This window comes from Gordonia sp. SGD-V-85, from assembly GCF_001456905.1.
GTDB classification, from domain to species: Bacteria; Actinomycetota; Actinomycetes; order Mycobacteriales; family Mycobacteriaceae; genus Gordonia; species Gordonia hongkongensis.
In genome coordinates this window covers 57,672-173,014 of sequence record NZ_LNQO01000005.1, presented here as the reverse complement: position 1 = coordinate 173,014, position 115,343 = coordinate 57,672, and the positions used below count along the sequence as shown (strand labels likewise).

Here is a 115,343-nt window from a genome sequence, read left to right as displayed (position 1 = left end):
CCGGTGGAGCGAAAGGTCTGATCCTCGGTGGCGCAGCACTTCTCGGCGCCGGGATCACGGCGTTCTACATGACCCGGGTCATGTTGCTCACCTTCTTCGGCGAGAAGCGTTGGCACGACGGCACAGACGCGCCGGCACCTCACCCGCACGAGTCGCCGCGTGTCATGACCGGCCCGATGATCCTGATCGCGCTCGGCTCCGTTGCATCGGGCGGCCTGCTGGCCATCGGCGGGTCGCTGGAGACGTGGCTCGAACCCGTTGTCGGAGAACACACCGAGCACCATCTCGTCCCGGTGTGGGCCATGACGGCGATCATCCTGCTCGTGGTCGCCGTCGGCGTGGCTGTCGCCTACCGTCAGTACGCGACTCGACCGGTGCCGGTGACCGCGCCCGAGGACGTATCGGTGCTCACCGTCGCCGCTCGCCGCGATCTGTACGGCGACGCCGTCAACGAGGAGCTGCTGATGCGGCCGGGTCAGCGGGTCACCGCCGGCCTCGTCGCGGTCGAGTCCGACGGCGTCGACGCGCTCACCAGTGGTGTCGGTGATGCGGTGACCGGCGCGTCGCGTCGAATACGCGGGTGGCAGAACGGTTATGTCCGTTCGTATGCCTTGTCGATGTTCGCGGGTACCACCGTGATCGTGGCCCTGGTGATGGCGGTGAACGTCCTGTGAGCATCCCCTGGTTGACCATCCTCTGGGTTGCGCCCGCCGTCGGCGCGGCCCTTGTCCTCGCGATCCCGGCGCACCGGGCGACCGCGGCGAGATGGTTCGCGCTCGTGGTGTCCGTGGCTGTCCTCGTCCTGTCGATCGGTCTCGCGGCCGGTTTCGATCCCGGTGGCGAGCGCTACCAGTTCGTCGAAGACGTCAGCTGGATACCGGCGCTGGGTACGCGGTACGCGCTGGGGCTCGACGGCATCGGACTTGTCCTGGTGCTCCTGACCGCGGCACTCTTGCCCCTGCTGCTCGTGGCCGGTTGGCGCGATGCCGAGTCGGCTGGCTCGCTGGACAATTCGGGTGGGCGCGCGCAGAAGGGCCCGCACATCTACCTGGCGCTGTTCCTCGCCACCGAGGCGATGGTGCTGATGAGTTTCGTCGCGCTCGATGTGCTGCTGTTCTACATCTTCTTCGAGGCGATGCTCATCCCGATGTACTTCCTGATCGGCGGGTTCGGCACCGGACCCAACCGATCGGCGGCCGCGGTGAAGTTCCTGTTGTACAACCTTTTCGGCGGACTCCTTCTGCTGGCCGCGGTCATCGGGCTGTACGTGGTGACCGCCCAGGACGGGGTCGGCCCAGACGGTGGCGGGACGTTCGCGCTGCCGGACATCGCCGCAGCTGTCGCGAGCGGACAGATCGACGACTCGACCGGACTGGCCAAACTCCTGTTCCTCGGCTTCCTGTTCGCCTTCGCGGTGAAAGCGCCGCTGTGGCCGTTGCATTCGTGGTTGCCCGACGCCGCCGTCGCCGCCACGCCCGCCTCGGCGGTGCTGATGATGGCCGTGATCGACAAGGTCGGGACCTTCGCGATGCTGCGCTTCTGCATGCAGCTGTTCCCGGACGCGTCCCAGTACTTCGCGCCCTTTGTCTGCGCACTCGCGGTCGTCAGCATCGTCTACGGCGCGGTCCTGGCCATCGGACAGACAGACGTGATGCGGCTCATCGCCTACACGTCCATCTCGCACTTCGGCTTCATCATCCTCGGCATCTTCGCGATGACCGATCAGGGCCAGACCGGGTCGACGCTCTATATGGTCAATCACGGGATATCCACCGCCGCACTGTTCCTCATCGCCGGCTTCCTCGTGTCACGCCGTGGGAGCACCCTGATCGCCGACTACGGCGGCGTGCAGAAGGTCGCGCCCGTCCTCGCCGGCACGTTTCTCGTCGCCGGGCTCGCCACCCTCTCGCTCCCGGGGCTGGCCCCGTTCATCAGCGAGTTCCTGGTCCTCATCGGCACCTTCTCCCGCTATCCGGTTGCCGCGGTGATCGCCTGCTCGGCACTCGTCCTGTCGGCGATCTACATCCTGTGGACGTATCAGCGAATGATGGGCGGACCGACGAAGCCGGCGCGCGACCGCTCGTCGTCGATGCGGGACCTGGCGGGTCGCGAACTCGTGGTCGTCGCTCCGCTGCTCGCCCTGCTCATCGCGCTGGGGGTGTATCCGAAGCCGATGATCGACCTGATAGATCCGGCGGTACAGGCCACGCTCACCACTGTCGGCGTCGAGGCGCCCGAACCGGCCGTCGCCGAGTCCGATCTGGAGGGCAACTGATGACATCGACCACCCTCGTCGACGGTCCGATGACGCTGGCCGCCATCGACACCCCCAGCGTCGAATACGCATCTCTCGCACCGATGCTCATCGTCTTCGGCGTGGGGGTCGTCGGGGTGCTCGTCGAGGCGTTCGCGCCGCGTCGTCTGCGGTATCCCCTGCAACTCTCGCTCGCGCTCGGCGGGTTGGTCGTCGGATTAGGTGCCCTGATCGCGGTGGCGGTCGCGCAGACACACGATGGCGCGAACGGCGAGTTCGCGATGTCGGGTGCGGTCGTGATCGACCGACCGGCGCTGTATCTACAAGGGCTGCTGCTGATCATCGCGGTCATCGCCGTCGGGTTCATGGCCGAGCGCCGACTCGAGCGAGTGGTCGCACCGGTGACGATGCGAAGGCTCGCCGGGGTCGGCGGCGGGGACGACGCGATCACGCGTGGCGGCCCGGCCGGTGGCGGTGTGGACGCCGACATGTTCACCCCCTCGGGCGCCTCGGTACCCAACACCGATGCCGAGTTCGAGGCCACCCGCGCCGGAGCGGTGACGACCGAGGTCTTTCCCCTGGCCCTGCTCGCGGTGGGCGGGATGATGCTGTTCCCGGCGTGTGGGGACCTGCTCACGATGTTCATCGCGCTGGAGGTGTTCTCGCTCCCGCTGTATCTGCTGTGCGGACTGGCCCGGCGTCGGCGCCTCATCTCGCAGGAAGCCTCCCTGAAGTACTTTCTGCTGGGCGCGTTCTCGTCCGCATTCTTCCTGTTCGGAGCGGCCTTCGTCTACGGCGCCACGGGTTCGCTGAACCTCTCGACGATCGGTGCGTCGATCTCGGCGACCGCCGACAGCGGCGGTGACACGACACTGGCACTCATCGGGCTGGCGCTGCTCGCCGTCGGCCTGCTCTTCAAAGTGGGTGCGGTGCCGTTTCATTCGTGGATTCCGGATGTCTATCAGGGCGCTCCGACGCCGGTCACCGCATTCATGGCCGCCGCCACCAAGGTCGCCGCTTTCGGCGCGCTGCTCCGGGTCTTCTACGTCGGCTTCCCGGGCCTGAGGGAGCAGTGGGAACCCGCGTTGTGGGCGGTGGCCATCGCGTCGATGGTCATCGCCTCGGTCATGGCGGTGACCCAGAACGACGTCAAGCGGATGCTCGCGTACTCGTCCATCGCGCACGCCGGGTTCATCCTGCTCGGCCTGATCGCCTTCGACGAAGCCGGACTCGGCGCCACGCTGTTCTACCTCGCCGCCTACGCGTTCACCACTCTCGGCGCCTTCGCCACCGTCGCCGTCATCCGTGAGCCCGACACCGACGCCGGTCCCTCTGCCCGCGCGGTCGCCATCCACGGCACCGCACCGCTGCCGCGAAACCCACACCTGTCCGGCCGCGAGGCCACCGACCTCACCCAGTGGTCGGGGTTGGGGCGCCGTTACCCGCTGGTGGGCGCCATGTTCTCGGTGTACCTGCTCTCCTTCGCGGGCATCCCGCTGACCAGTGGCTTCATCGCCAAGTTCGACGTCTTCGCCGCAGCCGCCGGTTCCGGCGGCGGCGTCCTGGTGGTCATCGGCGTCATCAGCAGCGCCATCGCCGCCTACGTCTACGTCCGCATCATCGTCGCCATGTTCTTCGACGACGTTCCCACCGCCGGCGCCCCGCACGTGGTGAAACCCAGCGTGCTGACGACGACCGGCATCGCCCTGTGCACCCTCGTGACCGTGGCCCTCGGTATCTTTCCGCAACCGCTGCTCGACCTCGCAGACTCGGCAGCGGTGTTCTTGCGCTGACAGATGATCAGGAACGGATCCGTCAACGAAACGTCGACCACTGCGGAGTTGTGCAGGATCGTGCACGGTCACGTGTCGAGTTGGGGCATTTGGGTCCGGTATGCGACGCATACTGCCCCCGCGTCAGGCGCTGTGTGGTCGCGCTACGTCGTCCAAACGCATCGTCCGACCTGTGGGTCTTCTCTAACCGATGTCCCGTCTCCGTCAACGCTCAGCAAAAGACCGAGCGGCAACGGATATTGTGAGCGATCCATCAAAATAGGAGCGCCGCCAATGTCTGATCTCGACCCCCTCGGTGAGCGTCTACGCCGAATGGCGGTGTCTCAGGCAAAAGTGACCGATCACCGATCGGTTGCCGGAATCGTTCGGGTGGACGTTGATCACGCGGCGTATCAACGCGACCCAGCAGCGGCACGGTGCGGTCTCCTCGACCGCTACGTCGCCACCGCTCACGCGGACCGCGGCGGTCATGACGCGATTTCTATCGCCCTTACGAGATTCATCGTCGATTCTTCGGTCGACGTGAATGACCTGCTCGACCACGCGTTCGTGGAGTCTCGTGGCCTCCCCGGATGGATCGAGGACCGAGCGGACCGATTCCCGGTCAGCAACCGCACCGAAGGCGGAACCATCCAAGCCGGGCGCTGGGTCGGCCCGGACGGACGGTCGCGGTATCTCGCGAACAAGGACGTGCTGTACCAACGAGCGAACGTCGTGTATCTGCTGCAGACTTCTGCAACCACCGCGTCCACCAGCACGACGGTGCAGGCAGGTTTGCAGGACATCGTGGTGTCAGCCCACCTCGAGGATTGAGAGCGACATGGTGACCCGGAACTCCGTTGTGTCCGATCTGGAGTCGGCCATGAACACCGTCATCCACTTCGTCGCCGATCCGGATGATGCCAGCTGGTACATGGGTGACGCCGAGCGACATACTCTCTACCTGCGTATGGGCGATTTCCCTGATGAGGAGGCGTTCTCGCTGTACCTCGGTCACGGCAGATGGATGGACTTCTCAACTCCTCCGGCCACTTGGACGATCGCGACTCCGACACAATGGCCGCCAACTGCGCGTCCTCGGTTACCCAAAGGCGAGTTCCACGAGTGACACTCGCCCACTTCTCAGCTGAGGCCTGCCCGGGTGCAACCATGCCATCCTGGAACCCGTGGATCTGATCAGGCACCTACGGTTCTTCGTCGCCGTGGCCGAGGAGGGCCACTTCGGCGAGGCCGCTGCGCGCCTGGAGATGACACAGCCGCCGGTGTCGCAGGGTCTGCGTCGCCTGGAGAAGCAGCTGGGACTCCAGCTCATCCGACGCACCACTCGCGGCGCTGAACTCACCGATGCCGGACGCGAACTGCTTCCGCGCGCACGTCTACTCGTCGACGACGCCTCGAGATTCGTCGGCGAGGCCCGGCGGCTCCACGAGCGCACCGAGGTATTGCGTTGGGGTACCCCATCACTGGTCGGCCCGACGATCACGGCCACGCTGGCACGCCGCATCGCCGGGATTGCGTCTGGACAGGACTCGATCAGCTCCTCGACCGTCGATCTCATCGAACAGGTGTCGGCCGGGTCACTAGACCTCGCGGTTGTCGAAGCGCCCTGTGTCACCGGCTCTTTGACCACCGGCCCGATTGTGGTCCTCAAACGTTCGGTCGTGGTGCCTGCGATGCACCCGGTGGCGTCCGCCGACCGGCCGCGCCTGCGTCACCTGGCCGGGCTGCGCTTCTGCCACACGCCACGGTCGTTCAACCCGCCTGCGCACGACCAGCTGATCGACCGGCTCCGAGAGTCCGGCCTCGACCCGCAGCTGAATACGGTGACCTCCGCCGACCAACTGCTGGCCGCGGTCGCCGCCGGGCACGCCTTCGCGCTGACCGTCGATCGCGATGCCCTCGCCGCGGTCGATGCCGTTCGCTGCCTGTCCGTCGGACCGGACGCCACCGCGCTGCGCCTTCGCGTCGTCTACCGCGAACCCGGCCTCAGCGAGGTGGCGGAGGTCGTCACCGCCGCCCTCTACCGGATCGGCAAGGCGACGTGAGCTCGTCGGCGCCCCTCCCCGAGTCGGTCCGCACCGAGCTCGATCGCACTGTCCACGAGACCTTCGCCGACGCCGGCTGTTCGGGGTGCGTGCACGTACGGACGATCGGTCCGACGCCGGTCGAGTACTGCCACGACGCCGACACCCCGGTCGTCCTCGCGTCGGTCTACAAACTCGCGGTGTTGGTTTCCCTGTGCCGCATGGCAGATCGCGGCGACATCGATCTCACGGCGTCGATCACCGTCGATCCCACGCGGAGGGCCCATGGCCCGACCGGGCTCGCACTGTTCTCGGACCCGGTCACCATTTCCTGGCGTGACCTCGCCACGTCAATGATGACCGTCTCGGACAATGTCGCCGCCGACGTCATCCTCGCCCACATCGGACTGCCGCAGATCCACGACGACCTGGTCGACCTCGGCCTCACCCACACCCGCATCATCGGTGGTATCGCCGAATCGCACGCACGTCTGCAGCGGGAGACCGGCACGAGCACCGTCGCCGAAGCCTTCGCCGCCCTGGCCGATCCCGACTTCGACGCCTCGGTCAGTGCCTACGACGCCGCCTACTCCAGTGCCGCGACACCGCGCGACTGCACGACGCTGCTCGACGCGATCTGGACCGATCGCGCAGCGTCCGCGACGTCGTGTGAGTTCATTCGCCAGACGATGAGGAAACAGGTCTTCACCTCGCGCCTCGCTTCGGGGTTTCCGTTCCGCCGGGTGAGCGTCGCGGGTAAGACGGGCACGCTCGTCGCCATTCGCAACGAGATCGGCGTCATCGAGTTCCCCGGCGAAGTGCCGATCGCGGTCGCGGTCTTCACGATGAGCGCGAGATCCGAGATGGCACTACCCGAGGTCGACCGCGCCATCGGAGAGGTGGCCCGCGTGATCGTCACCGAACTCCGAAGACCGGACGACTGAGCGGAAACTCGCCGGCAACAGCGGTGATAGCGATCCGCTATCGGCCGATCGCGTGCCGAAACTTGGCATCACGGCGTCCCGATGGGTTGGCTCAAGACATGCGTCGATGGTGGGCACTGGTGAGTGCATGTGCGGTGATCGTGGGCACGATGTCGGGTTGCTTCCTGTCCTCGGACTCACCTGACGACGCGCTACGGTCGTTCGCGGCCGCGCTGCAGGAGGGCGATGCCACCAGAGCCGCGGCCCTCACCGACGATCCGACCGCCGCAAGCGCGGCGATCACCGCCATGTTCGACGGCATGGGCCGCACGCCCAAGCTCTCGGTCGCGGCCGACCTGGTCGACGACAAGGAGGTCAGCGGCACACTCGACCATCGCTGGCAGATCCGCGATCGAAACGTCGGGTATCAGACCTCTGTCGTTCTCGCCGAGTCGGATTCCCACTGGAAGATCCGGTGGCAGCCCTCCGTCCTGCACCGTCAACTCCGTGCCGGAGAATCGTTCTCGTACAGCGACGATCGCGCCTACCGGACGCCGGTCCTCGACACCAACGATCGGCCGCTCATGACCTGGCAGGCCGTCACCCTGGTCACGTTGCAACGCGCGCAACTCGGTTCGGCGGAGATGCTCGCCCGCGCCCTCCGACCCGTCGAACCCGGTATGACCGCCGCCGGTATCCGCGCGGCCTTCGCGGGCAACTCGTCCAGCCGGTCGAGCCCCGTCGAGACCCACACGGTGATCCGGCTCCGCGAGTCCGATCTCCGGCGCGTCCGGCGCTCGGTGGAGTCGATTCCGGGTGTCGTGCTCAGCGAGCAAGGCGCGCTGCTCAGCGCCACCAAAGCACAGCATTCGCCGGCGATGTCGGGACTCGAGGAGATCTGGCGCGAGCACATCGACGCCACGGCGGGGTGGTCCGTCCAGATCGTCGGCGCCGACGGCACACCCACTCATCTCGTCGACTCGGCGCAACCCGGTGTCACGCCACCGGTACGCACGACCCTCGATCGCGATGTCCAGACCCGAGCGCAACTCGCCGTCGACGGCGAACGACGCCCTGCCATGGTCGTGGCCATCGAACCGTCGACCGGAGGCATCGTCGCCGTCGCGCAGAACGACGCCGCCGACAGGTCGGGATCGGTCTCACTGTCCGGGCTCTACCCTCCGGGTTCGACGTTCAAGACCATCACGACCGCAGCAGCACTGGACGCCGGAGCCGTGCAACCGACGTCACAGGTCCGCTGTCCCGGCCGCACCACCATCGAAGGTCGGACGATCCCGAACGAGGACGACTTCGACCTCGGGACCGTGGCACTTCCAACAGCTTTCGCGCGCTCGTGCAACACGACGATGGGCGCCCTCGCGAACAGGCTCCCCGACGATGCGCTCACCGCCATGGCACGACGGTTCGGCATCGGCGCGGACTACACCGTTCCGGGCCTGACGACCGTCACCGGGTCGGTGCCCCGCGCCGATTCACCAGCGTTGCGGGTCGATAACGGCATCGGTCAGGGTACGGTGACCGTCAGCCCCTTCGGTCTCGCCCTGGCCGAGGCGAGCCTCGCGCGCGGTGAGACCGTGACCCCCGGCCTGGTTCGCGGAAGGGACACGACGGGAGACGTGGAACCGCAACAGATCCCGGGCGACGTCACTCGTGCACTCCGAAGCATGTTGCGCGACACGGTCACTCGCGGCACGGCCACCGCACTCCGCGACATCCCCGGTCTCGGCGGAAAGACCGGCACGGCGGAGTACGGCGACAACAAGAACCCGCACGGCTGGTTCGCCGGCATCGTCGGGGACCTCGCGTTCGCGACGCTCGTCGTCGGAGGCGGGTCGTCCGCACCCGCTGTCGAGGTGACCGGAGAGTTCCTGCGGCCGCTGAGCGAGTGAGCGCTTCCGCAAAGTGCGGGAAAGGTACCGGATTCCGGGACGAATCCCGCACTCTGTCAACGGGTCGTCACGACGCCGGCTCGAGGTCCTTTCGGTACAGGGTCTTGCCCGACGCGTCGACCAGATCCACGCTCAACACTTTGGTCCTGCCGTCGATCGTCACCTCGCCGAAGTGTTGAAACCCCTCCGCCGGTGACACATTCGACTCGGTAGGTGCATGGACGAATTGGTACTCGGCACCGAATGTGCTGTCCAACGGGCTCTCCGGGAACGCACCGGCGTGCAACGGTCCGGCGACGAACTCCCAGAACGGCGCAAAATCCTTGAAGCCGGCGCGGTCAGGCTCGTAGGAGATCGCGGCGGTGTAGTGGACATCGGCGGTCAGGAACACCACGTTCCGGACGTTCTTCGTCTGAGACAGGATGCGGGAGAACGCGATCTCACGACCAAGCGGATCGCCGGCATCACCCTGGGCCACCGCTTCCATTGCCTTCGGACCGTCCGGCGGTGTCGTGTTCTTGTCCGCCACGACGATGCTCAGCGGCAGGTCATTGGCGACGATCTTCCAGGTCGCCGTCGAACCCCGCAGTCCGTCGATGAGCCACTGGGTCTGCTCCGGACCGAGCGTGCCGTCGACGTTGTCCCTCGACCACGCATCGGGGTTCGGGTCCTTGTGGCTGCGCATGTCGAGGATGAAGACGTCGAGCAGCGGACCGTATGACACCTTGCGGTACAGACGATCCGTGGCACCGATCTCGACGGGTTGCCATTCCTGCCACGCCTGACGTCCGTTGCGCGCCAACACGTCGACGCTCATCTCGGTGTATCCCTCGCGGCCCTGCCCCTCGAGACTCTCCCCGGGGGACCAGTTGTTGACGACCTCGTGGTCGTCCCACTGCACCAGTTGCGGGACTGATCCGACGAAGCGTCGGAAGTGGTCGTCGGTCAGGTTGTACGCGTAGTTTCCACGAAACTGATCGACGGTCTGCGCCACCTGCGCCTTCGCCGGACTGGTGATGTTCCCATAGGTCTTGCCGTCGTTCTGTTCCTGAGTCGCCTCGACCGGGTTGTCGGCGTAGATGGCGTCACCGGAGTGGATGAAGAACTGCGGATCACGGTCGGCCATGGTGGCGAAGATGGTCATCCCGCCCATATCGGGGTTGATGCCCCACCCCTGCCCGACCACGTCGCCGGACCACTGGAACCTGATGTCGCCGTCTCGTACCGGAGCTGTCGTGAAGATTCCGGTCGCCGGTTCGGAGAGCGCGCCGTCCTCACCTTCGAAGGTGACGCGATAGTGCACGGTCTGGCCGGGCTCCAGGCCGGCCACCCGTAGTCGGCCGGTCCCGTCGCCGGCGGGCGTCACCTGCGGTCCGCGAAATTTCCGTGCAGCACCGAAGGACTCGCTCGATGCGGTCTCGACGATCATGGTCGCCGGCCGGTCCGACCGCGCCCACACCAGCGCCCCTCCGCTGGTCACCTCGCCGGTGGCCACCCCGTGGGTGAGGACCGGCCGGTTCCTGACCAGACTCGGCGTCGCCGAACCAGGATTCGACGACCCGCAGGCCGCCAGCGCGGACCCGACCGGGACGAGGAGCGCGCCCGTAGCGGCAGTTCGCAGAATCGTGCGTCGGGACGTGGGACGGTCTGCTCGATGAGGTCGGGTCATGGGCGCCAGGGTGGCGCAGCACTTCCAATGGCTGGTGACAAATGGGTGACGAGAAGGTGTCCGTCTCCGAGCTCGGTGTCATCCGGCACGCGTGCCGCTTGACCGAATATGTCCGGTCGGCTCAGATGGACTGATGAGCGACGAACTGTTCGAGCACAAGACCAAGACCGAACTGACCCGTGAAGAGGCGGCGAAGAGGATCCACGAGCTCGCGGACGCCATCGCGCGTCACAACGAGGTGTCTTTCGTGGAGAACAACAAGACCGTCCGTGTCGACATCCCGGCGAAGGTGCAGCTGAAGATCGAGATCGAGCGGGGCGAAGACGAATCCGAGCTCGAGATCGAGATCACCTGGTAGGCAGCTCTTATCGACTGGGTACGTCAGAATCGGTGGACGCCAATGACGAGGCTGGGTTCGGCGTCTGTAGGGCCGACCGCTCGGTGCGCATCAATCGCCAAGCGGCCACAGCGAAGGCTGCTTGACTGACGGCGTTGATCGACTGCTCGATCCATTGCAGCGAGAGAGTCTGTTCCTGACCGGCCAGTGGTCCGAGCGTGTAGGTCCCCGCCAGGCACACCGCGAGCAACGCCACCGTGCGCACATCCCGAACGCTCCACGCGTCGCGCGCGAGGGCCACGTAAAGTGCTGTCGCGCCGATGATCACGGCGATCAGAAACCAGCCGGCAATAGATGGGACCGCCACTCCGACGACCGAGAGACCGGCGAGCAGTAGGGCCGGCGTGAGTCTGCGAAGACCCCAGGCAGCGGCGGCGAGGAGCGGAAACCCGCAACCCATCAGCGGGAAGAGCGAATCGGCGAGCCGCGGGATGTCGGCGATGTCCGTGGCGGCCAGGAACTTCCACGACGCTTTGGCGAAACCTCCGGCAAAGATCAAACCAGCGCCGACATATGCAGGTAGCCAGTCGGTTCGACGCGCGACCAGGAGTGCACCGAGCGCGCCGAACGCGACCGGTACGAAGTCGAACAGCGCCAGGGGGACCGTGACCTGTTCCGCGGGTGTCACCCTCGCCCCTCAGACTGCGGCCGGCATCGGAGCGCGGTCGGAACCCCGGATTTGTTCAGCATGCTGAACAATCTAGCTCGTCCGGCTCACCCGCGCCACCAACGGAGGGGTGTTCGTTCGGTGCTCGGGCGGTCGAGGGCGACGACGCTGACCGTTCAACCGGACCACGCGATCGCGCAGGGTGCTCCTCCGCGCCGCAACATCCAAGTGTTCCGCTCACCATGATGCAGAACGTCGTCGTTCTCGATGCTCCTCGCTACCTTCGTCGGCAACAGGACCGTCGAAGGAGCACCATGACCGAGACCGCCACCCGCCTCAACGACGTGGACATCGCCGCCGTCGGCCAACTGGTCGAAGCGATTCAGGACGACGCCGGCAAGGCCCAGACGACATGGGCCGCGCATGTCCAGTGGAACGGTTCGTTCGCGTCGGCGGCACGGATACGCGACTTCTCGCCGGTCCCGTCCGACGAGCCCGCCGCACTCGGCGGCGGCGACACGGCACCCAACCCGGTCGAACAGCTCCTCGGTGCGTTGGGTAATTGCCTGGCCGTCGGTTACGCCGCGAACGCCACAGTGGCGGGCATCGAACTGAAGGACCTGCGAATCGATCTGAAGGGCGACGTCGACCTGCACGTCTTCCTCGGACTGGCGGAGGGACATGCCGGATTCGGATCGATCACCGCGAGAGTCACCATCGATTCCGACGCCCCGCGCGAGAGGCTCGATGAGCTGCACGCCAAGGTCCAGGCCAGCTCACCGGTCGGGCACACCCTCGCGAACGCGGTGCCGGTGGAGATCGTGTTGAACTGACGCCGACCGACGACACAGCAGTCGTAAGCAAAGCACACGCCCCGCCAACAACCGAAGATCTGTGCCAGAAGCGTCGGAGATTGCCAAACAGTCGTTGAAGTCATCAAGGATCACCGAATGCCAACGATGACCGAGCGTCGACTTCTTGCTGGACTCGCCACCGTGCTGGCGCTGACGATTGGTTCATTGCTGACCGGCGCGGCCATCGGGGACGCACCGGCAGGGGCGGACCCAGCCATCCACGAGGTCGACTACAGCTGCGGATCCGGGTGGTACGAGAATTCGGACGGCAACTGCGTCCCAGGGCCGGACAACTCACCCACGGGGATTCGTTGCAAGGACGGAACGTACAGCCACGCGAAGAACCGACAGGGTGCGTGTTCCCGGCACGGGGGAATCGCAGACGACTCCGGAACAGCCGGGGCAGGCAGCGATGAGAGCGGCAGCTCCGAGCTGGGAGTCGGGAGCGCGGTGATCGGCAGTTCCGTGATCGGTGCGGCACTGCTGGGCGCCCTGCTGTTCGGGAGTAGTTGACCTTCTGTCGTATGGTCGCCCCGTGACCGACCGCATCACCGATGAACGACCAGCCGAACACGAGATGACCGGTCACGCGCTACTCGACAACCCGGCTCTCGCGGCCCTCACCGGGCCACATGCGCACTTCGCTCAGCGCCGCGGTGGTGCTCTGCGGTATCACCCCGATGTCTGCCCCATAGCGGCTCTCCCCGACTCCCCGAACGCTCGAGACTGGTCGGACGCTGCCGAACTCATCGGCCCGGGTGGTTCCCTGTTCTTGCCGGTGGTCACGAATCGTCCGCCCGCGGGATGGGATACGACGATGGACCTGCCCGGTGTGCAGATGATCGACGCCGGCGTCGACGCCCGGCCTGACGATGAGGCCGCGCCGTTGACCGCCGCAGATGTGCCGGAGATGACCGACCTGGTCGAACGCACTCGCCCAGGGCCCTTCCGCCCCCGCACGATCGAGATGGGCGCCTACGTCGGAATCCGACGCAACGGCCGCCTCATCGCAATGGGTGGTGAACGGCTGAGACTTCCGGGTTACACCGAGATCAGCGCCGTCTGCACCGATCCCGACCACCGCGGACACGGACTCGCGTCCCGGCTCGTACTCGACCTCGCGCACCGCATCCGACGTCGCGGTGATGTTCCGATCCTCCACGCCGACGCCCGCAACGTCGGCGCGATCCGGCTGTACGAGCAACTGGGGTTCGTCGTTCGCCGTGAGGTCCTGTTCCAGATCTTGCGGGCGCCTAGCTGAACTCGGACTCAGTCAGTCCCGCGTCAACGACTTCGCCAAGGGAGCGATCTCGTCGAGATAGATCGATGCCAACACGTCCGACTCGTCGGCCAGGTGCCGCACCCGATCACCCTCGGCCCGGTCCCATTCGGTGGCGACGGCATGCTCGAAGTCGTCGATTCCACTCACGCGGTCGAGCCACGCCTGCTTCTCCTGCCGGTGTTGAATGCGCGCGACGATCGACTCGTACCCCGCGAATGCCTCGAGGCGCCGCACCAGCTCGTCGAGCCGGCCGGACAGCAGGAGCGACTTCTCGACGAACGTGGACACCACCTGTGGATCGGCGGCCAGGTGACCGGTCGGCTCCGCACCCAGAAGTGCGAGTTGGTCGCGCAGCCCGACAGCGACAGTCGAGATGGCGGTGACCTCCCCCTCGAGGTCGACGCGGACGGCGTGACGGTCGAAGAAGTCGAGCTGCCACGCGGGGAATCCACTGATGCGGTCCGCCACCGCGGCGGTCGTCCACGCGATCTGGCCGACGGGATCAGACGAGAAACGCTCCAGTTCGCCCCTGTCGCGACTACGACGACGGGACAGCGCCGAGACCCCGGTTCCGCCGCCTTCTACGTCTCCGGTCGCCCGGCCATGCCAGATGTCGGCGGCCGAGGCGACGAAGTCGGCACCCTCGGCATCGCTGTCGACGGCCGCACCGGCATCATCACCCAACTGCTGCCGGATGGCCTGGCACGACGCCCAGCGTCTGGCCTGCGCAAGTCGGATCGTGTCGGCGAGGTCGGCCAGCGGAGCAGACGAGGACGTACCGGAACCGGCGGTCGACGACGCTTTCGTCGTCGACCGCGCCGCTGACCTTCGATGCCGGAGGTCGTCGCGCATGCCGGTGAACATCGCCGAGAACGCCCCGATCAGCATTCCGAGGAGCACCACCAGCGCGGCCGCGATCACCACCACGAAAACGGCGATCACGACGTACATCATCTGTCCAGTAGACCACGGTTCACGACGACTGAGGTCGGTTCCTGCGCAGCTCAGCGAGGCGCAACGGAGTCCTTCATCACTGTGGTCCGGACCAATGGACTCACACTCGGGTGATGGACTCCGACCGACGTTCATGGGTCGAGATGAAGTCCATCTGTCGCCGAGGCCCGTGAGTCACTTCGGGTCAGACCCGGCCGGCGAGCCGCCGAGCAACTCGCGGATGTCGTCGGCGTCGATGGCCGCACCGAACATGTCGCCGTCATCGACGACGGCGTTGAAGAGGTCGCGTTTACGTTCCTGCAGCGCAACCACTTTCTCTTCGATCGTGTTCGCCGACACCAGACGATAGACCGTGACCGGACGAGTCTGACCGATGCGATGGGCGCGGTCCACGGCCTGGGCCTCGGCCGCCGGATTCCACCACGGATCACATACGAAGCAGTAGTCCGCCTCGGTCAGGTTGAGGCCGAAACCGCCGGCCTTGAGGCTGATGAGGAACACCTTCGACGACCCACTCGTGAAACGTTTGACCGCCGCGGAGCGCCGGCTTGCGGTCATCGATCCGTCGAGATAGCTGTAATCGATTTCGGCACCGGCGAGCTCTCTTTCCAAGAGTTTCAGAAACCCGGTGAACTGGCTGAAGATCAGGGCGGAATGCCCTTCGGCGATGAGCTCGGGAATTTGCTCGACGAGGAACTCGATCTTGGCGGAGTCGATGTCGGTGTGCTTCTCGTCGACGAGCCCGGCGTGCAGGCTCAGTTGCCGGAGCATGGTGAGCGATCGGAAGATCTGGAACCGGTTGCCGTCGAAGTCGTCGAGCAGGCCGAGCACGCTCTGCCGCTCCCGAGTGAGGCGCGTCTGATACAGCTTGTCGTGCTTCGCGTTCAGGCTGATCGAAAGTACCTGTTCCTGCTTGGCGGGCAGGTCTGTGGCAACCTGATGCTTCGTGCGCCGCAGCATGATCGGACGGATCCGTCGTCGTAGCAACGCCAACCGCCCGGGCTCCGTGCCACTTTCGATCGGCTTGCGGAAGTACGACGTGAAGGTCTTCGCCGACGGGAACAGACCCGGCACGGTCAACGCCATCAGCGACCACAGCTCCATCAGGTTGTTCTCCAGCGGCGTGCCGGTGATCGCGATCTTGACCTCGGCATCAAGACGGCGAGCGCACTGATGAGCTTTGCTGGCGTGGTTCTTGACGAACTGTGCCTCGTCGAGAAACACGGCCGTCCAACTGACCGATGCGAATTCGTCGATCCCGATGCGCATCAGCGCGTATGAGGTGACGATCAGTTGCGCTCCCGCGATACGATCGGCGAACGCGATCTTCGCCCGTCCGCTCGTCTCGGTCACCGTTGCAATCCTCAGACCTGGTACGAACCGTTCTGCTTCGACCGCCCAGTTCGAGATCACGCTCGTCGGTGCGACCACGAGAAAGCGAGCCTGCGGTTCCTCCTCGATGACCTTCGCGATCAGCGCGAGGGACTGGAGGGTCTTGCCCAGCCCCATGTCGTCGGCGAGCACTCCGCCGATTCTGTTCTCCCACAGGAAGTTCAGCCAGTCGAGGCCAGCCCTCTGATAGTCACGCAAGTCCGCACGCAGCCCGGTCGGCACCGGACAAGGCGCCGGCGGTGTCGCGGCGGCCAGACGACGCAACTGCTCGCGCCACTTCGTGAGATCGTCGTCGGCCGTCCCGAGTTCGAGCAGCTCGTCCCACAGAGTGGCGTTGTGCGTATCCCGGCGGACCCGCCCGCGGTCGAGTTCACCCAGTGCGCGGGCCTCGGCCACCAGTTCGGCCAGGCGTTGCAGCTCCGGGGTGTCGAGCACGAAATAGGCCCCGTCGGGCAACAGCATGTGTGTCGCTCCGTTCGACAACGCCGTCAGCACCTGGTGCAGCGGCACTGCGACGCCGTCGACCTCGACGGTGATCGACAGGCCGAGCCAGTCGTTGTCATCGGACCGTTCGGCACCGAAACCGATCTCGGGGACGACCTCGGCGGCACGGTAGTCGGGGAGCTCGCCGACGATCTCCACCTCGATCCCGTCAGCCCGCAGCTCCGGGGCGACCTCGGTGACGAACCGCGCAGTGTCGACGGGCGAGTAACGGTAGCGGCGGGTCAGGAGCGCAACCGATGCCGATGCGAGAGCCTCGTCGCGACTCATCTCGGCGAGTTCCGGATCGTCTGCGAACTTGCTGCCCGGAAATCCGGCGACCTGAATCTGCCATCGATCACACACCCGAGCCGCAGCTTCGAGGTGGCCACGGAGTTGCTTCCACAGGCGACGTTCGGCCACGTCGTCACCGAACCCAGAGCTCTGCCCGGACGGGAAGAATCGTCTGCTCCCGTTCACGCGGTAGACGACACCCCACTCGAGGTGCGCGCCGCCATCGTCGGCGACCCGAAGCGTGACTGCCGCGTCGGGACCGGTGATCTCGGGTCGGGTCACGGCGCCATCGGCCACGGTCACCGACATCCGACCGGCGAGGTCGGGGAGGACCTCGTCGGCGAACTCCGCGATGTCGGTGTCGGGAATCCCGATCGTCCCGGCGTCGAGCAGTGCCCGGAGGGCTTTCGACGTCCCGTCGTCGACGAGCGGCGCCAGGAACATCGTGCCGCCTCGTACCAGGCTCGCTCCGTGAGGTACCGAGCCGAACAGCATCAAAGCGTCGTCCGCAGACGGCCCGACGGTCGGGAAGTCGACACCGCCGGACACCACGAGACCCTCGTCGTCGCGATCGACGGTCAACGCGGCCGACGCGGGTGGAAGCAACTCGACCTTTTTCGCGCCCGTCGACTTATGCGCCACCAGTACGACACCATCGTCGACCGCCGCCCGTAGAGCGGTCCAGATCTCGGCGGACGCCTGGTCCAATCGGTGAACCTGGGAGGTCCCGTACTGGTGTTTGTCCCCGGCGCAGAGGTGGACGGCACGGACTCGTGCCAGGTGAACGGGGTCGAAGTGCTCAGCCGGATGGTCGGTGGTGGACCTGTAGTACTCGGTCACATGTCCCGGCTCGATGGAGCTCCACGTGATCCCCGTGCGTACCCAGTTGCCCTTCTTACCGGGGGTCACCAGGCGCAATGTCACCGTCTTCAGGCTCATCCACTCGGGATCGTCGAGCTCGACGAGCAGTCCGATGGGAGCCGATCCCGGCTCTTTCGGGGTGGCCCCGGCAACGAGGTCGCCCAGCAATGTTCGCCACGGCGCTGACGCATGCCTCACGCCTCGAGGCGACGCACCGAGGAGTCCTGCACGCATCACCCCCAGCGCCAGAGCAACCGCGTGCTTGCAGTTGGCACCGACCGGACAGTCGCACTCAGCGACGTCGACCGCGTATCCGCGGGCGTCGTCACCGAACCCGATCTCGAGTGAGTACAGGTCGCCACTCGAACCGACGCAGGTCCCGGTCGCCGACATGAACAACGGGTCCCAGTCCTCGAGAGCCACGCGCCCCTGCTGTGCGTATTCGGCACCTCGGCCTATCGTCGCGACGTCGAAATGCGCGAGCAGGCCCGACTCCGCGGGCGATAACTGATCGAACGCTGCCACACGACGAGGCTAGGCGATTCTGCCGGCGGCGGGACCCGACGTCTGCACCGCATCGGATGTCATCCACGTTTCTCCACAGGGTCACCGAATCGGCGCCAAGCAAGCACTTGGTTTGTTAGCTTCTCGTCGATGGGATTCCTGAAGCAGACCACGCCAGAGATCGACTTCCCGACCTGGAGTCAGGGCACGCGCGCGGAGAAGATCAAGCCGATGGCGCGGCACTGGGCCGAGGTCGGGTTCGGGACACCGGTGGCGCTGCACCTGTTCTACGTCGGCAAGATCCTCCTCTACGTCCTTGTCGGCTGGGTCGTCGTGATCAGCACACCCGGGATCGACGGCTTCTTCGACGTCACCGACTGGTACAACGAGCCGATCGTCTTCCAGAAGGTCGTGCTCTACACGATGCTGTTCGAGGTCGTCGGTCTGGGATGCGGGTTCGGTCCGCTGAACAACCGGTTCTTCCCGCCGCTGGGTTCGATCCTCTACTGGCTACGTCCGAAGACGATCCGGCAGCCACCATGGCCGCGGATCCCGTTGACTGCCGGTGATTCCCGTAACCCGGTCGACGTCATCCTCTATGGCGCCCTGCTCGCCTTGCTGGTCATAGCGCTGTTCAGTCCGGGTAGCGGCGCGATCCCGGAGCTGGACACGACCGTCGGCGTCCTCCCCAGCTGGCAGATCTGGGCCGTCCTGGGTGTGCTCGCGGCGATCGGTCTGCGTGACAAGACCGTCTTCCTCGCGGCGCGCGGTGAGGTCTACGGCGCGTTCACCGTGGCGTTCCTCTTCAGCGGGGTCGACATGATCATCGCCGCGAAGCTGGTCTTCGTCTGCATCTGGCTCGGGGCAGCGACGTCGAAGCTGAACAAACACTTTCCGTTCGTCATCGCGACGATGATGTCCAACAACCCGATCTGGCGTTCCCCGAAGATCAAACGGAAGTTCTTCGAGAGCTTTCCCGACGACCTGCGGCCGGGCCGTCGATCACGATGGATCGCGCACTTCTCCACTGCGGTCGAAGGACTCGTGCCGCTCGTCCTGTTCTTCTCCCACGGCGGGTGGGTGACCGCGGTGGCGGCGACGATCATGCTGATCTTCCATTTCGGCATCCTGTCGTCGATCCCGATGGGCGTCCCGCTGGAGTGGAACGTCTTCATGATGTTCGGCATCCTGGCGATCTTCGTGGGGCACCCCGACATCGGACTCGCCGACCTCCAATCAGCCTGGCCACTACTGCTTTTCGCGGCCTCCGCCGCAACGGTGATCATCGGGAACCTGATGCCGCGCAAGGTCTCGTTCCTGCCCGGCATGCGCTACTACGCCGGGAACTGGGACACCGGCTTGTGGTGCATCAAGCCGTCCGCGTCGGCGAAAATCGAACAGGGCATCGTCGCCATCGCGTCGATGCCGGCCGCGCAACTCGAACGCTTCTACGGAAGTCCCGAAGCGGCCCAGATCCCTCTCTACATGGGGTATGCGTTCCGGTCGTTCAACAGTCACGGTCGGGCGTTGTTCACGTTGGCGCACCGGGCGATGGCCGGCGCCGGGAGCGGAGCGAGCGGGCCGGATGAGAACGGCGTCGCGGAGTCGGAGTATGTACTGACCGACGGCGAACGAATCTGCAGCACGGCGATGGGCTGGAACTTCGGCGACGGCCATCTCTCCAACGAGCAGCTCATCGAATCCTTGCAGCGGCGTTGTCATTTCGAGCCCGGGGAGGTCCGGATCGTACTGCTCGACGCGCAACCGATCCACCGACAGACGCAGGAGTACCGCCTCGTCGACCCGGCCGTCGGCGAGTTCGAACGCGGATACGTACGCGTTGCCGACCTGGTCACGCGACAGCCGTGGGACGACCAGGTTCCCGTCACGGTGACCTGGCGCGCCGACGACGGCCGGGCAGATCCCACCGAATAAGATCGGGGCGATTGGGTCCGCCAGGCGGATCACAATGCCCCCACAGCTTCAGCAGCCCGGCGCCGGTCACGCACCTTGGTCGACGACTCCGCCCGATTCACGACCCAGGTGGCGCCACCGGCCATGGCAAGCCCGAGAGCCGTTGCCCAGCCGAAGTATTCGCCGTACATCGCGGTGCCCCACACCGCGGTGACGGGCGGCATCAGGAACATCAGCGTGTTCACCGAGGTGACGCCGGACCGTCGTAGAAGTATCCAGTACAGCCCGTAACCGCCGAGCGTCGACAGGATCGACAGCCAGGCGATCGCCAGCCAGAAGGTGCGGTCGGCCGGCGGCACCGCCACCCCCGCGAGAAGGCCTGCCGCGGTGAAGATCACCGCGGAGACGCCGCAGTGGATCGCCAGGATGATCATGGGTGACGGCGGGTCGACGACGCGTCGTTCGAGGAAGGTGGCGGCAACCAGCGCGGCCATACCGAGCAGCGGGACGAGATACGCCCACCACGGCGCGTCCGCGGATGACGTCGCGTCCGACCAGGTGACCAGTACAACCCCGGCCGCGCCGACGAGCAGACCCCACCACTGTCGTCGGTGGGTGACCGCCCCGAGCAACGGACCTGCCAGTGCGGCGACGACGAGCGGTTGGACACCGTCGATGAGTGCGGTCGTCCCGGTGCTGACGCCGAGAGCGATCGCCCAGTACACCGTGACCGTGTAGCCGGCTTGCGAGAGCGCACCGATGACGACCTGGGAACCGACCGCTCGCCCGGACATCGGCGCGAGGCCACGCCGACGCCACCGGAAGTACACCGCGGCCCCGAGTACGACCGCGACCACCAGGAATCGCCACATGAGGACCGTGAGCACCGGCGCCTCACCCGCGCCCAGATTCGCGCCGATGAAACCCGACGACCAACAGACGACGAACACCGCCGACATGACAACTGTCACCCATCGCGCAGGTATACCGATCTGTGAAGTTTGCATGCAGCCGACCTTACCGATCGGTGTAGTCTTTGTCATGTGACTGCCGAGACCACACTCTCGACCGTGGAGTGGACACCCAAGGCCCGACTCATCCTCGACGCGGCCTCGGCACTGTTCTACGAACACGGCATCCACGCGGTCGGTGTCGACTCCATCGCGGCAGCCGCGGGCGTCACGAAACGCACGCTCTACGACCGCTTCGGCTCCAAGGAGCAACTGGTCGTCGAGTATCTGCGTGCCCGCAACGCCGCCTGGCAAGAGTTCCTCCGGTCCCGCCTGGACGCCGCCGATGCGTCGCCGAGCGCACAACTCGCCGCGATCTTCGACGCCACGCGGGACTGGTCGGAGGACCGCGGTCACAAAGGGTGCGCGATGATCAACGCGCACGCCGAGATCAGCGATCCCGGGCATCCCGCGTTCTCGATCATCGTCGGCCAGAAACACGAGCTACGGGACCTCTTCGCCTCGATCGCGACGAAGGCCGGCGCGCCCAACTCGCGCACATTGGCACAGCGACTGTTCATCCTCCACGAGGGCGCGCTGGTGACCGCCGGGATGGGGGTCGAGCCGGGAGCCCTCGACGCGGCTCGCGACTTCGCACTCGAGATCTTCGACGGCCAGCAGTCGAATTGACGAACTCTTAGCGCCCGGATGCGTTCCGCAGCAACATGATGCGGAGTAGATCTGATGCGGTGACCTTGTTCGACATACTGCCCTCTCTGAAAGGCGTCACCGTGACCAGATCGTTCGACACCGCGACGTGGGGAACACCGTTACGCACCGTCGGACCGGACGTCGTCGCCGGCGACCTGTCCCTCCGCGCAGAATCGCTGCACCGCAAGGTCGCGTTCTACCTCGACGCCGACGGCGGGCCCGTCTGCCAATCCCTGTGCCCGACCGGGGTGTGGTACCCGACGCTGGTCACCCGGATCACGTCTGCAGTCGTCGCCCACGGCCGCGTCGTCGTCTACGTCGACGCCGCCCTCCCACTCCACTCCGCGTTGCTCGATGTCGCTTTCCCGGGGACTCATCTGGCGGGTGCGACCATGCTCGACATCACCGTCGTCGACCTGTCCCGGCATCGTCGCACCCTGTACGCCGAGGCCCCCGCGCATCTCACGGTCACCGGCACCATCGCCCTGGCCCTGTCGCCCGTGATCCCGACGCGGGCAACGGACCCGCGAACCGCCTCCCGGTCGGTAACCGCCTGACACGATCGCACACGGCACGACAACTACTGGGCAAAGAGAAGCCGAAACCGCCGCCACGGCTCATAATCGCCTGATGCAACCGGAAACGGTCTCACGATTCCTGCCCGGATTGGGAGTGCTCCGCAGCTACGAGCGGTCGTGGCTGAAGGGTGACATCGTCGCCGGGATCGTCCTGACGGCGTTGCTCATTCCCGCCGGCATGGGGTACGCCGAAGTCGCCGGGTTGCCGCCGGTCACCGGTCTCTACGCGACGGTCATACCGCTGCTCGTCTACGCCGTCGTCGGACCGTCCCGCATCTTGGTCCTCGGGCCCGACTCGTCGCTCGCCCCGATCATCGCGGCGTCGATCATTCCGCTCGCCGCGTTCGACGCCGAGCGCATCGCCTTGGCCGGCGTGCTCGCCATCGAGGTCGGTCTGGTCCTCCTGATCGGCGGCCTCCTCCGGCTCGGCTTCGTCACCGACCTGCTGTCCAAACCGATCCGCATCGGCTACCTCAACGGGATCGCACTGGTCGTGGTGCTCAGCCAGTTGCCGAAACTGTTGGGCTTCAGCGTCGATGGCGATTCGGTCCTCCAGGAGGCGATCGACATCGTCCGGGGCGTCACGTCCGGCGAGGCCGAGCTGCTGCCGACGGTCATCGGGGTGTCGTGCCTGGTCCTGATCTTCGCACTCAAGTTCTGGCGCAAAGCGATTCCCGGAGTTCTGGTCGCGGTGGTGGCCTCGATCATCGCGGTCGCGGTCTTCGGCTGGTCCGATGACCTGCCGGTCGTCGGAGCGATGCCCCGCGGATTCCCGTCGCCGTCCCTGGAAGGCGTGACCCTCGACGACGTCATCAGCCTGATCGGCCCGGCCGTCGGTATCGCGCTGATCGCGTTCGCGGACACCAGCGTGCTGTCGCGAACATTCGCCGCGCGTGCGGGTGACCAGGTCAACGGCAGCCAGGAGATGGCGGCCATCGGCACCGCGAACATCGCCACCGGCTTCCTGAGCGGCTTCGCGATCTCGGCGTCGTCCTCCCGCACCCCGGTGGCCGAACAGGCCGGCGCCAAATCCCAACTCGCCGCGGTCGTCGGGGCGCTTCTGATCGTCGTGTTCATCTTCGTCGCACCGGGAGTCACCGCCTACCTTCCGTCAGCAGCGCTGGCCGCCGTCGTGATCGCCGCGGCCATCTCGCTGATCGACATCTCCGGCGTGGTGGCGCTGTTCCGCGCAAACTGGGTCGAGGGTGCGCTGTCGATCGCCGCGTTCCTCGGTGTCGCGCTGATCGGTGTCCTGCAAGGCATCCTGGTTGCGATCGGCCTGTCGTTCATCGCCTTCGTGAATCTCGCGTGGCGACCGTACCGGACGGAGTTGGGGCGGGTTCCGGGACTGCGCGGCTACCACGATGTGACCCGCCATCCCGAGGCCGAACGCATCGACGGTGTGCTCATCATCCGATTCGACGCCCCGTTGTTCTTCGCCAACGGCGGCATGTTCGACGACTACGTCCGAGGCAAAGTCCGCGAGGCGAGAACAGCGGGGCGAGAGCTCCACACCGTGATCATCGCCGCCGAACCCATCGTCGACATCGACGCCACCGCCGTCGACGAACTCGTCGAACTGGACGACTATCTCCGTAGCCACGGCATCACCCTTGTCTTCGCGGAGATGAAGGACCCGGTGCGAGACATTCTCCGACGCTATGACCTGCGCGTCGACGGCAGACCCCGGTTCGACGACACGCATTTCGCGCCCACTACCGGCGCGAAGATCGACGAGATCACCGGGCAACCCCGCCGAGACGTCCAGAAGTCGAACGACGGGATCTGACACCGCGACATCGGACGCCCCTCAGTGCGCGAAGATCACCGGCCCGAGGAATTCACACACCGTCAGCGCCAGAGCGAGATCCAGGCGGTCGCGGTCCGCCGGGACCTCGGCGAGCGCCTTGCCGACGCGATACTTCACCGTGTTGCGGTGGAGGTTGAGCCGTTCAGCGGTGTGGAGGTGGCTTTCCTTGGTGGCGAAATACACCGACAGCGTCTCCCGCAGCATGTTCGCGTTCGGGGAGTCCTCGGCGAGTCCGCCGAGGACCTCGTGGACCCACGCCCGCGTCGACTCGAGGTCCTGCGCCAGCAGGGACACCACGGCCACACCTCGGTCGCCGAATCCGATCACCCGACTCGCCGCACCACCCGGCATGGTCGCCACCGAGTAGGCGGCGAGTGCCTGCTCGTGGGTTCTCCGGAAACCCCGTGCCCCGGATGCGGGAAGGCCCACCGCGACTCGGATTCCCGCCGGCACGGTCGAGCGCACCGCGGTCACCGACGAACCGTCGGTGACGTCCCGTCCGACCAGTGGAATCCAGGCCCAGACCGTCGACCGGTCGATCGCGGTGACGATCGGCGGGGAGCCTCCGCCCACCCGGGTACCGAGTTCGCGGGCCGCGTGGGTGAGCGCGACCAGTTCGCGGGGTTCGTCGTCGAATGACCACAGGATGAGCGCGAGGTGCCTGCGGTCGAGCGCGTAACCGGTCTCGGACTCGAAGGCCCGCTCATCGGATTCGGCGCCGTCGAGGAACGAGTGGATGGCCGCTGATTGCACGTTGCCCTCGACGCCGAGCCACCGTCGGCGTTCGTCTTCGTACGCCTCGAACACGTACAGGGAGATCCAGTCGATGTATCCGGACAACACATCGGAGATGTGCCGGGTCAACGCCATCGACTGTCCGGCGTCGAGGTCGAGATCCTCGACCAGTCGGTAACATTCACGCATCACGCTGTTCTGCCCGAGATGGTAGGCCCGCACGAGCGAGTTCGACGGCACGTCCCGTTGCGCCAGACGCAGCGCGTATTCCACTGCGGCGGTGGTCGGTTGCAGGTGTTCGATCGGAATGTCGTTCGCCAGGACGTGGATGATCGTCGAGACGTTGCCGTGCACGCTCGCCTCGAGCAACTCCACGAGCTTGGGATCGGTGTCGAGCTGATCGATCTCCCGGGCCATCATGGCGCTCAACTCGGTGACGATGTCGGACACGTTCTCGTGCAGAGTCTTCGCGATCATGGCCGCCTGCTCGAGCAGCTCGGACCCGGCCGCCGCGGGCACTCCGGCCAACCGGTCGCGCGCGGCGTCCCCCGCCGTCCACAGCGCACGCGACGGTCGCGACGCGGTCATCGTCGCGACCGTGCGTACCGCAACGCCGACTCGGCGGCGTGGTATCCGCACAACCCGTGGATACCGGCACCGGGTGGACTCGCTTGAGAGCAGATGTACACGCCCGGTACGCCGATCGCGTACGGATCGAGCGCGGCACGGGGTCGCAGGACCATCTGCAGGCCGTCGTTCGCTCCGCCGATGATGTCCCCACCCGCGAAGTTGGCGTTCGACGAGTGGAGCTGTTCGGTACCCGTGCTGACCGTCGCCACGATCCGATCACGGAATCCCGGTGCGAATCTCTCGATCTGCGCGACGATCTGCTCGGTGGCATCTCCGTCGAAACCTCGAGGGACATGCGCGTACGCGTAGATCGGATTGACCCCGCCCGCACTGCGACCGGGATCGGCGATGTACTGCTGACCGAGCAGGACGAACGGCCGTGGGACCATCACACCGGCCGCGCGCTGTCGCTCGGTGTGGGCGATCTCCGCGAAACTCCCGCCGAGGTGCACTGTCCCGGCGCGCAGGCAGTCCGGATTCGACCACGGGATGTCCCCGTCGATCGCGAAGTCGACCTTGTAGGCCGACGACCCGATTCGATAACGCCGGTACGAGCGGCGAATTCGAGCCGGCATCTCGTCGCCGAAGATCGAGAGCACCTGCGCCGGGGACAGGTCGAGCAGCGTGATGTCCGCCCGCGGCAGGTCGGCACGCGAGCTCACCCGGACACCGGTCTCGATCTTGCCGCCCGAATCCCGCAGTGCGCCGACGATCGCCGCGGTGATCGCTCCCGAACCGCCCTCGGCCACCGGCCATCCGTAACGATGCCCGCTCGCTGCGATCATGAGCCCGAGTGACGCGGTGAGCGGACGGTCCAACCGGGAGAACAGGTGTGCCGCGATCCCGCCGTACAGCGCACGGGCACGCTCGGTACGGAACCAGCGCGCGAGCACGGTGGCAGGCAGGATGGCTCGCGGGCCGAACGATGCGAGGCGAATCGGGTGACCGGGCACGTGCACGACCGGGCGGAGCAGATCGTCGCCGAGATCGTCGAAATGCTCGGCCAGATCACCGAACATCGCCTGCCAGCGCGATCCGTCGGCGCCCAGTCCCGCCGCCGTGGCACCGATCGACCGGAACAGCAATCCGGCGTCGCCGGAATCGAGAGGGTGCGCGCAGTCGGCGTCGGGCCACTTCCACGCCAGCCCGTACCGCTCGAGACCGACCTCCGCCCAGAACGGCGATCCCACGCCCAGCGGATGGAAGGCCGAACAGTGGTCGTGGATGACGCCCGGGACCGTCAGTTCGCCCGACCGGGCCCCACCACCGACGACCTCGGCCGCCTCCAGGACCTGCACGTCGACACCGTTGCGCGCCAGGTGCAGAGCGGCGGCGAGCCCGTTGGGCCCGCCGCCGACCACGACAGCTGTGGTCACTGCGGCGCCTGATCGGTCAGCCGGACCGTTGTCGCGCTGCGGTCATCGGAGCGCATCTTCGGTTCATGCACCACCTCAGGATCGGTGACGGCGCGGCGAGCGTCAACGTCGAGAGTCCAGTCGACCTGGAACGGGATGGGCCCGTTGGGCAGCCACGGTTGCTCGTTCACCGCGTCGACCACCCGGTAGGTCCCGGTCTCGATGACGCCCAGCGCCGCATCGATCACCTTGAACCGCTGCGTGCCCCGGTGAATCGGCTGGGACTCGATCCAGACCACCGTGAACTCGCCCGGCGCGAAGCCGCACCGCTTCTGCAGCGCCGCGATGAGCCGCTCGTCATGGAGATGCCCGTCACCGAAGTTGAAGGCCACCAACGAGTTACACGAGAACTCCGCCTCCCTCAGCGTGTAGGTGTCGATATCGGACCCGAGATGACGGATCATCAGCGAGTACAGCGCGCGCCCCTGGCTGTGCATCGAACGCCAGGCCAGCAGCTGGTGCATCACGACATCGGCCACCTCGGCCGGGTACGAAGCGAGGAGCTGGGTGCGGGTGTTCTTCGCGGGCCGCACGATGTGCTGGTCGAGCTTCTCCTCGGCACCGGGCGCGAAAGCCCACGTGGCCGACGCCCAGTTCCCCGCGTACTGGCGCATCGACGGGAGGAACGAGACCAGGTCCGGACGGAGGTTGCCGAGCACGGGGAAGAAGCAGAGCGCCGCGGCGATCAGCACCATCGCCCACGGCATCGACGTGTCGGTCAGCGCGTAACCGTCCCAGGCCGGGAATCCGAGGAACAGGAACACCGAGGCGTACGCGAAGAGCAGGTTCCATTCGAGCGGAACGGCCAGTGGGAACGTCGACAGGATGAAGAAGTGGAAGCACACCATGAGGACGACCGCCGCCACGGTGAGCGACTTGCTCGTCGAGAACAGCAAGACCAGCGGGGTGACGACCTCGACGATGGTGCCCAGGACGTGCCCGACGCCGCCAGCCAGCTTCGACGGCCGCATGTCCTCGGGGAAGTCGCGATAGTGCGCCCGCTTGATCTTCTTGCTCGGCAACCACGGGGTGTTCGACAGCATCGGCGGGATCACCATCGAGAAATGATGTCCCAGCTTGGAGATCCCGGCACCGACCCACACCGACACGATGAGCAGTTTGAGCGCCAGGATCATGTCGACGAACGGGAGGACGCCGAAGAAGATCATCGCCGGGAGATACTGCTCGGAGCGAGCCGCGATGAAGATGACCTTGTCCCGCAGGCCGATCACCACGAACAGCGCGATGAGCGGGTACATCAGAACGGGGTTCACCAATCCCTGGTTGTCGGCCACCACCGAGTCAAGCGAGTTCGACGCGATACCCGGGAGCGCTATCGCGACAGCAAGATTCGCGAGAATGAGCGCGTAGACCGCGATGTCGAACGCGGTGCGGGAGTCACCCTTGGTGAAGGGCACCTTGCCGGGCCACGGTGGAAGCCGGATCGTCTGTGGCCGCAGCCAGTACAGGAAGCCGCCGGTCATCGGTTTGAAATGTCCGGCCAGCGGCCCCCACGACCCTCCGATGCCCAGGACCTCCACCAGCACGGTCCACAAGACCAGCTTCTGATAGACGATCGGCTGGTTCCACCACTCGGTCACGTGCAGCGGGTTGAGTCCGGACGTCAGCGTCGCGAGGACGATCCCGACACCGCCGTAGAAGACGAAGACTTTCATCAGATAGATCAGATGAACCATCTTCGGCGTGCCGAAGCCGTGATCGGCCCAGTGGGCTCCCAGCACGCGGATCCGATCGAAGAACGGCCGCTGGAGGAATGTCTCCGGGTCCACTTGGGGAAAGTCTGGTTGGGTGAGTCCCATTGGTGCGCACTCCTTGTCGTGTGAATGGGTCGGTTGAGGTGTGGGTGGGTTGGGTGTGGGACCGGCATCGCCGGTCTCGGCGCGCGGGTCATCGGCTCGGCGTCCGCCGTGGGACGTCGAAATCGGGCCGAATCGGGGGATCAGATGGGCTGCGGACTGTGGAGACCGGAACGCAGCGCCGGTTTGTCGATCTTCCCGACCGGATTGCGCGGCAGTTGGTCGACGACGTGGATTGTGCTCGGCTGCTTGATCTTCGCCAGCCGTCCGGCGAGGTGGTCAGCCAGCTTTCCCGCATCGACCGCACGGTGTGGGTAGGCGACGACGAACGCGACGGGCAACTCGCCGTAGAGTTCGTCCGGTGCTCCCACGACCGCGCACTCGAGCACGTCGGGATGCGTCGCCAGTGCGTTCTCGATCTCCTTGGGGTAGATGTTCTCCCCGCCACGGATGATCATGTCCTTGATGCGGCCCACCAGGGTCAGGTAGCCGTCCTCGTCGAGGCGGCCCACATCCCCGGAGTGCAGCCGGCCGTTGATGACAGTCGACGCGGTCGCCTCCGGCCGGTTCAGGTAGCCGCGCATGACATTCGGCCCGCTGATGACGACTTCACCGATCTCGCCGGTGGGCACCTCCGTGCCCTGTTCGTCGACGATGGAGATCCGCTGCCCCGGAAGCGCCGGGCCCACCGTCCCGAGTTTGCGTACTCCGACGACCGGATTGCAGGCCGACGCACAGGTGCCCTCGGTCAGGCCGTAACCCTCGACGACAGGTATCCCGAAGGCGCCCTCGACCCGGTCGAGCAGTTCTCTCGAGATCGGGGCGGCCCCGCAGACCGCGAACCGGAGAGACCCGGTGGCCCCAGCTGTCAGACCGTCCTGCGACACGAGGAGCGCGTAGATGGTCGGTACGGCGGAGAAGTATGTCGGGGTGAGCCGTGCGACGTCGTCGAAGAACCGTGACGAGGAGAATCTCCCGGTGATGCTCAGCTGCCCGCCCGCGAGCATCGGCGCCAGGAAGCTCACGCAGATGGCGTTCACGTGGAACAGCGGCAGCACCAGGAGGGCATGGTCGGCCGCGGTGAGACCGAAATGCGTGACCATGGTCGACGCCATGTAGTGCAGATTGTCGTGCGACAGTCGGACACCCTTGGGTCTGCCGGTGGAGCCGGAGGTGTAGATCAGCAATGCGTCGTCGCCGGCGGCCGGTGACAGTGAGCCCCGCCAGTCCGCGCTCGGCGCCGTCGCCAGTTCCTCCACGTCGAACCGGGCACGGTCGGACCTCAGTTCTGCTGCGCGGGTCCCGATGACGACCCGTGCTCCCGAATCCGCCAGCTGGTACTCGGCTTCCTCCGGGGTGAATGCCGGGTTGACCGGAGTGGCGACCGCGCCGATCCGCCATGCCGCCATCAACGTGACCAGCAGTTCGATCCGGTTGGGCAGAAAGGTCGCCACGACGTCCCCGGGTCGAACGCCAGCACGGCCCAGTTGTTCGGCGACACCCTCGACGCGACGCGCAAATCCGGCGTAGTCGAGGGCGACCACGTCATCGCGAACACACGGGGCGTCGGCGCGATGGGTCAGGTCCCATGCGAAGTACGTGCTGGTCACCGGGCTTGCCTCCGAGATCGTCGTGGTTGATGTGATCCAGAACACTATGAAAGCGGGAGCCGAACCGAAACGGTCGCGGAGGCCAGACTTCCTCGAGACCTTTGTGCTCGGGGGACAATCCGACACCGGACGTCGTCGGTCCGGTCGAGCTCTGCGTGCGCGGGGTCCCGGTAGCGTGTGAGGTGCTCTGCGCAGGCCCTCGCGAGCGTTCGGCGAACCCTGGGCGGGCCACCGTTGCACGACGTCACCCGACCGCCGAGGAAGCACCATCCATGACCGCGCACGCCAACGGACCCTTACCGTCGAGACGGTCGCCGGACGACGGACGCGCGCTCGACGCGGTCGCCGCCTTCGACGCCGGACTGTCCGACCAGGAGCGGCGGGTGCTGACCGAGCGCGTCTACGCTGCCAGCCCTCGCACCCAGTCGGAGGTCGCCGACCTTCTCGGGTTGTCCCGCGAGCGAGTCACCCAGATCGATCGCTCCACACGACACCGCCTGCGCTCGTTGATCGAGGCGGACCCGGCCCTCGCCGACCTGTCGGCGATGATCAACCGCCGGGCCGCTCCGGTCGCGGACGCCGCTGCGCTCATGGCCGACTCGACGCTCGCCGGGACTCCGGTGGGCGGCGTCGAGGCCCCGTGCTGGCGGGTGGTGGCCGCGGCGTCGGGTCTGCGCACGAGCGAGAACTGGATCATCCGGGGCAGCCTGCGCTCGGTCGCCGAGTTCACGAAGTCGGCGGTCGAGGCGGCGGCGCGCCCCGGCGAGGCGGCTTCGGTCATCACCATCGCGGATCACCTGGGCCTGTCCGGAGATTCGGCCGCACGGTGGCTACTGCGGGCGGGATACGAACTACTCGACGGCCACGCGATCGCCGCCCGGTCGACGACGGGCGAGATCGTCGTCGCAGCGCTCTCGATCCGCGGCGCGCCGTTGACCTTCGACGACATCATCGACGCGACTTCGGCGATCCCGCGTGCCCACAACAGTATTCGAAACGCGCTCGCCTCGGACGTGCGTATCGTCAGAACCGACCGCACCCGCTACGGCCTTGCCAAATGGGGCCTTCCACGATACGAGCCGGTCCATCTGCAGATCGATGCGATTCTCTCCGACCACGACGGGGCCGTGCCCCTCGACGACGTCATCGCGACGATCCGCGGTCGTCACGACGTCAGCGAGGCCACAATCCGTTCGTATGCCGGTGCCGGCGAATTCCAGATCCGCGACGGCATCGTCACCCGACGCGAACGACCACATCGGCCGCGGCGGACGCCGGGACGGACGCGCGGACTGTACCGCGAAGACGACGTCGTGCATTGGGCGACGACGATAACTCCCGCGCAGTGTCGCGGAACGGGTTTCAACATACCCAGCGCACTCGCCGGACTTCTCGGCATCGGCCCCGGTTCACCGGTCACACTCGAGACCGCGCTGGGCACACAGGCTTTCACGTGGGCATCGGTTCAGGCACGATCCGGCTCGATCAAGCGGTTCATCGATGAGCTCGAACTGGAACCGGGTACGCCCGTGTTCCTCGACTTCGGGCCGCACACCTTCACCGTTCGACGGGCCGAGCAGGCAACCGCGTCGTCCGCCGCGGACATCCTGACCCGGATCGGGCGGCAGCCGGCCCGGCTCACCAGAACCCGACTCCTCCAGGTGCTCGCCGAATCACTGTGGTTGCCAACGCAATCCGGAATCAACGACGTCGTCGAGCTCCTCGGCAGGCGTCGCGAGACCGACCTCGCGGACCGGGTCGCGGCCACACTGCGCTGAGCGTCGGGCATCGGTCAGCGAGTGCTCGGGGCACCCCAGTGGGGCTCGCCGTACGGGGCGTCGACCGCGACGCATGCGCCGGCCGACGCGCAGGCGAGGATCCGGACCATGGTGTCGCGAGTACCGAGATCGCCTTCGAAAGACACATACTCGCCACGACGCAGCCCGACGTCCGCCACCATCCGCTCCGCTTCGGCGATGAGTTGGCCGGTGGCGGCTTGTGGTTCGTGTCCGAGGTCGACGAGGCCGCCCTCGTTCCGGAGCATGTCCGCCGTCCGGAGTGCAGCGAGGACGAACTCGTCGCCGACGCGGTACATCTGACGACAGTGGCTCCGGGGCACGGCGGCTTCGACCAGATCCTCGACCTCGGTGCATTGATCGACATGAGCGAGCACGAAACCGATCTCGCACGAATGTGCCGGTTCGTTCGCTGGGCCGAGGACGATCGGAACCGTGACGGCGTCGACCTCCAGCAAGGAATACCAGGCGAGCACGAACTCCCAGCCGGTGCGGATCACGAGACCCACCCGACTGCCCGCGCGGACCCCGCAGGAGACCAGTTGCTCGGCCATCCATTCCACGGACTCGTAGAACCGTTCGAAGTCGATGACGGCGTCACCGGTGCGCACCGCGGGCAGCGAGCCATGGGTGTCGTGGGCGCCGCTCAGCAGCGAACATGAAGCCGACGTCTGACTCACACATCCCCGTATGCGTAGCGAGTTCGTCTGCCGTGCAGCCGAACTCGTGGAACTCGCGGGCGACTCCACCGTCTCGCACCGGCATGAGACCCTCACCTTGCAGAGGTTAGGCTACCTTTACCAAGCGGGTCGGTGTCAACCCCCTACATAGTTTTTCACTCATATCGAGTTTAGGGTACGTTCACCTACGATCCCACCCTGCCGCAGCTGTCGGGTCTCCCCCTGCGATGAGTCCCGACGTTCATGCGACACCCCGTTTCCGAACGGGTTGATGACACGAGGAGAGCACGAGATGACACAACGAACCCTGCGGGCCGTCGGACTGTCCGCACTCATCGGCGGATCGGTGACTGCCGCGCTGCTCGCCGGCGCCGCGTCGGCGGGCGCAGACACATTCGTCCGGCTTCCGGGCGGCACCGCGAAAGGTGAGGGCGTCCAGATCGTCCGATCCGAGGAGAGCGCGCGGGTCTCGACGTCGATGGCTGCCAACGGCGTGTCCAGAACCACCTGGGTCAGCGGCCAGATCACCTTGTACGCACCGAATCTCAAACCGGCGAAGGCAGGACCGAGCGTCGGCGCGGCCGGCGAGACCACCCTGCCCGGAAGCAACGGAACCGCCACGAACGGCGCCGCGGCCACCCTGTCCACCGGCTACATCATCGGGTGCCAGGTGAACATCAAGGGCCTGCAGGGCGGTCTGTCCGGATCGTTGACCCCGACCGCACCCTCCCTGTCGGGGACCCTGACCGTCCCGCTGGCCGCCGGCGACGTCACGTTCGTGGTGTTGAACACCAAGAACGTCGAGAAGGCCGGTACTTACCACCTCGGTTACGACGACGCGCAGATCGACGTGCAGAACTGCGGCGGATACGCCCAGGCACGAGCATTCACCACGATCGAGACCACCGGCGAGGTGCACCAGAAGGTGAACCTCTACGGCAAGCCGTTCTCCATCGGCTGACCGCGAACCCGTTGTCCACCACCATGACCCGCCGAATCGGAGCTCCCATGACCGTCACCAAGCGCCGCGCCACGCGCACCCGGATCATCGCGTCCACGACCGCAGTCGCCTGCGCGGCACTGATACCCGTCCTCGATGCCGCACCCGCACACGCCGACACCACCGTCCAACTCCCCGGGCAATCCGTCACGAAGAAGTTGAAAGACGGTACGACGGTGACCATCACGCGCAGCAAAGAGTCCGCGCGGATCACCCCGTCGATGGGCGCCACGCCCCTGCACCGCAACGCCTGGGTGTCCGGCAAGTATGTGGTGACCACGTCCGACCCGGCCGCGAAGATCGGTGTCGGCGCCGGCTACATCGCCGGCTGCCAGCTGACACTGGGCGGCAACTCGAACAGCAGGGCCGGCGCGACCGCACCCAACTTCGACCTCCAGAGCGCGACCACGACGGCCGAGACCGGCGCCGGCGTGACCATCGGGCCCGGCCAAGCGGTCAACTACGTCATCAACGACCGTGAGTACAAAGACGCGTTCGGTGCGGCCGGCCACTCGTCGTCGATCAGCTTCTCCGGCGGCAAGGGCACACTGGCGTACACCAACGAGACCATGATGGTGAACGGCTGCGCCGGTTACGCGCAGGCCCGGTCGTACGCCAAGGTGAGCATCACCACCGACAACGTGTCGCAGTCGATCGCCGTGTACGGAAAGCCGTTCAGCATGGGCTGACCGACCACCGCTCCCAGAGATGCGAAATGGCCCCCCACCCGTGAGGATGGGGGGGCCATTTTTGGCGGTGGCGGAGGGATTTGAACCCTCGGTACGGGGTTACCGCACACAGCATTTCGAGTGCTGCACCTTCGGCCGCTCGGACACGCCACCGCCGAAGACTGTACCGCAGACCCGCGGTCAGACTTAAATCGGCTGCTCAGGCGGGCTTCGTCGAGCGGCCGGCTGCACTAGTGGCCGGTCAGCTTGTCCTTGACGTCGTCGATCTTGCCCTTGACGGCGTCGGCGGCGTCGGTGATCTTCTGCTTGCCCTCGGCCTGCGCCTGGTCGCCCTTGCCCTCGTTCTTGAGGTCCTGATCGTCGGTGAGGCTGCCGGCAGCTTCCTTGCCGCGACCCTTGAGCTCTTCGGCCTTGTTCTTGGCGTCGTCCGTGGTTCCCATGAAGCCTCCTCGGTGAGGTTCGGCGCGGCCGGGTGCCGTCCGATGTGGAAGAACTCGGCGACGACCGACGCGCCGGCTGCTCGACACTGGCGCCGCCTGGGGAGCGGACTCCCGCATCCCACCGTGCCACAGGTGTGCACTGAGCTGCATGACCGCAGGTCAGTGACCTGTCAGCGGCTGTTGAACTTCTGGGACACCTCGTTGATCTTGTCCTTGGCGGTACTGAACGCCTCTTGGACCTTCTCGTTCTCGGCGAGATCGTTGAGCTTGTCCTTGGCGGTGTCCAGCGCATCCTGGACCTGCTTGCTCTCGACGAACTCGTCGATCTTGTCGCGCGCGGTACCCAGCGCCTCCTGGACCTTGCCGCTCTCGGCGAGCTCGTTGATCTTGGCCTTGGCGGTGTCGAAGGCCGCGGTCACCTTGTCGGACGGATCGGTCATGATTACTCCTCGCGGATCGGGGATGCTGACGTCCAATCTGCCAGGACCGCCCGCCGCCGACCACCGGTCCGCACCCTGAGATCTCACCGATCTTGAGTCCTCACGACCCCGAGATGACGACGGTCACGGGTGTCGTCGGGTGGCGAAGAAGTCGACCATGAGTGCGCGGCACTCGGCTTCGAGGACGCCGCCCTTCACCTGGGGGCGATGCGACAGCCGTGGATCGCGGACGACGTCCCACAGCGAACCGACTGCACCGGTCTTGGGCTCCCACGCCCCGAAGACGACGGCGTCGACCCGGGACAGCGTGATCGCTCCGGCACACATCGTGCACGGTTCGACGGTCACCGCGATCGTGCATCCCGGGAGCCGCCATCCATCACCGAACGCCCGCGCCGCGGCACGCAGCGCAAGCACCTCGGCGTGGGCCGTCGGATCGGAATCGGCCTCGCGACGGTTGGCGGCGCGGGCCAGTTCGACGCCCTCGGGGTCGAACACGACTGCCCCGATGGGTACGTCGTCGGTGCCCGACAGTGCCGCCGCGTCGAGCGCGGAGCGGACCATGGCCTCCCAGGCGGGCGCACTCATCGCGCGGCTTCGTGCGGACTCAGTGGCCGAGGGAGTCGAGGACCTTGCCCAGCTCGTCGGCGAAACCGAGCCGCGCCGCGATCATGCCGAGCTGTTCGTCGGCATACAGATCGGTGTCCCCGACGATGATGCTCATGACCGCGTCGGGCAGTCCCAGGTCGGCGAGCAACCCGAGGTCCCCTTCCTCCCACGGATCGATCTGATCGAGCTCGTCCGGATCGATGTCGGGGACCTCGATGTTGAGGGCGTCCAATGCGTCGACCGCGATGTCGTAGTCGACGGAGGCGGTCGCGTCGGAGATAAGCAGACGCGCCCCGGTCGGCGACGGCCGGACGATGATGAAGAACTCGTCGTCGACGTCGAGGAGTCCGAAGACCGCGCCCGCCGAACGCAGCTCACGCAACTGGGTCTCGGCGTCCTCGAGATCGGAGAGCGCCGACGGTTTCATCGCGGTGACCTTCCAACCGCTCTCGTCGCGGACGACCGCCACGGCGAAACCGTCGATGTCGTCGTCCACGTCCTGCGCGTTCGACCCCGACTTCCCAAATCCGGCACCGGCCATGCGACAAACCGTAGCCCCTATCACCGGTACTCCCAAGTCCCGGTTCACCGGGCATGACCGGTATGGGAACGTGTCAGGGTGACTGCCGCGCCGTCGTCCCCCGCTGTCGCCCTTTCCACGCCGGTCTGTGTGCTGGGTCTCGGCCTGATCGGCGGCTCGCTGCTGCGGGCCCTGCACGACGCCGGGCACGAGGCGTTCGGCTACAACCGGTCGGCCACGACCGTCGATGCGGCCATCGGCGACGGTTATGACGCGTCCGCGGATCTCGTTGCGACACTCGAGCGTGCGGCGTCGTCGGACGCGCTGCTCGTGCTCGCGACACCGGTGACGACGATCGGCCCCCTGGTGACGGCCATCGCCGAGAACGCGCCCGGGCTCCTGGTCACCGACGTGATCAGCGTCAAGCAGGAAGTCGAGCGCCTACTCGCCGATCTGCATCCCGGAGGTCGATACGTCGGCGGGCATCCGATGGCCGGGACCAGTTCGTCGGGTTGGGCGGCAACCGACGCCACCCTCTTCGACGGGGCGATGTGGGCGGTCACCACCACCGACCACACCCCGGCCGACGACTGGCTCACGGTGGCCGCGCTGGCCGTGACGGTCGGCTCGCGAGTGGTGCCGGTCGCACCCGACGCGCACGATCGGGCGGTCGCCGCGATCTCGCATCTGCCACACCTGACCGCCGCGGCCACGGCCGCCGTCGGGGCCGGTGAGAGCGACCTCGCCCTACGCCTGGCCGCCGGCAGCTTTCGCGACGGCACCCGCGTCGCCGGCACCGCACCCGCCCTGCAGCGCGCGATGATCGAGGCCAACGGCATCGCCGTGCTCAACGTCCTCAGCGAGACCATCGACCGCCTCACCGCCGTCCGCGACGAACTCCGCGACCACGGAACCGCCGAAGTGCTGGTCGACGACGGGCACCGCGCGCGAAAGGCGTACGAGCAACTGCATTCCGGCGCCGCGGAGGTCATCTCCGGGGTGACGGTCGGCGACGACGGGTGGCAGCAGGAACTACGCCGGCAGGCCCATCAGGGCCGGGTGTGGGTGGGCTGACCGCCGCGCCGCGTCCCTGGGGCCGCCCGCACACGTCAGACCCGGCGTGCGAGACCCGGGTAGTCGACGACGAAGTTGTTCTCGTCGACGGTGATGGTGGTGGTCGCAAGCGGCGACACCACACGGAATCCGTCCGTGCCCGGGGTGTACGACATCGTCGCCGGCTTCACGTCTCCGCTGGGCAGGTACATGTACGCGACCGGGATCTCGACCGCACCGGGAGTCGACGCCGAGAGAGCGCGTCGCCGGATCGGCAAGGCGTTGAACATCGGTGACAATGCGAGGTCCACGTCTTCGGCGCCGTCGAAGTCCGAACGGGTGGTCTCACCGTCGGGACGACGGATCAGCCACGTGCCCTCGTCGTCGCGGGTGATGCCGAACTGCGTCTCACCGTCAGTGCGTACCAGGTGGACGGTGAGCCGCTTGACCACACCGGCATCGGTGGTCTGCAGTTCGTAGGACGCGGAGAACGCCTCGTGGTCGGCGGTCGCCGCGGCGATGATCCGTCCATAGGCCTTGAGTCGTGCGCCGGACACGACCAGGCGGACCTGTTCCAGTCGATCGGTGTCTTCGCCTCGCCACGTGAGCATCGTCTTGAACTCGTCGTTGGTGGCGGAGGACTGACCGCTGTCAGGGGCTGTCTGCGGAGAACTCACGTGACCACGGTAGCGAGCAACCGCCCCGATCACACATCGGACGACCTGGTCACCCGACCGATCACCCGGTCCGGGACCCCGAAGACGTGACCGTTCAGGCGATACAGGACGCGGTCCGGCGGGTCGATGACGGCGTCACGGTGTCTTCGACCACCACCTCGCCCGCGACCGTGATCGAGCAACTCACCGAGCTACCCGTTCCCGCGATGACCAAGAGGCGCAGCGGGTTGACCCCGCCGGTGAACTGAACGGTCCACGGATTCGTCGGGGCGAACTCCGAGCGCAGGCCGTTGTCGTCGACGTAGAGGATGGTGGCCTGCCCGTCGATGGTCGCCTCGTAGGTCACCGGTTTGTTCTGCGGATCGATGCGCTCACCAGGTTGGCCCGGAAGCTGCTGTCCCGGGTCGGGCGGGGTGAGGCTGGGCGGTTCGAAGGTGCGTGGGATCGGCATGGTGTCGGTGACCGGCGGCGAGTCGGCGAAGCGGTCCTGCGGTGCCTCCTCCCGCAGCCCGAGGAACCCGACGAAAGCCACCACGAGCAGCACCACCACGCCCAGGGTCAGGATCAGGGTCGCGGTGGGCACCTTGCGGATGCGTGAACCCGGTCGGCCGTCGGCGCTTTCGACCTCCCGCTCGGCGGCCGCGACGCGTTCGGCCTCGGCACGCTCAGCGCGCTCGGCCATGGTGATCTCGGTGTTCGTCGGCTGACCGGGGCGGAACATCGGGGTCCCGTCCACGGCGTACCCGAGCGGCGGATAAAGCTGCGGTGCGACGGGTTGCCCGTAGAGATCGCGAAGCGACCCGCCGGTCTGACCACCGCTCCCGTCGCGGCGTCGAGGGTCGTGAGCACCGGGGTTCGGCCCCCCGTACGGCTGTCCCATCGTCGGCCTCCGGTCGGATTCTCGAGCGTCGTCGTCGACGCGGCGCGGCCTCGACCGAAACCTACGATCCGGCTCGACGGCGCGCGTCATTCCCTCTCCGACCTTACGGCGCGAAGTCGGGAGCCCACCTCGACGATCGGAAAACCGCAGGCCACGACGATGCCGCGACGACAGCGAACCAGTCGGTCGAATGAGCCCGAACATCAAATGACGGAGACGCGGAAACCGTGGCCGCGCTGCCGCCCCACCCCCGTGCCCTCGGGGGCGGCAGCCCCCTGACAGGCCCCGCCGAAAAGAGTTCACCGTAGTGAACTGAAAGTACTTTCACATACAGCACCGCGGGCTGCAACAGCTGCGCGGACGTCCAGGACAAGTGATATCGGGGTCCGTTTCACCTGCGCACCCGCCGATCTCTGCCCCTTTCACCATAAGCCCTGGACAGGGGCTTGCCGCAAGACCCCCTATCCGGTGCAGAATCGCTGTCTCACCTGCGACGACCACCCCTGCCACCTGCTGATTCGGAGTCATCTCTGTGCCCCCAGTCCCCGAAACCCCAGTCCCTGAGACCTCAGTCCCCGACGACGCGACGTCAACGACCACCGCGGTGTTCGCCCTCCCCGACAGCCTGTCCCCGAAGAACGATCCGGCCCTCGTCGCCGACGACACCCGACACTTCGCCTCGATCACCACGAACCTTCGACGCAACTTGGCCGACGCAGACGAGCGCCTGCAGCAGCTTTGGCGCGAAGCCGGTGGCAGGGGTCGCCGGGCCGTCGACCGCGACATGGAGATCCACCAGCTCGGCGCACGTATCCGATCGCTGCGGCGGTTCGGTCTCGACCTGTGCCTGGGTCGGCTGGTCCGCGACGGCGGGGAGATCCTTTACATCGGCCGGCTCGGGCTGACCGATGCCGCCGGCGAGACCCTGCTCGTCGACTGGCGCACCCCGCTGGCCGCGCCGTTCTTCGCCGCCACCCGCCGCGACCCGATGGGACTGGTGAGCCGACGCCGCTACCGCTGGACCCACGGCCGGATCACCGACTACTGGGACGAGGTCTTCGTCGACGACCCCGCGGTGCTCACCTCGCACGCGGCGCTCGACGAGCAGTCCGCGTTCCTCGCCGACCTCGGCGCCAGTCGTTCCCCGCGCATGCGAGATGTCCTGGGCACCATCGCCACCGATCAGGACTCGATCATCCGAGCCGACTCGCACGGGACCCTCGTCGTCGACGGCGGGCCGGGAACCGGCAAGACCGTCGTCGGGCTGCATCGTGCCGCCTACCTCGTCTACGCCGATCCGCGCCTCGCCGGTCATCGGGGCGGGTTGCTCGTCGTCGGACCTCATCGGCCGTACCTCGCCTACGTCGCCGATGTGCTGCCGAGCCTCGGCGAGGAGAGCGTCCAGACGTGCACTCTCGCCGACCTCGTCGTCGAAGGTGATTCGGCGACAACCGAAGCCGACGTCGACGTGGCACGGTTGAAGTCGTCGGCTCGGATGGTCGAGGCGGTCGATCCGGCGGTCAAGTTCTACGAACAACCGCCGACGACGCCGTTCGTGGTCGAGACACTCTGGACGGAGACGACTCTGACCGCGGACGACTGGGCGGACGCCTTCGACGCAGCCGAGCGCGGAACCGCACACAACGAGGCGCGGGACGAGGTGTGGGAAGAACTGGTGTCGATCATCGGGTCGCGACACGACGACGACGTGCCCCAGCACGCACTGCGTCGTGCGTTGGCGGCGAATGACGAACTCGCGGCGGCTTTCTCGCGGGCATGGCCGATCCTGGACGCCGCCGAGATCGTCGGTGACCTGTGGTCGGTGCCGGCCTTCCTCCGCATGTGTGCGCCGTGGCTGTCGCCCGGCGAGGTACGCGCACTCCAGCGCAGCGTCCCCGACGCCTGGACCGATGCCGACCTGCCGATCCTCGACCGCGCCCACCGCCGGATCGGGGACCCGGCAGCGTCGGCCCGACGTCGCCGGCAGCGCGCGGACCTGACGAGGGAACGCGAGCACATCGACCAGGTGGTCGACGACCTGATCGCCGCCGAGGTCCACGACGACGGCGAGGGACTCATGACGATGCTCCGGCACGAGAACCTGCGCCACAACCTCGGGGACGGGTTCGTGGGCGAGACCGCCCGCCCACTGTCCGGGCCGTTCGCGCACATCGTCGTCGACGAAGCGCAGGAACTCACCGACGCCCAGTGGCAGATGCTGATCGACCGTTGCCCGTCGAAGAGCTTCACCGTCGTCGGCGACCGCGCGCAGGCACGACGCGGATTCCCCGAGTCATGGGCAGAGCGACTTCGTCGCGTCGGTCTGCGCGACGTCACCTCGGCGGGACTCACGATCAACTACCGCACCCCGGAAGAGATCATGGATGCGGCCGCCCCCGTCATCCGCGCGGCGCTCCCCGACGCGAACGTGCCGACTTCGGTTCGGCGCGCGGGCATTCCGGTCACCTACGGCGACCGCGCGGACCTCGACACCGTGGTCGACGACTGGATCTCGACCCATCGAGACGGAATCGCCTGTGTGATCGGCGAATCCGGCTTCGCCGGGACCGACCGCGTGCGGTCGCTCACCCCCACCCTCGCCAAAGGGCTCGAGTTCGACCTCGTCGTGCTCGTCGACCCCGATGCCTTCGGCGCGGACACCGAGGGCGCGGTCGACCGCTACGTGTCGATGACCCGGGCGACTCAGCAGTTGGTGATCCTCCGCACGTAGACCCCACCACCGATTGGGGTAGTGCCGTACTCGTGTCGACGTCCCGGGCGCCGGCGAGGATGGAAGACAGCACCGGCACCTCGTCCACCCACCCAGGGTTCCGGTGCACACAGAAGAGGCCCGTCACCGGGATCGGTGACGGGCCTCTGTGGTGCGCCCGTAGGGATTCGAACCCCAAACCTTCTGATCCGTAGTCAGATGCTCTATCCGTTGAGCTACGGGCGCGTGCTATTCAGTTGTACCGCCGTCGGCCGACTGCGGTGGCGGAGGCGAGAGGATTTGAACCTCCGGTCCCGTTTTAGCGAGACAACTCATTAGCAGTGAGTCCCATTCGGCCGCTCTGGCACGCCTCCTTGGCGGAGTCCTTTCGAACTGCCGAGTCGAAAGGTTACACACCCTTCGCGTCCACAAGCAAACCGGTTGGTCAGAGCCGGTTTCTGCCTCATCGGGGTCGCGGCCTACATTGGTCGGGTGAGCCTGCGAATCCGCCCCGACCTGGACGACCTTCCCGTATACGTACCGGGCAAGACGTTTCCGGGAGCGGTGAAGCTCGCCAGCAACGAGGTCACCGAAGGTCCGCTGCCGAGCGTCGTCGAGGCGATCGGCGCGGCGGCCGCAGCCGTGAACCGCTACCCCGACAACGGGATGGTGGAGCTGACCGCAGCGCTGGCCAAGAGCCTCGGGGTCACCGAAGACGAGGTCCAGGTGGGATGCGGGTCGGTCATCCTCTGCCAGAATCTCATCCTCGTCACCAGCGGACCAGGCGACGAGGTGGTCTTCGGGTGGCGGTCCTTCGAGACCTATCCCCTGGCGACGCGCGTCGCGGGCGCGACACCGGTCCAGGTCCCGCTCACCGGCGATCTGACCTACGACCTGCGCGCGATGGCCGACGCGATCACCGACCGTACGCGGTTGATCTTCGTGTGCAATCCGAACAACCCGACCGGGACCGTGGTCGAGGCAGCCGACCTGCGGGAGTTCCTGCAGAGCGTGCCGTCCGACGTCATCGTCGCGCTCGACGAGGCGTACTTCGAGTACCTGCGCCTGCCGTCGAGTCAGGCGTACGACGCACTCGAACTCCGAGGCGAGTTCCGCAACCTCGTGGTGCTGCGCACCTTCTCGAAGGCGTACGGGCTGGCCGGGCTGCGCGTGGGTTACGCGATCGCCGATCCGGAGGTCATCACCGCCCTCGGCAAGGTTCACGTTCCGTTCTCGGTCAGCAGCGTCGCCCAGGCCGCCGCGCTCGCCAGCCTCGACGCCGGCGACCAGTTGCTGGCCCGCACCGACGCGGTCGTCGCCGAACGTGCCCGCGTCACCGCACGACTGCGCGGCGCGGGCTACCGGGTCCCCGATTCGCAGGCCAACTTCGTGTGGCTCGACCTGGGAGCGGCGTCGATGGACTTCGCGCGCGCCTGCGTCGACGCCGGGGTGGTGGTCCGCCCGTTCGACGGCGACGGCGTGCGGGTCACCGTCACCAACGCCGCCGAGGACGACGTGTTCCTGCGGTTCGCCGAGGGCTGGGACGGTCCCCGGAGCTGATCCTGGACCGCGAGCCGACCGAGCCGGTCGCCGGTCAGAGCCCCCGGCCGATGGTCGGCCACAGGGCCGCGAGGTCGCGCTCCCAGTACGCCCACGTGTGGGTTCCGATGAGGCGGAAACCGTCGGTGTAGGGCACCCCCGCGGCACGCATCGTGATGGCGAACTCGAGCGAACAGCGGTAGGCACCCAGTTCGAGCGCCGACGAGGATGCCGTGACGACGTCGCGCGGCCCCTCGTCCGGCTCGATCTGACGCTGGAGGTCGAGGGGGCCGATGGCGCCGGACCCGGCGGCGATGAAGATGTTCTTCCCGCGCAACCGGTCGAGATGAAGACTCGGGTCGTGTGCGCGCCAGCCCGCGGAGCCGAACGGGCCCCACATGTTGGTGGCGTCGCCGCCGTCGCGACCGACCGTCGTACGGACGTAGGCCTCGTTGACGGGACCGGACACCGGCGGGCAGCCGCTGAGCGAGGCGACGCCGGTGTACATCTCCGGGTGTCGGATGGCCAGGGAGAACGCGGCCTGCCCACCCATCGACAGCCCGATGACCGCGTTGCGGCCGTTGCCGTCGAACCGGTCGTCGATCAGCGGCGGCAGCTCCTTGGTGAGGAACGTCTCCCACATCGGCTTGCCGAGCGCGGCGTCCTTCTTCTGCCAGTCGGTGTAGAAGGTGCCCTTTCCTCCGGTGGGGAGTACGACGTTGACGTTCTTGTCGGCGAAGAAGCGTCCGGCGCGACCCTTCGTGATCCAGTCGCTGACCTCGCCCTCGGCGCCGGCGCCGTCGAGCATGTAGACCGTCGACCGCGGCGTCGATCCGCCGACCGGGGTGAGGACCGACAGCTTGATCCGCTCGTTCATCGCCGGTGAGAAGACCCAGATGTCGGTACGCAGCGCACTCAGCTTCTCGGATTTGGCGATGCGCGCCACCTGTTTGGGAGCGGCGTCGGCGATGGCCGGGGTCGACAGAATCCCCACCATCAGGCACACCAGACCCGCGATCAATCGCCTTGACATCTCGCCAACTCCCTCACCGACAATCCCCCCGGAGTGCACCCGGGACCTCGTCGTGTCACCACGTGCGAGTCCGCGCCGACCGGATCGGCCCGACGCGGACATCTAGACTTCCAGACTACCCGGCGTTCAGCCGAGTGGAAGGTCGTGACCACGGCATCTCACGGGCACCGGGACCTCCGAGGAAAGTCGACGATGCCCACTTCACCTTCTGTTCACCACGCGCGTTCCCAGCGGCACGAACCACCGTCGACCACGGGACTCGGTCCGAACGACTTCGCCTTCGTCGCCGAGGTCGGGGTGCGCTGGTCGGACATGGACGCGTTCGGACACATCAACCACGCGCGGATGGTCACGCTGATGGAGGAGGCGCGCATCGCGTGGCTGTTGAGCGCCGGCGAGGACTACGCCCCGCTGATCACCAGCGCGATGATCGTGCACGTCGACATCCGATACCAGGCCCAGCTGCGTCACGACGACTCGCCGCTGCGAATCGGGATGTGGATCAAGGGTTTCCGTTCGGTGGACTTCACCATCGGCTACGAGATCCGCAGCGGCGTTGCCGACGACGCCAGTCGGCCGGCATGCGTCGCGAGCACGCAGATGGCCGTCGTCGACATCGAGAAGCACACCCTGCGGCGGCTGTCCCCCACCGAGAAGGACTACCTCAGCACGTGGTCACGACGGTTCGTAGCGGGCGGGTAACTCGCGCGGCACCGCCGGCGAGATCCGCGCGATGTTGCCCTGCAACACATCTCGATAGATGCGCAACTGCTCTTCGCCGCTGCGGACCTGTTCGGTGAGCCGTTTGGCGTTGTCGACGGAGATCTCCCGGTCGCCCGACCGCGCGATCAACGCGTCGATGCGGTCGTCGAGGGTGGCCGCTTTGTTGTACTCGGCGAGGACCTGCAGCTCGACGGCCGCGGATTCGACGACATGCGCGACCTCGCCGAGCGCCTGGACACGGTCGATGAGTTCGGTCCACACCGGTCGCAGTGTCGTCTCACGCTGATCGATCTGCGCGGCGAAGGTGCGGTCGAAGCCGCCGTTGCGCTTGGCCCGGTCGAGGTCGATGCGTACCGCCCGCAACGCGATGACGTCGGCGGCGATCTCGGCGACCTCCGCGTGCAGGTTCACCTGGGTGCGCTGGACCTCGAAATGGTCGGAGCGCCAGGCGGGGTTGCCGAGGATGCGGTCGTAGTAGTGACCGGTGATGAACAGCAGCGTCTCGTAACCGTCGACGAACGCCGCGGTGCGGGGGGCGCCGGCCTGAGTCGCTCCGCCCGGCGCCTCGCACACGCCCGACAGGAACTGGTCCGCCCACTGCCCCGCCTGCGAGTTGCCCGACTTCGCGGCGACCTGCCCCACCACGCCGGCGATCCGGTCGAACGCGGCGGTGCCGGCGCGACGGACATAGCTCGACGCGTTGACGTTGGGGGTCGGGGTGCACAGCAGCCCGGAGAACAACCGGTCTCGTTCCTCGATCTCGAGATAGACGTTCTCCCGCCGCTCGCGTCGGATCGCCCGGGTCCCCGACGCGAACACACCCTTACCGGCGACGATCTGCTTGCGTGCGTCCTCGCGGCGTCGTTGCAGGCCGTTGAGCCGGTTACGCATCACGGCCGCGACCACACCGGGCACCACCGGACTCGACAACTGGTGTTCGATCTGGACGATCGCGCGCTGCAAGCGGCGCAGATCGCCGAAGCCCGCGGACATGGACGGCATCGGCCGACCGGTGGAGATCCGGCGCACCACGATGGCACGACCACCCGGGGTGAGGTATCCGGAGGCGATGAGCAGCGCCGCGGTGTCCGACAGTTCGCGCCGCTCGCCCGGTACCGCCGAACGATCGCACCACTCGCGGATCTGTTCGCTCGTGCGCGCGGGCATCAAGCGATGTCCGCGGGAACTGCTGTCGACCATGCCGCCGCCTTACCTGGAGAATCGGTGTCCGCGCCCGTCCACAGACACCGATTTCGATGCTACCCGCGGGCGACGACCACCCGGTGTGGTCGACGTCTCGCCTGCCTGTCGCACCGACGGAACACCCCCACCGGTGTCACGATGGCCACATGACAGTTCCCTCGGATGTGTCGGGACCTCGCGGCGTCGAACGCATCCGTGGTCAGATCTGGCGGAACGGCGACCCGGTGGACGGCTTCGACCTCGAGGAGATCTCCACCTGTCTCGACAATCCGGAGAAGTTGATCTGGGCGGATCTGGAATGCCCCACCCACGAGACACTGTCCCAGTTGGCGGCCGAACTCGACCTCGACCCGTTCGCGATCGAGGACACGGTCGCGGCGGCCGAACGGGTCAAGACCGTCACCTACACCGGGCACACCTTCGTGATGGTCTACGCGGTGTCGCTGCACGACGGCGAGTCGCCGGCCGACGACCGGGACGACGATGATGACGTCGGCTCCGCGGCCACCGACTTCCGCGCCTCCGCGAACGGTCGGGCGCGGATGTTCGACCTGCACCGCATCTCGATCTTCGTCAAACGGAACGCACTCATCACCGTGCGACCGACCCCGGCGCTCGACATCGACGAGGTCATGCGGCGTTGGTCGGACAGCGGGGCCACGCAATACGGGATCGGCGCGCTCGTGCACGGATTGCTCGATGTCGTCGTGGACGGACACTTCGACGCCGTGCAACGCCTCGACGACGAGATCGAAGACCTCGAGGCACTGCTGTTCGACGAGCGCATCCCCGGCCGCGAACTGCAACGCCGAACCTACGACCTGCGCAAGGACCTCGTCGTCCTGCGACGGGTGGTCCTGCCGATGCGCGAGGTGATCGCCGGCATCCAACGACGGCGGTTCGACAACCACGCGCCGCCGGAACTCGACCCGCATTTCTCCGACCTCTACGACCACGCGCTCCGGGCGTCGGAGTGGACGGAATCGTTGCGCGACATGATCACCACCGTCTTCGAGACCAACCTGACCCTCGCCGACGCGCGACTCAACACCGTCATGAAGAAGCTGACCGCGTGGGCCGCGATCATCGCCGTGCCGACGGCCATCACCGGTTTTTACGGACAGAACGTGCCGTTTCCCGGTTTCGAGCGACTACTCGGCTTCATCACCAGCACGACGCTTATCGTCGTCGTGGTCGTCGGACTCTATCTGTCGTTCCGGAAACGCGACTGGTTGTGACCGCGTCGTCGGATGTGTTGTCCTGCAACGGGTGTGACTCGTACACGGCGGGTTTCGACATGAAAGCGGTTGACCACGTGCGCGTTTGATAGCGTATGGGCCAGCCCACCGACGGAAGGCACCGATGGAGTCACCCGCGATAACGATCGACGGTCTCACCAAGCGATTCGGCAGCCTGACCGCGGTCGACGACCTGTCGTTCACCGTTGCCCCCGGTCGCGTCACCGGGTTTCTCGGACCGAACGGTTCGGGCAAGACCACGACCCTGCGGATGCTCCTGGGCCTGGTCGAACCGACCGCCGGCCGGGCACTCATCGGCGACCGCCCGTTCCGGGAGATCCCGCGACCCGCCCAGCACGTCGGCGCGGCGCTCGAGGCGTCGAGCTTTCACCCCGGGCGCACCGGACTCGGGCACCTGAAGGCACTCGCCCCGCAGGTCGGGGTCCCGACGTCGCGGTGCCGGGAAGTGCTCGACTTCGTCGGACTCGCTCAGGCCGCGGACCGCCGCGTCGGTGGTTACTCGATGGGCATGCGGCAGCGCCTCGGCCTTGCCACCGCGCTGCTCGGCGATCCGCAGATCATCCTGCTCGACGAGCCGGCCAACGGTCTCGACCCCCAGGGCATCGTGTGGCTGCGCGGGCTGCTGCGGTCACTGGCCCACGAGGGTCGAACGGTCCTGGTCTCCAGCCACGTGCTCGCCGAGGTGCGGAGCACCGTCGACGACGTGGTGGTGATCGGCAACGGCAAACTGGTCCGGGCCTCCACGCTCGCCGACTTCGAGGCGCTGGCCGAGCACGCGGTCGTCGTCCGAACTCCGTCGCGCGCGTCGTTCGTCGCACTCGCCGGCGAACGCGGGTGGCACCTCGAGGACACGCACGACGGTTTCCGGGTGCCCGGCGTGAGTGCGGCCACGGTCGGGACGGCCGCCTTCACCGCGGGCATCGAACTGCACCAGCTCGCCGACGTCGGCGCCGACCTCGAGGCGGTCTTCCTGCATCTCACGAAGTCTTCGGACGCACCGACCAGTCATTTCTCCGGCGGGTCAGCCGATCCCGGCCCGAACGGGGCACCGACGTCGCCGGGGGCCGTCCGATGAGGGCCGCCCTGATCGCCGAGTACCGCAAGTTCACCTCCACGCGGATGTGGTGGGTCCTGCTCATCGCCATGGTCGCCTACCTCGGGTTCATCGGTGCGGCCCTGGCGTTCTCGATGACGACCGAGAACGCCATGCAACAACCCACGACCCTCGTCGGCGCTGATCTGGCCCGCTCGATCTACGCCCTCACCAGCCCGATCGGTTACGTGTTCGCCCTGGTGATCGGCAGCCTCGCGGTGACCGGGGAGTTCCGGCACAAGACCATCACGGCGAGCCTGCTCGTCGAACCGAGACGCGGAATCCTGTTGGTGGCCAAGCTGATCGCCGGTATCCCGATGGGTCTCCTCTACGGCGTCCTCGGCACTCTCGCGGTCGTCGCGACGGCGGCACCGATCCTCGCGACGGTCGGGGACGGCGCATTTCTCGGCGACAGCTCCACCCTCGAGGTGATCGGCCTGTCGATGCTGGTGATGGTGCTGTGGACCGCGATGGGGGTGGCGTTCGGCGCTGTGGTGTCCAACCAGGTCGCCGCGATCGTGATCCTGCTGGCCTTCACCCAGCTCGTGGAACCGATCGCACGCATCGCGCTGGCGACCTTCGACGTCACGTCGTCGGTGTCGAAGTTCCTGCCCGGGTCCGCCGCCGACGCCCTCGTCGGCTCCAGCTTCTTCGCCACGATGGGTGGTGGCAGTGACGACCTGCTCCCGCAATGGGCCGGCGCCCTCGTCATGCTCGCCTACATCGCCGCGTTCGCGGTCATCGGTCGCTACACGACGTTCCGCCGGGACATCGCCTGACGGTGCCCGCGGCGCTCACGCCGGTCGCGGGACCGCCGACGAGAGGCTCTGCCCGATCCACGACGGCACGTCTCGTGCCACCTCCGCGGCACCGTGGATCTCGACGCGGTCGGCGGCGAGCGCCAGACGCCAGTCGATGTCGCCCCGCCAGATCTCGGTGAGAGTACGCAGATCGGTCATCACGGTGGCGTCGAGTTCGTAACCGGGGTCGAAGTCGCACACCTGCGCCTCACCACCCGCGACGACCAGCCACCATGTGCTCGCCTTGCCGATGACATCGCGAAAGACGAACTGCACCATGGTGCGTCGTCGCGGCCACCGGTCGACCGGGACGGTGCGGTGCATGTCCCACATGAGCAGATGCGGGTCGAGGTCGGCGTCGCCCAGCTCGCCGATCCAGCGGATTCCCCACGCGCTCAGTGCCTCTACGACCGTGGCGAGCTCCTCGCCCATCGTCGTCAACGTGTACACCGAACGACCGCCGACAACGCTGCGGTTGATCACCCCGGCACGTTCCAGACTGCGCAGGCGCTTGGTGAGCAGAGCCGGCGACATCTTCGGCACCCCGCGTCGCAACTCGTTGAAATGCCGACTGCCCAAGAGTAGTTCGCGGACGATGAGGATCGTCCAGCGCTCGTCGAGCAATTCCATCGCCTTGGCCACCGGACAGAACTGTCCATACGATGTCATCGCAGCCTCCCCACTGCTGGTAGAGCCGGCGCCACCTCTTGCCGGTTGAGCCGGTCGGGTGAGCTACAACCACCGCTGGGTGAGCCGCAGCCGCAACCGCAACCACCGCTGGTTGAGCCGGCACCGAGCGCCAGCGAGGCGCCGAGTCGAAGCCACTCGGCGACCACCATCGATCAGGGACGCGGGAGCCCCGGATCACAGCTCGGCGTACTCGACGACCAGCGGGGCGTGATCGGACAGCCGAAGGTCCGGCGACGCCTCCTTGTCGACCACCACCGAGCGCGCCCGCCGGGCAAGCGCGGGCGAGGCGAGCTGGTGGTCGATGCGCCACCCGACGTCCTTGACGAACGACGCCCCCGCCCAGCTCCACCAGGTGAGCGGTCCGGGACGGTCACCGTGCAGGGCGCGTACGACGTCCACCAGCCGGCGCGGACCGGTGATCTCGCCGAACCAGGCGCGTTCTTCGGGAAGGAAGCCCTCCATCTTGCGGGCCGCGCGCCAGTTGGTGACGTCGTGTTCGAGGTGTGCCACGTTGAGGTCGCCGAGGAGTAGAAACTCTCGGCCGGCGCGGCGGGCGGTGAGCCGGTTGCGCGCGAGCTCACGGGTGAACCCGGCCAGAAAGCGTTGCTTGCGTGCGTATTTGGCGCCGCCGTCGGGCGCCTCGCGCATCGAGCCGGGACGCTGCAACTCGGCCGGGAGTCCACCCTTGGGCAGATAGAGACTGGCGACCGTCAGTGGACGATCGGCGAGATCGACCTCGACGTAGCGACCCTCGTGAGCGAAAGCGGACAGCCCGCGAGCCTTCGGCGGATGGGTCAGCCAGGTGCGCACCGCGGCCGGCTCATTTCTGGTGAGCACCGCGACGCCGTTACGTCCCGCGATGGAGCCGACGTCGACCGCTGCGTGGTAACCGTCGAACTCACCGACGTCGTCGATGCCACACCGCAGTTCCTGTAGTCCGACCACGTCGGGCTGTCGTCCGGCGAGCCAGGCGTCGAACCCCCGACGGCGCGCGGCGCGGATCCCGTTGACATTGAACGACGCAACGGTGAATCCACCGGTGCTCATCATCTTTCTCCTCTGGCCTCGGTGTCGCTCAGTACTCCAGGGCAGTCAGGACGGCATCGCACTGAAAGATCCGGTCGTACCGGCCAGCGGTACGCTGTCGAAGAATTTTCAGGTCCACTAACTTCGCTATCGCAGAGTTCGCTGCTTGGTACGAAACGCCGTACAACTTCGAAGCGAGGGTGGCCGTGATCATTGGGTACCCCACCAAGTCGTCAGCGATGCGCAGTGCGACACCCTTCGACCCGCGCAGTGTCAGCTGGAAGCTCTCGCGCAGGGCGAGTAGCCGATCGACTCGGGCCACAACCTCGAGAGCCTCGGCGTGAATTGCTGCAGACATAAAGCAAATCCACGTGTCCCAGTCCCCCGTCTGTGACACGCGAAGCAATCCGTCTTGATACTCAGAGCGCCTCTGCACAAGCCATGGAGACAAGTTCAGGATGGGGTATCGCAACTCGCCCGCGCACATGAGCTGCAAAGTCGCGACGAGCCGACCCAAGCGACCGTTTCCGTCGTGAAACGGGTGGAGCGTCTCAAACTGGTAGTGAGACACAGCAACACGGATGATCGTGGGCACGTCGTTGACCTCGCGTATCCACGCTTGCCACGCTTCCAAGCCATCGGTCAAACGATGGTCCGCTGGAGGCGGAACGAAGCGGGCCGAATCCACACGCCGGTTGCCGACACCTAAGAAGACCTGAGAGGTGCGCACGCTACCGGCGTGTGCACCGTCACTGGGTGTGCCTCGGAGTAGTTCAACTTGCAGGTCTTCGAGCATTCGGATGGAGATCGATCGGCCTTGACCGATCATCTCGTAAGCGCGCTCCGCTGCGGTTACGTAGTTTCGAACTTCACTGACTGAGCTGGTCATCTCGTCGTTGTCAAGGAAGTCCGCCTCGAACACGTCCGACAGAGCCGCGTAAGTCCCTTCTAGAGCCGACGTGCTGACTGCCTCGCGGCGCGTCGCCGGCCGCGCCAGCAGTGTGGGATTGGGGAGCAGCGAAGAAGCCTGATCTGCTCGGGCGAGCGCTGCGGTCGCTTCGACAACGACCGAGTACGTCGACGCCTGCAACTCGAAACCCGCAGGCAGTCTGTTGGGGACGTAGCCGAAGTACTCGTACTCCTCGTTGAACCGAGGGTCGTGACCCCTGATGGGCACTAGCTCCCCGACCGGGCTGTTTCTCAATCTCTCGAGATCCACTGGGTGATCCAACCTTGAAAACCAACGATGTGATTTCAAGGTTAACGCACTAACCTTGAAATTGGCCCCGTCAATTTCAAGGTTCGCCGCAGCCCTGGAAAGCGGGTCCGGCGAGCACCGATGCAGTGAGGTGAGGCCAACTCGCGGGCCGCATCGACGGTCGCGACAGAGACTGTTGCTCAAACACCCTGATGCAGGTCATGCCGCTGGACGATGATCTGAAGGCCGTCGTCAACGCCGCAGACCGTCAGGCATCTGCCGGCGTCGAGCAGTCAGGGCACGGGTGGCGCGGACTCGGGCGGCTGGCTGCCTGCGCAAACAAGCGCAAACAAGTAACACTTCTGGCGGAAGCGGAGGGATTTGAACCCCCGGTGGTTTTACCCACGCTCGCTTTCAAGGCGAGTGCATTCGGCCGCTCTGCCACGCTTCCCTGACGAGCAAGGTTACACACGAGCGCCGGACCGGACCTCGCCTGGCACTGCGGTGCGCTGTGACACCATCGAAGAGGTGAAAGCCATCGTCGTCGACTCAGAGAACCTGTCCCTGTCAGATGTGCCCGACCCGACTCCCGCGTCCGGCGAGGTCGTGATCGATGTGGTCGCGGCCGGCGTGAATCGCGCCGACATCCTGCAGCGGGCGGGCAACTATCCCCCGCCACCCGGTGCGTCGGACACCCTCGGACTCGAGGTCTCGGGGCGGATCTCGGCCCTCGGCGACGGAGTCAGCGGCTGGTCGGAGGGCGACGAGGTGTGCGCGCTGCTCGCCGGCGGCGGTTACGCCGAGAAGGTGTCGGTCCCGGTCGAGCAGGTCCTCGCGGTGCCCAAGGGCGTCGACCTGGTGTCCGCGGCGGCTCTGCCCGAGGTGGCGTGCACCGTGTCGTCGAACATCTTCGACACCGCGCATCTGACCACCGGCGAGCTGCTGCTCATCCACGGCGGGTCCAGCGGCATCGGCACCCACGCCACCCAGATCGCCCACGCGATGGGCGCTCGCGTCGCGGTGACCGCCCGCACGCAGGACAAGCTCGAGCGCTGCCGCGAGTTCGGCGCCGACATCCTCATCGACTACTCGAGCCAGGACTTCGCCGAGATCCTCCAGGACGCCGGCGGCGCCGACGTCATCCTCGACATCATCGGGGCGAAGTATCTGAAGTCGAACCTGAAGGCGCTGCGTACCGATGGGCGCCTCGTCATCATCGGCATGCAGGGCGGCACCACGACCGAGATCAATCTCGGACATCTACTCGCCAAACGGCTGTCGGTGATGGGTACGACGCTGCGTGCCCGACCCGTGCACGGCCCCGGCGGCAAGGCCGAGGTCGTGGCGTCGACCCTGACCCGGACCTGGCCCTTGATCGAGGCGGGCACGGTCGTACCCGTCGTCGATCGCGTGTTCCCGCTCGCCGACGCCGACGCCGCGCACGACCATCTCAACAGCGGAGACGTGGTCGGGAAGGTGCTGCTGAGCGTCGCGGGCTGAGGGGGCTCAGTCGGAAGCCGCGGGCCCTGCGGCGTCGACGGCCTCCCGGATCTTGCGGAACGCGACGCCGAGGGCGGTGAACTCCTCCGGGGTCATCGCGTCGACGACGAATTGCCGGATCACCTGATCTCGGGCGTTCACATGAATGGCGAGGGTGCGCCGACCGTGATCGGTCAGACGCACGAGTCGGTGTCGGCCGTCGGCCTTGGACTCGAACCGGTGGATGTTGCCGTCGTCGCTGAGCCGGCCGATCATGCGCGACACCGTGCTGACCCGCATGTGCACGGCGTCGGCGACCTCGCTGACGCTCAACTGCCGGTTGGTACAGACCGCTTCGAGAATGCGCAGATCGGATACCGAGAGACCGCGTTTCGCGAACTCGTCGTTGACGCGGGCGAAGAGCGCCCAGCCGCCGTCGACGAGGTTCATCCAGCTCTCGGCCTCCGCAGCGGTGAGCGACCGGGGCGGGCCCTTCTCTGGACCATCAATCGTTTTTGCCGACACAGCATGACAACATACATTGTCGTTAACCCAAACAACACCATAGTGAATTTCGGAAGAGTTGCCGGGCGCTTCAGGCCAATGAACCCAGCGTTCGCACCAGGTGATCGACCTCGTACGGCGTCGAGTACGGGGCCAGCCCGACCGTGACGGCACCGCCGAAGTCGGGTGCACCCATCCGTGCCAGTGCGCGGTTGGGAAGGTCGGCGAGTGCGCAGACACCGTTGTCGGCCAGGCGCCGGACGACCTTGTCGGCACCCACCGACTCCACGGTGAAGCTCGCCAGCGGTATCCGGTTCTCCTCGGTCCCCACCAGGTTCACATGGTTGAGCTGGGACAGCGTCGTGCCAAGGTAATAGTTGAGGCGCTGCAGATACTCGTAGACACCGTCCATCGATGTGACGAGACGCCGCCGACGCTTACCGATCCCGGCCTCGTCGAGTCCCGCGAGATGTTCCACCGACGCGACCAATCCGGCGAGCATCGCGCCCTGATGCGGTTCGGGTTCTAGCCGGGCGGGTCCGCGCGCGGACGGGTTCATGGACATCAGCTTCAGCCGGTCGATCAGGTGGGGTTCGCGGAATGCCATGGCCGCCATGCGCGGACCACCCCACCGCTCGGCCGACACGACGAGGACGTCGGCACCCAGGTCGTGGATGTCCAGGCTGATGTACGGCGCCGCGTTGGTCGCGTCGACGACCAGGAGCGCGCCGGCTTCGCGGACCAGCGGCGCGATCTCGCTGATGTCGGTGACGGCCCCGGTCGTGGACGACGCCAGGGTCACCGCGACGACCTCCGTATCGGGTGTGACGAGATCGCCGAACTGCCAGGCCGGTAGTCCGCCGGTCTCGACGTCGACCTCGGCCCAGCGAACCCGGCCGCCGTAACGATCCGCCGCGCGCAGCCACGGCACGATGTTCGGCTCGTCGTCCTGACGCGTGACGACGACGTCACCCCGCAGCCACGCATGCGGCGCGAGCGCCTCTGCCAGACCGGCCAGCAGCACGTACCGCGACGGTCCGAGCACGACACCCGCGGCGTCTCCGCCGACGAGATCGGCGATCGCGCGCCGGGCACCGTCGACCACCTCCGCGCTCGCGCGAGCCGACGGGTAGACCCCGCCCGGGGCGGCGGACAGGGAGCGGAAACTGGTGGTCACGGCGGTCGCGACCGAATCGGGGATCTGCATCCCCGCCTGCGGGTCGAGATGGATCCAGCCGTCGCCGAGCGATGGAATCAATCCACGCACGTAGGCGACGTCGAAAGCCATGGGCACGAGGATAGACGTCGGCCATCTGCCGTTTCGCGGTGTCCGGGCACAATGGGACGCATGGCTATCGAAGGCACTCCAGGACCCGGCCCCACCTCAGGACCGTTCGGCTCGGCCGGCGACTCCGACAACGTGATCGTCGTCGGCGCGGGCACGGATGGGCAGACGAACGGCGAGTCGTCGGAATCGACCAGCGTCGCCGACATGGTCGAGCAACCCGCCAAGGTCATGCGCATCGGCACGATGATCAAGCAGCTCCTCGAAGAGGTCCGTGCGGCTCCTCTCGACGACGCGTCGCGGAACCGCCTGCGTGAGATCCACCAATCGTCGGTGCGTGAACTCGAAGAAGGCCTCGCCCCGGAGCTGCGCGAAGAACTCGAACGTCTCGCACTCCCCTTCTCCGACGAGGGCACCCCGTCGGACGCCGAGCTCCGCATCGCCCAGGCCCAGCTCGTGGGTTGGCTCGAGGGACTCTTCCACGGCATCCAGACCGCGCTGTTCGCCCAGCAGATGGCCGCCCGCGCCCAGCTCGAGCAGATGCGTCAGGGCGCGCTTCCGCCCGGGATGCCCGCGCCCGGCGGTCCAGGTCACAGCACCGGGCAGTACCTCTGACAGCTGTGGGTCGGGTCGAGTGGCTTCGACACGGCTCCTCGACCTCGACGCGCTTCTTGGCCGCTTGCTCGCGCCGGCGGCTGCGCTCGTCGCCTGCTCAACCAGCGGGGAGCAGCAAAGGGGCCGACGGGTACGCTGACTCCTCGTGTCAGCGGTAGTAGACGACGACGCGATTCCCGCGCGTCCCGAGGGGTCCGATTCGCGCAGCTTCGCGCGCGCGGTCAAGGACCTCGGCGACGGTTTCGCAAGCCGCGAGCTGTGGTTCCATCTCGGTTGGCAGGACATCAAGCAGCGTTACCGCCGTTCGGTGCTGGGACCGCTGTGGATCGTCATCGCAACCGGTGTGACCGCCATCGCGATGAGCCTGCTCTACGGCGAGTTGTTCGGCATGGACATCAAGGTGTTCCTGCCGTACGTCGCACTCGGTTTCATCTTCTGGAACTTCATCTCGAGCTCGATCCTCGAGGGTGCGGAAGTCTTCTCGAAGAACGAGGGCCTGATCAAGCAGCTCCCGGCCCCGGTGAGCGTGCACGTCTACCGGGTCGTGTGGCGAGCGCTGATCATCTTCGCCCACAACGTCGTCATCATCGTCATCCTGTTCCTGATCTTTCCGCCGCCGCTCAAATGGACGGTGACGCTGATCGTCCCCGCGCTGGTGCTCTACGTGCTGAACTCGATCTGGGTGACCATCGTCTTCGGTATCTTGTCGACGCGGTTCCGCGACATCGGCCAACTCCTGACCACCGTGGTGCAGCTGGTGTTCTTCATGACGCCGATCATCTGGACCACCCAGAGCCTGGGCAATTCGACGGGCGAGACGTCGTCGCGGCTGAAGCTCGTCGAGCTGAACCCGATGTTCCATTACCTGGAGATCGCACGTGGGCCGCTGCTGGGTGAGCCGGTGGAGTTCTATCACTGGGCCGTCGTCCTGGGCTGCACCGCCGTCGGCTGGGTGCTGGCGATGCTGGTGATGCGCAACTACCGGGCCCGCGTGGCGTACTGGGTGTAGGGACGGAATCGAGATGGCCAAGAACATCAACCCCGTCGACGATCGGGTCCGGGTCGACACGTGGGATGCGTGCGTCGACTTCCCCATCTTCGACGCCAAGACGCGCTCGCTGAAAAAGTCGGTCATCGGCGCCGCCGGCGGCGTGATCGGTTCCACCGAGTCGAACGTGGTGGTCGTCGAGGCGCTCAAGGACATCAACCTGCATCTGAAGCACGGCGACCGGGTCGGCCTGGTCGGACACAACGGCGCAGGCAAGTCGACGCTGCTGCGCCTGCTCTCCGGCATCTACGAACCCACCCGCGGCGCGTGCCGGGTGCACGGCCGCGTCGCACCCGTCTTCGACCTCGGCGTCGGCATGGACCCGGAGATCTCCGGCTACGAGAACATCATCATCCGCGGCATGTTCCTGGGCATGACGCGCAAGGAGATGCTCAAGAAGATCGACGACATCGCGGAGTTCACCGAGCTCGGCGACTACCTGCAGATGCCGCTGCGCACCTACTCCACCGGTATGCGGGTGCGCATCGCACTCGGCGTGGTGACCTCCATCGACCCGGAGATCCTCATCCTCGACGAGGGCATCGGCGCCGTCGACGCCGACTTCATGCGCAAGGCGCGGGGTCGGCTCCAGGCGCTCGTCGAGCGGTCGGGAATCCTGGTGTTCGCCAGCCATTCCAATGAGTTCCTGGCCCAGTTGTGCGACCGCGCCCTGTGGATCGATCACGGACAGGTCCGCATGGAAGGCGGCATCGAAGAGGTCGTCGGCGCGTATGAGGGACCCGACGCCGCGGCGCATGTCCGGAAAGTGATCGCCGACCTCGAGAGGTCCGACGCGCAGGGGAAGCCGGAGTGACCGACGCCGGTGCCGGCCAGAAGGTGATCGCAGTGGTGGTCACCCACCGTCGCGTCGAGTTGCTGGCGGAGTCACTTGCCGTGGTGTCCGGACAGGATCGGCCCGTCGACCACTTGATCGTCGTCGACAACGCCGACGAACCCGAAGTCGCCGAACTCGTTGCGGCGCAGCCCGTTCCGACGACGTACCTGGGATCGGAGCGCAATCTCGGCGGTGCCGGCGGCTTCGCCCTCGGCATGCTGCACGCGCTCGCCCTCGGCGCCGACTGGGTCTGGTGCGCCGACGACGACGGCCGACCCGACGGTCCGACGGTCCTCTCGACGCTGCTCGACTGCGCCGCACGGCATGATCTCGACGAGGTGTCACCGGTGGTCGCCAACCTCGACGACCCGGACACGCTCGCCTTCCCGCTGCGACGCGGACTCGTGTGGCGCCGTAAGCGGTCCGAGCTTTTTGCCGACGGTGAAACCCAGGACGACGATCTGCTGCCCGGCATCGCGTCGCTGTTCAACGGCGCTCTGTTCTCCGCACGGTGCCTCGAGCAGGTGGGCGTGCCGGACCTGCGATTGTTCTTCCGCGGCGACGAGGTGGAGGTGCACCGTCGGTTGGTTCGCTCGGGCGTGCGGTTCGGTACCTGCCTGCGCGCGGGATACCTCCACCCCGACGGCTCGGCGGAATTCCGACCGATCCTGGGCGGTCGCATGCACACCCAGTACCCCGACAACGACACCAAGCGGTTCTTCACCTACCGCAACCGCGGTTACCTGATGAGCCAGCCCGGACTCCGCAGGCTGCTGCCCCAGGAGTACGCCCGGTTCGGCTGGTTCTTCCTTGTGCAGCAACGTGATCCGAAGGGCTTCGCCGAGTGGGTGCGTCTTCGCGGCCTCGGTCGCCGAGAGCGGTTCACGCGGCCCTGAGGGCTTGCTCCTGCTCCACTCCCTGAGGTTGCACTCCTCTCACCTCAGGGAGCACCATGCCGCGGGGTCATCCCCAACGCTGAAACAGCCCCCAGCGCAGCGATTCCCGCGAGTACCCACCAGGCGGTCAGGAACGAGTTGTGCACATCGGCGTACACCGCCGAGGTGCCGATGATCGCGACCAGTAAGCTGACACCCAGCGACATGCCGATCTGACGACTCATGTTGACCACCGCGCTTCCGGTGGCGGCCTGATCCGCGGGGAGGTCGGCGGTCGCCGAGGACAGGATCGACGGCAACGCAAAGCCCACTCCGACACCGCCGATCAGCCAGCCCGGCAGGAACTCGGTGGCGAAACCCGGTGTGGCGTCGACCGACAGCGCGATGAGGGCCGACCCGAGACCGAAGAGCACACAACCGAACGCAACGAGTCGCCCCACCGCGACCCGCGCACTGAGGCGATGCGACACGGCCGCGAAGATCGGCACCATCAGCGGTCCGGTCGAGACCGCGAGACCCGTCACGATCGGCGAGAAATCCCAGACCTGCTGCAACCACAGGATGTTCGCGAGAAGTGCGCCGGCGAACGGGATGGAGAACAGCAGCATCGTCACGTTCGCGACCGAGAAGGCCCGGATCCGCAGCAGTGCAGGCGAGATCACCGGTTCGGGATGAGGCGCCGAACTGAGGACGAAGCCGACGAGCCCTACCCCGGCGACGATCCACGCACCGGTGATCCGCGCGTCCGTCCAACCCCACTCACTCCCCTGGACCAGACCGAGTGTCAAGGCCCCCACCGAGACGACCAGGAGAAGCGCGCCCAACGCGTCCGGAAAGCCACTGGCCGAGACGTTTTGGGGGCGGGACAGTACGATCGCCCCGGCGACGATCGCCGCCACACCGACGGGCACGTTGACCAGGAACACCCAGCGCCACGACGCCTCGACGAGAAGACCGCCGACGGCCGGCCCGAAGGCCGCGGCCAGGGCGCCGGTGGCCGCCCAGATGCGCACCGACCGGGCCCGACGTTCCGGCGGCAACGTCGCCACGACCAGACCCAGGCTCGCCGGGGTCAGAATCGCCGCGCCGAGTGCCTGCAGTGCGCGGAATGCCACCAGCCACCAGACGCCCTGCGCCGCGGCACATGCCGCACTCGCCGCGGTGAAGATCGCGAGACCGAGCAGGAAGCCGCCCTTGCGGCCGTACCGATCGACGATCCGGCCCGCCGGAACAAGGAGCGCCGCATACAGGATGGCGTACGCGTTGAGGATCCAGGACATCTGGGACAGGGTCGCGCCGGTGAAGTCGGCGCCGATGTCGTCGAAGGCGACGTTGACGATGAAGACGTCGAGACTGGCCATGAACGCTGCCCCGGACAGGATCAGCAGAACGAGGCCGGGCCGCGCAACAGTCGGCGCCGGCGCTGCCGGGCCGCTTCGAGTGACCGTCATCGGACCGGCCATCCGAGAACCCGGCGACTCTGGCGCGCGGAGGCGAGGAGCCGGCCGCCGCGGTCGCGCAGCGTGGTGTCGTCGACCGACCAGCCGCCGGACGTCGAGGTGTTACGCGTATGGACGAGAATCGGCGCCGGAGTGGCGTCGTCCAGCGGCGCCGTCACATGCATGGAGAAGGCCACCGTCGGAAGGCAAGCGGCGCAGTCAGAATCGGGAAGACGGCGGGCGGTAGGCAATCCGCCAGCAGGGCCAGGTAACCGGCGTCGACGGCGATCGGGGTTCGGGTGGTGATCCATGCCCGCATCCAGGCCTCGTCGGCTCCGGTGAGCGCGAGCGGACCGTCGACCGGTCGCACATCGAGCTGCGCGCCCATCGGCACGATCTCCGGGGGAATCATGAAGGGGTCGAGCCCTTCCGGGCCGGGAACGCCCGCGACCCGGTCGATGACATCGGTGGGTGCGCGTTCCCCGACCCGCCCGGTCGTGACTGATGCCGACGCGATGTCGACACCCGCCTGGGTGACCGTGACGTCGACGACCCTCGTGTACCGACCGACCTCCCGAACCGACGGCGTCAGGAGCAACTCCCCGCCGTCCGGCTTGCCGACAAACCGCAGATCGAGAGCGCGCACCGATACGTCGGGCGCCGCATCGGCACCGACCCGGACGGCCAACGCCGCGATCGCACCGCCGTGCGGACCCGACCTCCCCCACCAGGAGGGGTCGATGGTCGCCGACCAACGGCCATCGCCGGTCGGGGTCGCTCCGAAACTGTCCGACAATCCGTCGTCGACAGGGCTGTGCCTGCTGAGTTGCTTCACGCAACTCATGCAAGCAGGTTGAGTTGCGTCACGCAACCCACTACTCTGGATTTCATGCGCCGCGCCTCGTTCGCCGAGATGAACTGCTCGATCGCCCAGACATTGGAGGTCGTCGGTGAATGGTGGACGCTGCTCATCGTTCGGGACGCGATGTTCGGCGTGAAGCGTTTCGACGAGTTCTCGTCGCGGCTCGGCATCGCGCGCAACGTGTTGACCCAGCGACTGGACACCCTCGTCGAACACGAGATCCTGGCGAAGGAGCCGTACCAGGACAACCCGGTGCGCTACGACTACCGCCTCACCGAGAAGGGCCGGGACCTCTGGACGGTTCTGGCCGCGTTACGTCAGTGGGGTGACCGGTGGACCGCCGAGGACGGCGCACCAGTGGTGTCGACACACTCCTGCGGTCAGACGATGACGGTCGAGCCGACATGCTCGGCATGCGGCGAGCGAATCGGCACCGGCGAACTACGGGTACACCCGGGCCCCGGCGCGACTACGGACAATCCCCTCGCGGGGCTTCGCTGACCCTGGGCCGACACAGCCAACAATTGCCATCCCCCTGCGCGCTGGAGACCTGCGACGATGACGAAGTCCATGTCGAATAACTAGAACGTGTTCTACTGTGGACGGAGTTTCACTGCCGTCCCGAGGAGCATGATGCGGTTCACGTATGCCGAGGCCATGACCGATCCGTCGTACTACGCGCCGCTCGCGCAGGCCGCCGAAGCCGCGGGGTACGCCGGCTTCACCATTCCCGACTCGCTGGCCTATCCGGAGGAATCGGACGCGAAGTATCCGTACACCCCCGACGGCAATCGCGAGTTCCTCGACGGCAAGGCGTTCATCGAGACCTTCATCCAGGCCGCGGCGCTCGGCGCGGTCACCTCGACCATCCGCTTCACCCCGTTCGTGGTGAAGCTGCCGGTCCGCCCGCCCGCGCTGGTCGCCAAGCAGGCCAGCTCGGTGGCGTACCTGACGAACAACCGCTTCGCGATGGGCGTCGGCACGAGTCCGTGGCCCGAGGACTACGACTTCATGGGCGTGGACTTCAAGCGCCGCGGCAAGCGGATGGACGAGTGCATGGACATCATCCGCGGCCTGACCACCGGCGAGTACTTCGAGTTCCACGGCGAGTTCTACGACATCCCCAAGATCAAGATGACGCCCGCGCCCACCGAACCAATCCCGCTACTCGTGGGCGGCCACGCCGACGCCGCGCTGCGTCGTGCGGTCATCCGCGGTGACGGCTGGATGCACGGTGGCGGTCCGCCCGAGGAGCTCGAGACGCTGCTGGACCGGATCAACGAGATCCGCAAGGCCGAGGGAAAGACCAACGATCCGTTCGAGATCCACGTGATCTCCATGGACGCCTACACCGTCGACGGATGTAAGCGGCTGGAAGACAAGGGGATCACCGACGTGATCGTCGGTTTCCGGCTGCCGTATGTCATGGGCGACGACACCGAGCCGCTGCAGACCAAGATCGACCATCTGAACTGGTACGCCGACAACGTGATCGCGAAGGTCAACAGCTGATCCTGTCCTCCTGCCGCAATTTCTCCGTCCGCGGAGGTATGGCACGGTTGCACCACCTGTACCGCTGGGGCACACTGCACAGCAGGGCGCCTCACGCATGCCGTGGCGCGGCCGACGTGCGGTGAGACTCCGAGGCGAACACTCGCCGGGCGGGAGGACAGTGATGACCGATTCGCCGAGCGGGTCGGTGTATTCATCTGTGCGCGAGCAGCTTCCGCCGCGCAGACCCGACGTTCTCGATCGCCGCGGGTTCCTTCGCGTCGCCGGTGTCGCCGGAACCGCCTTGCTGGGCACGTCCGTGCTGGCCGCATGCGGTGGCGGGTCGTCGGACACCGTCAACACCATCAAGGCCGCCATCGCCGGTGAACCCGACCAGCTCGACCCGCAGAAGTCCAGTTCCTACTTCACCTTCGAAGTACTCGAGAACGTCTTCGACACCCTCGTCGAACCCGACGAGCAACTCCAGATGCGGCCGGCACTGGCCGAGAGCTGGGAGGTCAGCCCCGACGGCCTGCAATGGACGTTCACGCTGCGCGACGGGGTCACGTTCCACAACGGCGACCCGCTGACCGCAGCCGATGTCGAATACTCCTTTCGGCGGATCATCGACGAAGAACTGTCCAACGCATACAAACTCGAGGCCATCGCGTCGATCACCGCCCTCGACGACCGTCGGGTCCGGTTCACCGTCAGCGCGCCGACCCCCAATCTGCTGACGAGCATCGGCGGGTTCAAGGGACTGGCCATCGTCAACCGCCGCAACGTCGAATCCGGTGAGATCACGACCAGGCCGATCGGCACCGGGCCGTTCTCGTTCGTCTCCCGGTCGCCGGGCGCATCCATCGTGTTGGCGTCGAATCCCGACTACTGGGGTGGGGCGCCCGCCGTCGACGGCGTGCGCTACAGCTTCATCTCACAGGGAACGACCGCGGTGTCCGCACTACGGTCGGGTGAGATCGATTGGACCGACGCCATTCCCGCCCAGCAGCTCAGCATCCTGCGCCGCGACGACGCACTCGATGTCGGGACCGTGGTCGCCAACGACTACTGGTACGTCACGATGAACTTCGACGCCCCGCCGTTCGACGACACCCGGGTCCGCCAGGCGGTCGCGTATGCGATCGACCGGGACTCGATCGCGCAGGTCGTCGGGTACGGGACCGCGACGCCCAACGAGCTCGCGATCCCCGCGACCAGTCCCTGGTTCGCACCCTACGACCGCTATACCGCCGGACTCGACCGCGACGCCGCCGTCGCGAAGGCCAGAGACCTGCTCCGGCAGGCCGGCATCCGCGGACTCGACATGCGCCTGATGGTGACCACCGAGTATCCCGAGACGGTGACGGCGGCGCAGGTGATCGCGTCGAACCTCGCCGACGTCGGGATCGACGTGCGGATCGAACAACTCGACTTCGGCGCATGGCTCGATCGCCAGGCCGCCGGCGACTTCGACGCCCTGCTGCTCGGTTGGCTGGGCAACATCGACCCAGACGACTTCTACTACGCCCAACACCATTCCGAGGGCACGTCGAACTCGCAGAAGTACTCGAACCCCGAGGTCGACGCCTTGTTGGACCGGGGTCGAACCGAACTCGACGTCGATGCCCGCAAGCGGATCTACGCCGAGGCCGCGAGCATCATCGCCGACGACGTGAGCTACCTCTACCTCTACAACCCGTCGTCGACCCAGGCCTTTGTGACGCAGCTCCGGGAATATGTCGTCCGACCCGACAAGGCCATCCGATTCCGCGATGCCCGGCTGGAGAGGAGCTGAGATGACCGCGTTGCACTCGCCGCTGGCGCGCTTCATCGTCGTGCGCCTGCTCTACACCGTCGCGGTCCTGCTCGGCGTGATCGTCGCGGTGTTCTTCCTGATGCAGGTCGTGCCCGGTGATCCCGTCCGCATCGCGCTCGGCACCCGCTACACCCCGGAATCGTATGAGGCGCTGCGCAGCGCCTCCGGACTCGACCAGCCGCTGGCAGCGCAGCTGGTGAACTATGTCGGCAGTGCCTTCACCGGTGACCTGGGTGTCAGCTTCCGCAACAGCGAACCGGTCACGACGATGCTCTTCGATCGGCTTCCCGCCACGATCACACTCGCGACCGCGGCGATCGTCGTCGCGTTGCTCATCGCCGTGCCACTCGGTTTCTGGGCCGCGCTGCGGGAAGGTCGGCTGGCCGACAACGTCATCCGCGTGGTGAGCCAGTTCGGGATCTCCGTGCCCGACTTCTGGATGGGCATCCTGCTGATCGGTCTCTTCTCCACCGCGCTCGGCTGGTTACCGTCGGCCGGGTATCAGCCCTTCGCCGACGACCCACTCGGTTGGCTCGAACACCTCGTGCTGCCGGCGATCACGGTCGGGGTCGTGACGGGGGCGATCATGACGCGGTACGTGCGCTCGTCGGTGCTCGACGTGGCGAACGCACCGTTCGTGACGACGGCCGAATCGAAAGGGCTGAGCACCAAGCGTGTTCTCCTCGATCACGTCGGACGCAACGCGCTCGTACCCGTGCTGACCATCTCCGGTATCCAGTTCGCAGGTCTGCTCGGCGGTGTCATCGTCGTAGAGGTCGTGTTCGCCTGGCCCGGACTGGGTCTGCTGGTCTACGACTCGGTCGCCGCGCGCGACTACCCGGTCCTACAGGGTGCGATCCTGCTCATCGCGGTGATCTTCCTGGTCGTCAACCTCGTCGTCGACATCCTCTACGCCGTCATCGATCCCAGGATTCGACTGTCATGACCCTCACCTCACCCGACCCGCCGGAGCCCGGTACCGGAGTCGACGACGAACCGGCCGGCACCGAGCTCAACAGCGGAACGTCGACCGATTCGGCCTGGCGATTGCTGCTACGCAACCGCACCTCGGTGATCGGGCTGATCATCATCGCAGTCGTCCTCGTGTGCGCGGTGTTCGGTCCGCTCATCGCTCCATACGGCGCCAACGAGATCGACGTCCCGAATGCGCTGCAGGCACCCAGTTGGTCCCATCTCTTCGGGACCGACGACCTGGGTCGCGACGTCTTCTCCCGGGTGGTGCTCGCCGCGTCGGTGAGCATGCGCGTGGCGGTCATCGCAGTGGCGATCTCCCTCACCGTCGGCGTGATCCTCGGTATGGTCGCCGGTTTCGCCGGTGGCGTCCTCGACACCGCGCTCATGCGGATCGTCGATGTGGTCTTCTCTTTCCCGGTACTGCTGCTCGCGCTGGCCATCGTCGCCATCCTGGGACCGGGAGTCACCTCGGCGATGATCGCGATCGGCGTCGTCTACATACCGATCTTCGCCCGGGTGGCGCGCGCCGACACCCTGCGTGTGCGACAGACCCAGTACGTCCAGGCGTCACGCACGATGGGGGTGGGGACACCGGCGATCCTGGCACGCCATGTGCTGCCGAACATCTCCGGACCGGTCATCGTCCAGACCTCGATCTCGCTGGCGTTCGCGATCCTGTCGGAGGCGGCACTCTCGTTCCTCGGCCTCGGTGTTCAACCGCCCGACCCGTCGTGGGGCCGGATGCTCTTCGACGCACAGGGGTTCATCACCACCGCCTGGTGGATGGGTGTGTTCCCCGGTCTGGCGATCCTCGTGACGGTCTTCGCTTTCAACCTCGTCGGCGACGGCGTACGCGATGTGCTCGACCCGCGCCAGCGCACGCTGCTGCGCAACCGCGGGTACGAACGCAAGTCGCCGACGGTGACCACACCGTCGACCGCGAAACACGTCGACACCGACGGATCGGTGCTGCGCGTGGAGGATCTCGTCGTCGGTGTCGGTCCGCGAGAGATCGTGCACGGCATCAGTTTCTCGGTCGCGCCGGGTGAGACGCTCGGGATCGTCGGGGAGAGCGGTTCAGGCAAGTCACTGAGCGTGTTGTCGGCGACCGGGCTCTTCGACGCGCCCAGCGCGTACGTCCGCGGGTCGGCCCGCCTCGGCGACACCGAAATCGTCGGCGCCACACCGGCGAAACTCCGGGACCTACAAGGTTCGCGAGTCGGCTTCGTCTTTCAGGACCCGTCGTCGAGCCTCAATCCCCTGCTCACCGTCGAACAACAACTGACCGAGGGCCCGCGCCGGCATCTCGGCCTCTCGCGGGGCGAGGCGCGCGAACGGGCTCTGACCCTGCTGCGCGACGTGAACCTGCCCGACCCCGAAAGCCGTTTGCGCGCATACCCGCATCAGTTGTCCGGCGGCCAACGGCAGCGCGTCATGATCGCGATCGCATTGGCCTGCGATCCGGAACTCCTCATCGCCGACGAGGCCACCACCGCACTCGACGTGACCACGCAGGCACAGATCATCGACCTCGTCGCGAAACTACAGCGGGAACGCGGTATGGCGGTGGTGTGGATCAGTCACGACCTCGGCGTCATCGGGCGGATCGCCGACCGGGTGATGGTGCTGCGATCCGGCCGGATCGTCGAGAGCAATGACGTCACAACGCTGTTCGACGACCCGCAGGACGAGTACAGCCGCACGCTGCTCGACTCACGCCCGCTGCTGAGCAAGGTCACCGAACGTGGTGGCGCGTCGCCCCTTCAGAAGCGGGTCGACGACGAGCCGCTCCTGAGTGTCACCGGGCTGGGCGTCGACTATGTGGTCCGCGGCCCGTCGGGGCGCCGGGTGGTGCACGCCGCCGACGGGGTCGACCTGCAGGTCGCTCGTGGCCGGACGCTCGGGATCGTCGGCGAATCGGGTTCGGGGAAATCGACCGTGGCCGGCGTGATCACCGGCCTCATCACGTCCGCCCAGGGCACGATGGTGCGCGGCAGCGTGACCATCACCCTCGACGGCCGGAGGGTCGAGGCCATCGGGGCGCGCGGCGCCGACGAAGCCCTGCTCCGACGCCGCGTCGCCATGGTGTTCCAGGACCCGGCCGCCTCGCTCGATCCGCGGATGACGGTGGCGGCGTCGATCGCCGAACCGCTGCGGACGCACGGCCTCACCGACGGCCGGGACGGCACGCGGAGTCGTGCCGAAGAGTTGCTCGCCGACGTCAGCCTGGACGCGTCGTTCCTCGACCGCTATCCGCACGAGATGTCCGGCGGCCAGCGGCAGCGGGTGAGCATCGCCCGTGCGCTGGCGTCCGACCCGGAGGTCCTGATCCTGGACGAATCGACGGCGTCGCTCGACGTGTCGGTGCAGGCCAGCGTCCTCGACCTGCTCGCCGAGCTCCAGCGTCAGAAGGGGCTGACCTATCTGTTCATCGCGCACGACCTGGCCGTCGTCGAGCAGATCAGCGACACCGTCGCGGTGATGCAGTATGGGAAGGTCGTGGAGAGTGGACCGGCGTCGACCATCCTCCACGACCCCGCAACCGACTACACCCGCGCGTTGCTCGCGGCCATCCCACCGGAGGTCCCGCAGCGGGCCTGACCCGTCGACTGTGCGTCCGATCTCGTCGACTGCGTGCTGGTTTTCGTCGACTGTGCGTCGAAACCCGCAACGCCCGTCGGCACGGTAGCCAGGACGTCGTCGGCTAGGGTGTCAGCGTGTCTCGACCCGACCCTGGTGACCACGTCCGCGATGACGAAGAACCGAGCCACGAGGACTTCGCCACGCGCCATGCGCCGATGCCGATCGAGCTGCCCCTCGACGACGAAGAGGCGTCGACGAACGTCGGTCTGAAGACCCAGCTCGTTCGCTTCGTCATCACCGGCGGGTTCTCCGGACTTCTGGACTTCGGGCTGACGATCCTCCTGCAATACGGCCTGGACGTCCCGTTCTGGCCCGCGAAATCCGCGGGGTTCATCCTCGGCACCACCGTCGCGTACCTACTGAACCGTCGATGGACGTTCCGAGCCGAACCGAGCATGGCGCGGTTCGTGTCGGTCGTCGCGCTCTACGTGGTGACCTACTTCGTCAACGTCGGCATCTACACGCTTCTGTCACATGCCTGGCAGGAAACGCTGCTGTACAGCTTCGCGGCGTACGTCGTCGCCCAAGGCACGGCGACGGTCATCAACTTCGTCGTCCAGCGGATGGTCATCTTCAAGATCCGCTGACCCGAGAACGCACGGTCAACGAAAGCGGACGCCCAGTCGACGGGCGGGGTCAGAACTCCTCGTCGACGTCGGAGTCACGGGCGGCGCGCTCGCCGCGGTCGAGGGTGGCGAGTTCGGCCAGGTCGGCGGGGTCGAGCACGAAGTCGAAGAGGTCGGCGTTCTCGAGCTGCCGTCCGGTGTGCGACGACTTCGGGACGACGCTGATCCCGTTCTGCACCGACCACCGCAGCGCGACCTGCGTGGGCGACTTGCCGTACTTGCGTGCGATCCGGAGGACGACCGGGTCGGCGAGCAGACCCTCCTTGCGTCCGGTCGGTTGCCAGGCCTGCGCGTGGATACCCTTGCTCGCCATGAACTCCCGCAGCTCAGTTCGCTGCAGGACGGGCGAGCACTGGATCTGGTTGAGAACCGGCCACCGTCCCGTCTCGTCGAACAGCATCTGCAGGTGATGCTGCTTGAAGTTCGAGACCCCTGGGGTACGGACGTAACCCTCGTCGGCGAGGGTGAGCAGCGCCTTCCACGAGTCGACGGTGCGGCCGAGGCTCGGGCAGGGCCAGTGGATGAGGTAGACGTCGATGTGTGCGACGCCCAGCCGCCGGGCGCTCTCCTTGGCTGCGTTGATCGCCTCGTCGAAACCCTGGTCGCCGCCGCCCAGCTTGGTCTGCACGACGATGTCTTCGCGGGCGACGCCGGTGCCGTGCAGCCCCATCCCGACGCTCAGCTCGTTGCTGTACCGGGGCGCCGTGTCGAGAAGTCGGTAGCCGGACTTGATCGCCGAGCCGACGGCGCTGACACACGGCTGGCCGAGCATGTTGTAGGTGCCGAGCCCCACCAGGGGGATCGAGGTGCCGTTGCTGAGCTCGACCGAGGGGATGTCCACCGCATCAGGATATGTCGACAACCGCATCCTGCGCCGCCGGTCGATCTGGAACGCTTGACCGATGAGCACCGGAGACGACGCGTCGTACGACGACATCGTGGTGGGCGCGGGACACAACGGCCTCACGGCTGCCGCCTACCTCGCTCGTGCCGGCCGGCGTGTGCTCGTCCTCGAGAAGGCCGACCACGTCGGCGGCGCCACGGTGTCGGCGACGCCGTTCGCCGGTCTCTCCGCGCGCCTGTCGCGGTATTCGTACCTGGTCTCGTTGATGCCGCGCGAGATCATCGCCGACCTCGACCTCGACGTCACACTCATCCGACGCCGCTATTCGTCGTACACACCGCTGCCGTCTGACCCGGCGCGCGGCATCCTGGTCGACAACCTCGACGACGACGGGACGGCCGCGTCCTTCCGCCGCGTGACGGGCTCCGACATCGGTTTCACCGCATGGCAGTCGTTCTACCGTCGGCTCGGCGTGGTCGCCGACCGCGTCTTCCCGACCATGACCCAGCCGTTGCGGACCGCCGCCGACATGCACGACCTCGTCGTCGGCCCAGGCAAGTCCACCACCGACACGTCGACCGCCGAACTGTGGGAGGCGCTCACCACGCTGCCGCTGGGCACACTCCTGGGCCAGTACTTCGACGACGATCTGGTGCGCGGCATCGCCGCCACCGACGGATTCATCGGTACCTTCGCCGACCTCGACGACCCGTCCCTGCGCCAGAACATCTGCTTCCTCTATCACGTGATCGGCGGCGGAACCGGGGACTGGGATGTCCCGGTCGGCGGAATGGGGGCCGTCTCAGGTGCGCTCTATCAGGCGGCGACCTCGGCGGGCGCCGACATCAGAACGGGTGTCGAGATCACCGGCATCGATCCGGCGGACGGGACAGTCGAGACGACGAGCGACACCTTCGGCGGCTCGATGCTGTACGCGGCCTGTGCGCCGCAGGTGTTCAACACATTCCTCGACGGGACGCCGATCCCCTGCGAGCCCGACGTCCGCGGATCGCAGCTGAAGATCAACCTGCTGCTCGACCGGCTACCCCGACTCCGCGACACGTCGGTCTCGCCGGTTGCGGCGTTCGCCGGGACCTTCCACATCAACCAGACCGCCACCCAGCTGCACGACGCGTGGCGGCAAGCGAATCGTGGTGAGGTGCCAGAGGTCCCGCCATGCGAGATCTACTGCCACACCCTCACCGACCCGTCGATCCTCGGACCGGAACTGGCGGGCAAACACACGCTGACCCTGTTCGGACTGCACATGCCGCCCGAGGTGTTCGACGAACCCGGCGCCGTCGAACACGCCGTCGGCGCGACCTTCGCATCGCTCAATTCGGTTCTGGAGGAACCGATTCAGTCGGTCATCGCGCATGATCAGAACGGGCGGCCGTGCATCGAGGCGAAGACGCCGCAGGACCTCGAGGGTGCCGTCGGGCTACCCGGTGGTCACATCTTCCACCGACCGCTGCAGTGGCCGTGGGCCGAGACCGCATCCGAGGTGGGCCGGTGGGGTGTGGAGACCCCTCACCCGCGAGTGTTGTTGTGCGGCGCGGGCGCTCGACGCGGCGGCGGGGTCAGCGGTATCCCGGGCCGCAACGCCGCGGCGGCGGTCCTGGGTGTGGATGCGCTCGATGTGCCGCGGTAATGGGGCGCTAGGACAAACTTTTGGCTCCCTCAGCGCACAGTGCCGTGCTCGGCGGCCAACCGCCGCACCCGCTCGCTCAACCCGCGGGTCGGTGGCGAGCGCACCGTCGGGGACGAACCACGTATCTGTGGCGTCCCGCTGCCGGCGACTCTAGCCTCGACCCGTGGACAGCATCATTCGTCTCAACTCGTCCCAAGTGGACGCCTTGTTCGGCGCGTCGCCAGCAGTCGTACTCCTCGCCGAGCCCAGCTCCGGCCGTGTCGCCTGGGCGAACGAGAGCGCGTCGGAGTACTCCAACGCTCGGGTGCACCGTCACGTCGCGCCGACGAGCGGGCCGGCCGGGTCGTCGGCGACGGTCGCCTCCGACGACGAGGATGGCCCCTCGGTCGAGGCGACGGTGGTCGACGTCGTCGTCGACGGACAAGCGCGCTGGTTGGTCCAAGTCGACAACCGTGGACCTCTGGACGCGGAGCCCAACGAGGTGTCGCTGACCGCCACCTACGTGGAGACGCTGAGCCGGCACACTGCTGCCGGTCTCCTCGTATTGGCGCACGACGGCACGATCCTTCATGCGACCGACCGCGCACTGGAACAGTTCGGGATCAGGCGCAACGCCTTCATCGATCACCGGATCGAGGAGTTCGTCAGTGTCCGATCCGACGATGACGCCTCGGGGTGGAGCGCCGCGGTCGCGGCGATGGATCCGATCGCGACCGTGCAGTTCGAGATCCCCGTCCGAATCGGTTTGCAACGCGGCCCGTCGTTCCTCGGCGGCACCCTCGAACGCGTGGCCGGCAGACCTGACGAGGAACTGCTGCTCACCGTCTACGACATCTCCGATCGCATTCGTCGCGAGCAGCAGCGCACCCGCGATGTGGAGCAGCAGAACTATCAGGCCCGCTATAACGTCATGGGCGATCTCGCGATGGCCGTCGCACACGAGCTCGGCCAACCACTGACTGCGGCAAGAAACTTCATCGCCGCCGCGCTGGCGTCGGTGTCCAACGGCCATGTCGCCGATGACATCGCTGCGGGCTCGGTGACCCGGGGCCTACAGGGGGCCCAGAAGCAGGTCGACCGGGCCTCGGCGGTGATCGCCAGCATGCGACGCTTCGTCGGGCACCTCGAACACTCGCAGGAACAAATCGATCTGAACGTCATCGTGAACGAGTGCTTGTACTTCGTCCGACTGAGGGCGGAGGCTTCTGCGGTCACCGTCAATACAGACATCTCACCGACCGAGGTATCGGTGTGGTGCGAGCGCGTATTGACCGGACAGGTCGTCTTGAACCTGTGTTTCAACGCGATAGACGAAATGGCGGAGAGCGAACGAGACGTCCGCACCATCACCGTCTCGACCCGGAGTGCCGACGAGGCCGGGATCTTCACCGTCGAGGATCGAGGCCGTGGGATCACCCGCGATCCCTTCACCGAATCGTTCACATCGAAGCCCGACGGGAATGGCATCGGGTTGGCGCTGAGCTACCGGATCATCACACGTCAGAGCGGTCAGATCTGGGCGAGACGCCTGTCCGTCGGTTCCCAGTTCGGATTCCGACTACCCAACCGTCGGGGGATTGACTCAGGCCGCTAGGGGAAACCTTTAGGTCCTGTCACTCTTCCCTCATGGCCCGTGACTCGCGTAGTTCCTAGCATTTTTGTGCAGATGCAACTCATCGATCAGCCCGATCGCAACGGATTGCACTTCACAGCCCCCACGAAAAAGGTCTACATGAAGACTCGGACATCAAGCCCCCACCACACCAAGAGCAGCAGAGTCCGCGTCGGGCTCGCCGCCGGCGTCGGGACAGCGCTGGAATTCTACGACTTCGCCATCTACGGCACTGCGGCCGCACTCGTCTTCGGGCACATCTTCTTCCAGACCGACGACGCATGGTTCGCCACTTTCATGAGCCTCGCGACGTTCGCTCTGGGCTTTCTGATGGCCCCGGTGGGTGCGGTTCTGTTCGGGTGGATCGGTGATCGTTACGGCCGCCGCCCGTCGCTGTTCCTCGCCTTCGGCCTCATGGGCGCATCGACTCTCCTGATGGGGCTGCTCCCGACATACGCGGCGATCGGCATCCTCGCACCCCTGCTCCTCGTCCTGCTGCGCCTGTGTCACGGGCTGGCTCGAGGCGGTGAGAACGCGGGTGCCGCGGTGTTCGCCATCGAGCACGCGCCGGACCGTAGTCGAGGCCTCTACGGCTCCTTCGTCGCCATCGGGTCGCCGATCGGACTGATCCTGGCCAACTTCGCCTTCGCGCTGGTCCTACTCCTGCCCGACGACGCGGTCACCGACTGGGGATGGCGACTGCCGTTCCTCGCCGGCGGCGTCGTGCTGGTGTTCGGGATCTGGGTACGCAAGGGCGTCGACGAGACCCCCGCGTTCAAAGAGATCGAGGGCGAGCCGGCCGACGAGTTGCCCAAGGTCCCGCTCATGGATGTGCTGCGGCGCCGCTGGCGTGTCCTCCTGCTGGCCGCGGGCGTGAACATCGGTCTGAACGCTTCGACCTTCGCGCTGGCGACCTTCATGCTGTCCTACGCCGCCGCCGACGCGCCGGAAGGCCTCGGGCTTTCACGTCAGCCCATCGTCGAGGGCACCCTGCTCGCCCTCGCCGGACACGCGGTGGTCAACGTGTTCGCGGCATGGTTGTCCGACCGGATCGGACGGAAGCCCGTCATGATCTTCGGCGCGGTCGCGTCCTTCTTCTCCGCGTTGTTCATGTTCCAGATCACCTCCGCCGGCACCGTCACGGCCGTGAACACGGCGATCTTCATCGGCTTCATCGCCACGGGCTTCCTGTTCGGACCCATGTACACCTTCTACGCCGAGCTGTTCCCCAAGGAGCAGCGCCAGTCGGGCCTCGGATTCGCGTTCCACATGGGCGCGGTCCTCGGCGGCGGGATCTCGCCGCTGGTGGCGAATCGCATCATCGCCGAGACCGGCAATGGACAGTACGTGGGTTACTACCTCGCGGCGCTGCTCGTGGTGTCCTTCCTGTGTCTGCTGGTGCTCCCCGAGACCGCTCCGATCCGCCGACAGGTTCGCGATGCGCACGAACCGAGCGACGCGGGATCGCGGGTATGACCCACAGCGGCACCGGGTGGCGGCGGCGCACCTGAGCGCGCGCCACCGTCCCCGGACCGCTTTAGGATGAACACATGCCGGGACCGTCGACGAGCCAGTCGCCAGAACCGCAGGTCTATGTGGTCGACGACGACCGAGACCTCTGCGATTCGGTGGCGCTGCTCCTCGAGACCATCGGCATCACGCCGGAGATCTGCCTGTCCGCCGACGACTTCCTGGCCCGCTACGACGGGGAGCATCCGGCGTGCATCATCCTCGATGTGCGGATGCCCCAAATGAGCGGCACCAGGCTGCAGCAACGTCTCAACGAGATCGCACCACACGTGGGGATCATCTTCGTCTCGGCACACGGAGACATCCGGTTGTCGGTGACGACCCTGCGTGCCGGTGCGCTCGACTTCCTGGAGAAGCCCTACGATCCCCAGCAACTCCTGGACGCGGTGGAGAGCGGCGTGAATGCGGCGGTGGACAGGTTCGCCAACTTCCGGCAGAAGCGAGAGATCGAAGAGAACCTGGCGATCCTGACCCCGCGTGAACGGGAGATCCTCAGCTTGGTCGTCGAAGGCTTTCCCAGCCAGCAGATCGCGACCAGACTCGGCATGAGCGTCAAGACCGTCGATGTGCACCGCACACGGATCAAGACGAAATCTCGTGCGGACAGCCTCCCCACTCTGGTCCGCGACATCCTTCGCTTCGACGTGGCGGTGGACCAGTGATCATCGACCCGATCCGGTTCAGTCCCCATCGATCTTCTGCGCATTCGCCCACCGGCGTCCCGGGTCGCCGCCCCACGCATCCCAGGCCACACGTCCCGCTGTCGGGAAGCCGTCCTCGCCGTTGTTGAACCCGGTCGCGTTCTTGTCCACCTCGTGACGAGAGAAGTAGTTGCGCATCTTCTTGATCTGGTCGTCGTCGACGTCCTTGCCGTCGGCCAACTGATGGGCCCGATGACGGCCGGTGTCGGTGAACCCCTTACCCGCCTTGCCGTCGTCGATCCATCGCACCGCGCGCTGGGCAGCCTCCTGGACGTCCTTCGGTGGCTTGTGACTCATCTGCGCGCTCCTGTCGTCGGGGTCGTGAGATATCCGCGTGCCCGTCGGAGCCAGGCGCCAAACCCGTCGACGGGGCCCTACAAGCGCATCTCGGCGAGGGGACGGTCATCGGCGATGGTCGTCGTCGCCCGATCCGCCTTTCGCGCGGGTAGCGACACGAACGGCGTCGGCCACCAGAACCAGCGACCGGACAGTCGCGCGATCGCCGGCATCACCAACGTGCGGACGAGAAGGGTGTCGATCAGCAGTCCGATCGCCACGGTCGTGCCGATCTGCGCGACGTTGTGGGCGTAGCTGGCGAGCATGGCCAGCATCGTGATCCCGAAGGTGAGGCCGGCCTGGGTGACCACGCTGCCCGTACCGACCATCGCGCGGATCAGACCGGTTCCACCGCCCGCGCCGTACTCCTCACGAAAACGACTGAACAGCAACATGTTGTAGTCGGCACCCACGGCGACCAGAAAGGTGAACGCGATGGGTGCGACCGACCAGTGCAGTGGATTGCCGATGAGGCCCTGCCACAGGAAGACTGAGACACCCATCGCGGACAGATAGGAAAGCCCGACGGTCCCGATCACCGCGAGCGCGGCGACCAGACTGCGCAGCAGGAAGAGGACGACGCAGAACACGAAGGCGAACGCGGCGACGACAATCGCGATGAAGTCCTCGTGCGCGAACGACTCGATGTTCAGCAGCGTGCCGCCCGGCCCGCCGATGCTGACGGTCGATCCGGCGAGCGAGGTGTTCTTGATCGCCGCCAGTGACGTCGGGATCACCTCCGCGCTGACGTCCATCGCGTCGCGGCTGAAACCTTCGCGCTGCGGCGTGACGATCATCCGGGTCGCCTTGCCGTCGTCGGAGAAGTAGTAGGGGATGCCGCTCTGGAAGAGCGGACTCTCCAGCGCCTGGCTGGGTAGGAAGAACCCGCCGGAAGCGGGACTGCCCGCCGAGTACGCCCCGCTGACCTCGTCGAGGAAGTCGGTGATCTCGCCGATCTGCGGCAGCAGGGCCCCCAGGGTCGTGCGTAGCGGGCCGATCAGCTCGCGGATCTCGGTGACCGTCGCGCGCAGCGTCGGGATCTGCGCGGCCGCAGTGGGCAGCGCATCGCCCAGGGAACGAGTGCCGCTCGCCAGTTCCCGCACGGAATCACGCAGTGCGGGAACGTCATCGAGCACCGAAAGTCCGGTAAGCGCGGTACGGCACGCGTCGACACCCCGGCACTGCGGGACCGATTCGACGAGTCCACGCACCGGCGCGATCCCCGCCGACAGTTCGTCGACCTTGGTGAGTGTCGACTCGCTCGTTCGTTGCAATTGCGCAGTGGCATCGGACAATGAGCCCGCGCCGGCCGCCCCTTGCTGCAGCGCGGTGTCGAGGCCGTCGATGGCGGTGTCCAGGCGATCGACCGTTGCACCGATTGCGTCGAGTTCGGAGATGCGGTCGCGCAGAAGCGATGTCATCTGTCCGAAGCGGTTGCCGATGTACCCCGCCTGCGAGGTGAGGGTGCCTTGGTCGAGGGTCTCCCCGAGGGGTCGGGTGATCCCCTGCACCGCGTTCACGCCGTCGATCGAGGCGACGGCATCGGTCATCTGCGCGAGAGCGATCAGATCCGCCGCATTGCGCATGTCATGGTCGGATTCGACGATGAGCACGCTCGGCGCCATGATGTTCGGCGGCAGGTGCCTTTCTGCCGCAGCGAAACCCACGTTCGCCGGCGAGTCCGCCGGCTGGGCGCGACGTTCGTTGTAGCTCGGCGCGTACATCGCGAGCGGGATGATCATGACGGCGAGAACAGCGAGTGCCGCGGCGAGTATCGGGCCGGGCCAGCGGGCGACCGTGGTCCCGATCCGGCGCCAGCGGCGTGGCGACGCCGACTCGCGAGGCTCCACGAACCCGAGCCGGGTGGCGAGGGCCAGGACCGCGGGGCCGAGGGTGAGCGCAGCCGCGAGGGTGATGAGAATGGCTATGGTGCAGGGTAATCCCGAGGTGCTGAACATCGCCAGACGCGTTGCCGCGAGGCACGCCATCGCACCGGCCACTGTCAGCGCCGACGCCACGACGATGTGCTGTACGCCGGCCAGTGCGTCGTAGTAGGCGTCTTCGGGGTCACGTCCCTTTCGGCGCGCCTCCTGATATCGGCCCACCAGGAAGATCCCGTAGTTGGTGCCCGCGCCCAGGACGATCACCGCCGACAGCGCCGCGGCGAAGATCGAGACCTTGATGACCTCGTTCTCGGCCAGGAAGGAGATCGTTGCGCGGGCCACGGCCAACGCCAGCCCCACCCCGAGCAGTGGCACCATCGCGGTGACGACGGACCGGTAGACCAGCAGCAACACGGCACCGACCAGCAACGCGAACACCGACACCAGCAGGATGATGGAGTCGTTGATCGCGACCATCTCGTCGTTGACGACGGCCGACGGCCCGGTGACGTGCACGTCGATGCCGGGTGGCGGCGTCGACGCGGCGATGGTGTCACGCGCTGCCTGGGTCGATTCCATGGCGAGCGCGGTGCCCATGTTGCCGGCGAGGTTCACCAGGACGTAGGCGACGTGGCCGTCGGCACTCTGCGCGGCCGGGGCGAGGTCGGGGTTCGACCACAGGTCCATCGCAGAGTTGACGTGCTCGGTGTCCGCGGTCAACTCGGCCAACAGGTCGGTGTAGTACGTACGGGATTCGGGCCCAAGGGGTTCGTCGCCCTCCATCAGGACGTAGACGAAGTTGTTGCTGCCCCCGCCGCCGAAGTACTCACCCATCTTGACGAGCGCCTGCACGGACGACGCCTCGTCGGGCAGGAAGGACTGCGCATGTTCGGTGACCGTCGATTCCAGTTGCGGTACAACGATGTTGAGACCACCTGCGATGAGAAGCCAGATGACGATGACCGGTACCGAACACGCGTAGAGAAATCGTGCGAAACGTGGCCGAGCAGAATCTTTGTCGCGCAGTACCTCACGATGCACCGGCCGCCGGACCTCCGCGGCGAGCCCACGCCTGAGTCGAGCGAACCGCTCACGTGCGGTCATCGATCGCTCCCCGTCCTCGGCGCTCATCTACGCCACCGGGACCAGACAATTGGCGACCGTACTGCCATCGGAGCCCGACCCCGTTTGACGTACCCGCTCGAATCCGTTGACCCGCACCGCACATGACAGCGCTCCTCGACCGGACGATTGGGTCAGGACACCGACAGACGACGTCAGTTCCCGCGTACGGAGAATCACTCGCCACGGAACGGACACCTTGTCGTCGACGACCCGTCCCCCGGGCTCGATGTAGGACACCCGCGCTGACGAGCCCGCCGGGCCGGTCACCACGTACTCGATCGACTTGTCGCGCACGACGCCCGCCTCAGGCGCCGCCGGCGAGTGGCCGATCGCCCGGTCGGGGATCTCACTCAGGCGCAGCTTGCCGACGTAGAACGCCGACACGGACATCACCGCGATGACCACCAGAACGACCCACCACGAGCCTGCGTACGCGACGGACTTCTTCATCGGACCCCCATCGACATCAGACATCCGCGTCTCGACCTGGCCTTATGCCTGCCGAGCCGCGTTCAGCCTGCCAGTGGCAGGGACTCTATATGTGACATCGCACGTTGGCAAGGTCCACCGAACGCCCGCGTCTTGTCTCGACAGCCATCCGACGCGGACCTCCGCCATGAACTCCATGCGTGATGGCCGTGACCCCTTCTTCCGGGGGTGGTGAGTCACGTCGCGAGGCGCGACCATGGGCTCCTCGCGAAGCGAGCAGGGTGCGCCCCTGTGACGGAAGGCCTTGCCATGACCACGAGCCGATTCCCCTTGACCGAACTCGCCGACCTACCGGCTGACCTCCGTGAACGCATCGAACCCATTGCGGAGAAGTCGGGCTTCGTCCCCAACATCTTTCGCGCACTGGGTCACCGCCCGAACGAGTTGCGAGCCTTTCTCGACTACCACGACGTCCTGATGGAGGGCCCCGGTCCGCTGTCGAAAGCCGAACGCGAGCTGGTCGTCGTCGCCTCGTCCGGAGCGAACCGCTGCATCTATTGCGTCGTCGCCCACGGCGCCATCCTGCGCGTGCGATCCAAGGACGCACACCTCTCCGATCACGTGGCAACCAACCCTGCCGGAGCGGTCCTGGATGAGCGTCAGCGCGCAATCGTCGATCTCACCCTCGCCCTGACCAGGACCCCAGAACTGTTCGCGGACAGCGACATGGCCCGCGCCCGGGAAGCGGGGCTCACCGATGACGAGATCTGGGACGTCGGGGCGATCACTGCGTTCTTCGCCGCGTCGAACCGACTCGCACACCTGACGGCGGTGGCACCCAATCACGAGTTCTATTCCATGGGTCGGTGACTCGGGACACGGCCGGATCAGCTCACCGCGGATCGAGCCGGTACAGACACGAGTGAGCGGGTGTCACCACACGAGGCTAGGTGGAGCTCAGTGCCGAAACGAGCACCGACACGAGCCTGGGTATCGCGGTTCGATCTGCCGACGCATGCGCCGGGTCGAGCTGCCCGATCGACATTCCCCAGCAGTCGGGATCTTCTAGCAGCGCGCCGAGTGCCTGTCCGAGTATCGCGATGGTCGGCCCGCTGTTTCGGCCGTTCACGTTCTCGGCGATCGGCGCGTCCAGAAAGTCGAGTACGTCGACATCGAGATGCACCAGGAACGGTCCGGACGCCAGAATCCGGCGGGCGTCGGCGGCCGCACGACGGGGGTCGTCGCAGAGCGCGGTCTGATCGACGACCGCGATTCTGTGTTCTGCAGCCTGTCCGCGTTCCCAATCAGTTGTCTCTCGACTCAGATCAACGCCGAGGTAGACCAGCTCCGACGGCCGCAACAACGGTGTGCGGTACATCAGATCGACCAACTCCGGCGCGGCCCCCTCGAGACCCAGCGCGTGCGCCATCCCCATCCAACTCAGCGAGCCCTCCGTCGTCGAGCGGGGGGTGTTGAGATCCAGATGCCGGTCGATGTAGACGAGCCTGGGCCGTTCTCCGGCACGTGCCATCGCGTCACAGAGTCCGAAGGCGACTGTGCAGCTTCCGCCGAGCACGAGCAGACGTTGGTCAGCTGCGAGCAGGCTCGCCGCAGCGGTGGAAAGCTCGACGAGTGCATCCGCCTCTTCGCCGAGGTTCTGCGCGAACGGTCGCTCACGGTCGGGAAACCACAGCCGTGTCGTCAGATCGCCGGCATCGACGACGTCCGTGCCTGACGCCCGCAGCTGTTCGACGAGGCCGGCAGCTCGCAACGCGCCGGGCGCTCGTTCTACACCCACGCAGTAGGCGCCGGCACTACTGGGCACACCCAGCACCGTCGTTCTCATCGAGTGCCGTCGACTGAGCTGGCGTGAGCTGGCTCCATGGCACCCATCGTCGCAGAACCAATCGCCTGTTGGCCGCCCAGATCGGAATGCAGACCATGAAGATCCGAAGCCGACGTCCTGGCCGACCCGCCGCCCAGCTCGCACATGAGGGCGAGGTCGGGCCACGTCACGAACGCCGTGATCCATAATCGCGAGCATGCAGAAGCCGGCTTGCCCGATCCGACGCCGGACCGCGCCCGAGGTCCGAGAAGCTCTGCTCGTCGCGGCTGTCGCCGAACTCGACGAGGCCGGACCCGAGAACGCGAGCCTGCGTGCGATCGCCCGCCGGGTGGGTATCACGCATCAGTCGGTGGCCCACCATTTCGCCGATCGTCGGGCGTTGTTCACGGCGGTCGCGGTCCGCGGTTTCGACAACCTCCACACCGAACACATGCGTGCTCTCGAGCAACTGCCGGACGACGCCCCGCTCGGCGAGGCCGTCGCCACGCTGGGGCAGGTCTACGTCCGATTCGCGCGTGACAACCGCGCCACGGTCACGCTGATGATGGGCTCACGACTCGTCGACAACAAGGCGCCCGACCTGGTCGCGGCACGGGCGCGCGGATGGGAGTTGCACACGCGCACCGTCTCCGACGCCGCCGACCACGGTTGGGGCGGCGGCGTGCCCGGCAAACTCATCGCCGTCGCAACCTTCGCCATGGCGCACGGCCTGGCCGCACTGGAGACCGACTTCGCCGACCAATTGCCCGACGGCACCGGCATCGAAGACCTGCTCTCGCTGGTCAACGCCGTGATCATCACTCCCCCGCACCAGGATTCGTGATCGCCGGGGGACGTTCGGCATCGGCCCGTCAGAGCATGTGCACCTTGCGGTAGATCCGCGCCGCGGGCCGGGTGAGCAGACCCACCTCGTCGAGGAAGCCCATCAAGTGCGCGCAACCCGAGCGGACCATTGACTGGAAATGGTGGTTGCGGCGCATCTCTCCGACCGCCCGACGGTGGTCCAGACCGGCGTCGGCGTAGGCCTTCGGGCGGACGAGGCTGACGAGGATGTAGGACACGGCCATCGCGGTGATCACCGAACTGAGTTGTCGCCGAATCCAACTGGCGTCCGCCATGGACTGGCGCACCTCCTCTCGCGCGAAACGCATGTGGCGAGATTCCTCGAGGACGTGGATCTCGTTGACGGTGCGCACGAGCGGCAGCACCCGATCGTCACGCATGCAGCCACGCTGCAGCACGTCCAGGACTTCCTCGGCGGCAAGGATTCCGGCGTAGGCGACTTCGCTGCCCGCGACCCGCATGAACAACTTGCCGAAGCGACCCAGGCGCGGATGCGGCGTGTAGCTGGTCCCGGTCAGCTTGTGCGACGTCTTGGCGAACATGAGCGAGTGCCGACACTCGTCGGCGACCTCGGTCAGGGCGAACTGGAACTCCGGGCGATGGTAGTCGCCGAGGTACTGATCGCGGATCACCATCTCCTGCAGCATCATCTCGAACCAGATGCCGATGCTCATGATCGACGCCGTCTCGTGCCGGGTGAGGGCGATCCGCTGCTGCTCGGTCATCTCATTCCAGTAGGCCGTTCCATACAGAGTCGACCACTCCGGGCTGCAGCCGTACTTGTCCTTCTCGAGCGGCGCATCCCAGTCGATCTCGGTCAGCGCATTGCGCGACAACCGCGCGGCAGATGCCAGCAAGCGCTGCGACACCTCGTCGATTCCGTCGTCGGAACGGGTCACATCTCTGAGCGCTTCCATGCCGGGCTCCTCGTCGTGCGCGGTAGTACGTCTGTGATGCATGCCACCACGTATCGTGCCATCAGTCAATGGTGCGTTTCTCGATGGCATCGACGAGCGCTTGGAGGTCATGGGTACGACTCCGCGTCCCCGGCATGACGGTCGGTCTGTGAACCCCGCCCAGGTAACCTCTCTAGCGATGTCTACTGAAGAGTTGCTGCCGATCACGACCCGCAAGCTGGTGGGCTGGTCTCGCACCACCCCGATCGAGGGTCACGTCCTGTCCACGCCGTACCCAGAGGTCATCGCCGAGGCGGTGGCCCGCGTGGCTGACGACAACGCGGACAAGCCGGACTACCTCAAGCGCGGCGTCATCGCCCGCGGACTGGGCCGCTCGTACAACGAGTCGGGCCAGAACAGTGGCGGCCTCACGATCGACATGACCCCACTGACCAGGATTTACGCGATCGACGACGAGTCGGCCACGGTCGACGTCGACGCCGGCGTCTCCCTGGACACGCTCATGCAGGCGGCGCTCCCCCACGGCTTGTGGGTCCCGGTGCTCCCGGGTACCCGACAGGTGACGGTGGGCGGCGCGATCGCCCACGACATCCACGGCAAGAACCACCACAGCCAGGGCAGCTTCGGCAACCACGTCGTCGAGATGCAGTTGCTCGTCGCCGACGGCCGCATCCTCACCCTCACCCCGGGCGGCTCGGCCGACGACCCGAACGGCGAACTCTTCTGGGCGACCATCGGCGGCATCGGACTGACGGGCATCGTGCTGCGCGCCAAGATCCAGATGAAGCGCACCGAAAGCGCCTACTTCATCGCCGACACCGCGCGCACCGGCTCGCTGCAGGAGACCCTCGACCTGCATCTCCAGGACGGATTCGAGGACGGATACGAATACGCCTCGGGCTGGTTCGACACCATCAGCGCGCCGCCGAAGCTCGGTCGCGGCACGTTTTCCCGGGGGAATCTCGCCCGCGTCGACGAACTGCCGGAGAAGTACCGCGACAACCCGCTGTCGTTCAACAACAAGCCACTCGTCCGGTTCCCCGACATCTTCCCGCGCGGGTTGGCGAACAAGCTCAGCTTCTCCGCAGTCGGCGAGGCGTACTACCGGATCGGACCGCCCAGTGAGGGCAAGGTCAAAAATCTCGCGCAGTTCTACCACATGCTCGACGTGTTCGGTGACTGGAACAACGCCTACGGACGCGGCGGTGGTTTCTGCCAGTACCAGTTCATCGTGCCGACCGGCAACGAGGGCGAGTTCACCGCGCTCATCGAGGACATCCAGGCGTCGGGCCATGTCAGCTTCCTCAACGTCATCAAACTCTTCGGCGAGGGCAACCGGGCGCCGCTGAGCTTCCCGTTCAAGGGCTGGAACGTCTGCCTCGACTTCCCGGTCAAGGCCGGCCTCGCCGAGTTCCTCAACGAGCTCGACCGCCGCGTCATGGCGATGGGCGGCCGCCTCTACACCGCCAAGGACTCGCGCACCTCGGCCGAGAACTTCCACGCCATGTACCCGGAGATCGGCGACTGGATCGCGACGCGTCGTCGCATCGACCCCAACCGGGTGTTCATGTCGGACATGGGTCGGCGCCTCGAACTCGCCTGACCGACTGCCCTTTTCGACGCGCCGCACGCGCACCCGACCTGTACGTCACCGAAAGCGAGTACATAATGATCAACGCCGTGGGCGTCCCACAGTCCATCCTGGTCCTGGGCGGCAGCTCCGAGATCGGGCTCGCCATCACCGCGGAGTACCTCAGCAAGGGCCCCGCGCGGGTCATCCTCGCCACCCTGCCGGGTGACCCCACCGCCGCCGCGGCGGTGGAGAAGGCCAAGAACGCCGGCGCCACCGAGGTCACGCAGATCGACTTCGACGCCCGCGCCACCGACACCCACCGGGCGGTCATCGACAAGGCGTTCGCCGACGGTGACGTCGACGTCGCGATCGTCGCCTTCGGCATCCAGGGTGACGACGAGCAGGCCTGGCAGGACCACGGCCTCGCGGTCGCCGAAGCCGAGATCAACTACACCGCAGCGGTTTCCGTCGGTGTTCTGCTGGGCGAAAAGTTCAAGGCGCAGGGCCACGGACAGATCATCGCGATGAGCTCCGTCGCCGGCGAGCGCGTCCGCCGCAGCAACTTCGTCTACGGCTCCACGAAGGCCGGACTCGACGGCTTCTACCTCGGGCTCGGAGAGGCGCTGCGCCCCTTCGGTGCTCGCGTCCTCGTCATCCGCCCCGGCCAGGTCCGCACCCGGTTGTCGGCGCATGTCAAGGAAGCGCCGCTCACGGTCGACAAGGAGGACGTCGGTCGCCTGGCGGTGGCCGCGGCCACCAAGGGCAAGGAGATCGTCTGGGTGCCGGGGCCGTTCCGCTACATCATGATGGTGCTCCGCCACATCCCGCGTCCGATCTTCCGCAAGTTGCCGATCTGATCGCTGAATCGCCCAATCGCTGAACAGCAGAGTCTGAGTGGACGTGATGAACCGACCTGACCCTTCGAGACGTCCCTCCGCAAGCTCCGGGACTCCTCAGGGAGCGGAAGAGGACTCGCCCCCCGCAAGCTCCGGGACTCCTCACGGAGCGGAAGGCGAAGCGCCCTCCGCAAGCTCCGGGACTCCTCAGGGAGCGGGGGGAGAGTCGCCCACCGCACCTCAGGGAGCCGGGGGAGAGTCGCCAACCGCACCTCAGGGAGCGGGGGAAGCCTCGCCGGCCGACCTTCGAAGTACAACAGGCTACGGGCGGGCCGTTCTGTCGCTGCTGATCGCCGTGGTGGTCGGCGGGTTGGTGTCGATGGCGGGACTGACGGCCATCGGAACCGTCGAGTGGCCGGCGTTCAACTCCTCCAACGTGACCCGGTCGCTGACGACCGCCGGACAGGTGCTGGCGATCGCCATCCTGGTGATCGCCGCACTGCTCTATCGCTACGGCAAAGGCCGACTGCTGGTGCCGGTGCTGTCGGCGGCCGCGATGTCGGGCTTCGTCACGGTGACCATCGGAATGCCGCTGGGCGCGACACGTCTCTACCTCTTCGGACTCTCGGTCGACCAGGAGTTCCGCACCGAATACCTCACCCGCATGACGTCGAGCCCGCACCTCGCGGACATGACCTACACCGATCTGCCGCCCTATTACCCGGCCGGCTGGTTCTGGTGGGGCGGCCGGTTCGCGAACCTGCTCGGCCAACCCGGCTGGGAGGCCTACAAGACCTGGGCGATCGTGTCGATGGCGGTGGCCGCGGCCGTTGGCGTCATCCTGTTCATCCGCATGTTCGGCGCCGATCGTGGTGTCGCGCTGGGCCTCGCGGTCACCACCGTCACGTTGCTGTACGCCTCGCCGGAGCCGTATGCGGCCATTCTGGTGCTGATCGGCGTACCCATGCTGATCACGCTGACCTACGCGCTGCGCGGACGAACCCGTGCCGCCGACGGACCCGCGGGTCCGCTCTTCGGCGCGACGAGTTGGCCTGCGGTGGCGGCGTCCGGTGTGTTCCTGGGGATCTCGGCCGCCACCTACACGCTCTACACCGGACTGTTCGCCCTCACAGCTGTCCTGCTGGCCGGTTACTTCGCCGTCCAAGGCTGGCTGAGCGCGTCGAACAAGGCCACTCCGTCGGCCACGGTGACCAGCCGCCGGCGCGGTGTCGTGCTCGCGGTGATCGGTCGTCTGGTCGCCGTCGGGGTCATCTCCGGCCTGATCGCCCTGCTGGTGTGGGCGCCCTACCTGTGGGCACGCCTGACCAACACGCCCGCCAGCGGCGGTACCGCCGAACACTATCTGCCCGAACGCGGTTCGGTGCTGCCGCTGCCGATGTTCGGGCTGAACCTCGTGGGCGCGATCACGATGATCGGCCTCCTCTGGATTCTGCTGCGATTCCGTACCCGCACCGTCGCACTGGCCATGGGCGTCACGGTGGTGACGGTCTATCTTTTCTGCCTGCTGTCGATGCTGATGACCGCCCTGGGCACGACCCTGCTCTCGTTCCGTCTCGAGCCGATCCTGGTGGCCACACTGAGCGCGGCGGGCGTCTTCGGTGTCGTCGACCTCGCGCATGCGGCGGTACGGCGCTTCGGCGACGTTCGTGTGGTCGTCGGTGCACTCGCCGTCCTCTCGGCAATCGCGATGGCACAGAGCATCCCGGGTCATCTCGCCACCGAGATCACCACCGCCTACACCGACACCGACGGATACGGCGAACGCGCCGACGCCCGCCCGGCCGGCGCCGAGTCGTACTTCGCGGAGCTGGACAAGCTGATCGGTGAACAGACCGGCCGGCCGCGCACCGAGAATGTGGTCCTCACCGCCGACTTCGGGTTCCTGTCGATCTACCCGTACTGGGGATTCCAGGGACTCACCTCCCACTACGCCAATCCGCTGGCCGAATTCGACAAGCGCGCAGCCGCGATCGAGCGTTGGGCGAAGAGCGAGAACGCCGACCAGCTCGTCGACGCGCTCGACCGATCCCCCTGGACCCCGCCGAATGTCTTCCTGTTCCGGTACAGCGCAGACGGTTACACGCTCCGCCTCGCCGAGGACGTCTATCCCAACGATCCGAACGTGAAGCGCTACACGGTCACCTTCGACCCGGCGGTGTTCGACGACCCGCGCTTCCAGGTCACCGAGCGCGGCCCGTTCGTGCTCGTCGTCCGGAAGTGATGGTGATGCGACTCCCGTTCCGTACCGCGCGACCGATGACGATCACCCGGGTCGACGGCGATTCGTCGACAACCCATTTCGTCTCCACCGACGTCGTGAACTGGGTGCTGCTGGAGCAGGACGGCGAGCTGACGCTCATCGACGGCGGTTATCCGGGCCAGGCCGCCCAGGTCGTCGAGTCCATCGAACGGATCGGCCGCAAGCCCGAGGACGTACGTGGCGCGCTCCTCACCCATGCTCACGTCGACCACCTGGGTGGTCTCGTCAAGCTGCAAGCGAAGTATGGGTTCGACGTCTACATGGACCCGGTCGAGGTGGATCACGCGCTGCGCCGTCACCTCCAGCAGGCGAACGCGCTCGATCTCGCCCCGCAGGTGGCGAACCCCCGCCTGTGGGCGTGGCTGGCCAAGACCACTCCGCTCGGCGTCCTCAGTCGTGCGGGTCTCGCCCAGGCGTCGGGGTTCTCCACCGGTGGGCACCGCCCGCTCGACCTCCCGGGCGCACCGGTCCCCGTGGCGAGCCCCGGCCACACCGACGGCCACAGCGCCTACCTCGTCGCCGACGGCCGCGCCCTGGTGTCCGGCGACGCACTGGTGAGCGGACACGAGATCTCGTCGATCACCGGGCCGCAGTGCATCCCGTCGCTCTTCCAGCACGACGAACCCACCGCGCGACGCAGCGTCGAACGGTTCACCGAGCTCGATGCCGACATTCTGCTTCCCGGTCACGGCCCGATCGATCGCGGCGGTGTTGCCGCGGCCGCGCGGGCGGCGCTGTCGCGCTGAGCTCCGCCAGGACCGGTCCCACCGCTACTCGAAGCCGACGAACGTCGCGGCCTCGGCTACCGACTTGCGTTCGGAGACCACCGCATTGGCCGGGAACGTCTCATCCGGCCAGCCGAGCGCGATGCTCTTCATGATCACCTGATCGTCGGGGATCCAGGCATGCTCGCGAACAACGGGCGACTGCATGATGCCCTGGCTGTTGATGACCGCGCCGAGACCGCGCGACCAGGCGGCGTTGACCAGCGCATTCGAGACCGCGCCGCAATCGAACGGGGTGTCGTCGCTGCCGTCGAGGATGCGGTCGTAGGTCACGATCACGCAGACCGGGGCGTCGAACTGGCGGAACCCCCGCAGCACCCAGTCCTGCCGCATCTCCATGTCCTCGCGGGCGATGCCCATCGCGCCGAACAGTTGCTTCGCCACCTGGACCTGACGGTCGCGGTGCGTCCCGGTGAACTTCTCCGCGCCCGTCCGGAACTCTCGGGAATGGGGAACGCCGGCCAGGTTGCGCTCGGTGTTGCCCGCGCGGATGCGATCCAACGGTTCACCCGTGATCACGTGGAAGTTCCACGGTTGTGTGTTCATCGACGACGGGGCTCGCATGGCGAGGGTGAGGATCTCCTCGATGAGCTCGCGAGGCACGGGGTCGGAGGTGAACCCGCGGGTACTGCGACGTCCCAGAACCACTTCGTCGTACTGCATCGTCGATCTCTCCTCGCACGCCTCGAACACCCGTAGTCGCGGACGGCGATGCAGGACCACACCGTCCGACGACCGGTGAACACGTTACCGCCGACCGGCCGGATGTCTCCGTTTCCGGTGTCATGCCCGGCCGACCAGGCCGCTTCCCTACTCCCACCCGCTCCGATCGTGCTCCTTCGCGCGACTAAGGGTAGGTTTGCCAGGCAAGCTGTCGGGACCGGAGGAGGGGCCGAGTCCCGCGCGGCGTGGCACCGTTGCCCGGGCTCGAGTTCGCCTGGCCCGTCCATGACCGTCGACGTTTCCCGCTCCGCGGAAGTTTGAGGACATGAACAGCCATAACCCTCCCGAAGTCCGGGTGACTCCCACCGGCGCCACGGCAGTCACCGACCTTCCGGGCGTCGGCGCCGCCGACACCGCAGCGGCCCGATGGCGAGCCGTCGCCGCGGTACGTGGTGAGGCCGTCGCACTCCAGACCCCCGAGCAGTCCATCACGTTCGCCGACGCCGCCTCCCGGGTCGACGACCTCGCGCGCACGATCGTCGCCACCACCGATCCGGGCCGACCCGTGGCGGTGGAGATCGAATCCGACATCGACTCGGTGATCGGGATGCTGGCGGCGCTGTGTTCGGGACGCCCCCTCGTCCTTCTCGACCCGTTCCTGCCGCCGGACCGACGCGACGTCGTGCTGGAACGGTCCGGTGCCCATGTCCTGGACACCGCAGCCGATGCCCGAGAACCAGGTCAGACGCGTATCGCGGACCAGCCCGGCCCTGAGGATCCGGCGGTCCTGCTGTTCACCTCGGGCTCGACCGGCACCCCCAAAGGCGTGGTGCTGGCGCAGAAGATGCCGGTCAATCACGCCCGGGACGGCCGTCGCTTCCTCGGCATGCGACCCGACGACCGCGCCGTCGTCCTGCTACCCCTCAGTTTGGCGGCGGCCTCGACGCGCTCGCGATGAGCTTGCTCAACGGGTCGACCATGCTGCTCTGGGATGTCCGCCGCCGCACCACGACCGGGCTTCGGGACTGGCTTGTCGCACAGGAGGCGACCACCGCGCACTGCACCCCGTCGCTGCTGCGATCCTGGCTGGGTGAGCTGTCGGCCGACGACGCCGTCGAATCCCTGCGACTGCTGTCCACCTGCGGTGAGCCGACGCACCGCGCCGACATCCAGCTGGCCCGCGACACGATCCTGACCGACGGAGTCTTCTGTTGCTGGGCAGGCGCATCGGAGGTCGGCAACCTGGCCTTCAACCTGTTCCCGCCCGAGCGGGACGTCGAGCCCGGCGCCATCCCCGTGGGCGTGCCGGCGTCGGACAAGCACGTCCGGATCATCGACGCGGACGGCAACGATCTGCCGGTCGGCAGCACGGGCGAGGTCATCGTCGAATCCGGCCATGTAGCGTCCGGTTACCACCAGAATCCGGAGCTGACGGCGACGCGGTTCATCGGGTTGCAGGACGGCCGGACACGTTATCGCACCGGTGATCTCGGACGCTTCGACGAGTCCGGCGAACTCGCGCTCCTCGGCCGCAGTGATGACGCGATCAAGATCCGCGGGTACCTCGTCGAACCGCTCGAGGTGGAAGCCGCCATCCGCGCGCTGGTCTGGACCACCGACGCGGTCGTCACCGCCAACCGCGACGAAGCACGGCTGACCGCCCACGTCGCCGTGGACCCCGAGAAGTGGTCACCCTCCCCGGCCGAGATCCGGCAGGAGCTCGGGAAGACGTTGACCCCGTGGATGATTCCGCGCGACATCATCGTGCTCGCCGAACTTCCGCGCAACGAGCGCGGCAAGGTGGACCGGGCGGCCCTGCCGCCTCCGCCCGCACGTCCGGATCACGAACCGCCCCGCGGGATGACCGAGATGGCGCTGCACCGGTTCTGGTGCCAGATCCTCGGCCTCGAATCCATCGGCCGGAACGAGGATTTCGTCGAACTCGGCGGCGACTCGCTGGCCGCCGCGAAGATGCTGGCCGAGGTGCAGCATCACCTCCAACTGGACGTCAACACCGCGATGCTCGCCGAGGCGCCGACCATCGCGCTGTTCGCCCAGCGCATCGAGTCGGCTGCGAAGGAGCGGTCGGCGAATGCGTCGGGGGCCACCCTCATCCCGCTGCGACAGGGCACGGGCCGGCCGATCTTCCTGGTGGCCGGCGCCGGTAGCCTGGCGACCAGCCTCACCCCGGTCGTCCGAGCACTGCAGACCGACCGGCCGGTCTACGCGATCCAGTCGCGTGGCGTCGAAAAGCGCGGCCGCGCTGATCATTCCGTGCGCGCCGCGGCACGACGCGCGATCGCCGACATCCGATCGGTGCAACCCGACGGTCCGTACCAGGTCGGCGGTTACTCTCTGGGCGGGTTCGTCGCGATGGAGGTCGCGGCGCAGCTGACCAAGGCCGGCGAGACATGCGATCCGGTCGTCGTGCTGGACTCGCTCTTCGACCCGGCACTGGCCAAGCGTGTTCGTGGTGAGAAGGTCGGGATCGTCGGACGCCTGCGTGCGCTGCGCGGCGGTGCCCGCGACACCGCCCTGCCCGACCGCACCGGGGACGACCCCACGCCCGCCCGCGAACCACTCCCCCAGCGAATCGTGAAGGAGCTCGCGCTGGCCGTCCTCGTCCCCACTGCCGGGATGGTCGAGCTCCCGACGCCGGTGCAGTGGATCGTGTTCTTCCGGTTGGGCACCAGGATGATCCGCCGGTACCGGCCCCGGGAGTACAGCGGTCCCGTCGGTGTCATCCGCGCCCGCACCAATACCGATGACCCGGGCCTGTGGCGGCGGATGTCGACCGGTGCCGTGACCTTTCACGACGTCTCCGGCGACCACATCTCGATGATCCGCGCACCCCACGCCGCCGACACCGCCAGGGCGATCGACGAGGTGATCAGCTCCGCCGCTCCCTCCGCTACAGCCGCTCCCTGATCCGAAAGAACGACCCGCCCCCTGCTCCCTGAGCTGAGGAGCGCCCGGAGCATGCGAGCGTCACCCCCTGCTGGCGCGCTCACGGAGCGGGGGTTGGCCGCGCTCAGGGAGCGGGGGGTTGGCGCAGGAAGCGGGGGCTGGCGCAGGAAGCAGAGGGTTTGCGGCCGACGGCTCAGCCCATTTCGGCGCGGAGTTTGATGTCGTTCAGACGGCGGTCCCAACCACGGCCGATGGTGTCGAGCCGATGGGCAACCCGCGACAACTGTGCACCTACGGCTTCGTAACGGATCTCGCGGCCGACACGTGAGGACGTCACCAGTCCTGCCTCGGTGAGGACCCGAAGGTGTTTCGCGATCGCCTGCCTGCTGATCGGGAGTTCGGCCGCGAGATGGGACGCGGACGCGGGTTCCGAACCCAGTCGCGTGAGGATCTGCCATCGGCTCTCGTCGGACAGCGCGGCGAAGACCTCGACGGGAGCGACGTCAGGCATGCACGCCGCCGAGATGTGTTCGGGCCAGCTCGAGTTCGATGGTCCATCCCTCGTTGTTGCCGTCGAACCGTGCGCGTCGCTCCGCTTCCGTTCCCGGCAGCGACGAGAAACCGGACTCCACGACCTTGAGGAGCACGCCGGAGTCCGCCGGCGTGATCCAGAACTCGACGAGCGTCGAATCCGATTGCGGATCAGCGGCATCGGCGAGCCATCGAAACGCCGCGTATCGCGGCTCGTCGAGTTCGACGGTGCGGAAGGTGAAGGCGCCGTGGACCGGGTCGTGGATGGTCGACAGGTCGCCGTCGCGTTCGATCCGGTGCTCGGTGATCGCCTTGTCGTTGATGAACCATCCCGGTTCGCTGACCAGAGACCAGACCCGGTCGGCGGGTGCGTCGATCGCGATCTCGCGCTCGATCCGGTCGAATTCTCCTGTCGCCGAATCGGTCACGTCATGTGTGGTTGTGTTCTCGCTCATCGATACTCCCTCGCCTAAGTTGATTGCTGCAACTCCATAGTTGCAGTAATCCGGAGGTTCTGCAACCCTACGGTTGCGCTAGTCGATGAGTTCTGGACTCGCGAGTCGCTTGACGGCGGCTGCCCGAGGCTGACAACTAACCACTGGCGGGGCGAGATCCAGCCGGAGCCTGCCCGCCGGGACCGCCCGCTCCTCCGGCCATGCCGGTGGCGGCTTGCTGGGTCACGCTGCCGGCGTAGTCGTTGCCGGGATCGCGATAAATCGTATGGACGTGTCCCCAGCCCGACGTCGTGATGCCCTCGACATCGGCACCGGCGGAACCCTGCTGCGCGGCGAATTCGATGTACACGTCGGGGCCGGAGATCTGGAAGTAGATACCGTCACCCTGTGTCATGTCATAGGCGGTGGCTCCCGACCAGTTGATGTAGGTCTCGTCGAGCGTCGCTTCGATCTCGGCGAGTGCCTCGGAGGTGGTCTCCTCGTCGGACAGGCCCACCCAGTTCGCGATGACGTCGAGCAGCAGCTTCTTCTGCTCATCCGTCAGATCAGCGCCCGAAATTCCTGTCCCCGTGGGGTAATCACAAGTGCTTCCGGGAGCGCACACCATGTTCGCGACGGTCGACCCCTGGTACAGGACTGCCTTTTGTTCGTCGGTCAGGCTGTCGTAGAACGCGAACGCCGTGGTGTAGATGCCGTCGAACGGTTGGACCTCCTTGCCGTCTGAATCCGTGTACACCGCCGGCTGGATACCCAGATGTGTGGGAGCGAAGGTGATCTCACCGGCCGCACCGTCGATCGTGGCGTTGATGCCGAGATGGTGCCCGCCGAACTGGATCTCCCAGGCACTCGAATCAGACGGATCGCCGAAGAAGGCGATGTAGTACTGGCCGAGCGACTCCTCCGTCGAACTGCTCTTCTCATGAAGATATTCGTCACCGCCCATGATTCCGGTGACGGTGGCGTAGCCCTCGTCGCTGAGGAGCGCTTCCAGGACCTTCATCGCGGCGGCCCGCTGCTCGTCGGACAGATCCGCGAGGTTCACCCCGGCGCGGTCGACGAAGGTGACCGGGAAGTTCGACCACGACGTCGTCTTGGTCTCGTCGTCGTAGTCGTAGGTGACCTGCTCGTGTTGTTCATCGGACAGGGTGGCCAGGAACGCCTGAGCGGCTTCGGCGGACGACGAGATCGTGGTGGCGGTGGTTGTCGCGTCTTCGGTGGTGATCGAGGAGGACACGGACGAAGACGCAGAGGTCGATGCCGATGACGTGCTGGGAGCGTCGGTGGTGCAGCCACCGAGGAGCAGGCCCCCGGCCAGCAGCGCCGACACGATGGCTACGTGCACGCGGCGAGGATCAGAGGCAGGGGCAGAGGCAGAGGCAGAGGTTCGCTTGTGCACACGACGAAAGCTATCGGCGCCCACTGCTCCCTCCCTGGGAGAAACCTGGACGGTTCTTGGGAACCGTGCCGCTTGGTCAGCCGACCAGATCGACGAGCCGGCGGATCGCGAACTCATAGCCGCGGATGCCGTAACCGGCGATCACCCCGGCGGCGATCGGTGACACATAGGAGTGATGCCGGAATGCCTCGCGCCGATGGACGTTGCTGATGTGCACCTCGAGGATCGGGACATCGGGGACGACGAGCGCATCGGCGAGGGCGACCGAGGTGTGTGTCCATCCCCCGGGGTTGATGACGATGCCGCTGATCTCGCCGACGGATTCGTGGATCCAGTCGAGCATCTGCCCCTCGTGATTGGTCTGCGCCGCGCGTACACCGAAACCGAGCTCGGCGGCGGTGCGCTCGGCCAGGTCGACCACGTCGGCGAGGGTGTCCGAGCCGTAGACGGCGGGCTCCCGGGTGCCGAGGGTGTTCAGGTTGGGGCCGTTGAGCAGCAGGATCGGCAGACGGTCGGGCACCTCGGCGTCGGACATGGCATTCACCATACTGGCCCTGACCTGGCGATCGGCGGTCATGCGTCGCCGCGGCGCGGCCTTTGACACCCGCCCGTGGTGCCCGCACCGCCGCCCACCGGGGCGGGACATCCCAACGGCTACCATCTCTCTTTGTGCCAGCGCAGACCGTTCGACGAGCGAGGATCGTCGCCATCGTCACCGGTCTGCTCGGGTTCCTGCTCGCTCTCGCGACCCCACTCATGCCGGTGTCGCAGCGAACGGCCGAAATCGACTGGCCGCAGAACGGTCAGATCGGTTCGGTGTCGTCCCCGCTGATCGGTTACACGCCCGTCGACCTCGACGTCTCGATTCCCTGCACTGCCGTGAACGACCTGCCGCCCGGTGGATCGGTGCTGCTGTCCACCACGCCCAAGCAGGCACCGAAGTCCGGTGAGCGCGGCCTGTTCATCCGCAAGACCGGTGCTGCCGATGCGCCCCTGGACCGGCAGGGCGTCGAGGTGGTCATCCGCAACGTCTCGCTCGTGTCGGCGACGCTGCAGGACATGCGCGACCAGGGGTGCCGCGAGATCGTCGTGCACGCCGATTCCGACGCGGTGACCGCCGAGTTCGTCGGCATGACGAGCGGCACCAGGAACGAGGACGGTGAGGACGAACCACTCGCCGGCACGACCGAGGACAAAGAGGCCTTCAAGTACTCGTCCGACCAGCGCCCCCAGGTGACCGGCCTCTTCACCGATCTCGCCGGGCCGGCGGCCGACATCGCGGGACTCGACGCCCACGTCACCATCGATTCGCGCTACAACACTGCGCCGACCATCTCGAAGTGGCTGGTCGTGATCGTCGGAGTGGCGTCGACGCTGCTGGCCCTGTCCGCTCTGGCAGCACTGGACTCGACGGACGGCCGGCGACATCGTCGGATCTTCCCGGCACGGTGGTGGCGGCTGAATGCGCGCGACTATGTGGTGATCGGCGCGCTGATCGTGTGGCACATGATCGGGCCCAACACCTCCGACGACGGTTACCTCCTGACCATGTCGAGGGTGGCTCAGGACAGCGACTACACCGCGAACTACTTCCGCTGGTACGGCGCACCCGAGGCACCGTTCGGCTGGTACTACCAGGTCTTCGGACTGCTCAGCCACGTCTCCGTGGCCAGTCCGTGGATGCGTCTGCCCGCACTGCTGTGCGGAATCCTGGTGTGGCTCATCGTGAGTCACGAAGTTCTTCCCCGCCTGGGACGTGCCGCACTGACCCGCCCGATGGTCGCCTGGACGGCGGCGTTCGCGTTCCTCGCGTGCTGGTTCCCCTTCAACAACGGCCTACGGCCCGAACCGATCATCTGCCTGGGCGCCCTGCTGACCTGGTGTTCGGTCGAACGGGCCATCGCCACCGGTCGCATGCTGCCGGCCGCCGTCGCGTGCCTGATCGGAGCGTTCAGCATCGCCGCCGGCCCGACGGGCCTGCTCGCGGTGGCGGCACTGATCGCCGGCGCACGCCCGATGATCATGGCGCTCATCAAGCGGGCCCGCGTCGTCGCCGAACTGTCCTCAACAGACACCGAATCCGCAGGATCGGCATCCGGCGATCCCGAGACCGCCGACCGCGATCGCAAGCGCTCGCTGCGATGGTCGTTCGTGGCGCTCATCGCGCCGATCCTCGCCGCCGGCACCTTCGTCGTCTTCGTCGTGTTCTCGAACCTGACCCTGCGGTCGTTCGTCGAGGCGTCGAGCATGAAGTCGGCGCTCGGGCCGTCGATGAGCTGGTACAACGAGATCGGTCGTTACTCGGCGCTCTTCGCCTTCTCCGCCGACGGTTCCATCGCCCGTCGGTTCGCGGTACTGGCCATGATCCTGGGGCTGGTCGTCTCGGCGGCAGTGCTCGTCCGCAAGAACCGCATCCCCGGCACCGCCATCGGCCCGACCCGCCGCATCGTCGCGATCACCTTCGCATCGCTGGTGTTCCTCATGTTCACGCCCACCAAATGGACGCACCACTTCGGCGTCTTTGCCGGAATCGCGGCCGCCCTCGCCGCGATCGCGGCCATAGCCGCCAGCCAGCAATCCATGCACTCGAGGCGAAACCGCACCCTGTTCTGCGCGCTCGTCCTGTTCATCGGCGGTCTCGCCTTCACCGCGCCGAACTCGTACTACTACTACTCCGCGTGGGGCATGCCGTGGGGCGTCGAGCAGGTCAAGATCGGCGGCATCATGCTCGGCAGCGTGCTGCTCTACGCCGCGCTCGCTCTGCTGTTGGTCGCGCTGTGGTTCCACTTCCGTGAGCCGTTCACCGGGACCGATCCGCACGTCGAGGAATCCACCGGCGCCGACGCCGCGCATCAGCGGTGGTACCGACGACTGGTCGCCTCGATGGCGGCCGCCCCGCTGGCCTATCTGGCGATGGCGGTGGTCGTCTTCCAGATCGTCACCGCGATCTTCGCCGGAATCCACCAGAGCTCGTCGTACTCGGTACCCCGGTCCAACTTCGCCGCCGTCGCCGGCAACCCGTGCGGGATGGCCGACAAGGTCTGGGTGGAGTCCGACCCCGACCGCGACATGCTCCGCCCGGTCGACCCGACGCTGCCCAACCCTCTCGGCGGACCGCCGCCCGCACCGGGCAGCGCGCCGTCCACCTCGGGATTCTTCCCCAACGGTGTGCCGACAGCACTCGAGTCGACGGCCAGCGAGGGGTCGCTGGGTGTCCTGTCCGGCGACGTCTGGCAGTCCCCCGACATCGTCAACTCCAACCCCGGCGGCACCGGCGGCGGCGAGATCGCCGAACCCGGGATCAACGGCAGCACCGCAGCGCTCCCGTTCTTCCTCGATCCCGGCTCGACCCCGGTCATGGGCAGCTACTCCAAGCTCGACCAGGTCCCGGCCCGCCTCACCTCCGGGTGGTATGCGCTTCCGACGGATTGGCGGGACCGCCCGCTGCTCACGATGTCGGTGGCCGGCGAGTACGACAACCCGAACGTGATGCTCGAGTACACCGCGGACCCCATCGGTCCCGACACCCGCGACGCCGACCTCGAGGCCGCCGGAGAGACCGAACTGATCGATCCCGGCCCACGGCCGTCGTGGCGCAACCTCCGCTACAACACCGACGAGCTGCCGTCGGACACCACCGCCGTGCGGATCGTCGCCACCGACGACAACCTGGCCGAGGACCGGTTCATCGTGCTCACCCCGCCGCGGATCCCGCAGATGGACACCCTGCAGGACGTCGTCGGCAGCACCGACCCGGTCCACATCGACTGGACCTCGGGCCTGGCGTTCCCGTGCCAACGTCCGTTCACCCACGACGTCGGGGTCGCGGAGATCCCGAAGTGGCGCATCAAGCCGGGCTCGGATCTGGCGGCTGCGGTGTCGGCGTGGCAGAACCGCTTCGGCGGCGGTCCGCTCGGCTGGCTCGAGGTCTCCCAGCAGGCGACGGCGGTGCCGACCTATCTGATGGCCGACATCGGACGCGACTGGGGCGCCCTCGAACGCTACGAACCGTACGGCGACGTCGACACGCTCGCCGAGATCGAGACCGGCACCGCCACCCGCAGCGGACTGTGGAGTCCCGCGCCGTTGCGGCACTGACGGTTAGGCGGCCCGGTCGCCGCGGTGGTAGTCGGCGAGGCGATCTGCTTTGCCGTCACCGGTGGTCGGTGAGTATGCGTGCGAGTTCTGCTTCGACCGGGGTCAGCGGTGGGCTGGTGAGGTGCTCCGGCGGTGTTCGCGGATGGACCAGTTCGCGATAAGCGAGTTCGAGACGGAGGCCGCGGTCGCCGTAGCCGACGGCGTCGGGGCGCCCGCTGCTCCCTGAGGAGCGCCCGGAGCTTGCGGAGGGCGCGTCACGAAGGGTCGGGCGTGACTCATCGCCGGGCCTGGTGGCAGGTCCGTGGATGTCGTTGCGCACGGTGTTCAGGTGTTCTGCGAACCGCCGGGGTATGTCGGGTCGGCGGTTGAGGCGCTCGGGGTTGGGCGGTGCGCCAGGTTCGGCGTTCAACCGCCACAGGCAGCGGCCTTCGTCGGGTCCGGACCGGGCGATGCGGGTGGTGTACTGCCCGGGCTGGTCACCGACCATCCGGTTATGTCGCGGGCAGGCCGGGGCGAGGTCGTCGATGTCGGTGAGACCGCCCTTGGCCCAATCCCTGTGGGCGTGATGCATGTCGACCTGGGTGGCGGGCTGATCACACCCGGGTGCCGAGCACACTTCCCCGTCGGGGCGGGCGAAAGAGACGAGGCGCTGTTCGCGGGTGGCCAGACGTCTGCCGCGCCCGAAGTGCAGCGGCACAGTGGTGGCGTCTTTGAAGATCGCCAACCACGGCTGGACGTCACCGGCCATCGCGATCAAGTCCCGGATGGGCAGCAGGGTGCCGGTGGCGGTGGTCGCGAGTCCGGCTTCGCGGACGAGGTCGCCGAGGTCGGCTTTGATGATCAGTTGGACGGGCAGGCCGCGGTGCGAGGTGCCGAGTGCGCCGTCGGCGAAACCTGCGGCGAGTGCCGCGTCGAGCGCGTCGTGATTGGACTGGGCGAGGGTGCGGCCGTCGCGGTCGGCTGCGGTGGCCAGGGCGTCGGGGTCGGCGGCACCGGCCGGCCCGCTGGGCGAGGCGGGGTCGTCGGGGTTGTTGAGTCCGGGTTTGCCCCACACGGCGAACATCATGGTGAGTCGGGCGGCGAGTGCGGGTGTCAGGGTGCCGGAGATCTTGGCGGTGCCATCGGCGCGTTGCCGGCCGATCCACAGGCCGCGGCGTCGTTTCTGGTCGGTGTCGTCGGACAGAGTGCCGTCGGGGTCGAGGTGGGCGAGCAGCCGCGCACCGAGCTGGGTGATCTCGGCGGGGGTGTGGGCTTCGGCGATCTCCGCCATCTGTCGTTCGGCGGCGACCTTGATGTCGTGGTCGATGGTGCCGGGGATGCGGTCGAGGACGTCGAGGGTGGCTTGTACGTGGGCGGTGCCGACTGCGCCTTGTGCGAAAGCTTCGGCGAGGCAGGGGTGTTCGGGTGGGAGGACCTCGCCGCCGAGGCTGGTGCGGGTGGCGGTGGCGTCCATCTGCTTACGGCGGCGCATCGGGTTCGACACCCGCAGCCGGTGCGTCATGAACTGCATCAGGGTGCGGCACCCGGCCTTGCGGGGCAGGTCGCGGGCCTCGACCTGATCGATCTGCCGGTCACCGGCAACGGTCAGACGCGCGATGGCGCGTTCGGTCTCCGCGGCCACCTCAGCGAGTTCGGCATCGGTACACGGCGACAGATCCACGGTCTGCAATTTGTCCAGGGTGCGATGCAGATCAGCCACCAACTCGACCACGCGGGGCGCCTGCGTGTCGGTGCCGTCGACCTGCTGGGAATCGAACATGACGGTCACCTCCCCCGAGAACCCGTGCTGCGAATGTACGTTCGACTGTACACGAAAGAAGGGTAAACGGCAGCTCGAAATACGTTGTCCAACAGAATCTTTGCTGCGCGGAGTTGCCACCTTAAATTGTCGGTGGTTGCTGGTAGTGTCCGCCCGCGGGCGAGAACTGTCTTTGCAGTGCGGAACCCTTCGTGACGCGCCCTCCGCAAGCTCCGGACGCTCCTCAGGGAGCAGGGGGTTGACGCGCCCTCCGCAAGCTCCGGCCGCCCCTCAGCAGCTGTGGCCTGACGGCCGTCGTGGACTGCGAAAGAACTGTTGTGCTCGGAGCGGGCCCACTTACTGCTCCCAGCGGGAGACCGGAGCCTGCGGAGGCCGTCACCAACCTCCAGAGCCGCGGGGTGGGCCCTAGGTACCCCGGGGGACGTCGCTTACGATGAGGCACCGTGCCTGTGACAGCCCCGACCTCGCCTGAGGATTCCGCCGAACCGTCCTCGTCGGGGCCGGAATCGTCGGGGCACGGGACCAGGATTTCCGCGGGCACCTCCCGGTGGATCGCGATCGTGGCGGGGATCGCCGGCATCGTGCTGTGTGCCCTCACCCCGCTGCTGCCGGTCAAGGCCGTCGACGCCGGTTTCGAGTGGCCGGCCGGGCAGGATCTGAACGCCGACACGTCGTCGGTGATGGCGCCGCTCATCGCGCAGACCCCGCAGACCCTCGACGCGAGCATCCCGTGCGCGACGCTGACGTCGGCACCGGACGGCGTGGTCCTCGCCACGATGCCGACCAACGCACCACGCTCGAAGTCCTCGTCGCTGTGGGTCACCGCCACCGACGCCGCGATCACCGTGACCTTCCGGAACAGTCTCGCCGCGACCGCCTCCCGCGCCGACCTGAGCCGATGCTCGGAACTGCGCATCTTCTCCGCCCCCACCGGCCCGGGTGCGCAGTTCGTCGGGCTCGGCGAGTCGACGACCCTGCCGCCGGACCGCCGCCCGCAGGTCGACGGCATCTTCAGCAACCTCAGCCCGGAACAGGCACGCGACGCCGCTGGTAACGGCCTGCGCGTGCAGGTGGCCATCGACAACCGGTACGAGTCGTCCCCGTCGATCCTCAAGATCATCGTGATGGTGCTCGCCGCGCTGTCGGTACTCGTCGCCGTCGTCGCGCTCGGGCTGCTCGACCGCATCGGCGGGTACCACCGGCGGATCGGCGCGCGCACCCGCTCGTGGTGGCATTCACTGAAACCCCGGGCCAGCGACTTGGTCGTCACCGCGATCCTGCTGGTTTGGAGCGTCCTCGGGGCCGGTTCGCCCGACGACGGTTACATCCTCAACATGGGCCGTACCGCCGACGGTTTCGGCTACCTCGCCAACTACTACCGCTTCTACGGCATCCCCGAAGCACCGTTCGACTGGTACTACAGCTTCCTCGCGGCGTGGTCGTCGGTCTCGCCGTCCGTGCTGTGGATGCACATCCCGCAACTCGTCGCCGGACTCGTGTCGTGGTTCGTCCTGAGCCGGGTGCTGCTGCCACGCCTCGGCCCCGCGGTACGGCGCAGTTCGTGGGCCATCTGGGCGGGCGCCCTGACGTTCACCGCGTTCTGGTTGCCGTTCTGCAGCGGCTTGCGCAGCGAGGGGATCATCGTCCTCGGTTCGCTACTGACCTGGTGGGCAGCGGAATACGCCATCGCGACCCGGCGGCTCCTGCCCGCGGCACTGGCCGCCCTAGTCGCGGGCTTCACCCTGGCGCTCGCCCCGCACGGCGTCGTCGGCGTGGCCATCCTGCTGGTGGCGGCCCGCTCACTGCTGCACATCCTCATCGACCGACGGAACCGGATGGACGGATCCCGCTGGGCGGCAACGCTCGCCCTCCTCGCGCCGATCGCCGCCGCCGGCATGGTGGTGCTCATCGTGGTGTTCCGCGATCAGACCCTGGCCACCGTCCTCGAAGCGATCAAGCTGCGCTACTCGGTCGGGCCGGTCATCTCCTGGCATCAGGAGTTCCTGCGGTACTACTTCATCTCGGTCGTCACCGACGACGGCGCCCTCACCCGTCGCGTACCGCTGCTCCTGCTGCTCGCCGGCCTGTTCGTCACGGTCGCGGTCATGTTGCGGCGCACGAGGATTCGCGGAGTCGACCCGGGACCCGTCTGGCGTCTCATCGGCGCCGTCGGGGTCACCCTCCTCCTGTTCGCGTTCACGCCGACCAAGTGGACCATCCAGTTCGGCGTGCTCGCCGGGCTGGCGGCGGCGATCGCGGCGGCGGCCACCGTCGCCGTGGCCCAGTCGGCGGCGCGTTCGGCGCGAAACCTGACGGTCTTCGTCTCCGGACTGTTGTTCGCGATGGCCGCCGCGATGGCCGGTTACAACTCGTGGCCGTTCCTCTACGAATACGGCATCTCCTGGTTCGATCGCGCCCCCGTCATCGCCGGCTACCAGGCGTCGACGCTGTTCCTCATCCTCGCCGTGATCGCGGCCGCGGTCGCGGTCTGGCAACACCTGCGGCTGGACTACGTGACCAATCGCGGTCTCGCACATGCCGACACCGGGCCCGGCGAGACCCGAGCCGATCGCCGACGGCTCTTTCTCGCCTCCTCACCACTGGCGGTGATCGCCGGTCTGCTGGTGATCGTGGAGTTACTGCTGTTCGCCAAAGCCGCGGTGACCCGGTACCCGGCGTCGACCGCACTCGCCGAGAACCTGAACACGCTGCGCGGCAACAGCTGTGGCCTCGCCGACGATGTCCTCGTCGAACTCGATCCCAACGCCGGCATGCTCACCCCGGCCGGCGGCGCCACCACGACGCAGGCGCTGCGCGGCGAGAACCCGGTCGGGTTCTCCCCGAACGGGATTCCCGACGACCTCCAGCCCGAGCCGGGTAGCCAGCGCCCCGGACAGATGAACGTGTCGGCGAGTATGGCCCGCCCGTTCGCGATCACCGGCGGGCTGGGCGCCGGGACCACCGGCGGGCGCGGACCGGAGACCGTGAACGGTTCCACCGCCAAGTTGCCGTACGGGCTCGACCCCGCCACCACGCCGGTCCTGGGCAGCTACGGGTATCCGGGCGAGGCCCGGCTCACGACCGGTTGGTACGACCTGCCCGCCGACCGCGCGGCGTCACCGCTGCTGGTGTTCAGCACCGCGGGCGCCGTCTCGACCATCGACACCTTCGGCGTACGCAACTTCGGGCAGAAGATGGTGGTGCAGTTCGGCCGCCCGGGTGCGGACGGGAACTTCGAACAGGTCGGCCCCGACATCCTGCCCATCGACCCCGGTCCCGTGATCCTGAACATGCCCTGGCGCAACATGCGCGTACCGATGTCGGCCGCCCCGCCGCGTGCGACCGTGATGCGATTGTCGCTGCAGGACAACAACCTCGGCGAGAAGCAGTTCATCGGGATCACCCCGCCGCGCGCACCGCGGTTGCAGACGCTGCAGGCGGTCGTCGGCTCGACGGCACCCACCCTCATCGACTTCGGGGTGGCGTCGCACTTCCCGTGCCAGCGGCCGATGGGTGTGTCCCACGGTGTCGCCCAGGTCCCGCAGTGGCGCATCCTGGGTGACTATCCGCTGACCAATTCCCAGTCCAAGACGTGGCAGGCCGGCGTGGACGGCGGGTTGCTGGGGATCTCGGAGGCCACCACGTCCGCATCGGCGGTCTCGACGTACCTGCAGGACGACTGGGTGCGCGACTGGGGCGCACTGGAGAAGCTGACCCCGCTCGTGTCCGACGCACCAGACGCGCGGATCGACACGGCACAGACGACGCAATGGGGCTGGTCACGAGCCGGCTCGATCAGGGTGGAGCCCCAATCCGATGAGTGAGTCCCGTACGCCTCGTACGTCCCGTATGGCGACCAGGGTCAACCCGAAGATCGTCGCGACCGTCACCGGTCTGCTCGGATTCCTGCTGGCGATCCTCACCCCGCTGTTGCCGGTGAATCAGTCAACCGCCGAACTGCAGTGGCCGCAGGGCGGCGACGTCTCCGATGTCGCCGCCCCGCTGGTCTCCTTCGTGCCGATCGACATGGAGACGTCGGTTCCGTGTTCACTCGCCACCCGCCTGCCCGACCAGGGCGGAGTACTGCTGTCGACGATCCCCGAAGGCGGCCAGGACGCCGGGGCCCGCGGGCTCTTCGTCCGGGCGACGTCCGACGCTCTGACCCTCACCGACCGCAACGTCGCCCTGCTGAACACCGATCGAGCGGCCGCGCAATCGAATCCGAACTGTCGCATCGTCTTCCGGGCCGACGGCGAGGGGGTGAGCGGACGATTCGAGGGCCTGCCCGAACCGGCCGCGGACTCCGGCGCCGCGCACGGCTTCGCGCTGGCCGACCACGAGATGCGTCCCCAGATCGTCGGCGTCTACAGCGATCTGCCCGCCGATGTCTCACGTGACGGGTTGTCGCTGCGCGCCACCATCGACACCCGCTACGTCAGCACCCCGACCCTGCTGAAGCTCACCGCGATCGTGCTCGGCATCCTCATGACGATCGTCTCGCTGATCGCGCTCGGCATCCTCGACCGCCGGGACGGCCGCAGCCACAAGCGTTTCCTGCCGTCGGGCTGGTTCACGATCCGGCCGCCCGATGTCGCGGTGTTCGCGATTCTCGCCTTCTGGTGGTTCGCGGGCGCCAACACCTCCGACGACGGCTACAACTTCATCGTCGGCCGGATCACCGGAGACGCCGGGTACGCCGACAACTACTTCCGCTACTTCGGTGTGCCGCAGGACCCGTTCGGCTGGCACTTCCAGGTCATCTCGGCCATGACGGACGTGAGCGTCGCGGCACCGTTCATGCGACTACCGGCCTTCCTCCTCGGGTTGCTGGGCTGGTGGCTCATCAGCCGAGAGGTGATCCCGCGCCTGGGCCGCGCGGTGCGGCACAGCACGCCGGCGGTGTGGTCGGCCGCGTTCGTCTTCCTCGCGATCTGGTTGCCGTTCAACAACGGTCTGCGTCCGGAACCGGCCGAGGCCGTCGGCGCTCTGCTCACCTGGTGCTGCGTGGAACGCGCAATCGCGACCCGCCGACTGCTCCCCTACGCCGTCGCGGTGGTCACCGCCGCCTTCACCCTCGCGCTCGCGCCCGGCGGCCTGATGGCGGTCGCCGCACTGCTGGCCGGGATCCGACCGATCGTGAAGACCCTGGTGTCGCGCCGGTCCCGGGACGGCCTGCTCCCGATGCTCGCCCCCATCCTGGCCGCCGGCACCGCTGTGCTGTTCCAGATCTTCGCCGATCAGCCGCTCGCGCCGTTGATCGCGGGCAACAAGGTCGCCTCCGACGTCGGTCCGACACTCGAGTGGTGGCAGGAGCCGATCCGCTACTACTACCTGATCCTTCCGACAGCCGACGGCACGCTCGCACGACGCTTCGGCGTGCTGGCGATGATCCTGTGCCTGTTCGTCGTGTTGCTCCGCCTACTTCGGCGGGAGCATCCCAACGGCATTGCGCGCGCACCTATCTGGCGACTGGTCGCCGTCACCCTCGGCACGATGTTCTTCATCGCCTTCACGCCGACCAAGTGGACCCACCACTTCGGTGTGTACGCGGGCATCGCCGCGGGCCTCGCCGCCGCGGCGGGCGCCATGATGGCGCCGGCCGTGCTGCGGTCGCGACGCAATCGCAGCTTCTTCGCCGCCGCGGTGCTCGCGATCACGGGGATCTCGTTCGCCGGCACCAACGGCTGGTGGTTCGTCGGCAGCTACGGCGTCCCGTGGTGGGATCGCCCGCCGACGGTGGGCGGCATCAACATCGCCTGGTTCATCCTCGCCGCCGCGGTCGCCACCGCACTTGCCGGCCTGTGGTTCCACTTCCGCGACGACTTCGTCGACGAACAGACCCGTACGCGCGGGGCCGACAAGTGGTATTCGAAGCTCAAGTTCTCGCCGCTGCCGGTCATCTCCGGGCTGATGGTGCTGTTCATGGTCGCTTCGTTCGCGAAAGGCGCCTACGAGCAACGTGATTCGTGGTCGTGGATGAAGTCCAACGCACGCGCTCTCACCGGGAACTCGTGTGGGCTGGCCAACGACGTTCTCGTCGAGGCCGATCCGACCGCCGGACTGCTGCAGCCCGCGGCCGTCGACGGCCGGCCCGCCCCCGGCATCGCCGCGGCGCTGGCCGGACCGGACGCGACGGGCTTCTCCCCGAACGGCGTACCCGATCGCCTGTCCGTCGACGCCACCGAAGACACCCAGTCGTCGACCACCTCCGGCGCGCAGAACAGCGCCCAGACCGGCGCCGGCTCAGACGAATCCGGCGACAGCTCGTCCGCGCAGGGCGGCACCGAAGGTGGTCAGGGTGCACGAGGCGTCAACGGGTCGACGGTGCGTCTGCCGTTCGGCCTGAACCCCGCCCAGACCCCCGTCCTGGGCAGCTACGGCTCGCCGTCGGGTACCGGCTCGCTGACCTCGGACTGGTACCGGCTGCCCGAACGTTCCGACGACACCCCGCTGCTGACGATGGCGGTCGCCGGATCGGTCGAGGCGGTCGACGGCATCGGGGTCGTGCACGCCGGCCAGAAGGTCACGATGCAGTTCGGCCGCGTGGAGGCCGACGGGCGGGTGAGCGCGCTGGGCCGGATGTTCCCGATCGACATCGGCGAGACCCCCACCTGGCGCAACCTGCGGTTCCCGCTCGCCGACTCACCGCCGCGGGCGAATGTCGTCCGGGTCGAGGTCGCCGACACCGCGGCCGCACCGTCGGAATGGGTCGCGGTGACGCCACCGCGGGTCAGCACCCTGGCCACCCTCAACGACGTCGTCGGCCAGACCGACCCGGTCTTCATCGACTGGCTGCCCGGCATGGTCTTCCCGTGTCAGCAGCCGATGAAGGTGCGCAACGGCGTCCTCGAGGTACCGCAATGGCGAATCATGCCCGACGCCGAGGCCACCCGGAAGAACAGCCAGACCTGGATGTCGGGCACCGCGGGCGGTCCGCTCGGCATCACCGAGGCGATGCTGCGACCGACCCTGTTGCCGACGTACCTCCGGAACAACTGGGGACGCGACTGGGGCGGGCTGCAGAAGTTCACCGAGATCATCCCGGCGCCGGCTGCGGAACTGGACCTCGGGACGGCTCGCCGTTCAGGGTTGTACGACCCCGCGCCGATGCGCTCCAGCGGGTATTGACCTGGTGTCTGACACCGCGCCGACCTGGGATTTCCCGTTCCCCACGGTCGGTGCGGCAAACACGCTCGAGGCCTTCGTTATCTCACTGAGATGTGCTGTCTCGGTTCCGTCACTCATGGCCGGCAGTCCTCGTCACTCCGTCGAAACCGGCCTAGCTTCGAGTCATGCCTTCATTCACCGCACCTGGACTCAGCAACGAAGCCGCCAACGAGGTCGTGGGCATCCTGCAGGAGCGTCTCAGCGCGCTGAACGACCTGCACCTCACCCTCAAGCACATCCACTGGAACGTGGTCGGCGCGAACTTCATCGGCGTGCACGAGATGATTGACCCTCAGGTCGAGCTCGTCCGCGGTTACGCCGACACCATCGCCGAACGCATCGCCACGCTCGGCGCGTCGCCGAAGGGCACCGCCAAGGCGATCGAGAACGACCGCTCGTGGAACGACTACTCCATCGGACGCGACACCGCGCAGGCCCACCTCGGCGCGCTCGACCTGGTCTATGACGGGTTCATCACATCGCACCGCGACGGAATCAAGAAGATCGGCGACATCGATCCGATCACCGAGGACATCCTCATCGGACAGACCGCCGAACTGGAGAAATTCCAGTGGTTCGTCCGCGCACACCTCGAGAGCTACACCGGTGAGCTCACCCACGCCGGCGCCAGCGGCGAAAAGGCAGCGGCCGACGCAGCCCGCTGACCTGGCGCAACAGACCGAGTAGCGGGTCACCACACCCCCGGACCCGCCCCGGAGCCGCGGCCGCGACCTTCCGCCCCGTTGGTCGCGGCCGCGGTAACACCTCTCTGTACCCACCAACTACGAACAGGCACTGACACCCGCACCCGGATTCACAGCCGAATACCTTGCGCCGCTTGGGACCTCAGGAACCAAGGGCTTCTCGACCATGTCCACGGTTCGTGGTTTGTTACGCTGACCACAGGCTAATGCCGCGAACAGGATGTGAAGCAATCCGCGTCCACCAGATCGATCGGGGCGCTCTTCCGCTCTGACGGGGAGGCACGTGTGTCCGAAACGCGATCATTCACCCTGTTCGATGATCTGGAGCTCCACATGCAGTTCGCGCCGGTCTGCCGGCTGTCCGATGGCGCTCTCGCCGCCGTCGAACTGCAGCTCCGGGGGCCGGCCGGCACCCGGCTCGCCACCGCCGCCGCCCTCAAACGCGCCGCCCGTCTCGTCGAAGAACACCCTGTACTCGACGAGCGGAAGCGCAAGATGGCCGCGTCCCAACGTGCGCAGTCGCTGGCCAAGATCCTGCCGCTGCTGGTCTCCCTCGATCTCGACCTGATCGACAACCTCGACGACGAGACGGCGCGAAGCCTCGAACGTCACGTCATGGTCATCCTCCCCGACGCCGTCGAACGCAGCCCGCAGCGGACACTCGCCCGCGTCGCCCGCGCCCGGGCGGCCGGCAAGATTATCTGCGTCGACGGGCTCGTCCGCAGCGAGCACGCGGCCACGCTGCTCTCCCTCGTCGAACCCGACATCATCGTCACCGGTGCCGAACTGCTCACGTCGCAGACCAACTCCGACGCCGCGCACCTCGCCCACGCGCTGGCCGCGCACACCGAACGCAGCCATGCCGTCGTCATCGCCGAGGGCGTCGACGACGAGGCCACCCGGATCACTGCCCAGACGATGGGCGCCGCCTTCGGTATCGGCGACCTATACCCCGCCGTGACCGACCCGTCCGTCCTCGCCACCCGGACCGTCGTGCCGCTGCCCGAGATGCCGGTGTGGACCACTCCCGGCCCGGACAAGTCGACGCCGTACCGCATCGCGTCGACCTCGATCCCGCCGCGTATGGGCAACAAACGCCTGCTCATCGAGATGAGCAAGGCACTCGAGGAGCAGGCGGCGATCGGCGGCGCCGCGATCGTGCTGGGCACCTTCCAGTTCGCCGAACACTTCACCTCGCGAACCGCCAAGCGGTGGCGGGAGATGTCGGAGAAGACCGGCCTGGCCGGGGTCTACGGTGTCGGGTTGCCCGACATCCGGGACGGGAACGTCCACCGCGCGCCGCTCGACGCGGAGGACGACCTGATCAACGAGTGGAATGTCGCCGTCCTCGGGCCACATTTCGCGGCGCTGCTCTCGGCGCGCGACCAGCACGACGCCGGTCCCGATCTCGAGCGCACCTTCGAGTTCGTGCAGACCTACGACCGCATGACCGTCACCCAGGCCGTGCACTCGATCCTCATGCGGTTCTCCTGATCCGAGTCGCGCGCGGGACGTGACCTCGACGGACGCGGCGGCCTCGCTGCGCTCGGACGACGCTGCTCGGCCAGCGGGCGGAACTCCGGCGGCCTCGCAGCGCTCGGACGACGCTGCTCGGCCAGCAGGCGGGGAGCCGGCGGCCTCGCAGCGCTCGGACGACGCTGCTCGGCCAGCGGGCGGAACTCCGGCGGTCTCGCTGCACTCGGACGACGCTGCTCGGCCAGCGGGCGGGGAGCCGGCGGTCTCGCCTCTCCCGCTGGTTGAGCAGGTGACGAGCGCAGCGCGAAGCCGTGTCGAAGCCACCCAGGCCACATCGACTATCCGGTCAGGGGATTTGGGTTTGTCACAGCATGGCTGACTACGATGCGCCTGTGCCGAAGTCGCCTGAAGTGTCCGCTGGCAACGCCGACACCACCGTTGGAGCTGCTGCCCAGCGTGCGTCCGGCGCACCGCAGTCCCGCACCGTCGCGCTCGTCGCCGCGGTCGCCGGGCTCATCGCCGTCGTCGCCGGCGTCCTGACCCCGTTCCTGCCCGTCAGCACCTCGACGGCGTCGATCACGTGGCCACAACAGACCGGCACTTCGGCATCGGTCACGGCTCCGCTCGTGGCGCAGACCGCCCGGAACGTCGACATCTCGATCCCGTGTCGCGTGCTGTCGACGACCCCCGCCGACACGTCGACCGTCGTGCTGTCGACGATGCCCGCGGCCGCGGTGAAAGCGCGGGACAACGGGCTGTTCGTCGTCGCCGACGCGAACGGCGTATCCGTCACCAACCGCAACAAGACGCTCGCCTCGGTGCCGCGGGACGCGCTGGCCGGTTGTACCGAACTCCGCATCTTCTCCGACTCCACGACGACCGGCGCGCAGTTCGTCGGTCTGCCCCCGGGACCGGCGATCGCGGGCGGCGGCGCCATCGGCCTCGCCGAACCGGCGTCGAACCCGCAGATCACCGGCATCTTCACCGACCTCACGCCCGAACAGCTCCGGGCCGCCCCGGGTGTCGACGTCCGCCTCGAGATCGACGATCGCTTCGACTCGTCGCCGTCGATCCTCAAGTGGGTGGTGATGGTCGTCGGCGTCGGAGCCGCGATCGTCGCGCTCGTGGCCGTCGGACGCCTCGACCGCATCCACGGCTATCACCGACGAGTCGGCCGGCGCCTCCGGTGGCGCCGGGTCCTGCGCCCCGGCCCCACCGACATCGGCGTGACGGTGACGCTGGTGGTCTGGCACTTCCTCGGGGCGGGGTCACCCGACGACGGTTACATCCTCAACATGGGGCGCAACGCCGCCGACGCCGGATACCTCGCGAACTACTACCGCTTCTACGGCATCCCCGAGGCACCGTTCGACTGGTACTACAACTTCCTGGCGTACTGGTCGACCATCTCGACGACCGGCCTGTGGATGCGGCTCCCGTCCCTGTTCGCGGGTCTGGCCGCCTGGTTCATCCTCAGCCGAGTCCTCCTGCCCCGACTGGGTGGCGCCGTGCGGCGGTCGCAGTGGGCGATGCTCACCGGCGCGGCGGTCTTCCTCGCGTTCTGGCTCCCGATGTGTTCGGGACTGCGCAGCGAGGGCATCATCGTCCTCGGCACCCTCGCGACCTGGTGGGCGGTGGAGGTCACGGTCTCGACACGACGGATGCTGCCGGCCGTCATCGCCGCATTCACTGCCGCGCTGACGCTCGCCCTGGCCCCGCATGGTCTCGTCGCGCTCGCCCTGCTCATCGCGAGCGCCCGGCCCATGCTCCGCATCCTGGTCCGACGCCGCGCCGAAGACGGACTCCTGCCGCTGCTCGCCCCGCTTCTCGCGGGTGTGGCCCTGGTCATCATCATCGTCTTCCGCGACCAGACCCTGGCGACCGTCTTCGAGGCCCTGCGGATCCGTTACTCGGTCGGTCCGACGCTGGCGTGGTATCAGGAACTCCTGCGCTACTACTTCCTTGCGGTGAACACCACCGACGGCGCCCTGGCCCGCCGCATCCCGGTGCTCCTGTTCGCCGTGTCCATGTTCGTCGTCCTGGCGATCATGTTGCGCCGCAAGCGGATCGACGGCATCGATCCGGGCGCGGTGTGGCGGGCACTGGGCGCCTCCCTGCTGACGATCCTGTTCCTGTCGTTCACGCCGACGAAGTGGACCATCCAGTTCGGCATCTTCGCCGGCCTCGGCGCGGCGCTGGCCGCCGTCGCCTGCGTGGCGATCGGGCAGGCGGCGCGCCGCACGCTCCGCAACCTGTCGATCCTGGTCGCCGGGCTGCTGGTGGCGTGCGCGGCCGCAGCGGCGGGCAAGAACGCCTGGCCGTGGCCCTACAACTTCGGCATCGCCTGGTTCGACAAGGCACCTGTCGTCGCCGGGATCCAGGTGTCGACCGTGCTCCTCGCGCTCGCGGTGGTGGCATTGCTGTTCGCCATCTGGCAACACCTCCGGATGGACTTCGTCGACGAGACCGGCCTCGCCCATGACCGCGGTGCCGCGCCCGCCGGCTGGCGCATCGGGGTCGCCTCCGCGCCGATCGCGGTGATCGCCGTCCTCATCGTCGTCAGTGAACTCGCGGTGTTCGCGAAGGCCGCGACCAGCCGCGCGGACACCTTCACGATGCTGTCCGCCAATCTCGACTCCGCGCGCGGAAACACCTGCGCGATGGCCGATTCCGTGCTCGTCGAACCCGATCCCAATCGCGGCATGCTGACGCCGGCGGACGGCGGCACGGCGTCGTCGACGCTGCAGGGTCAGTCCCAGGGATTCCGTCCCGACGGGGTGAAGCCCGATCTGACGCCGCAGGCCGGAGCCCAGAAACCCGGCGCGATGAACACCTCGGCGGACCTGTCGAAGACGTTCATCGTCTACGGCAGCAACCCGGGAACCACCGGCGGCGTCGGGCCTCGCGGCGTCAACGGCAGCACTGCCGCACTGCCGTTCGGTCTCGATCCGGCGACCACACCCGTGCTGGGGAGCCACGAGACCAACAGCGGCCAGGCCACTCTGACCACCGGTTGGTATCGCCTGCCCGCCCGCGACTCCTCGCCGCTGATCGTCATCACCGCCGCCGGCGCGGTTTTCACGCTCGACCGGGACGGCGTCCCGAACTTCGGGCAGGCGTTGGAGGTCCAGTTCGGTAGGGAGTCCGAAGCCGGCGCCGGGAGCGAAGCGAGCGGGCCGAATGTTCCTGCCAACGGACAGTTCGAGGAGGTCGGCGCGCCCGCGATCCCGATCGACCCCGAGCGGACCAACCGCCCGTGGCGAAACCTGCGCATCCCGATGGACCGCGTTCCCGCTGATGCGACCGTGATGCGGATCGTCGCCCGGGACAACAACCTCGACCCGGACCAATGGCTCGCGGTCACCCCGCCGCGGGCCCCGGTGCTGCAGACCCTCCAGACCGTCGTCGGCTCCACCGATCCCGTGCTCATCGACTTCGCCGCCGGCGCGGTGTTCCCGTGCCAGCGTCCGATGACCGCCCACCACGGCGTCTTCGACCTCCCGCAGTGGCGCATCCTGCCCGAGTCGTGGATCGCCAACTCGCAGTCCAAGACCTGGATGGCCACCGAGGACGGCGGACTGCTGGCGCCGGTGGAGGCGCTCACGCGGCCGTCGACCCTCGCCACCTACCTCGACGACGACTGGTACCGCGAGTGGGGCAACCTGCAGCGCCTGACCCCGTTGGTGCCGCAGGCGCGACCCGCGGAGGTGCAGACGGGAACGTCGACCACCTGGGGATGGTCGCGCCCCGGCCCGATCAGGGTGGTGCCCGAAGATGACTGACCCCGACCACTCGCACGCCGAACCGGCGACGCGGCACACCGGAGAGAACCAGGCAGACGTGGCAGACACCGACACTTCTTCCCGAAGTCCCGCCGACACCGCGTCATTCGTGAGTGACCGCCGCCCGGGCTTCGCCGAACGCCACGCCGGCACCGCGCGTATCGTCGCGATGGCCGCGGGCATCGTGGGCATCCTGCTAGCACTGCTCAGCCCGTTCCTGCCGGTCGACTACACGAAGGCCGAACTGACCTGGCCGCAACAGGGTTCGGTGGCGAACGTCGCCGCACCGAACGTGTCGTTCGTCCCGGTCTCGATGGACGTCACGGTTCCGTGTGCACTCGGCGCGTCCTTGCCCGCGTCCGGCGGAGTGCTGTTGTCGACGGTGCCCGAAGGCGGCGCGGAGGCAGGCAAGGTCGGCCTCTTCGTCCGGGCCACCGCTGACTCGCTCCAGGTCGTGCAACGAAACGTCGTGCTGCTCAACACTCCTCGCGCGGCCGCACAGTCGGCGCCGGACTGTCGGATCGTCGTCGAATCCGACACCGAAGGCACGCGGGGGTCGATCCAGGGTCTGCCGGAGAACGCCGCCGGCGCCGGGAGCGGAGGGAGCGGGCCGAATGACGATGAGGCCGGCGCTGTCCGGTCCTTCGATCTGCGGGATCCCAACGCCCGGCCGCAGATCATCGGTGTGTACTCGAGCCTTCCGGCCGACGTCAGCACCGACGGACTCTCCTTCCGGTCGACCATCGACACCCGGTTCGTCTCCACGCCCACGACACTCAAGTTCTGGCTGCTGGTCCTCGGCATCGCGTCGACGATCCTCTCCCTTGCCGCGCTGGCGGTCCTCGACGCCCGCGACGCGCGCGGCCATCACAAGATCTTCCCGGCGGGCTGGTGGCGCGTACGCCCGGTCGACGGAGTCGTCACCCTGGTGCTGCTGATCTGGTTGTTCGTCGGCGGCAACACCGCCGACGACGGATACCAGGTGACGGTCGGCCGGATCGCCGGCGAGGCCGGTTATCTCGACAACTACTACCGCTACTTCGGTGTCCCGCAGGATCCGTTCGGCTGGCACTACCACTACCTGTCGGCGTGGATGGAGATCAGCACCGCGACGCCGTGGTTGCGATTGTTGCCGTTCCTGTTCGCGATGGCGTCGTGGTGGTTGATCAGCCGGGCGGCGATCCCCCGTCTCGGGCGGGCCGTCCGCGAGTCGACGCCGGCGATCTGGGCTGCCGCCCTGGTCTTCCTGGCGGTGTGGATGCCGTACAACAACGGACTGCGCGTCGAGCCGCTCATCGCGCTGGGCACCATCTTCACCTGGGTGTGCGTCGAGCGCGCGATCGCCACCGGCCGGTTCTTCCCGCTGACGATCGGCATCATCTCCGCGGCGTTCACCCTCACCATCCATCCCACCGGCGTCATCGCCTCGATCGCCCTGATCGCCGGCATCCGGCCGCTCATCAAACGTCTCGCGGTGCGCCGCAAGCGCGACGGTCTGTGGCCGTTGCTTCTCCCGATTCTCGCCGCCGGGCTCGCGGTGATGTTCGAGATCTTCGCCGACCAGCCGCTGGCACCGATCCTGGAAGCGGTGTCGGTCAACGGACAGGTCGGCCCCACCAACAAGTGGTGGGAAGAGCCGATGCGCTACTACATGCTGATGAATCCGACCGCCGATGGCGGAATCGCCCGGCGTTTCGGCATTCTCATCGTGTTCACCTGCTTCGTCCTGGTCGTGGTGATGCTGCTCAACCGGCGCCGCCTGCCCGGCATCGCCACCGCACCCACGTGGCGTCTGGTCGCCATGGTCGCCGGCTCGGCCGTGCTGATGGCATTCCTGCCGACCAAGTGGACCCACCAGCTCGGTGTGTACGCCGCGATCGGCGGCGCGCTCGCCGCAGTGGCGACCGCCTGCGCCGATCGCACGATCATGCGTCGTCGCCGCAACCGGACCCTGTTCGCCGCCGCCTGCGCATATGTCCTGGCGCTCGCGTTCTCCGGACGCAACCAGTGGTGGTACGTCGGCAGCTACGGAATCCCCTGGCGGGACGCGGTTCCCGACGTCCGGGGCATCCCGCTCTGGACCGGGATCCTCGCGGTGGCAGTAGCGCTGACCGCCCTCGGTCTGTGGCAGCATTTCCGCGACGACTACGTCGACGACGCCGTCCGGACCGGTGCGTCGCGGTCGGTGTTCGCCCGACTCCGCAGCCCGTCGATCATCGTCGTGTCGACCATCATGTTGCTGTTCACCCTGGTGTCATTCGCGAAAGCGGACT

Annotated in this window: 91 protein-coding genes, 4 tRNA genes and 2 pseudogenes (2 of these 97 cut by a window edge); 55 read left to right on the top strand and 42 right to left on the bottom strand. The window is 67.2% G+C overall.

Annotation, left to right across the window (positions count from 1 at the left end):
* The 3 genes in view from nuoL to nuoN are tightly spaced (each overlapping or abutting the next) and all read left to right on the top strand, a layout consistent with a single transcriptional unit that may run on beyond the window.
* On the top strand, nt 1-674 hold the final stretch of the coding sequence (gene nuoL / locus AS181_RS07805; RefSeq protein ID WP_058251016.1) for an NADH-quinone oxidoreductase subunit L. 1,240 nt of this gene lie to the left of the window's left edge; only the last 674 of its 1,914 coding nucleotides appear in the window; the start codon falls outside the window, past its left edge; it ends in the stop codon at nt 672-674.
* Complete coding sequence (locus AS181_RS07800; RefSeq protein WP_058251015.1) at nt 671-2,275, top strand: NADH-quinone oxidoreductase subunit M; 1,605 nt, start codon at nt 671-673, stop codon at nt 2,273-2,275. Before nuoL ends, AS181_RS07800 begins: the two co-directional genes overlap by 4 nt.
* Nucleotides 2,275-4,047, top strand: coding sequence for an NADH-quinone oxidoreductase subunit NuoN (nuoN, locus tag AS181_RS07795; protein WP_058251014.1), 1,773 nt, complete (start codon nt 2,275-2,277; stop codon nt 4,045-4,047). The genes AS181_RS07800 and nuoN overlap by 1 nt, the downstream gene beginning before the upstream one ends.
* A 303-nt stretch (nt 4,048-4,350) precedes the next feature.
* Here nuoN and AS181_RS25360 read toward each other — a convergent pair whose 3' ends face one another.
* Nucleotides 4,351-4,518 carry a hypothetical protein gene (locus tag AS181_RS25360; RefSeq protein ID WP_231742349.1) on the bottom strand — a complete coding sequence of 56 codons (168 nt, stop codon included), beginning with the start codon at nt 4,516-4,518 and terminating at the stop codon, nt 4,351-4,353.
* Between the two features lie 51 nt (nt 4,519-4,569).
* Between AS181_RS25360 and AS181_RS25125 the strand changes: the two genes are divergently transcribed.
* From AS181_RS25125 to AS181_RS07770, 5 genes are all read left to right on the top strand, one after another.
* Nucleotides 4,570-4,860, top strand: coding sequence for a hypothetical protein (locus tag AS181_RS25125; protein ID WP_058251013.1), 291 nt, complete (start codon nt 4,570-4,572; stop codon nt 4,858-4,860).
* 49 nt (nt 4,861-4,909) lie between these two features.
* Entirely contained in the window at nt 4,910-5,155 is a 246-nt protein-coding gene (locus tag AS181_RS07785) for a hypothetical protein (protein WP_226512245.1), read from the top strand.
* 58 nt (nt 5,156-5,213) lie between these two features.
* The gene (locus tag AS181_RS07780) at nt 5,214-6,092 is read left to right on the top strand and encodes a LysR family transcriptional regulator (protein WP_058251011.1); all 879 of its coding nucleotides are present in this window, start codon (nt 5,214-5,216) and stop codon (nt 6,090-6,092) included.
* The gene (locus AS181_RS07775) at nt 6,089-7,015 is read left to right on the top strand and encodes a serine hydrolase (protein WP_058251010.1); all 927 of its coding nucleotides are present in this window, start codon (nt 6,089-6,091) and stop codon (nt 7,013-7,015) included. The genes AS181_RS07780 and AS181_RS07775 overlap by 4 nt, the downstream gene beginning before the upstream one ends.
* A gap of 98 nt (nt 7,016-7,113) precedes the next feature.
* Nucleotides 7,114-8,904, top strand: a complete 1,791-nt coding sequence (locus tag AS181_RS07770) for a penicillin-binding transpeptidase domain-containing protein (protein WP_058251009.1) — start codon at nt 7,114-7,116, stop codon at nt 8,902-8,904.
* Nucleotides 8,905-8,971: 67 nt separating this feature from the next.
* Here the strand turns inward: AS181_RS07770 and AS181_RS07765 are convergent, their stop codons facing one another.
* Nucleotides 8,972-10,573: an alkaline phosphatase D family protein gene (locus tag AS181_RS07765; RefSeq protein ID WP_058251008.1), complete on the bottom strand. Its 1,602-nt coding sequence runs from the start codon at nt 10,571-10,573 to the stop codon at nt 8,972-8,974.
* Nucleotides 10,574-10,706: 133 nt separating this feature from the next.
* Between AS181_RS07765 and AS181_RS07760 the strand changes: the two genes are divergently transcribed.
* The gene (locus AS181_RS07760) at nt 10,707-10,931 is read left to right on the top strand and encodes an amphi-Trp domain-containing protein (RefSeq protein WP_058251007.1); all 225 of its coding nucleotides are present in this window, start codon (nt 10,707-10,709) and stop codon (nt 10,929-10,931) included.
* A gap of 7 nt (nt 10,932-10,938) precedes the next feature.
* Here AS181_RS07760 and AS181_RS07755 read toward each other — a convergent pair whose 3' ends face one another.
* Nucleotides 10,939-11,598 carry a hypothetical protein gene (locus tag AS181_RS07755; RefSeq protein ID WP_058251006.1) on the bottom strand — a complete coding sequence of 220 codons (660 nt, stop codon included), beginning with the start codon at nt 11,596-11,598 and terminating at the stop codon, nt 10,939-10,941.
* 293 nt (nt 11,599-11,891) lie between these two features.
* On the opposite strand from AS181_RS07755, the gene AS181_RS07750 reads away from it, so the two are divergent.
* The 3 genes from AS181_RS07750 (at nt 11,892) to AS181_RS07740 (ending at nt 13,692) form a co-directional block, all read left to right on the top strand.
* Complete coding sequence (locus AS181_RS07750; protein WP_058251005.1) at nt 11,892-12,410, top strand: OsmC family protein; 519 nt, start codon at nt 11,892-11,894, stop codon at nt 12,408-12,410.
* A gap of 117 nt (nt 12,411-12,527) precedes the next feature.
* Nucleotides 12,528-12,944, top strand: a complete 417-nt coding sequence (locus AS181_RS07745; RefSeq protein ID WP_091344293.1) for a DUF3761 domain-containing protein — start codon at nt 12,528-12,530, stop codon at nt 12,942-12,944.
* Nucleotides 12,945-12,966: 22 nt separating this feature from the next.
* Nucleotides 12,967-13,692 carry a GNAT family N-acetyltransferase gene (locus AS181_RS07740; protein ID WP_058251003.1) on the top strand — a complete coding sequence of 242 codons (726 nt, stop codon included), beginning with the start codon at nt 12,967-12,969 and terminating at the stop codon, nt 13,690-13,692.
* Between the two features lie 12 nt (nt 13,693-13,704).
* On the opposite strand, the gene AS181_RS07735 is transcribed toward AS181_RS07740, so the two are convergent.
* Together AS181_RS07735 and AS181_RS07730 are read right to left on the bottom strand one after the other, a co-directional pair.
* Nucleotides 13,705-14,664, bottom strand: a complete 960-nt coding sequence (locus AS181_RS07735) for a hypothetical protein (RefSeq protein ID WP_374100782.1) — start codon at nt 14,662-14,664, stop codon at nt 13,705-13,707.
* Between the two features lie 177 nt (nt 14,665-14,841).
* Complete coding sequence (locus tag AS181_RS07730) at nt 14,842-18,219, bottom strand: DEAD/DEAH box helicase (RefSeq protein WP_058251001.1); 3,378 nt, start codon at nt 18,217-18,219, stop codon at nt 14,842-14,844.
* Between the two features lie 129 nt (nt 18,220-18,348).
* Between AS181_RS07730 and AS181_RS07725 the strand changes: the two genes are divergently transcribed.
* Nucleotides 18,349-20,133 carry a DUF3556 domain-containing protein gene (locus tag AS181_RS07725; RefSeq protein ID WP_058251000.1) on the top strand — a complete coding sequence of 595 codons (1,785 nt, stop codon included), beginning with the start codon at nt 18,349-18,351 and terminating at the stop codon, nt 20,131-20,133.
* Between the two features lie 29 nt (nt 20,134-20,162).
* On the opposite strand, the gene AS181_RS07720 is transcribed toward AS181_RS07725, so the two are convergent.
* A complete protein-coding gene (locus tag AS181_RS07720) occupies nt 20,163-21,119 on the bottom strand; it encodes a DMT family transporter (RefSeq protein WP_082652888.1) in 957 nt (318 codons plus the stop codon).
* Between the two features lie 36 nt (nt 21,120-21,155).
* Between AS181_RS07720 and AS181_RS07715 the strand changes: the two genes are divergently transcribed.
* The 3 genes from AS181_RS07715 (at nt 21,156) to AS181_RS07705 (ending at nt 24,140) form a co-directional block, all read left to right on the top strand.
* Nucleotides 21,156-21,752 (top strand): TetR/AcrR family transcriptional regulator, encoded by a 597-nt coding sequence (locus tag AS181_RS07715; protein WP_058250998.1) that lies wholly within the window; start codon nt 21,156-21,158, stop codon nt 21,750-21,752.
* 101 nt (nt 21,753-21,853) lie between these two features.
* A complete protein-coding gene (locus AS181_RS07710; RefSeq protein WP_223259071.1) occupies nt 21,854-22,330 on the top strand; it encodes a hypothetical protein in 477 nt (158 codons plus the stop codon).
* A 73-nt stretch (nt 22,331-22,403) separates the two neighbouring features.
* Nucleotides 22,404-24,140: a SulP family inorganic anion transporter gene (locus tag AS181_RS07705; protein ID WP_058250996.1), complete on the top strand. Its 1,737-nt coding sequence runs from the start codon at nt 22,404-22,406 to the stop codon at nt 24,138-24,140.
* 21 nt (nt 24,141-24,161) lie between these two features.
* Here the strand turns inward: AS181_RS07705 and AS181_RS07700 are convergent, their stop codons facing one another.
* From AS181_RS07700 to AS181_RS07685, 4 genes are all read right to left on the bottom strand, one after another.
* Nucleotides 24,162-25,484 carry a PucR family transcriptional regulator gene (locus AS181_RS07700; RefSeq protein WP_058250995.1) on the bottom strand — a complete coding sequence of 441 codons (1,323 nt, stop codon included), beginning with the start codon at nt 25,482-25,484 and terminating at the stop codon, nt 24,162-24,164.
* Nucleotides 25,481-26,902 (bottom strand): phytoene desaturase family protein, encoded by a 1,422-nt coding sequence (locus AS181_RS07695; RefSeq protein ID WP_058250994.1) that lies wholly within the window; start codon nt 26,900-26,902, stop codon nt 25,481-25,483. Before AS181_RS07695 ends, AS181_RS07700 begins: the two co-directional genes overlap by 4 nt.
* Complete coding sequence (locus AS181_RS07690; RefSeq protein WP_058250993.1) at nt 26,899-28,761, bottom strand: DUF3556 domain-containing protein; 1,863 nt, start codon at nt 28,759-28,761, stop codon at nt 26,899-26,901. The genes AS181_RS07695 and AS181_RS07690 overlap by 4 nt, the downstream gene beginning before the upstream one ends.
* Nucleotides 28,762-28,901: 140 nt before the next feature.
* Nucleotides 28,902-30,368 (bottom strand): class I adenylate-forming enzyme family protein, encoded by a 1,467-nt coding sequence (locus AS181_RS07685; RefSeq protein WP_058251137.1) that lies wholly within the window; start codon nt 30,366-30,368, stop codon nt 28,902-28,904.
* Between the two features lie 272 nt (nt 30,369-30,640).
* Between AS181_RS07685 and AS181_RS07680 the strand changes: the two genes are divergently transcribed.
* Nucleotides 30,641-32,146: a sigma factor-like helix-turn-helix DNA-binding protein gene (locus AS181_RS07680; RefSeq protein WP_058250992.1), complete on the top strand. Its 1,506-nt coding sequence runs from the start codon at nt 30,641-30,643 to the stop codon at nt 32,144-32,146.
* Between the two features lie 14 nt (nt 32,147-32,160).
* Here AS181_RS07680 and AS181_RS07675 read toward each other — a convergent pair whose 3' ends face one another.
* Nucleotides 32,161-32,844, bottom strand: coding sequence for an AMP-binding protein (locus AS181_RS07675; protein WP_223259072.1), 684 nt, complete (start codon nt 32,842-32,844; stop codon nt 32,161-32,163).
* A 292-nt stretch (nt 32,845-33,136) separates the two neighbouring features.
* Here AS181_RS07675 and AS181_RS07670 point away from each other — a divergent pair, with 292 nt between their 5' ends.
* Nucleotides 33,137-33,805, top strand: a complete 669-nt coding sequence (locus AS181_RS07670; RefSeq protein ID WP_058250990.1) for an MspA family porin — start codon at nt 33,137-33,139, stop codon at nt 33,803-33,805.
* A gap of 47 nt (nt 33,806-33,852) precedes the next feature.
* Entirely contained in the window at nt 33,853-34,533 is a 681-nt protein-coding gene (locus tag AS181_RS07665) for an MspA family porin (RefSeq protein ID WP_068972622.1), read from the top strand.
* A 62-nt stretch (nt 34,534-34,595) separates the two neighbouring features.
* Here AS181_RS07665 and AS181_RS07660 read toward each other — a convergent pair.
* The 5 genes from AS181_RS07660 to AS181_RS07640 form a co-directional block, all read right to left on the bottom strand.
* Nucleotides 34,596-34,686, bottom strand: a tRNA-Ser gene (locus AS181_RS07660).
* Nucleotides 34,687-34,763: 77 nt separating this feature from the next.
* Entirely contained in the window at nt 34,764-34,973 is a 210-nt protein-coding gene (locus tag AS181_RS07655; protein WP_058250988.1) for a CsbD family protein, read from the bottom strand.
* Nucleotides 34,974-35,143: 170 nt separating this feature from the next.
* Nucleotides 35,144-35,413, bottom strand: coding sequence for a hypothetical protein (locus AS181_RS07650; protein WP_058250987.1), 270 nt, complete (start codon nt 35,411-35,413; stop codon nt 35,144-35,146).
* Between the two features lie 123 nt (nt 35,414-35,536).
* Nucleotides 35,537-36,001 carry a nucleoside deaminase gene (locus AS181_RS07645; RefSeq protein WP_171011642.1) on the bottom strand — a complete coding sequence of 155 codons (465 nt, stop codon included), beginning with the start codon at nt 35,999-36,001 and terminating at the stop codon, nt 35,537-35,539.
* Nucleotides 36,002-36,020: 19 nt separating this feature from the next.
* Nucleotides 36,021-36,563: a tRNA adenosine deaminase-associated protein gene (locus AS181_RS07640; RefSeq protein WP_058250986.1), complete on the bottom strand. Its 543-nt coding sequence runs from the start codon at nt 36,561-36,563 to the stop codon at nt 36,021-36,023.
* Nucleotides 36,564-36,641: 78 nt separating this feature from the next.
* Here AS181_RS07640 and AS181_RS07635 point away from each other — a divergent pair, with 78 nt between their 5' ends.
* On the top strand, nt 36,642-37,616 hold the full coding sequence (locus AS181_RS07635; protein WP_058250985.1) for a prephenate dehydrogenase: 975 nt from the start codon (nt 36,642-36,644) through the stop codon (nt 37,614-37,616).
* A 35-nt stretch (nt 37,617-37,651) separates the two neighbouring features.
* Here AS181_RS07635 and AS181_RS07630 read toward each other — a convergent pair whose 3' ends face one another.
* Nucleotides 37,652-38,206: a putative glycolipid-binding domain-containing protein gene (locus AS181_RS07630; protein ID WP_082652894.1), complete on the bottom strand. Its 555-nt coding sequence runs from the start codon at nt 38,204-38,206 to the stop codon at nt 37,652-37,654.
* A gap of 160 nt (nt 38,207-38,366) precedes the next feature.
* Nucleotides 38,367-39,152, bottom strand: a complete 786-nt coding sequence (locus AS181_RS07625; RefSeq protein ID WP_058250983.1) for a hypothetical protein — start codon at nt 39,150-39,152, stop codon at nt 38,367-38,369.
* Nucleotides 39,153-39,756: 604 nt separating this feature from the next.
* Between AS181_RS07625 and helR the strand changes: the two genes are divergently transcribed.
* A complete protein-coding gene (gene helR, locus AS181_RS07620) occupies nt 39,757-41,883 on the top strand; it encodes an RNA polymerase recycling motor ATPase HelR (RefSeq protein ID WP_058250982.1) in 2,127 nt (708 codons plus the stop codon).
* A 149-nt stretch (nt 41,884-42,032) separates the two neighbouring features.
* On the opposite strand, the gene AS181_RS07615 is transcribed toward helR, so the two are convergent.
* Nucleotides 42,033-42,108: transfer RNA gene (locus tag AS181_RS07615), tRNA-Arg, on the bottom strand.
* 36 nt (nt 42,109-42,144) lie between these two features.
* Nucleotides 42,145-42,236, bottom strand: a tRNA-Ser gene (locus AS181_RS07610).
* A 118-nt stretch (nt 42,237-42,354) separates the two neighbouring features.
* On the opposite strand from AS181_RS07610, the gene hisC reads away from it, so the two are divergent.
* Entirely contained in the window at nt 42,355-43,422 is a 1,068-nt protein-coding gene (gene hisC, locus AS181_RS07605) for a histidinol-phosphate transaminase (protein ID WP_058250981.1), read from the top strand.
* A gap of 34 nt (nt 43,423-43,456) precedes the next feature.
* On the opposite strand, the gene AS181_RS07600 is transcribed toward hisC, so the two are convergent.
* Nucleotides 43,457-44,434: an alpha/beta hydrolase gene (locus AS181_RS07600; RefSeq protein ID WP_058250980.1), complete on the bottom strand. Its 978-nt coding sequence runs from the start codon at nt 44,432-44,434 to the stop codon at nt 43,457-43,459.
* 192 nt (nt 44,435-44,626) lie between these two features.
* On the opposite strand from AS181_RS07600, the gene AS181_RS07595 reads away from it, so the two are divergent.
* The gene (locus tag AS181_RS07595) at nt 44,627-45,136 is read left to right on the top strand and encodes an acyl-CoA thioesterase (RefSeq protein WP_058250979.1); all 510 of its coding nucleotides are present in this window, start codon (nt 44,627-44,629) and stop codon (nt 45,134-45,136) included.
* Here AS181_RS07595 and AS181_RS07590 read toward each other — a convergent pair.
* On the bottom strand, nt 45,110-46,357 hold the full coding sequence (locus tag AS181_RS07590; RefSeq protein ID WP_058250978.1) for a hypothetical protein: 1,248 nt from the start codon (nt 46,355-46,357) through the stop codon (nt 45,110-45,112). The two genes, AS181_RS07595 and AS181_RS07590, sit on opposite strands and share 27 nt — an antisense overlap.
* 149 nt (nt 46,358-46,506) lie before the next feature.
* Here AS181_RS07590 and AS181_RS07585 point away from each other — a divergent pair, with 149 nt between their 5' ends.
* The 3 genes from AS181_RS07585 (at nt 46,507) to AS181_RS07575 (ending at nt 49,491) form a co-directional block, all read left to right on the top strand.
* On the top strand, nt 46,507-47,598 hold the full coding sequence (locus AS181_RS07585; RefSeq protein ID WP_058250977.1) for a magnesium transporter CorA family protein: 1,092 nt from the start codon (nt 46,507-46,509) through the stop codon (nt 47,596-47,598).
* A 124-nt stretch (nt 47,599-47,722) separates the two neighbouring features.
* Nucleotides 47,723-48,694 (top strand): ABC transporter ATP-binding protein, encoded by a 972-nt coding sequence (locus AS181_RS07580; protein ID WP_058250976.1) that lies wholly within the window; start codon nt 47,723-47,725, stop codon nt 48,692-48,694.
* On the top strand, nt 48,691-49,491 hold the full coding sequence (locus AS181_RS07575; RefSeq protein ID WP_058250975.1) for an ABC transporter permease subunit: 801 nt from the start codon (nt 48,691-48,693) through the stop codon (nt 49,489-49,491). Before AS181_RS07580 ends, AS181_RS07575 begins: the two co-directional genes overlap by 4 nt.
* Nucleotides 49,492-49,506: 15 nt before the next feature.
* Here AS181_RS07575 and AS181_RS07570 read toward each other — a convergent pair whose 3' ends face one another.
* From AS181_RS07570 to AS181_RS07555, 4 genes are all read right to left on the bottom strand, one after another.
* The gene (locus AS181_RS07570; RefSeq protein ID WP_058250974.1) at nt 49,507-50,181 is read right to left on the bottom strand and encodes a winged helix-turn-helix transcriptional regulator; all 675 of its coding nucleotides are present in this window, start codon (nt 50,179-50,181) and stop codon (nt 49,507-49,509) included.
* 195 nt (nt 50,182-50,376) lie between these two features.
* Entirely contained in the window at nt 50,377-51,249 is an 873-nt protein-coding gene (locus tag AS181_RS07565; RefSeq protein ID WP_058251135.1) for an exodeoxyribonuclease III, read from the bottom strand.
* A gap of 28 nt (nt 51,250-51,277) precedes the next feature.
* A complete protein-coding gene (locus tag AS181_RS07560; RefSeq protein ID WP_058250973.1) occupies nt 51,278-52,447 on the bottom strand; it encodes a Fic family protein in 1,170 nt (389 codons plus the stop codon).
* A 342-nt stretch (nt 52,448-52,789) separates the two neighbouring features.
* Nucleotides 52,790-52,877, bottom strand: a tRNA-Ser gene (locus AS181_RS07555).
* Between the two features lie 77 nt (nt 52,878-52,954).
* Between AS181_RS07555 and AS181_RS07550 the strand changes: the two genes are divergently transcribed.
* The gene (locus AS181_RS07550) at nt 52,955-53,926 is read left to right on the top strand and encodes an NAD(P)H-quinone oxidoreductase (protein WP_058251134.1); all 972 of its coding nucleotides are present in this window, start codon (nt 52,955-52,957) and stop codon (nt 53,924-53,926) included.
* Nucleotides 53,927-53,932: 6 nt separating this feature from the next.
* Here the strand turns inward: AS181_RS07550 and AS181_RS07545 are convergent, their stop codons facing one another.
* Together AS181_RS07545 and AS181_RS07540 are read right to left on the bottom strand one after the other, a co-directional pair.
* Nucleotides 53,933-54,355, bottom strand: a complete 423-nt coding sequence (locus tag AS181_RS07545; protein ID WP_058250972.1) for a MarR family winged helix-turn-helix transcriptional regulator — start codon at nt 54,353-54,355, stop codon at nt 53,933-53,935.
* Nucleotides 54,356-54,500: 145 nt separating this feature from the next.
* A complete protein-coding gene (locus AS181_RS07540; protein WP_058250971.1) occupies nt 54,501-55,697 on the bottom strand; it encodes a cysteine desulfurase-like protein in 1,197 nt (398 codons plus the stop codon).
* A 60-nt stretch (nt 55,698-55,757) separates the two neighbouring features.
* Here AS181_RS07540 and AS181_RS07535 point away from each other — a divergent pair, with 60 nt between their 5' ends.
* The 4 genes from AS181_RS07535 to glfT1 all read left to right on the top strand — a co-directional run bounded on the left by AS181_RS07535 (nt 55,758) and on the right by glfT1 (nt 59,088).
* The gene (locus AS181_RS07535) at nt 55,758-56,309 is read left to right on the top strand and encodes a bacterial proteasome activator family protein (RefSeq protein ID WP_058251133.1); all 552 of its coding nucleotides are present in this window, start codon (nt 55,758-55,760) and stop codon (nt 56,307-56,309) included.
* Nucleotides 56,310-56,454: 145 nt separating this feature from the next.
* Nucleotides 56,455-57,318: a galactan export ABC transporter permease subunit Wzm/RfbD gene (wzm, locus tag AS181_RS07530; RefSeq protein WP_058250970.1), complete on the top strand. Its 864-nt coding sequence runs from the start codon at nt 56,455-56,457 to the stop codon at nt 57,316-57,318.
* A gap of 13 nt (nt 57,319-57,331) precedes the next feature.
* Nucleotides 57,332-58,171 carry a galactan export ABC transporter ATP-binding subunit Wzt/RfbE gene (wzt, locus tag AS181_RS07525; RefSeq protein ID WP_058250969.1) on the top strand — a complete coding sequence of 280 codons (840 nt, stop codon included), beginning with the start codon at nt 57,332-57,334 and terminating at the stop codon, nt 58,169-58,171.
* Nucleotides 58,168-59,088 (top strand): galactofuranosyltransferase GlfT1, encoded by a 921-nt coding sequence (gene glfT1 / locus AS181_RS07520; RefSeq protein ID WP_058250968.1) that lies wholly within the window; start codon nt 58,168-58,170, stop codon nt 59,086-59,088. The genes wzt and glfT1 overlap by 4 nt, the downstream gene beginning before the upstream one ends.
* Before the next feature lie 44 nt (nt 59,089-59,132).
* Here glfT1 and AS181_RS07515 read toward each other — a convergent pair whose 3' ends face one another.
* Together AS181_RS07515 and AS181_RS07510 are read right to left on the bottom strand one after the other, a co-directional pair.
* On the bottom strand, nt 59,133-60,551 hold the full coding sequence (locus tag AS181_RS07515) for a DHA2 family efflux MFS transporter permease subunit (protein WP_082652887.1): 1,419 nt from the start codon (nt 60,549-60,551) through the stop codon (nt 59,133-59,135).
* Nucleotides 60,536-61,362 (bottom strand): annotated as a pseudogene (locus tag AS181_RS07510) (acyl-CoA thioesterase). Before AS181_RS07510 ends, AS181_RS07515 begins: the two are co-directional and overlap by 16 nt.
* Before the next feature lie 54 nt (nt 61,363-61,416).
* Between AS181_RS07510 and AS181_RS07505 the strand changes: the two are divergent.
* The 6 genes from AS181_RS07505 to AS181_RS07475 all read left to right on the top strand — a co-directional run bounded on the left by AS181_RS07505 (nt 61,417) and on the right by AS181_RS07475 (nt 68,901).
* Nucleotides 61,417-61,890 carry a winged helix-turn-helix transcriptional regulator gene (locus AS181_RS07505; RefSeq protein ID WP_058250967.1) on the top strand — a complete coding sequence of 158 codons (474 nt, stop codon included), beginning with the start codon at nt 61,417-61,419 and terminating at the stop codon, nt 61,888-61,890.
* Nucleotides 61,891-62,022: 132 nt separating this feature from the next.
* Nucleotides 62,023-62,901: a TIGR03619 family F420-dependent LLM class oxidoreductase gene (locus AS181_RS07500; RefSeq protein ID WP_058251131.1), complete on the top strand. Its 879-nt coding sequence runs from the start codon at nt 62,023-62,025 to the stop codon at nt 62,899-62,901.
* Nucleotides 62,902-63,064: 163 nt separating this feature from the next.
* Nucleotides 63,065-64,675, top strand: a complete 1,611-nt coding sequence (locus AS181_RS07495; RefSeq protein ID WP_058250966.1) for an ABC transporter substrate-binding protein — start codon at nt 63,065-63,067, stop codon at nt 64,673-64,675.
* 1 nt (nt 64,676) lies between these two features.
* Complete coding sequence (locus AS181_RS07490; RefSeq protein ID WP_058250965.1) at nt 64,677-65,642, top strand: ABC transporter permease; 966 nt, start codon at nt 64,677-64,679, stop codon at nt 65,640-65,642.
* Nucleotides 65,639-68,272: an ABC transporter ATP-binding protein/permease gene (locus AS181_RS07485; protein ID WP_058250964.1), complete on the top strand. Its 2,634-nt coding sequence runs from the start codon at nt 65,639-65,641 to the stop codon at nt 68,270-68,272. The genes AS181_RS07490 and AS181_RS07485 overlap by 4 nt, the downstream gene beginning before the upstream one ends.
* A 116-nt stretch (nt 68,273-68,388) precedes the next feature.
* Nucleotides 68,389-68,901: a GtrA family protein gene (locus AS181_RS07475; RefSeq protein WP_082652886.1), complete on the top strand. Its 513-nt coding sequence runs from the start codon at nt 68,389-68,391 to the stop codon at nt 68,899-68,901.
* Nucleotides 68,902-68,950: 49 nt separating this feature from the next.
* Here the strand turns inward: AS181_RS07475 and AS181_RS07470 are convergent, their stop codons facing one another.
* Nucleotides 68,951-69,781, bottom strand: a complete 831-nt coding sequence (locus AS181_RS07470) for an aldo/keto reductase (protein WP_058250961.1) — start codon at nt 69,779-69,781, stop codon at nt 68,951-68,953.
* A gap of 61 nt (nt 69,782-69,842) precedes the next feature.
* Here AS181_RS07470 and AS181_RS07465 point away from each other — a divergent pair, with 61 nt between their 5' ends.
* The 4 genes from AS181_RS07465 (at nt 69,843) to AS181_RS07450 (ending at nt 75,239) form a co-directional block, all read left to right on the top strand.
* A complete protein-coding gene (locus tag AS181_RS07465; RefSeq protein WP_058250960.1) occupies nt 69,843-71,435 on the top strand; it encodes a phytoene desaturase family protein in 1,593 nt (530 codons plus the stop codon).
* Between the two features lie 163 nt (nt 71,436-71,598).
* Entirely contained in the window at nt 71,599-73,029 is a 1,431-nt protein-coding gene (locus AS181_RS07460) for a sensor histidine kinase (protein WP_058250959.1), read from the top strand.
* A 72-nt stretch (nt 73,030-73,101) separates the two neighbouring features.
* Nucleotides 73,102-74,523, top strand: a complete 1,422-nt coding sequence (locus AS181_RS07455; RefSeq protein ID WP_217491645.1) for an MFS transporter — start codon at nt 73,102-73,104, stop codon at nt 74,521-74,523.
* Nucleotides 74,524-74,597: 74 nt separating this feature from the next.
* Nucleotides 74,598-75,239 (top strand): response regulator transcription factor, encoded by a 642-nt coding sequence (locus AS181_RS07450; RefSeq protein ID WP_058250958.1) that lies wholly within the window; start codon nt 74,598-74,600, stop codon nt 75,237-75,239.
* Between the two features lie 18 nt (nt 75,240-75,257).
* Here the strand turns inward: AS181_RS07450 and AS181_RS07445 are convergent, their stop codons facing one another.
* From AS181_RS07445 to AS181_RS07435, 3 genes are all read right to left on the bottom strand, one after another.
* Nucleotides 75,258-75,575 (bottom strand): hypothetical protein, encoded by a 318-nt coding sequence (locus tag AS181_RS07445; RefSeq protein WP_058250957.1) that lies wholly within the window; start codon nt 75,573-75,575, stop codon nt 75,258-75,260.
* A gap of 77 nt (nt 75,576-75,652) precedes the next feature.
* Entirely contained in the window at nt 75,653-78,628 is a 2,976-nt protein-coding gene (locus AS181_RS07440) for an MMPL/RND family transporter (RefSeq protein WP_058250956.1), read from the bottom strand.
* The gene (locus AS181_RS07435; RefSeq protein WP_223259011.1) at nt 78,629-79,096 is read right to left on the bottom strand and encodes an MmpS family transport accessory protein; all 468 of its coding nucleotides are present in this window, start codon (nt 79,094-79,096) and stop codon (nt 78,629-78,631) included. It lies immediately after the preceding gene.
* 264 nt (nt 79,097-79,360) lie between these two features.
* Here AS181_RS07435 and AS181_RS07430 point away from each other — a divergent pair, with 264 nt between their 5' ends.
* The gene (locus AS181_RS07430; RefSeq protein WP_058250954.1) at nt 79,361-79,921 is read left to right on the top strand and encodes a peroxidase-related enzyme; all 561 of its coding nucleotides are present in this window, start codon (nt 79,361-79,363) and stop codon (nt 79,919-79,921) included.
* 76 nt (nt 79,922-79,997) lie between these two features.
* Here AS181_RS07430 and AS181_RS07425 read toward each other — a convergent pair whose 3' ends face one another.
* Nucleotides 79,998-80,897: an arginase family protein gene (locus AS181_RS07425; protein ID WP_058250953.1), complete on the bottom strand. Its 900-nt coding sequence runs from the start codon at nt 80,895-80,897 to the stop codon at nt 79,998-80,000.
* Between the two features lie 196 nt (nt 80,898-81,093).
* On the opposite strand from AS181_RS07425, the gene AS181_RS07420 reads away from it, so the two are divergent.
* Complete coding sequence (locus tag AS181_RS07420) at nt 81,094-81,720, top strand: TetR/AcrR family transcriptional regulator (RefSeq protein ID WP_058250952.1); 627 nt, start codon at nt 81,094-81,096, stop codon at nt 81,718-81,720.
* Nucleotides 81,721-81,748: 28 nt separating this feature from the next.
* On the opposite strand, the gene AS181_RS07415 is transcribed toward AS181_RS07420, so the two are convergent.
* Nucleotides 81,749-82,657, bottom strand: a complete 909-nt coding sequence (locus AS181_RS07415; protein ID WP_058250951.1) for an AurF N-oxygenase family protein — start codon at nt 82,655-82,657, stop codon at nt 81,749-81,751.
* A gap of 178 nt (nt 82,658-82,835) precedes the next feature.
* Here AS181_RS07415 and AS181_RS07410 point away from each other — a divergent pair, with 178 nt between their 5' ends.
* From AS181_RS07410 to AS181_RS07395, 4 genes are all read left to right on the top strand, one after another.
* A complete protein-coding gene (locus AS181_RS07410; RefSeq protein ID WP_058250950.1) occupies nt 82,836-84,260 on the top strand; it encodes an FAD-binding oxidoreductase in 1,425 nt (474 codons plus the stop codon).
* Between the two features lie 65 nt (nt 84,261-84,325).
* Nucleotides 84,326-85,087, top strand: coding sequence for a decaprenylphospho-beta-D-erythro-pentofuranosid-2-ulose 2-reductase (locus tag AS181_RS07405; RefSeq protein WP_058250949.1), 762 nt, complete (start codon nt 84,326-84,328; stop codon nt 85,085-85,087).
* Nucleotides 85,088-85,445: 358 nt separating this feature from the next.
* The gene (locus AS181_RS07400) at nt 85,446-87,308 is read left to right on the top strand and encodes a galactan 5-O-arabinofuranosyltransferase (RefSeq protein ID WP_231742334.1); all 1,863 of its coding nucleotides are present in this window, start codon (nt 85,446-85,448) and stop codon (nt 87,306-87,308) included.
* Between the two features lie 5 nt (nt 87,309-87,313).
* The gene (locus AS181_RS07395) at nt 87,314-88,093 is read left to right on the top strand and encodes an MBL fold metallo-hydrolase (RefSeq protein WP_058251128.1); all 780 of its coding nucleotides are present in this window, start codon (nt 87,314-87,316) and stop codon (nt 88,091-88,093) included.
* 24 nt (nt 88,094-88,117) lie between these two features.
* Here the strand turns inward: AS181_RS07395 and AS181_RS07390 are convergent, their stop codons facing one another.
* Nucleotides 88,118-88,795: a nitroreductase gene (locus AS181_RS07390; protein ID WP_058251127.1), complete on the bottom strand. Its 678-nt coding sequence runs from the start codon at nt 88,793-88,795 to the stop codon at nt 88,118-88,120.
* A gap of 325 nt (nt 88,796-89,120) precedes the next feature.
* Here AS181_RS07390 and AS181_RS25605 point away from each other — a divergent pair.
* Nucleotides 89,121-91,723: pseudogene (locus tag AS181_RS25605) on the top strand (alpha/beta fold hydrolase).
* Nucleotides 91,724-91,895: 172 nt separating this feature from the next.
* Here AS181_RS25605 and AS181_RS07380 read toward each other — a convergent pair.
* The 4 genes from AS181_RS07380 to aroQ all read right to left on the bottom strand — a co-directional run bounded on the left by AS181_RS07380 (nt 91,896) and on the right by aroQ (nt 94,619).
* Complete coding sequence (locus AS181_RS07380; RefSeq protein ID WP_058250948.1) at nt 91,896-92,213, bottom strand: ArsR/SmtB family transcription factor; 318 nt, start codon at nt 92,211-92,213, stop codon at nt 91,896-91,898.
* Nucleotides 92,206-92,688, bottom strand: a complete 483-nt coding sequence (locus tag AS181_RS07375; RefSeq protein ID WP_058250947.1) for an SRPBCC domain-containing protein — start codon at nt 92,686-92,688, stop codon at nt 92,206-92,208. Before AS181_RS07375 ends, AS181_RS07380 begins: the two co-directional genes overlap by 8 nt.
* A 136-nt stretch (nt 92,689-92,824) precedes the next feature.
* On the bottom strand, nt 92,825-94,030 hold the full coding sequence (locus tag AS181_RS07370; protein ID WP_058250946.1) for a DUF3500 domain-containing protein: 1,206 nt from the start codon (nt 94,028-94,030) through the stop codon (nt 92,825-92,827).
* A 130-nt stretch (nt 94,031-94,160) separates the two neighbouring features.
* On the bottom strand, nt 94,161-94,619 hold the full coding sequence (aroQ, locus tag AS181_RS07365) for a type II 3-dehydroquinate dehydratase (protein ID WP_058251126.1): 459 nt from the start codon (nt 94,617-94,619) through the stop codon (nt 94,161-94,163).
* A 134-nt stretch (nt 94,620-94,753) separates the two neighbouring features.
* On the opposite strand from aroQ, the gene AS181_RS07360 reads away from it, so the two are divergent.
* Nucleotides 94,754-98,182 carry an arabinosyltransferase domain-containing protein gene (locus AS181_RS07360; protein WP_058250945.1) on the top strand — a complete coding sequence of 1,143 codons (3,429 nt, stop codon included), beginning with the start codon at nt 94,754-94,756 and terminating at the stop codon, nt 98,180-98,182.
* Between the two features lie 55 nt (nt 98,183-98,237).
* Here AS181_RS07360 and AS181_RS07355 read toward each other — a convergent pair whose 3' ends face one another.
* Entirely contained in the window at nt 98,238-99,941 is a 1,704-nt protein-coding gene (locus AS181_RS07355) for an HNH endonuclease signature motif containing protein (RefSeq protein ID WP_058251125.1), read from the bottom strand.
* A gap of 443 nt (nt 99,942-100,384) precedes the next feature.
* On the opposite strand from AS181_RS07355, the gene AS181_RS07350 reads away from it, so the two are divergent.
* The 6 genes from AS181_RS07350 to AS181_RS07325 form a co-directional block, all read left to right on the top strand.
* Nucleotides 100,385-103,765, top strand: coding sequence for an arabinosyltransferase domain-containing protein (locus AS181_RS07350; protein WP_197414678.1), 3,381 nt, complete (start codon nt 100,385-100,387; stop codon nt 103,763-103,765).
* The gene (locus AS181_RS07345; protein ID WP_058250944.1) at nt 103,758-107,069 is read left to right on the top strand and encodes an arabinosyltransferase domain-containing protein; all 3,312 of its coding nucleotides are present in this window, start codon (nt 103,758-103,760) and stop codon (nt 107,067-107,069) included. Before AS181_RS07350 ends, AS181_RS07345 begins: the two co-directional genes overlap by 8 nt.
* A gap of 164 nt (nt 107,070-107,233) precedes the next feature.
* Nucleotides 107,234-107,773 carry a Dps family protein gene (locus AS181_RS07340; protein WP_058250943.1) on the top strand — a complete coding sequence of 180 codons (540 nt, stop codon included), beginning with the start codon at nt 107,234-107,236 and terminating at the stop codon, nt 107,771-107,773.
* 324 nt (nt 107,774-108,097) lie between these two features.
* Nucleotides 108,098-109,306, top strand: coding sequence for a DICT sensory domain-containing protein (locus AS181_RS07335; RefSeq protein WP_058250942.1), 1,209 nt, complete (start codon nt 108,098-108,100; stop codon nt 109,304-109,306).
* 353 nt (nt 109,307-109,659) lie between these two features.
* Nucleotides 109,660-113,070: an arabinosyltransferase domain-containing protein gene (locus AS181_RS07330; protein ID WP_082652884.1), complete on the top strand. Its 3,411-nt coding sequence runs from the start codon at nt 109,660-109,662 to the stop codon at nt 113,068-113,070.
* Nucleotides 113,063-115,343 carry the 5' portion of an arabinosyltransferase domain-containing protein gene (locus tag AS181_RS07325; RefSeq protein WP_058250941.1) on the top strand. Its footprint extends 1,202 nt past the window's final position, so only the first 2,281 of its 3,483 coding nucleotides appear in the window; its start codon is at nt 113,063-113,065; the stop codon falls past the right edge of the window. Before AS181_RS07330 ends, AS181_RS07325 begins: the two co-directional genes overlap by 8 nt.

Bases quoted from the DNA above. Each gene is read 5' to 3' on its own strand.
- AS181_RS07400 (WP_231742334.1), top strand. From the start codon at position 85,446: ATGGCGGGACTGACGGCCATCGGAACCGTCGAGTGGCCGGCGTTCAAC.
- AS181_RS07705 (WP_058250996.1), top strand. From the start codon at position 22,404: ATGCAACCGGAAACGGTCTCACGATTCCTGCCCGGATTGGGAGTGCTC.
- AS181_RS07330 (WP_082652884.1), top strand. From the start codon at position 109,660: ATGGCTGACTACGATGCGCCTGTGCCGAAGTCGCCTGAAGTGTCCGCT.
- AS181_RS07395 (WP_058251128.1), top strand. From the start codon at position 87,314: ATGCGACTCCCGTTCCGTACCGCGCGACCGATGACGATCACCCGGGTC.
- AS181_RS07410 (WP_058250950.1), top strand. From the start codon at position 82,836: ATGTCTACTGAAGAGTTGCTGCCGATCACGACCCGCAAGCTGGTGGGC.
- AS181_RS07505 (WP_058250967.1), top strand. From the start codon at position 61,417: ATGCGCCGCGCCTCGTTCGCCGAGATGAACTGCTCGATCGCCCAGACA.
- AS181_RS07355 (WP_058251125.1), bottom strand. From the start codon at position 99,941: ATGTTCGATTCCCAGCAGGTCGACGGCACCGACACGCAGGCGCCCCGC.
- AS181_RS07785 (WP_226512245.1), top strand. From the start codon at position 4,910: ATGAACACCGTCATCCACTTCGTCGCCGATCCGGATGATGCCAGCTGG.
- AS181_RS07500 (WP_058251131.1), top strand. From the start codon at position 62,023: ATGCGGTTCACGTATGCCGAGGCCATGACCGATCCGTCGTACTACGCG.
- AS181_RS07655 (WP_058250988.1), bottom strand. From the start codon at position 34,973: ATGGGAACCACGGACGACGCCAAGAACAAGGCCGAAGAGCTCAAGGGT.
- AS181_RS07720 (WP_082652888.1), bottom strand. From the start codon at position 21,119: ATGCAAACTTCACAGATCGGTATACCTGCGCGATGGGTGACAGTTGTC.
- AS181_RS07590 (WP_058250978.1), bottom strand. From the start codon at position 46,357: ATGGTCGACAGCAGTTCCCGCGGACATCGCTTGATGCCCGCGCGCACG.
- AS181_RS07390 (WP_058251127.1), bottom strand. From the start codon at position 88,795: ATGCAGTACGACGAAGTGGTTCTGGGACGTCGCAGTACCCGCGGGTTC.
- AS181_RS07600 (WP_058250980.1), bottom strand. From the start codon at position 44,434: ATGTCAAGGCGATTGATCGCGGGTCTGGTGTGCCTGATGGTGGGGATT.
- AS181_RS07645 (WP_171011642.1), bottom strand. From the start codon at position 36,001: ATGAGTGCGCCCGCCTGGGAGGCCATGGTCCGCTCCGCGCTCGACGCG.
- AS181_RS07680 (WP_058250992.1), top strand. From the start codon at position 30,641: ATGACCGCGCACGCCAACGGACCCTTACCGTCGAGACGGTCGCCGGAC.
- AS181_RS07425 (WP_058250953.1), bottom strand. From the start codon at position 80,897: ATGAGAACGACGGTGCTGGGTGTGCCCAGTAGTGCCGGCGCCTACTGC.
- AS181_RS07735 (WP_374100782.1), bottom strand. From the start codon at position 14,664: ATGTACGTCGTGATCGCCGTTTTCGTGGTGGTGATCGCGGCCGCGCTG.
- AS181_RS07430 (WP_058250954.1), top strand. From the start codon at position 79,361: ATGACCACGAGCCGATTCCCCTTGACCGAACTCGCCGACCTACCGGCT.
- nuoN (WP_058251014.1), top strand. From the start codon at position 2,275: ATGACATCGACCACCCTCGTCGACGGTCCGATGACGCTGGCCGCCATC.
- AS181_RS07670 (WP_058250990.1), top strand. From the start codon at position 33,137: ATGACACAACGAACCCTGCGGGCCGTCGGACTGTCCGCACTCATCGGC.
- AS181_RS07650 (WP_058250987.1), bottom strand. From the start codon at position 35,413: ATGACCGATCCGTCCGACAAGGTGACCGCGGCCTTCGACACCGCCAAG.
- aroQ (WP_058251126.1), bottom strand. From the start codon at position 94,619: ATGTCCGACGCCGAGGTGCCCGACCGTCTGCCGATCCTGCTGCTCAAC.
- AS181_RS07575 (WP_058250975.1), top strand. From the start codon at position 48,691: ATGAGGGCCGCCCTGATCGCCGAGTACCGCAAGTTCACCTCCACGCGG.
- AS181_RS07490 (WP_058250965.1), top strand. From the start codon at position 64,677: ATGACCGCGTTGCACTCGCCGCTGGCGCGCTTCATCGTCGTGCGCCTG.
- AS181_RS07665 (WP_068972622.1), top strand. From the start codon at position 33,853: ATGACCGTCACCAAGCGCCGCGCCACGCGCACCCGGATCATCGCGTCC.
- AS181_RS07535 (WP_058251133.1), top strand. From the start codon at position 55,758: ATGGCTATCGAAGGCACTCCAGGACCCGGCCCCACCTCAGGACCGTTC.
- AS181_RS07540 (WP_058250971.1), bottom strand. From the start codon at position 55,697: ATGGCTTTCGACGTCGCCTACGTGCGTGGATTGATTCCATCGCTCGGC.
- AS181_RS07545 (WP_058250972.1), bottom strand. From the start codon at position 54,355: ATGAACCTCGTCGACGGCGGCTGGGCGCTCTTCGCCCGCGTCAACGAC.
- AS181_RS07565 (WP_058251135.1), bottom strand. From the start codon at position 51,249: ATGAGCACCGGTGGATTCACCGTTGCGTCGTTCAATGTCAACGGGATC.
- AS181_RS07625 (WP_058250983.1), bottom strand. From the start codon at position 39,152: ATGGGACAGCCGTACGGGGGGCCGAACCCCGGTGCTCACGACCCTCGA.
- AS181_RS07380 (WP_058250948.1), bottom strand. From the start codon at position 92,213: ATGCCTGACGTCGCTCCCGTCGAGGTCTTCGCCGCGCTGTCCGACGAG.
- AS181_RS07765 (WP_058251008.1), bottom strand. From the start codon at position 10,573: ATGACCCGACCTCATCGAGCAGACCGTCCCACGTCCCGACGCACGATT.
- AS181_RS07640 (WP_058250986.1), bottom strand. From the start codon at position 36,563: ATGGCCGGTGCCGGATTTGGGAAGTCGGGGTCGAACGCGCAGGACGTG.
- AS181_RS07745 (WP_091344293.1), top strand. From the start codon at position 12,528: ATGCCAACGATGACCGAGCGTCGACTTCTTGCTGGACTCGCCACCGTG.
- AS181_RS07515 (WP_082652887.1), bottom strand. From the start codon at position 60,551: ATGGCCGGTCCGATGACGGTCACTCGAAGCGGCCCGGCAGCGCCGGCG.
- AS181_RS07340 (WP_058250943.1), top strand. From the start codon at position 107,234: ATGCCTTCATTCACCGCACCTGGACTCAGCAACGAAGCCGCCAACGAG.
- AS181_RS07690 (WP_058250993.1), bottom strand. From the start codon at position 28,761: ATGGGACTCACCCAACCAGACTTTCCCCAAGTGGACCCGGAGACATTC.
- AS181_RS07485 (WP_058250964.1), top strand. From the start codon at position 65,639: ATGACCCTCACCTCACCCGACCCGCCGGAGCCCGGTACCGGAGTCGAC.
- AS181_RS07450 (WP_058250958.1), top strand. From the start codon at position 74,598: ATGCCGGGACCGTCGACGAGCCAGTCGCCAGAACCGCAGGTCTATGTG.
- AS181_RS07585 (WP_058250977.1), top strand. From the start codon at position 46,507: ATGACAGTTCCCTCGGATGTGTCGGGACCTCGCGGCGTCGAACGCATC.
- wzt (WP_058250969.1), top strand. From the start codon at position 57,332: ATGGCCAAGAACATCAACCCCGTCGACGATCGGGTCCGGGTCGACACG.
- AS181_RS07405 (WP_058250949.1), top strand. From the start codon at position 84,326: ATGATCAACGCCGTGGGCGTCCCACAGTCCATCCTGGTCCTGGGCGGC.
- AS181_RS07725 (WP_058251000.1), top strand. From the start codon at position 18,349: ATGGGATTCCTGAAGCAGACCACGCCAGAGATCGACTTCCCGACCTGG.
- AS181_RS07420 (WP_058250952.1), top strand. From the start codon at position 81,094: ATGCAGAAGCCGGCTTGCCCGATCCGACGCCGGACCGCGCCCGAGGTC.
- AS181_RS07760 (WP_058251007.1), top strand. From the start codon at position 10,707: ATGAGCGACGAACTGTTCGAGCACAAGACCAAGACCGAACTGACCCGT.
- AS181_RS07750 (WP_058251005.1), top strand. From the start codon at position 11,892: ATGACCGAGACCGCCACCCGCCTCAACGACGTGGACATCGCCGCCGTC.
- AS181_RS07415 (WP_058250951.1), bottom strand. From the start codon at position 82,657: ATGGAAGCGCTCAGAGATGTGACCCGTTCCGACGACGGAATCGACGAG.
- AS181_RS07345 (WP_058250944.1), top strand. From the start codon at position 103,758: ATGAGTGAGTCCCGTACGCCTCGTACGTCCCGTATGGCGACCAGGGTC.
- AS181_RS07700 (WP_058250995.1), bottom strand. From the start codon at position 25,484: ATGACCGCGTCGCGACCGTCGCGTGCGCTGTGGACGGCGGGGGACGCC.
- AS181_RS07465 (WP_058250960.1), top strand. From the start codon at position 69,843: ATGAGCACCGGAGACGACGCGTCGTACGACGACATCGTGGTGGGCGCG.
- AS181_RS07375 (WP_058250947.1), bottom strand. From the start codon at position 92,688: ATGAGCGAGAACACAACCACACATGACGTGACCGATTCGGCGACAGGA.
- AS181_RS07435 (WP_223259011.1), bottom strand. From the start codon at position 79,096: ATGTCTGATGTCGATGGGGGTCCGATGAAGAAGTCCGTCGCGTACGCA.
- AS181_RS07445 (WP_058250957.1), bottom strand. From the start codon at position 75,575: ATGAGTCACAAGCCACCGAAGGACGTCCAGGAGGCTGCCCAGCGCGCG.
- AS181_RS07570 (WP_058250974.1), bottom strand. From the start codon at position 50,181: ATGACATCGTATGGACAGTTCTGTCCGGTGGCCAAGGCGATGGAATTG.
- AS181_RS07770 (WP_058251009.1), top strand. From the start codon at position 7,114: ATGCGTCGATGGTGGGCACTGGTGAGTGCATGTGCGGTGATCGTGGGC.
- AS181_RS07495 (WP_058250966.1), top strand. From the start codon at position 63,065: ATGACCGATTCGCCGAGCGGGTCGGTGTATTCATCTGTGCGCGAGCAG.
- AS181_RS07595 (WP_058250979.1), top strand. From the start codon at position 44,627: ATGCCCACTTCACCTTCTGTTCACCACGCGCGTTCCCAGCGGCACGAA.
- AS181_RS07580 (WP_058250976.1), top strand. From the start codon at position 47,723: ATGGAGTCACCCGCGATAACGATCGACGGTCTCACCAAGCGATTCGGC.
- AS181_RS07440 (WP_058250956.1), bottom strand. From the start codon at position 78,628: ATGAGCGCCGAGGACGGGGAGCGATCGATGACCGCACGTGAGCGGTTC.
- AS181_RS07630 (WP_082652894.1), bottom strand. From the start codon at position 38,206: ATGCTCACGTGGCGAGGCGAAGACACCGATCGACTGGAACAGGTCCGC.
- AS181_RS07455 (WP_217491645.1), top strand. From the start codon at position 73,102: ATGCAACTCATCGATCAGCCCGATCGCAACGGATTGCACTTCACAGCC.
- AS181_RS25360 (WP_231742349.1), bottom strand. From the start codon at position 4,518: ATGACCGCCGCGGTCCGCGTGAGCGGTGGCGACGTAGCGGTCGAGGAG.